Source organism: Prosthecobacter sp., from assembly GCF_044226605.1.
Taxonomy (GTDB): Bacteria; Verrucomicrobiota; Verrucomicrobiia; order Verrucomicrobiales; family Verrucomicrobiaceae; genus Prosthecobacter.
This window is the reverse complement of record NZ_JBGAGS010000007.1, coordinates 170,299-285,641: the sequence shown is the minus strand read 5'-3', so window position 1 is coordinate 285,641 and position 115,343 is coordinate 170,299. Positions and strand designations below refer to the sequence as shown.

The window sequence follows — 115,343 nt, the reverse complement described above, 5'->3', positions numbered from 1 at the left end:
AATCTTGCGGGACAGTCGGTGGCGGTGTTTGGGGCTGCGCGTGGCATTGGCCGGGCGATTGCGGATGGGTTTGTGGCGGAGGGGTGTGTGGTGCGCGGGTTTGACCGGGAGAAGACGGCGGATTTTGTGACTGCGGGGGATGTGACGGATTATGAGGCGGTGAAGGGATTTGCCGGGGAGTTTGAGGGTGTGGACCACGTGGTTTTCTGCGTGGGGATCGGCTCGGGGAAGTTTGGGTTTCCGTTTTGGAATCTGGAACCGGGGGACTGGGCGCGGGTGCTGGAGGTGAACCTGATCGGGGCGGTGAATGTGGCGCATGCGTTTGCGCCGAGACTGATCGAGCGTGGGGGGGGATCGATGCTGTTTCTCGTTTCCGTGGCGGGGCAGATGGGATCTCAGACTGATCCGCCGTACAGTGCGTCGAAGGCGGGGCTGATCAATTTCACGCAGTGCGCGGCGAAGGATCTGGGGCCGCACAACGTGCGGGTGAATGCGATGGCGCCGGGGATGGTGAAGACGGAGCTGAACCAGAGCATCTGGGCGGCGGGGCAGAAGAAACTGCCGGAGAGTCAGCGGCAGAGCTTTGATGACTGGGCGGCGGAGAAGATCAAGAAGGTGTCCCATCTGGGCCGCTGGCAGATGCCGGAGGAGTATGCGGCGATGGCGACGTTTCTGGCGTCAGATCATGCGAAGAATATTACCGGGCAGACGATCAATATTGATGGGGGGCAGGTGATGCATGCGTGAAGCAGACGTCGTTCGCGTGGGCAGTGCGGGCAGAGATTGTAAACTGCGAACTGAAAACTGAGAATTGTAAACTGGCCGGAGGGGGAAGAGGAGTGACGGGTGATGGCGGTGCGCCGCACAGAGGATTGCCTTCGGCGCGCTTCGCGATGTACGGACCACTTTGCTGGCGCATGTGCGGAGCACGATTGTGTTTGGAAGGCGAGCTCGGGAGGTCGCTCTACGTGGATGCAGTCCTGCGTTTTGAGATCCAAAGACGATGTGAGTCGGTGATCTCTGATCTGGGGATAATGGTGGCCTGAATGGTTCGGAGGACCCGGGATGGGTTGCAGCCATAGAGGCCGGCACCCCAGCAGGGATTTGCCTCGATGACGGCCCAAGTGCCTTGATGGGTCCTGCCGACATCCAGAGTGCAGGCGGGTGGCAGAGCGACGGTGGTGTCTGACAGGATGCTCTCTGCGAAGGTGCGGGCTTCTGCTTCTTCGTGATCGAGGAATGGCCATCGGTCATCGGCGGAGCGGGCCAGCTCCCCTTCCCTCCAGTAAGGGCTCATAGTCGTGATGCGACGGTCCAGAATAAAGCATCGGACTTCGAGGCGAAAATCCATGATGCCGGAGCGGAGCACGGGGATGTCTTGATCCACATGATCTGAAGATGGGAGATCTCTACCGGAGGCATAGACTTTAGGATCAAAAATCTTGCCATCGGCAGGCTTCACAAAGGCGGGTGAATCCAGAAGCCTGGCCTCACCGAGCGTCATGAAATCAATCTGACGTGACAGATATTTTCGAGGGACGGACGTGAGCCAGTCGATAGCGGGTTCCAGTAGAACAAGTTCAAGCTGATCGGCTACCGCCTCTGCAAACAGAGGCTCGCCGTAGATGGCGACGTTTGTTTGAGCGGAGCGCAGTTCCTCGGGAACACGCCAGCCTTGGATGCGATGGACGGGCCACTGATTCGCAACACAAACGCGCCAGATGGCGACGGAGTCGTCAGTCGCTCGCGGTCCCAGCAGTACCGTGAGTGATTCACTCATACAGTCTGAACAACCCGCTGTGATCCAAGTCCCCCAATCCCTTCTCATGCACAAACTTCTCCCACTGGGCGAGGGAGTTTTTCAGGGTGGGAGAGTCGAGGCCGACGGAGTCGGCGAGCTGGGACATGAGGCGGACGTCTTTGAGCTGGAGGGTGGCGCGGCCGCCGGGGGCGAAGTCGCGGCGGACCATGCGGTCGCCGTGGAGGTCGAGGATGCGGCTTTCGGCGAAGCCGCCGAGGAGGGCCTTTCTGACGAGGGCGGGATCGACGCCGGAGAGCTCGGCGAGGCGGAGGGCCTGGGCGACGGCGTCGATGGTCTGGGCGACGATGAGTTGGTTGGCGAGTTTTGTCACCTGGCCGCTGCCGACGGGGCCGAGGTGGGTGATGTTTTTGCCGACGGCCTGGAAGATGGGGAGGGCGCGCTGGAAATTGGCGTCGCTGCCGCCAGCCATGATGGTGAGGGTGCCGGCCTCGGCACCAACTTGTCCGCCGGAGACGGGTGAATCGACCCAGTTCACGCGTTCGGCGAATTTTTTGGTTTCGGGGACGCCGGTGGTGCCGAAGTCGATGATGAGGGCGTCTGGGTGCAGGCCCTCGATGAGGCCGCCGGGGCCGAAGACGACGTTTTCGACGACGTCGGTTGAGGTGAGATTGATGCAGACGATGCCAGGGCCGATTTCGCGTGCGAGTTCGGGCAGAGTGGCGGCGCGGCGCATGCCGAGGGCGACGGCGGCCTCGGCGGGGGCAGCGCTGCGATTCCAGACGACGACGTCGGCTCCGGCTTCATGGAGGTGGCGTGCATTGGCGCGGCCCATGTTGCCGAGTCCGACGAATCCGATCTTGTGTCCTGTGAGAGGCTTGCTCATGAGATGGGGCGCTTAGCACAGAGGCCCTGTCATGCAATCGAGAAGGCAAATGGGCTTGCGCTTTGGCGGCCCTTTCCGCTAAAAACCTACGCATGGCTTTTAACGTTCAAACGGGCAACCGTATCGTCATGCAGCTGGCGGCACTCGTGCTGATCCTGTGCTCTTTTTTCGTCAGCTGGGGAGCATGCACGTTGTCCCCCGACGAAATGGGACGCGAGGTCGAACATCAATTGCGAGTCAAAGGCGGCATCTATGCCATGGAGCAAACGGCCATCATGACGACGCGCCGTGGATTTCAAGGCATGCCTCTTCCCGTCGATGCCGCGAGCAGCGCGGTTTATCTGGGCCCGATGCGGCTGCCCTATTGGGCGGGCTGTGTGTGCAGCGCATTTGCCCTGGTAGTGGTCATTCTTAACATGGCGGGCTTTTCAGCGGTGCCGAAGTTGGCGGTGCTTTCTCTGCTGTTTGTCGGGATCCTGGTGGCGGTATGGGCTTTGGTGAACATTTTGGCCAGTGGTTCGCTCGGAGCAGGAGCTGTGCTGCTGCTGGCTGGCTCCATTGTCGGAACAACAAGCGCAATGCGAGTTGATCATTGGGCGCAGCAAGCCCAACTATGCGCTTCGACAAACCCATGAAAATCATCATCACCGGCGGCGGCGGCTTCCTTGGCTCACAACTGGCACAGAAACTTTTGGAACGCGGCACGTGGTGCGGCAATGCGATCACGGAGATGGTGCTGCTGGATGCGTTTTTTCGTGGAGAGCCGACGGATGCGCGGGTGAAGCATGTGAAGGGGGACATCGGTGACCGGGCAACGGTGCTGGCGGCAACGGGGGCGAAGTTTGACGTGATCTTTCACCTTGCCTCGATGGTGAGCGGTGAGTGCGAGGAGCGATTTGATGATGCGATGCGGGTGAATCTGGAAGGCGGGCGCAATGTGTTTGAGGCGGCGCGTGCGGCGGAAGGCCGGCCGAGAGTGGTGTTTGCGAGCAGTGTGGCGGTGTATGGCGGGCTGGACATGTCTCAGATGATGTCTGACCTGACGAAGCAGCTGCCGCAGACGACGTATGGAATGACGAAGGCGATGTGCGAGATGATGGTGAACGACCACACGCGCAAAGGGCACTTTGACGGACGCAGCGTGCGGCTGCCGACGGTGATCGTGCGGCCGGGCAAGCCGAATGCGGCGGCATCGAGCTGGGCGAGCGGGATGTTCCGTGAGCCGCTGAACGGGGAGCCGTGCATGCTGCCGATCCGCCGTGACCAGCCACACCCGATGACGGGGTACCGGACGGTGATTGAGTCGTTCATCTTTTTGAGCGAGGTGCCTGAGGAGAAGCTGGGCAAGGACCGCGCGTATGTGCTGCCTGCGCACCGGGTGACGCCGAACATCGCGGAGAAGGTGATTCAGGAAGTGGCGGCAGAAAAAGGGATCAAGCTGGGACCGATTGTGGATGCGTTTGATGCGCGGATTCAGGGGATTGTGGACAACTGGCCGCAGCAGGTGGATGGCGCGCGGGCGGAGGCGATCGGGCTGCCGAAGCCGCCGACGCTGAAGGAGATTGTGGAACAATATGTGGCTGACTTTGGAATGAAGTAGGCTTTGCCGCGAACGCGGAATGCAGTAGCCTCGCTGCATGAGCGAGATACGCCCTTTCCCGAATGCGCCGCAGATACGCATCAATCCGCGCTTGATTCTCTCGGTGCTGATCGGCCTGTTTCTGGCTGTCGGCATTTTCTCCGGTGTTTACCAGGTGCCGGCGGAGTCGGTGGCCGTGGTGCAGCGCTTTGGCGGCTACTTGAAGACGGAGAACCCCGGGCTGCATTTCAAGCTGCCGTGGGGCATCGACTCGGTGACGCTGGTGGAGATACTGCGACAGCAGAAGCTGGAGTTTGGCTTTGGCACCGCCGGGGCGACCAACCGCTACCAGTTCTCCGACTATCATGAACAGGAGGGTGAGAAAACGATGGTGACGGGAGACCTGAACACGGCGCTGGTGGAGTGGGTGGTGCAGTACCACATTGGTGATCCGGTGGCGTATGTGTTCAACTTCCGCGAGCCGGTGCCCACTCTGCGGGACCTCTCCCAGGCAGTGATGCGCGAGGTGGTGGGGGACCGCACGGTGGACGAGGTGCTGACCATCGGCCGGCAGGAGATGGAAACGAAATGCGCCGACCGCCTGCGGGAGCTGGTGGCGGCGCTGAACATGGGCGTGCATATTGACCAGATCCAGCTGGGCAACATCAACCCGCCGGCGGATGTGCAGGCGAGCTTCAGCGATGTGAACCGCGCCAAGCAGGAGAAGGAGTCCGCCATCAACACAGCGAGCGGGAACTACAACCAGATCATCCCCAAGGCACGTGGTGAAGCGGAGCAGAAGATCAAAGGAGCCGAAGGCTATGCGGCCAAACGCGTGAATGAAGCAGAGGGTGACGCCGCGCGATTCAAGGCGGTGCTGGCCGAGTACGTGAAGGCACCCGAAGTGACGAAGAAGCGCCTGTATCTGGAAACGATGGGCGAGGTGCTCTCCCAGGTGCCGGGCAAGGTGATCCTGGACGACAAGGCCTCCTCATTTCTGCCGCTGATGAATTTGCGCCAGGTGGAACCTCAACCCCAACCCGCACCCGCCACACGATGAAAGCTTCTCTGATACTGATAGTTGTCCTGGCACTGACGATCGTGCTGGGCTCCGGCTTCTACACGGTGAGCGAGACGGAGCAGGTGGTGATAACGCAGTTCGGCATGCCCGTGGGAGAGCCTGTGAAAAGGGCCGGACTGCACTGGAAGACGCCCTTCATCCAGACGGTGAACCGCCTGGACAAACGTGTGCTGGAGTGGGACGGCCCCTCCGCGAACATGACGACGAAGGACAAGGTCATTGTGGTGGTGGATGTGTTTGGCCGCTGGGAGATCAGCGATCCGCTGGTGTTTTTCCGCCAGCTGACGGACGAGCGCCGCGCGCTTTCACGGCTGGATGACATTCTGGCGAGCGAGACGCGCATCGTGATTGCGAAGCATGAGTTCATCGAGGCGGTGCGCACCACGAAGGACCGCAAGGCGGTGCGAGATGTGACCAACACGAGCAGCGGTGGAAGCGTGCCCTCCACGGCAGATTCCCGCATCGGTGTGCTGCCACCCATCACCTACGGGCGGGTGGAACTGGAGTCCGAGGTGCTGAAGAACGCGATCCCCAAGATCGAGGGATACGGCATCCGCCTGCTGGATGTGCGTTTCAAACGCATCGACTACGATCCCACCGTGAGCCAGTCGATTCATCAGCGCATGATTTCCGAGCGTGAGCAGATCGCGAAGCTGCACCGTGCGGAAGGCGAAGGGGAGGCGGCGAAGATCAATGGGGAGCGCGAGCGTGATCTGGCGACGATCGAGTCTGAAGCGTACCGCAAAGTGCAGGAGCTGGAAGGCGCGGCGGATGCGAAGGCAACGGAGATCTATGCGAAGGCGTACAACCAGACGCCGGAAGCGGCGCAGCTTTTTGAGTTTCTGAAAACGATGGAGACGTACAAGACGCTGATCACCTCTGACACAACGATGGTCTTCACGACGGAAAGCGAACTCTTCCGCTTTCTGAAGTCGAGCAATCCGCAGGCGGCGAAACCAGCTGCGGGTGCAGGTCTTGAATTCAGCCCGCTGAACAAGCTGCCGACATTGCTGGAAGTGGGGAAGTGAGGAGGATTTCCGGACAGGTGCAACTTCTCACGGCCACCTACCACGGAGAGTGGCATGGGTGAAAAGGAAGCGTGTTTTTTGGCAAGGGAATGTGGGGCAAAGGAATGACCGGAAAATTGGCCGCAGTTATTTGGACCAACTCTTCACTTCGCCCTGATGACGGAGCGGTCCCATTGGCTGCGTTGGTCGCTTGCCTGTTATTTTCAAACAGCGGACAGCGCTCCCGCCATGCCACCGGGCGGCTGCGCTCGCCGGATAATCAATGACCACCTTTTCGAGAACTGGTCTGACAAGGGGCTGTCCGAGAGGTGCCTGCGCGAAGCGAGCTCCAGCATCCGGCTGAAACCGAATGCTGCATTTTTGGAAACGAACCTTGAGGCGCTGAAGCCCGAGCTTTGTGCTGAAAAGGCGGCGATCAGCTGATGGTGCTGCTACGACGGCGACGGCGGATCATGAGGCCGGCGAGGCCAAGCAGGAGGAAGAGGATGCGGGAGGGCTCAGGAACGGCGACGATGACGAGAATGCCGCTGCTGGCGAAGAGATCAGTATTAAAGCTCAGGCCTGAGGTGAGCGAGACGCTGGTAAAGTCGAAGGATGTCCCGCCAGCAATGCTGCCAGGAGCGGTCCAGTCGATGAGGTTGAAGACGTCTCCGTTCACCGGAGTGTAGCCATTGAGGAAGGAACCGTCGATTTTGACGATGCCGTTGATGTTCGGCGCGGAAGCACCCAGAACACGGAGGCTGTCGTGGGCGGTGGTTCCGACGGTGTAAGTCTCCCATGCAGCCGGAACGCTGCCAATGAGGCCGGTGAGGTTGCCATTGGCATCGATCTGCGCCTGGACAGTGGACACATCATTGAGGGTGGCTCCGCCGAGCTGCATCAGCAGGGTGCCGCCAGTGCTGACGGTGAAGTTTCCACCTACCGTAAGCTGGCCGGTGGCGATGCCGGGAGCCACGATGCCAGCGCTGCTCACATTCAGATCTCCGCCCACGGTGCCCGTGCCGCCGAGGATGCCGTGATTCACGTTGGTGGCGCCTGTGTTGGTGTTGACCGCAGTGAAGATCAGGCTGCCATTGCCTTCCTTGTTGATGGGGCCGGCACCGGTCACGACGCCGTTCACTGTCAGAGTGGTGGAGGCTGCCGTGTCAAAGGTGCCGCCACCCGCGGAGATGGAGACGCCACGATTGGCGCTCAAAGAGGTGGTGGCAGTTGTCTTGAGAGCACCGTTATTGCTGGCATTGCCCAGAGTCAGCTGGTCAGCCACAAAGCTGGCGGGAGCGGCGCCCAGATTCGCCTCGGAGGAGATTTGCAAAGCACCATTTCCAACGGAGGTCTTGCCTGTGAAGGTGGCGCTGTTGTCGCCACTGAGAGTCCAGGTGCCCGTGCCCGATGAACTCTTGAAGAGGCGCTGGGAACCGGTGATCTGACCGCTGAGTTCACCATCGCCATCGCCGCCAATGACGAAGTCCTGGGTGCCTGCGCTGAGATTGACATTGCCCGAGATCAGCAGGCTGGAGCCAGCAACGGCCAGAATGCGGGCGCGCTTGGAGGAATCCGTGCCGGTGTCCACCGTCAGGCTGCCGCTCCAGGAATTGCTGCCGCTACCATTGAGAAGAACGGCATCTCCGGTGGCGCTGGCGGCCATCGCAAGGGTTTCCCCCGTCACAGCGATGTTGCTGGAGAGCTGCAGGGTGCCTCCGGCAGCCACAGTGGTGCCGTTGGTGGTGCCGCCGAGAGCGCCGCCGTTGGAGATGACGAGGGTACCGGCAGAAACGGTGGTGGCGCCAGTGTAGCTGTTGGCGGTTTCGAGAACCAGAGCACCCGCAGTGGTTTTGTTCAGGGTGCCGCCGCCGTTGAGTTCAGCGAGATTTCTGAGTGTACCGGACTGAGCATTGAAGGTGATGACTGCGCCGGCGGTGCCAACGGTGCCATTGGTCATGTCCAGGGTGCCGCCATTGAGGGTGATGGCAACGGTTTCGTTTCCGACGCCATTGGTGTAAGCGACATTGCCACCGACCGTGAGGGAGCCGCCGAGGATGTTGATGGCGTTGTTGATGGAATTCTGGGAGAACAAGGAGGTGCTGCCCATGCTGATGTCATTGGTCACGGTGACATCGCCGGAGTTGATGGTCAGCGAGGAGGCGGCGGTGGTGGCGGTGCTGACGGTGGCCGGGGCGGCGTTCACAGCCATGTTAAGCGAACCGATGGTGGTGGTGCTGCCGGACACAGTGACGGTGGCCGTGGTGCCGCTGGAGGAGCCGGCGCCGCTGCCCGTGTTGCTGCCAAGATTCAGCGTGGTGATGGTGGTGGTGCCGATGCCACTGATGCTGAGGGTGCCGTTGGTGGCGCCGGTAGAGGCGGCTGTGCTCACGGAGTTGGTGCTCATGGTGAGCGTGCCAATGGTCACCGTGGTGCCTGCCGTAGTACCACCCAGATTGAGCGTGCCGTTCATCACGCCGGATGTGAGGGTGGAGCCGCTGCGGGTGGCAACGTTGACTGTGGTGGCGTCAAAAGTGCCGGTGTCAAAGGTGAAGGACCCCGTGCCACCGCCTGTGGTGCCGGCACTACGGCCCCCAATGGACAGAGTGCCCAGGAGCAGATCTGCGCCGTGGGCTGTGAGGTCCACGGTGCCAGAGGGGATGGCGGAAGTGGCGGTGCTGCCATTTTGGACGTTCATGTCAGCGCGGCCGGTGCCCGCCAGATTGCGGATTTTGAGCGTGCCGGTGCCGCCATTGAAATCAAGAGTGCCCACGGCGCGGTTTGCCGCCCCGCCAATGTTGATGGTATTGGCGTTAAATTCATTGGTGCCACTGCCAAGTTTGATCACCTCAGGGACAGCGCTGTCAGGTGAATCGGATGTGATGGTCGTGGCGAAGATGGTGCTGGTGGCTGCCAGGACAAGCGTGGAACCCGCAGCAGCGGATCCCCCCGAATTGACGGCTTCGCCAACACGGAAGGTGCCGGTGCCGAGGTTGGCGTAAAAGGTCGAAAGGCCGCTCAGGTCCAGAACGGCTGCACTGCTGACATTGGTGGTGGCACCGTTGCCAAGGACAACGCCGGCGTTTGTAGGGGCGCCTGCCGCGCCGATGGTGAGAGTGCCCGGGCCGCTGACGGTCAGCTTGGTCATTGAAGCCGTCACGGTGGGGTTGTAGCCGAGCGTGACCGCACCATTGAGACGGAGGGTCTGCCCGGCGCCGATGCTGATGAAGTTGGCGGAGGAGGAATTGGTCTGCACCAAGGTGGCACCCGTGAAGGTGGCGCTGCCGTTGTCGAGATTGAGGGTGCTGAGATTGACGGAACCGGCGGTGGATCCCATCGTGAGACCGCCGGTGAGGGCAGCCGTGGTGGTGATGGCGGTGGTGCCGCCATCGAGGATGGTCGCACCCGTGTAATTGTTTGCCGCCGTGGCGCTGAGGCTGGAGATGGTCAGAGTGCCGGAGCCGTCTTTATTGAGGCTGCCAGTGGTGATGCCGATGGGGCTGGTGATAGTGGTATTGCCCGAGCCGCCAATGGTGAGAGCGAAGGTCGCGCCGGTGATGGCACCTGCACTGTTCAATGTGAGCGTGCCGGCATCCGAATTGATGCGGGTCGCGGCAGCCAGCGTGATGGAGCCGCTGTAGGTGTTTGTGCCGGAGATATTGCGCAGAGCGCCGCCATTGCCGACACCGGTGCCGCTGAGTGAGAGAGCCTCAGAGGAGACGGTGATGTCTCCCTGAAGTTCCAACGCAGCGCCAGAGACGACCGAGGTGCCGGCCGCGCTGGTGCCCAGGGCGGTGGCGTTACGGATATTGAGCACGCCTGCACTGACTGTGGTGAGACCGGTGTAGGTGTTCGCTCCGGCGAGAGTGAGGGTGCCCGCGCCCGCCTTGGTGAGGGAGCGGTTGTTTCCGGCGTCTCCGACGACACCGCCCAAGGCAAGGTTTTGAGCGGAGACGGTGGCCGTGAGGCTGGTGCCGAGTGTGACCGCACCCGTGCCGAGGCTCAGGCTCTGAGTGCCAGTGAAGGTGAAGTCACCATTCAGGTTGACCGCCGTATTGGAGAGCGTGGCCAGTCCTGCGCCGGTGTTGTTGAGGGTGGTTCCAGCAGCGATGGTGAAGGCACCGGTGCCGAGAACACCGTCGCTGTTCAGGTTCAAGGTGCCGACAGCGAGAGTGAAGCTGCCTGCGCCAGAGGAGCCAACGCCGCTGAGGGTCAGAGCACCTGCACCGGTCTTGGTGACGCCGCCCACGAAGGTGACAGGGCCCGCCAAGGTAAGAGAGGAAACGCCCGTTCCATTTACCGACCAAGTCTGCGTGGTGCCGGCGATGACCGGGGCACCGATGGTGACTGCGCCAGCATTGGCAGCCACCGCAATGCCATTGGTGGCACTGACGGGACCGATGCTGAGCGTGCTGGCAGCACCGCCAATGCCGGAATTGATCGTCACCGCCGTTATGCCCGTGGGTACACTGGTAAACTGAAGGCTGTCGATGGCAAAGGCCTGGTCCAGGGTGGTGGCAATCGTGTTGCCGACAGTGAAGGGAGCATTGGCGGCACTGAAAATGACCGCATCGATGCTGCCCGGAGCAGTGCCAGGGTCTGTAAGCCCGTCCGCGGTGCTCGACCAGTTGGTCGTGCCGGTGGGAGCCCAGGAGCCGCCGGCGACCTGACCGGTCCAGTAGCGATTGCTGAGGATGAAGGTGCTGACGGAAACGAGCGTGTCCGTGGCGCTGATGATGTAGTTGAACCCGCTGGGTGCATTGCCGATGACGTAGTTCACAGTGTTGCCGCCGGGATTGAGGCCACCGTTGACGGAACGGAGCAGATTGTAGGTGGTGACTCCCACCGTGCCGGTGAAGTCGAGCGTGATGGTGCCATCCGCGGAGGCGGTGCCGAGAGCGCCGATGGTGATGCTGTCGTTGGTGCCGAGACTGTTCAGCTCGAGGCCGAGATGCGCTCCATCATGGAGTGTGAGCGCCGCGGCGGCGTTGCCGAGCGTGAGATTGTCGATCACGGAGTTGTTGAAGCTCATGATGCCAGTGGAAGCCACGGTCAGGGTGCTGATGCCGTTGGAGCCGAAGCTGGCGTTCAGAGTGCCGTTGTTCACCGCGACTCCGGCAGCGCCACTGTTGAGGATGGTGGTGCCTGCAATCTGAACGGTGCCGAGGCCCGTCTTGACGAGGCCGCCGCCACTGCTGGTGACGCTGGAAACGGTCAGGGTGCTGGCGGGATTGACCACGTCCAACGTGCCTGAACCTGTGCCGATGACGACCGGGCGATTGAGAGCTGTGGTGCCAGCAGCGGTGTAGCTGATGCCACCGCCGTCGAGATTCACAGCGGTCGTATTGCCGAGCGGACCGCTGGTGACGGGCGCGCTGGCGAAGGCGATGAGGCCGCCTTTGACGGTGAGCGGACCGGTGAAGGTATTGGCCGCGGTGAGGGTCAGAGTTCCGGTGCCGGACTTGGTGAGGCCAAGGTTGTTTTCATTGGCGCCGACGCCGCCAAGCTGGCCGTCGAAGGTGGAGGTGGCGCTGCTGTTGACGGTCAGGGTGGAGAGGGTGGCCGAGCCGCCCACGATGCTGTTCAGCGTGTTGGCGGCAACGCTGCCCTGGATGCCAGCCACTTCCTGATTGAAGCCGTTGAGCTTGTATTTGCCAAAGGTGGCGGTGCCGTTGGTGGCCTGCAGGCGGAGAATGGTGGTGATGGGGAGGGCGTTGTTGACGGAGTTCTGAACGGTGATGCCCTGAGAGGCCAAGGTGGTGAGGATGGTGTCTCCCGTGTAGGAGGACTGGCCTTGCAGATTGTAGAGCGTGGAGCCGTTGTTGGCCGCACCAGCAGCGAGGGTGAGATCGCCGGTGCCAACGACGCCTTGAACGATGTTGACGGTGGCGAGATTGGCCTGGTAGGTGTCAAGAGCTGCACCACCGGCGAGGGTGATGAGGCCTCCAAGGGTCAAGGTGCCGGAGTTCAAATTGAACAGCACTGCGCCATAGGAATTTGCGCCCGCGCCCACACCTGTGCCGGTGAGGGTCAGGTTTTCGGCCAGAGTCATGCTGGCCGTAATGCGCAGAGCACCGCCGGATTGAACGATGGTATTGCCCACGGTGGAACCCAGCGTGGCAGTGGCTGTGGAGAGGGTCAAAGGACCGGCGGCGATGGTGGTGACGCCATCAAAGGTGTTGATGCCGCTCAAGACGAGCTGTCCCGAACCTGCTTTCGTCAGGTTACGCGTGCCACTGACGATGCCACTGACGGTGAGCGTGGTGCCTGTGTCCGTGACAGTCCAAGTCTGGTCCGCACCGAGGGTGACGGGTGCGCCGATGGCGAGGGTGGCGGGAGCGCCGGTCTGAACCGTGATACCGGCCGTGGCCACGGCAGGAGTGATGGTCAATGAACCGCCGGTGCCAGCATTCAGGTTGATCGTGGCGAGCGGACCGGAGCCGAGCGTATTGTTGTAGGTGAGGTCTTTGATGCTGAAGGCGGCGTCGAGCGTGGTGGTCAGCGTGGTGCCGGTGACGCCAGCAGCGCTGTAAAAGACACTGGTGTTAATGCCAGGGGTGCCGTTGGCACTGATGGTGCCCTGAGTGCCCGTGGAGTCGGTGGCAAAGTTGGTGTTGCCGGTGGCTGCGGCGACGCCGGTCCAGCTAGTATTGACGCCGCCCTTCCAGTAGAAATCCCCGGTGGAAGCAGTCGTGGACAGCTGCACCAAGGTGGCGGTGCTGGGGAGGAGACTGAGCTTCATCCCGGACACGGCACCTGTGATGGCACCCAGGGTGTAGGTGGCATCGGTGAGTCCGCCACCTGCGGTGAGAAGGTCGTACGTGCCGGCACCCAAGGTTGGAAGCAGGTTCAGGTTGAACTGCACGGTGTTGGCCGTGGTGGCGGCGGCGGAAGTGATGTAATGGTCGTAGGCACTGCTGGAGCCGATGTCCATGCCAAGGATTGCGGTGCCTGTGCCCGCACCGAGATTGAGCGTGCCAGCACCGAGATTGAGGGTCTGGCCCACCGTGTTGAGGGTGTTCAAGGTGCCCCCGGCCGCCACGGTGATGCCTGTGGTTTGCAGAGCCGCCCCGGCGGACCCGGTGATGCTCAGCGTTCCCGCATTGACAGTCGTCGTGCCGGTATAGGTGAGCGTAGCACCGCTGAGAGTCTGGGTGCCGATGCCGGTTTTGATCAGCGAGATGGAACCTGAAGTATTCTGAAGGGTTCCAGCGAAGGTGCTGGTCTGATCATTGCCACCAACGGTGAGGCTGGCGTTTCCGGTGCTGTTGTCCACAATGGCGGTTCCGGCGCCGCTGCTGGCGAAGCCGTTGATGGACTGGTTGAAACCATTGAGGTCCAGGGTGGCGGTGACACCGGTGCCTGGATTCATGGACACGTTTCCTTTGCCCGTGCCGCCAGGAATGACGGAACTGGCTCCCATTCTCACCGTGCCTGCACTGATGGTGGTGTTGCCGCTGTAGGTGTTCGAACCAAGCATCGTGGTGGTGCCGACGTTGGTGATGGTCAGAGCATTGTTGGTGGTGGTGACCACGCCATTGGCGATGACGCCATTGATGGTGGTGTCTCCGGTGCCTGCGATGGTGAGTGTGCGTGCGGTGGTGCCCACGTCATTGCTGATGTCCACGTTGTTCAGCGTCAGGACATTTCCGGCACCAATGTTGTTGGTCAGCGTGCGGCTGCCACCGGTGGCGCCCGTCAGCTTGCCATTGAATGTGAGGTTCTGCGTACCGGAGACAGTCACGGCCGTCAGAGTGATGGCATTGGACAGGGTGCGCGCTGCATTCACCGCCTGCAGGGTGCCTGCGGTCAGCGTGAGCAAACCACTGGCGATACCACCATTGCTGGCGCTATTGAACTGGATCGTCCCCGTGGTCAGGGTGGTGGCGCCGGCGCTGCTGTTGCCACCGGAAAACACCAGCGTGCCCGCCGCGACGTTCATGGTGGTGGTGCCGGTGTAAGTGTTGTTGCCGGCGAGCGTCGTGATGCCGTTGCTGGTGACGGTGAGCACGTTTGACACCACGGAGGAAGTGAAGTCCTTGATATCGCCGAGTATGGTGGTGCCGGCTGCGGTGGCGCCTGCAATGGTCAGACCGCCGGTGACGGTGGCGGAGTTGGAAAGGAAGACGGTGGAGCCTGCCTGGCCGATGGTGAGCAAACCGCCGCCGGTGATGCTGTTGGTCAGGGTGCGGACGGCCGTGGAGTTGTTGGTCACGGTAAAGTTGCCGCTCATCGTCAGGTTCTGCGAACCGGAAACGGTCACCGCAGTAAACACCGCGGGGTTGGAGATGCTGCGTGCTGCGCCCACCGCCTGCAGAGTACCTGCCGTGATGGTGAACGTGCCGACGGCAGCCATGCCGCCATTGACCGAACCGCCAAGCTGCATGGTGCCTGCGGTGAGGGTGGTGCCGCCCGTGCCGCTGTTGCTGCCATTGAAGACGATGGTGCCTGTGGTCAGGGTGGTCAGGCCGCCGTAATTGTTGGCGCCATTAAGCGTCAGGGTGGCGGAACCGCTGTAGTTGAGGCCGCCGGCGGTGGAGGTGCCGCCATTGGTCACCGCACCATTGATGATCACATTGGATGAGCCGGCGATGACATCCACACGGCTTGTCGCATTATTGCTCAGCGCAAAGCCGCCAAGCACCAGGGTGTTTCCGGCACCGTTGATCGTGGTGGTGTTGACAGCGTTGGACGTGTTGGTCATGACCCCCATGGTGAGCGTCCGTCCCGTGCCACCAATGGTGATCGTGGGTCCGGCGATGTTGTTGTTCACCGTGCCAGGGCCGAAGTTCAGATCGCTGCTGCCGGTGAAGTTGAAGCTGCCGCCGATGGTGAGGCTGTTGACATCGGTCAGCGTGAGGGCGGAGCCCGTGATATTGTCGATGGTGCCGCCATTGATGATGAGCGTGCCGCCGGCCAGGCCGCCGTTGTTGGCGCTGGTGTTGTTCAGCAGCAGGGTACCGGCCGTCAGCGTGGTGCCGCCCGTGGCGCTGGTGTTGGTGCCGGAGGTCTTGAGCGTGCCGGAGGCATTGTTCATGACGGTCACACCATTGTAGCTGTTGGCTCCCGTCAGATTGAGAGTGCCTGAGCCGATCTGCTGCAGGCCACCGCTGCCGGTGACCGTGGCGCTGAAATTGACGGTGTCGCTGCGATTGAAGGAAAGCGTGCCATTGTCAGCGATGGAGGTGCCGTTGCTGAGACTGCCGGTGGTGCCGCCATTGCCGAGCTGCAGGGTGGCACCAGAATTGATCTGCGTAATGCCGGTGAAGGTGTTCGCATTGGTCAGGGTAGTGACGCCGGAGACGATGGTGAGGCCGGTGGTCATCGTGCCTGCTCCCAGGACATCCTGAATGATGCCATCAAACTGCGAAGTGCCGTTGATGCTGAGCACCGAGTCGGAGACAGTGCTGCTGTTGCCAACTTTCTGACTGGAAGCCGTGGCACCACCGCCAATGGCGATGGAGGACACCGTCTGGTTAAATCCGCCAAGGTCCAGAATGCCATTGCCAGCACCCAGGCCGAGGGTGACCGCGCCGGTGCCGAGGCCGTTGCTGTTACCCAGACGCGCCGTGCCCTGCGAGATTGCCGTGCCTCCGCTGTAGGTGTTGGCATCGGTGAGCACCAGGGTGCCGCCGCCCGTGATGGCGATGGCAACGCTCTTGGATGCGCCGTTGGAGATCAGACCGCCGAAGGTGCTCAGCGCCGCCCCGGTGTAGGTCAGCGTGGAATTCGTGGTGCTGCTGTTGTTGGTGATCGTCTGGTCCGCATCAATGCCAGCAGTGGCCAGTGCGCTGACGCTGAGGTTGAAGCCATTCAGATCCAGTGTGCCGCTGGTGCCGGCGGCGCCCAGGGTCACTGAGGAACCGGTGGGGACGGCGGTGGCGCTGCCAATGGCGAGCACGCCCTGCGCGACGGTGACACCACCGGCGTAGCTGTTGGTGCCAGAGAGGGTCTTCACCGCGCTCGGTGAAGACATGTTGATCAGCACCGATCCGCTGCCGGTGATGTTTCCAGTGAAGTTCGAGCTGTCGGAACGGCTGAAGGCCAGCACACCATTGTCGAGAATGTTGCCCGTGATGGAACCTGTGGTTCCACCATTGCCGATCTGCAGGGTGCCTCCCGTAATGGTTGTGGAAGAGCCTGAGCCGAAGTTATTCGTGCCAGCAAGGATGGTCACCCCCGCAATGTTTTCCAGGGTGCCGGTACCGGTGATGTCGCCCAAGACCAGCAGACCCGAACTGGTGGTGTTGAACCTAATCGCACCATTGTCCAGGATGTTTCCAGAGATACCGCCACCGGCGCCGCCATTGCCGACATTCAAGATATTGCCGGACTCAATCGTGGTACCGCCGGTGCTGCCAAGAGTGCCGGTGAGGGTGAGCGTGCCGCCGCCCATGACCTGGGTGGTGCCGGAGCCGGAGATGTTTCCGGAATAGCTGTAGGAACCGCTGCGGTTGAAGACGAGCGCGGCGTTGTTGGTGATGCCGCCAACGCCAGAGATGGAGCCGGTGGCGCCGCCCGCGCCAATGCGCAGTGTGCCGCCGCTGATCGTGGTGAGGCCGGTGTAGGTGTTGGCACCGGTCAGAGTGAGGCTGTCATTGCCAGCCAGGGTGAGCCCGAGGCTGCCAGTGGCTCCATCCTGCAGCACGCCAGCGAAGAAGCTGGTGGCCACGCCGCTCGGCGGACCGCCGACGGTCTGGAGATTGAGCGTGAGGACTGCGGCCGAGTTTCCACCGTTTTCCACGACTGCCGAACCGGGATTGGCGTTCGTGTTCAGCCCAGCGAGGGTGATGCTTTTTGAGTTGAGCTGAAGCTTTGTGCCGGCGGCGACGTTGGCGCCAAACAGCAGGCCATTGGAGGAGCCGAGCGCACCCGCGGAGCCGAGCTGGATGATACCACCGTTAAGAATGACACCGCCATTGAAGGAGTTCGTGTTATTGATGACCAGAGTGCCGGTGCCGGATTTCGTCAGGTTGGCCGTGCCGACAATGCCATTGGAGCCGGTGATGGTGTAAACGTTGCCTGCGCCAGCACTGTTGTTGAAGGTGACCGAGGAGGGGGTCACATCTCCCTCTGAAATGTTCACCGTCTTGGACCCCGCGGCGGTGTCGTCGAAAAGCACCACATCACCTTCGAGATAGGCGGTGGACGAAGCGGCCCCGATGAGCTTCCAATTCAGAAGCGTGGGGTCGCTGGGTGCCCAGCGCGAGCTGGCAAAACCGGTGGTGGTGTCCAGACCCGTCCATTTTGGATTGTCAGAACTGAGGGTCAGGGTGATGGCGCTGCCAGTGTCATTGAGGATGCCCGCCGTGCGGGAATTGGTGCCGGCGATGGTGCCGAGGGTGAAGGCGCTGAAGCCGGCGGTGCCAAGAATGGAGCCGCCGGTGTAAGTGAGCAGTGTGTAAGGCGTGCCGTTGGCATAACCTGACGGTGAGTTGGCGATGATGTTGATGGTAATCGAATTGATGGACGAACCCACCGTCAGCGCACCCACATTGAGAACGTTCGCAGCCCCTTCGGCAATCTGGCCGACATTGATCGTGCCATTGCTCAGGAAGGTCAGCCCGCCGCTCAATGTCAGCGAACCGCTGTTGGTGGCAGACCCGGCCTGGATGGTGCCACCGGCGGACACAGTGGTGAGCGCAGTGATCGTGCCGCTGCCACCCAGCGTACCCGAACCGCCCACCGAGATGCCCGAAGTGGCCAGGGTGCTGTTCACAAACAGGCTGCCGCCATTTACAGCAGTGGCTCCCGTGTAGGCTTGCGCCCTGCTGAGGGACATGCTTCCCGTGCCCACCTTGGTCAGACCGCCTGAAGCGCCGGAGATGACGCCTGAGTACACGGTGGAGGCATTGCTGCCGCCGGTGGTGAGCGTGCCCGATCCCAGGGAGACATTGCCTCCTGTCGTGCCGCCACCAGCCAGGGAGCCGATGGACTGATTGTTGCCATTCAAGTCGAGCACCACGCCGCTGGTGTTGTCCAGCGTGAAGGCTGAGGAACTGGAGAAGACATTGGCACCACCGGCGAGGAGCCTGCCGCCGCTGACCTGAGTCGCGCCTGCATAGGTGCTGGAGCCGCTGAGGGACAGCGTGCCCGCTCCGCTCTTGAGGATTCCGCCGCCCGTGCCGCTGTCGCTCAAAGTTCCGGACAGCACAGCGTCCGTGCTGGCGGAGCCGTCGTTCACCTGGATCGTGCGAATGCCGCCGTTGGTGTCGATGCCGTTTTGGAAGGTGACGGTGTTGTCAGAAGTGGTGCTGGAGAGAACCAAAAAGCTTCCGGATGGCACAAAGCCGCCGCTGTTCCAGACGACCGTGGCAGCAGCACCGCCGAGGTTCACATTGCGGGCGGCGCCAAAGGCACTGAAGCCGCCGGTGGCCGTGAACTGCACCTGATTGGCGCCTGTGCCCAGTGCGCGGGTGAGGTCGCCGCTGGCGAGTTCGATCACGCCGCCATTGATGTTTACATTGCTGTTGGCGGCCAGTGCCCCGGCGGAGGAAAGGCGGAGAATGCCCCCGGTGACGGCCACCTGCGTGCCAGCAGAGGCCAGATTGGTCCCTGCCAGAGAGAGCAAGCCCGCACCGGCCTTGGTCAGTGTGCCGTTGCTGAGAGTCACGACACCTCCGATGGTGGCCAGCTTGCCAGAATCAACTGTGATGGTGGCGCCGCCGGTGCCGATGGTGATGCCACGGTTGGCATTGAAGGTCATGTCTGCCGTGAGGTGGAAGATGGCGTTGTTGCTGATTTGCAGCTGATCCGCCACGGCGGACGATGGGAAAGAACCCAGATTCACATTGCTGCTGATCTGCAGTTCGCCACTCGTCAGGATCGTCTTGCCCGTCCAGGGGGTGTTGGTGCCGCCCAGCACCACGGTGCCCGCTCCGTTGATGGTCAGGTCTCCAGTGCCGGAAATGACGTTTGGCAGAGTCAGCGTGGTGCCCGCACCGGCAGTGAGGGTGCCGCCATTGCCCTGAATAGTCACTCCACGGTTGGCATCGTTCAGAGAAAGGGTGGCGGTGGTGGACAACTGGCCGCCGTTGAAGGTGAGCTGGTCAGCGGTGCTGGCGGCTGGGTTGGCACCGAGGGCGCCCTGGGCGGAGATGGAAAGAATGCCCTGGTTCAAGATGGTCTTGCCGGTGTAGCTGTTCGCCCCGCCCTGCATCAGGACCGTTCCGGCGCCTTCCTTGGTCAGACTGCCACTGCCGGTGACGATGTTGGCGGCGGCCACGGTGAACGTGAATCCGGAACCGACTTCGAAAATGGCGCCGCCGCTGGCGCCGAGGGTGATGCCAATGTTGTTACGGCTGCCGTCCAGGGTGACGTCGGCGGTCATGACCAGCCTGCCACCATTGAAGGTCCACTGGTCGGCGGTGAAGTTGGCGGGATTTCCACCCAGATTCGCTTCCGATGAGATGCTGATGCCGCCGAAATAAACCCCGGTGGAGAGGTACTGCTGACCGGTGATGGTCGTCTTGCCGGTGTATGTGTTGATGCCGGTCAATGTGAAGATGTTGCCCCCGATCATGGTGAGGCCCAGCGTGCCAGCACCATCCTGCAGTGTGCCATCAAACACTTTGGGAGCACCCAGGGCCATGGAGGAATTGCCCACGGTCAACACCGCGCCCGAGGCGCTGGAGTTGGTGACAAAGGTTCCCATTTCCCCGCCGATGCCGTCAATGGTTTCGTTGTGTCCTGCCAGATCCAGGGTGCCGGAGCCTTTGAGCTGCACACTGGTGGAGTTGAGGATCTGGTCACCGCTGGCAGTGTCACCGCCCAGCTGCACGAGTGCTCCATCCTCAACGGTCAGCCCGACGTTTGAGAGGACGTTGGCCGCAAAAATACCCACGGCGTTCACATTGCCGCCCGACTTGTTGAGCACCAGGGTGCCCTGGGCCACATCAAGATACAGCACGTTGTTCGTGTTGCCGCTGAGCACCAGAGTGCCGGCGCCAGTTTTGGTCAGCAACTGATATGTCGGGCTCAGCAAGGTGCTGGTAACCGTGCCGGTGAGGGTGAGCGAGGCTCCCGTTCCCACATTCAAAGTGCTGGCGCGCGTAACATTGACGCTGGCGTTTGTGAGGGTGCCGGCGTTCGAGGCATCAGCGACGCCGTCGTAATTCAGGGTGGCGCCATTGATGTTCAGCGTACCTGCGCCGGTGCCGAGGCGGTTAACCGCATTGATGCTGACCTGGCCCGCATTGATGTACACATTGCCAGAGAAGGGATTGGCGCTGGACAGGACAAGCTCTCCCGCGCCGCTCTTGGTGAGGGCCACGGCGTTGGCACCGTTGTCCGCGATGCTGGAACTGATGAGGAGAGAGGCGGCTGCGTTGTCCTGGTAAATCACGAGGTCGGCATTGGCAGCGGCACCCGAAGCGGTGCTGAGGGTGCCCCCGGAGATGGTGGAGACATTGCCACCCACGTCGGCAGTCACCAAGATGCCGCCGACATTGAGGGTGTTCCCACCGAGGTTGAGCGTACGTGCCTCGCCAAGATTGAAGCGCAGGCTGTCGGCGGCGGCGTTCGCGGTCAGCGTGGTGTCCACCCCGGCAGCCACGGTGGCGCTGCCGGAAATGGTGCTGGTGGTGGTGGGTGTGTAAGCGGAGAAAGCGGTGACCGTGGTGCCGGTGACCGCGGCCCAGTCGGTGACGGGGCCGCCCTGGGTACCGATGACTGCAAAAGGAGATTTGGTGCCTGCGGCATCCACCCAAAGCGAGTTCTGGGAAACCAGCCCGTTGGATACGCTGATTGAAGCAGGACCGTCTGATGCCAGGGTCAATGCCAGGGTGCCGCCTGTGGCGCGAGCACCCATGGTATTGATCGAAGCGGTCAGGGTGGCTCCGCTGGAATTCAGCGTGATGGCGCTGGCGCCCTGATTCACCGTCAAAGTGCCAAACGCCTGACTGTTGACGACACCGTTTTTACCGAGCAGGAGGAGGGTGCCGCCGGACAGAGTCAAAGGTGCAGCCACATTGTTTGCCAGGCCGATGATGTTGGTGGCGGCGGCGGCATTGGTGAAGTCCGCCTTCAAGGTTCCCTGGGCAATCGTGATCCCCGCGGTGCCATACGAAGAGGTGCTGGCCCCTGGATTCAGAATGGCACCGATATCGAGAGTGCCAGCACCAGTCTTGGTGTAGAGCTGTCCGAGGCGGCCTGAAGCTCCCGCGAAACCCGAGGTGATCTTCAGCGTCTGGTTCAGCGGCACGTCGATGGTGCGGTTGACGTTGTTGGTGTTTTCCGTGATGGTGATGTTGCTGGAGGTGGTGATATCTCCCGCGCCCGGCAGAATGCCAAAGATGGCGCTGCCATTGAAGTTGAGCCCGCGGTTCGTGGTCGTGTCCCCTAGATCATGCGAATGGCCGATCAGGAAGGTTGGACTGGTGGTCAGGAAAAGGGTGGCGTTCGCAAACGAGTTCGGCGCCACACTGTCGTTGAGATTGTTGAACACGACGAGGGAGGACGCCCCGGAGATATGAATGACCGGGTTCCCTGTGCCCGAGCTGATGGTGCCATTGAGCACGAGACCCGTGGTGCGGGTGTTGATCAGAATATTGGAAAGACCCTGAACGACGATATTGCCCGTGTAGGTCATCCGGCCTGCGGAGGGCACCAGATCCGTGGCGCTGTCACCGCCAAGAATGAAGGAGTCGTTGGAGATGAGACTGTTGTTGTCGAGCACGAGGTTGTTGCTGAGCGTGCGGTCACCGTAGGCGGCTCCGATGCCCACCTTGCCCAGGGAATCCGCGAACGTCGGGGAGACGTTGTTCAGGAGAATGGTGCCCGTGCCAAGCGCCTGATTATTGGCAATGTAGGCCATCGCCGTGTTGATGGTCACGGAATTAAACCCCGTATTGTTGAACGACTTGATCGTCGTGTTGCCAGTGTAGTTGTTGGAGGAGGCGAACAGCACCGCGCCGGTGCCAATGTCCAGCGTGCTGCCCGTGCCAGTGATGGCATCTGTGCGGGTGAGCACCAGAGAGCTGAGACCTGCTGCATTGGCAATGTTATTCGCCGCGATGCCCATGAGCTTGTAAGCACCCGCAGTGCCCGGGCTGAAGCGTCCGGTATACGCCACGCTGCCAAAGGCGCCGAAGCGCGCGGCGGTGAGTCCCGCCGCTTGGAAATTGATGTTCTCACTGGAGCTGGTATCCAATGCCAGTTCGCCGTCCGAGGTCAGTGTGATCCGGCTGTAGAGGGAGGTGAAGTTGGTGGCTCCCTGCAGAACGATGCCGCCAACACCCTGATTGAGCGCCACCGCGGAACTGGTGATGGTGATCCTGCCGGCAGCGTTCGTAGGCAGAGTCGTTGTGTCTGCAAACAGCACCGTTCCATTCGTGACGGTCAGGTTGCCAAGGAAGGTGGAGTTGTTGTTGCCGGTGATCCAAAGCACGCCCGCACCGGACTTGGTGAAACCGCCTGAGCTCGCGCTTGTGAGCACACCGCTGAGCCGGGCGTCGTAGCCCGTGGTGTTGGATGCGACACCGGCGGTGTTAAACGCATAGGTGCCGTTCTCCACCTGGATGGTGCGGGTGGTGAGCGCCCCAAAGTCAATGCCGTTCTGGAAGTCCACCACACCGATGGATGGATTGGAAGAGGTGCCTGCGGTGGTGCCCACCGCCTGGTCCAGCTGCAGCGTGGAACCCGAAGGCACGAAGCCGCCGCTGCCCCAGGTCACCGTGGCCCCTGCTCCGCCCAGATTGACCACCACCGAACCCGTGGCCGTGGCGGTGCCCGCACCGGCGCTGAAGCCACCATTGCCCAGCCATTGCACCTGCCCTGGCAGGGTGCCGAGGCCAGCGGTAAAGCTGGTGCCACCGGTGGCATTGAGTTCCAGCATGCCGGAGTTGGCACCTGCATTGAAGGTCAGATTGCTGGCTCCAAGCGCACTGACGTTGTTCGCGATCAGGATGCCTTGATTGATGGTCGTGGTACCAGAGTAGCTGTTGGCACCGGAGAACTGGAAGATGGACTGATTGTTACCTCCCGCAATCACCACGGAAGTAGGTCCGCCGCTCTCCCCCAGAGACGCCGAGAAAGTGGCAATGCGGCCGGCGTGGGCGCCGCCGAAGGTGAGGGTGCGGCTGCCCTGGCCGAGAAAGGCCACTGGCGTGGAGGAATTCCAGCCGCCGTTGTTGGCGGTGGTGGCAAAGTTGAGCGTGCCGCCATTCAGCCCCAGCGTGAGGCTTTGAGTGACACTGAAGTTCGAAGTCGAAGTGAGGGTGCCTCCGTTCAGCACCAGAGAAGTGCTGCCACCGAGGCGGTTCGCCGCATCGATGGAGATCGTACCACCATTGATCACAGTGGCTCCAGTGTAGTTGTTGGCCGTAGCGCCGCCATTGCTCAAGGTCAGCTGGCCCGGGCCGGATTTGGTGATGCCAAAGCCCGTTGTCGCACCGCCCACGCCAGCACTGATGGTGAGGGTGCCGCCCGAGTTGACGTAGATGGGCAGCTCAGTTCCCGTGGAATAGACGTAACCCGTGGTGGTGTTGGTCGTGGTGCCGGAGATGGTGGCGGCAGCCACACCGTTCAAAATGCCGCCCGTAGCGCCGGAGATGGCCAGATTGTTAGCGCCCAAGCCGACAGTCTTGCCGGTGGTGGTAAAATTGATGGCATTGGCGGCCGAATTCCCTGTAAACGAGCCTCCTGTCGCGACTCTGTAGTTGGTGGATGCGATGCCGCCAGTGAGCGGGAGTTCCGCGGTGTCTCCGGCATAAGCGGCGATGACATTGCTGCTGACTGTAGCCCAGGCAGTGCCATTGACAGTCGCCCAGCCACCCAGAATGCCATTGGCGTTGTTGGCCGTGGCGCCCACATTGATCGAGGTGTTGGCCACGATGGTGGAGAAATTGATGGTGCCGGTGTCGGTGCGTGTAAGCAGGCCGGTGTTCAGGGTGAGGGCGGTGGCGGTATTTTTCACCAGCGTCAAAGTCGTGCCGCCAGTGGAGATGACGGTGTTGGCAAAGGTCTGGGACTGGGCATTGGCGACCGTGCTGCCATTGAGGGTAAAGGTGCCGCCCTGAAGCTGAAGGGTGCTGCTGGGGCTGATGATGTTGCTGGTGGTGCCGGTGCTGACGAAGGTGAGCGCCAGCGTGCCCGCGCCGAGAGTAGTGGCGCCGGTGTAGGACTCACTGCCACTTGCGGGCCGGAGGCCGAGCACACCCGCTCCGACCTTGGTCAGACCAGCGGTGGAACTGCTGCCAAACGCTGCTGTGTAATTGACCGTGTTGGCACTGGTCATGACATCGATGCTGAGATTGCCGCCATTGGCGAGCACCAGAGACGAACTGTAGTCGGTGGCGACCGTGCCGGTGTAGAGCAGGCCACTGCCCGATGCCGCGGAACCGATGTTGATGTTGCCGGCAGGCAGGGTGTATGTGCCAGCCAGACCGAGCAGACCGCCATTCACCGTGATGCTGCCGGTGAAGTTGGTGGTCGAAGCACCGAGGATCAAAGCGCCGCTGGTGAGATTGATGCCGCCGGTGAAGGACTTGTCGCCAAGAAGGTAGATGGTGCCGGCTCCCACGGCGTTGAAGGTCTTCGCACCGCCGGACTCGCTCACGGCTGAGGTAATGACCAGTGCTGTATTGGCCGCTGCGCTGAAATTCACCGCGCCACTCGACTTGGAAATAGAGATCGGAGTGGTGATGTAACCCACGCCGCCAACGGGCATGCCGAGGCCACCGACGTTCGGGACAGCGTTCGTCGCAAGCGAGAAGGTGCCAATGGTGGTGGCACCTGTGCTGCCATCACGAATCGTGAAGGGGTTGGAGAGAGTCACGCCGTCCGCACCGATCATAATCGCGGAGGCGGCGCTGCCGGAGGTGTCTCCGATATTGACCGTGCCGCCTGAGTTGGCGTTGTCCGCGGAGAAGAGGACGGTTCCGTTGAGAACATTGACCGTGCCCGAGCCTGTGGCCCCTGCGCCCGCAAGCGTGAGGTAAGTGCCGGCGGTGACATTGATGGTACCGGAGTAAACGTTGGCCGAAGCACCGCCGATGGAGAGTGCGGAACCGCTGCCCGTCGACGTCAGAGTGATCGTCCGCGCGATACCGCCGTCGTTTACAACTCCCAGACTCAGCGTGCCAATTCCGATGCCGTTGACGTTGTTCAGGACGAAGGTGGGACTGCCCGAAAGAGTGGTGGAGGTGAAGGCCACGCTGGCCACGCCCGGGGCGGTGTTGCCGTTGCCATTGGAGGCAGTCACGGTGCTGCCGCCCATGGTGAGCGTGCCCAGGGTCTCCGTGATATTGCTCGCCGCAGCGGTGACACGACCTGAACTCAGGGCGAGATCCCCGTTGAGGGTGACGTTGTTGCCGAGGATGCCGCCGCTGTTGACACGCAGGTCCAACGCGGTGCCGGCCGCCATGATGATGGCTGCCTTGCTGCCGGTGCCGCCAAGCGCATTGATGTTTCCAAGGCGAAGGGTGCCCGCGTTCACAAAGACCGTGTTTCCAGCGGTGACCGCGCTGCTGTAGTCATTGCCGATCCACAGCACGCCCGCACCGGTCTTGGTGAGATTTCCGGCAAGGCCAAACTGTCCTGCGTCATCCATCTGCAGCACGCCGCTCGGAGAAGTGACATCAAAAATACCGCCGCCTGTGCCGACCACGAAGCTTTTTCCGCTGCCCGAATTGGGGTTCACCGTGTTCGCTCCGGTCAGGCTGAGGGTGGCGCCATTCTGCACGGTATAAGAGTGTGCGCCAGCAGCGCCAAGGGAGGAGTTGGCGTCCGCATTGTTCAAGGCAGCGGTATTGAATGCCAGGGTAGAGCCGACGCCATCGACGACGATGTTGCCTGTGAAGGTGCTGGTGCCGCTGAGCACCACTGTGCCGCCGCCATTGACGGTCATGGCCGTGTTGCCCGCACCTGCCACCGGCCCGCCACTGATCACGCCCGCAAGCGGAAGGACCACGCCAGACGCCACATTGAACGTCTGCCCCACCGAACTTCCAGCCAGGGTGCCGAGAGCGATGTTATGAGAGACGGTACCGCTGGTGCCGGTATACTGAAGGGTCACCAGGCTGGATGAAGTGCCCAGGGTGAGGGTGTTGAGGCCGCTGCCCAGCTGCCCGTCCGCACTGAAGCGCAGAGTGCCAGACTGGATGGTGAGCGAGGTGGTGGCGCTGCCAAAGGAGTTGCTGTTGTTGGCGAGCACCAGAGTTCCAGGACCGGCTTTGACGATGCTTCCCGTGGTGAGGCCGCTGATGAGTCCGCTGATGCTCAGGGTAGAACCGCTGTCCGCCACTGTCCAGGTTTGCGAGGCTCCCGCCAGGACGGGTGCGGAGATGTTGACGGAGGCCGGAGCTCCGGCCTGCATGTTGATGCCATCCGTGGAAGCGGCTGGAGCGATGGCGAGTGTGTTGGTGCCAGTGCCGGAAGCGATGGTCAGAGAATTGAGCGGACCGGAACCTTTGTTGTTGTTGATCACCAGGTCATTGATCGAAACATTCGCGTCCAGTGTGGTGGTCAGGCTCGTGGCGCTGAGGCCGTTTCCGCTGAAGATGACGGTGTTGGCGGAGCCGGGAGTTGTCTGGGCGTTGGCGGCACCGGCCAGATCTGTGGTCCAGTTTGTATTGCTGCCGCTGAAGGTGGTCCAGGAATTGTCAAAGCCGCCTTTCCAATACAGGCTGCCAGAAACGGCTGCCGTGGGGGTGATGCTGATGAGGATGTCGCTGACGCTCTTGGTAAAGGTGTAGCCCCCCAGCAGCACTTTGTAAGTGGCCCCGCTCAATCCGCTGGCTGCAGAGAGAAGGTTGTAGGTGCTGCCCGTCGTAAAACCCGCAATGGGTATGACATTGAGATTCACGGTGCCCGTCGTCACAGCGGCGTTGCTGGTGGTCAGGGTCCCCGTGGTGGTGCCGGCTTCGAGCCCGAGATTCACCGGAAGTCCACCACTGCCCAGATTCAATGTGGTCAGGGCTGACAGCGCGGTGCCAGTGCCGTTGAGCAGGTTCAAGGTGCCGCCATTGCTGACGGTGATGCCGGTGATGGCGCCCGGAGTTCCCAGGGTGCCATTGATGTTCATGATGCCACCGGTGGCGTTCAGAGATGCGGCACCGCTGACCGATCCGCCGTTGAGCACCGTGATCCTGCCACCCGAGCTCGCTGTCAGAGCTGAGGTGCCGGTGAGCGAACCCGACACAATCAATGTGCCCGCACTGGCCGTGGTGGCGCCGGTGTAAGTGTTTGCTCCGCTGAGCGTGAGCACCCCTTCACCCACTTTCGTCAGACCGCCGCTGACATTGGCAGCCGTGGTGACCACTCCGTCAAGGGTGGCCGCCGTCACCGCACCACCACCTGTCAGCGTGTAGGTAGGCGTGCCGGTGTATCCCACACCCGGATTGGTGATGGTGAAACCCGCCACCTTGAAGGTGCCGGAACCGGTGCCGTCATCCACCATGTTGGCGATGGCTGTGGCACCCGTGCCCCCACCCCCGGTGATAAGCACAAGCGGAGCGCCGATGTAACCAGTGCCCTGTGTGGTCGGAGTTCCGATGCTGGCGACGCCATTACCCGTCGGAGCGAGGAGTGCCTGAGCTACATTAACCGAGAAACCATTGGTGTCGATGATCGCCCCGCCGCTGGCGGAACCAAAGGCACCATTAATATACGCATTGCCCGCCACGGTCATCCCGGTCGTCAGGTCCAAGAAAGCAGCGGTGTTGGCTGTGGCCTGCAGGATGCCGCCATTGAAGTTGAAGGTGGCGGAGGAGGTGCCAGTCGCACCTTTGACGATGTTGAATGTCTGCAGTGTTCCGCCGTTGAGATTGGCGATGGTGGTTTGACCCGCGGTGTTGTTCTGACCGAAGGAAATTGAACGCACCGGGCCGTTCATGATGGTGCCACCCAGGACGTTGAGAGTGTAGGTGCCCGTCGTGGCACCCCAGCCGATGGCCAAATTCTGAGTGCCGGCAGAGTGATCGATCGTGCCGCCGGTGATGGTCACCGAGGCACCCGCACCCGTTGAACGTCCGAAGATCAGATATTCTCCCACTGTCAGAGTGCCACCTGACATCATCACGACCCCTGTTCCCGCATTTTCGGGCTGGAACCTGCCGACACTCACGGTGCCGCCAGACATGTTCAAATAGCCGTAGGAACCCGCCACGGCACCGAACTCGAAGTTGGTGTCTGAAGTGGACGTGGGGCTGATTATCGCCGTGGCTCCAGGGAGAATGTTCAGAGCGGCGTTGGCGGCAGAAAGGTTGCCAACAATGATGCCGTTGATCGTTACATTGGACCCTGGGTTCAGATTGAGAACGGAATTGCCGGCCACAGCGCCCATTGCCCATGCGGCGGAGCCTGTATTGACCGTTCCATTGATGTTCGTCGCATAGGTTCCATTGGCGACGGCGGCGGCCCCATTCAAGGTCATCGCACCCGTGGCGGTGATATTTCCGTTGAGCAGAAGCGTTCCCGCACCCGTGGCGGTGATGCCGCCGGTGCCGGAGATATTCGAAGTGACGGTCATGTCAGCGGAAGTACTGGCGCTGTTGCCAGTGATGAAGGTCGTGGCAGCCGTGGAGAGTGTGATTGTGCCACCATTGATCTGGGCGCCAAGCCCCGCGCCAGTATTCGAATAAGTAAGCCCAGCAGCCGACGAGAAAGCCAGGGTGCCACCGTTGAGATTGATGACCGGTGTGCTGGTGGCGGTGCTTCCACTCAGGGTGATCACCTTGCCGGCGGTAAGCGTGAAGCCGTTGAGGTCCAGACCCGCGATGGCGCCCGCGCCCGTGGCGGTAATGGTGATGGTGGATGCGGCGTTCAACTCGCCCAGGCCGCCGGTGCCGCCGGAACCCATCTGGATGTAGCCGTTGTTGATCAGCGTGGCTCCCGTGAAGGGCTGCGTCGCCGCATTGGACAGGGTCAGCACGCCGGAGCCTGTTTTGGTCAGAGCCGCATTTGCCACTGCGGAGGCCGTGATGATGCCAGAGAAATTGGTGGAGAGATTGTTGCCACCGACGGTCAGAATCCTCGCGGCAGACGAGGTTGTATCCGCCACCGTTCCTGAGCCGGCCAGTCCGCCCACGGTCACCGCCAGGTTGTTCATGTCGAGCGTTGCGCCGCTGGCGATGGTGATCGTGCCGGCCGTTCCGGCAAACGCGGCGGCAATGCCCGCCTTAAGCGTGCTGGTGCCGTTGATGAAGGTGGGTCCGGTGTAGGTGGACAAAGTGGTGATCTGCAACGTGCCGCCGCCAGTCAGGGTGAAGCCGCCCGCACCGGTGATGGCGCCGCCGGTGGTGAAGGTGAGCCCGCTGGTCACATCGATCGTGGCATTGCCCCCCGAGAGAGCGATGGTGTGCTGGCCGTTGCCGGTGGTCGGGATGGCGAAGGAGCTTGCGATCTGCAGGGTTGCACCATCGTTGATGGTGATGGGCGATGTGGCTGCAGCATTGCCGAGCTGGGTATTGGCGCTGACGTTTAGAATGCCTCCATCGACAAAGACAGCGCCGGTGAAGATGTTCGTGCCGGAAAGGATCAGGCGGCCGGGACCGGCTTTGGTCAGTGCCGTGGCGCCGGTGGTGCCGTCAGCAATGATGGCGCTGATCGTCAGGTCCGCGCCGCCATACTGCTGGATGATGAGGTCGCCGGCGGTGGGGGTGTTGCTGGAGAGGGCACCCGTGGTGCTGCTGATGGTGTAGGCATTGGAGCCGGTGAAGAGGAGGCCGCCGCCGGCAAGGGCGAGGTTGTTGGCACCCAAGCTCAGCGACTGGCCTGTGGTGGTGGTGGCGATCTTCAGCGTGTTGGTGGTGCGGGCGGTACCCGTGCCTACCGTCAGGGTGCCGCTGTCGGTCTGCAGGGAGTTGTTGGTGTCCGCCGTGGTGCTGGTGGTGAGGGCCAGCGTGTTATAACCGGAGTAGGCGAGAGTGGCGGTGTTGGTGCCGGTGTTCGTCGCCCAGTTGAAGCTGGTGCCGTCTGCGGTAAACACAAGGCGTCCGCTGATGTTGGTGTTGTAGGCCGTGCCCAGCTTGACCGTGGTGTTGGCGGGCGAATTGATCAACAACGCGCCGCCCGCCGCGGTCGTGGTCAGAGCCCCCACGGCCAGGGTGGTGCCGCTGGTGCTGCCATTGGCATTGGCCTGGAGCGTGCTGCCGCCGGCGAGCAGGGTCAGTGCGCCCAAGGTCTGGGTCACCGCAGTGCCGGATTTTCCCAGGACCGCAAGCGTACCACCGTTCATCTGCGGTTTGATGGCCACATTCAGAATGCTGGCTGCGGAGCTCTGGGAGAAGTCCAGATTCACGGTGCCGGCCCCGAAAGTCCAGTTGCCCGTCGCGGAACCGCTGGTGCCTGTGAGCGTCAGCGTGCCGCCACCGTTTTTGGTCACCGTCAGGTTGGCCGCCGTGGTCGAATTGAAAACACCGGAGAAGGTGGAGTTGAGGCTGCCCGCGAGATTGCCCAAAGTCAGCAGCGCGGCAGCGCCAGAGTCTGTCACCGTGCCCGCACCTGAAAGAGAACCGATGGTCACGGCCGCCGCATTCAGATCCAAAACCGCGCCGGAGGCCACGGTCACAGCCGTAGCCGCAGGCAGGAAACTGGCCACACCGCCCTGCAGGGTGCCAAAGTTCACCGATGTGGAGCCGGCGTAGGTGGCCGCGCCGCTGAGCTTTAAAATGCCGGTGCTGCCCGAAACGCCGACGGTAAGCGAGCCGGGGCCGCTGATCGCCGTGCTGTCAGTGAGGGTCTGGCTTGGGGCAACCGCAACGGTGCCGCCGGAGGAACCCAGGACGATGGCGTTTGTCATGGTCGTCGTGGCCGTGTTCAGCAGAGCGCCGCCGTTCAGGGCGACGTAACCGCCGCCGAGCGTGGTGTTTGCTCCGAAGCTGACCGTGCCTGCGTTGACGATGGTATTGACCAGAGCCGTGCTGTTGGAAGTGCTGGTAAGGCTCAGAGTACCGCTGCCAGTCTTCGTCAGGTTCACCGCGCCTCCGGCAGTGCTGGTGCCCGTGATGCCAACGACGGTGAGCGGCCCATCCACCGTCAGGGTGTTGGTGCTGGTGACATCAAAGGCTGCGCCGCCCAGCCCGATGATCGGACCGCGAGTGGTGCCGAGGCTGAAGGTGCTGGAAGCTTGCAGCGTGCCGCCGGTGAATTTGAGCGTGTTCGAGGCACCGCCGGAACCCAGGTTGTTTGCCGCCGCGATGCTGGTGATGCCACCCGCGAGCGTGACCCCGCCGCCGAAGGTATTGACGCCGCCAAGCGTCAAGGTTCCAGAACCAAACTTGGTGAAGCCGAAATTGGAGCCGCCATCACTGATGACACCGGTATTGAGGGAGAGATTTCCGGAACCTCCCAGGAATCCGCTGGAGCCAAGCACGATGTTGGAGGTGATGGTGGACGATCCCGTGGTGGCGTTGATGACAGGCGCCGCTCCTGCGCCTCCAAGCGTCAAGGTGCTGCCAGCGAGGGTGAAGCCACCGGTGTTAAACGTCAGACCGCCCGCGGTGATTGGACCGCCCAAAGTCACCGTGCCCGCTGTGCCGGAGAAAACCGCTGTATCAAGTGCATTAAGCGTGTTGCTCCAGGCTTGGTCGGTGGAAAAGACTCCATTCCACCAGTTGAGACTGGTCGTGTTCCAAGTCCCGGTGCCGCCCAAGCCTGAGCCAGAAACGAAGTTGCCGGTAGCGCTGGCATCGGTATCCCAGTAAATATTTGCACCTTTGAGCGGCGTAGCAATCTGCCAAAAGATCATCAAGAAGATCATCAATGAGCCGATGAGTCTGCGGTGGTTGCGAAGGGGCGTCATAACGTGTGGTTGAAATCGAGCCCCGTAGAACGTTCAGCAGGCCGAAAACCTACAGGGAGATAGTGCAGTATGAAAAAAATGAGTGGCTCAAGACAAGCTTATTGTTCATTCTTTTTCTCTTTACTCTCCTGCGCCTGAGGCCTTTATAAAAATGAGCCTCATTTGCCCCCTTTAGTTTAGTTATTACCTCTAATTTTGTTATAATAATTACCCAGAACCCTAGCAAAAACTCATAGGCGATCGTATGGAGGCCAATCTTTCACTTATTTAGTGCAAATCTCTGAAAGGCGTGCCGGCCTGATAAAGCTGCAGGGCCGCCTGAGCTGATTCGGCCAAGGAATCGTTTCCTTGCGCCACCGCCATGCGTCTGGCCCGGACGGCAGTGTCCGCTGCTTCGGCAAACTTTCCATCTTCCGCATAGGCGGCGGCCAGGGTCCGAAGCACGAAGGGATTGTCCTCCCCGGCCAGGCGGACGGCCTTTCGGGCCAGCGAGACTGCCTTGTAACCATCCCTCACGGTTGCATCGGCGGAGGTGGCAAGAATCCAGGCCAGGTTGTTTAGGACCACCCAGTTATCCGGGCTTATTTTGAGGGCCAGTTCAAACTCCGCCGCCGCCGCCGCCGTCTGCCCGGCCTGCAGGAGGGCGTTTCCGAAACTGTTGTGGGAGAGCATGGTTTCGGGCTCCAAAACCACCGCCTGCTCCAGATGCTTGATGGCGGCCGGAACCTCCCCGAGTTGAACGAGAAGGTTGCCGAGATTGATGCGCGCGTCCGCACGCTTGGGCTGGCACTCCACTGCGAGTTCGTAGTGCCGTACAGCCTCTTTAAGCCTGCCTGTGCGGCTCAGGGCCAGGCCCAGGCCGTACTGGGCGTCTCCGTAGTCCGGGCGAAGCTTCACGGCCGTTTCGTAATGGCTGATGGCCTCCTCGTATTTCTGGTTTTCCGCCAGACATTTGGCGAGGTTTCCATGGGCTTCGGGACTCTGGGGCCTCAGCTCGATGGCTCGCTGGAAATGTGGCATGGCATCCTGGACTCTGCCCAACTGCAGCAAGGCGGTGCCCAGATTGTTGTGCGCCCCGGAATGATCGGGCTGGAGGGCAAGCGCCTGCTCGTAGTATCGAACGGCCTCTTCTGCCTTGCCCTGGGCAAAAAGAGCGGCCCCCAGGTTGACCATGGCCTCCACGTTTTTCGGTTCGAACTTCAGCGAGCGCTGATAATGGGAGATCGCTTCGTCTATGCGCCCCTTCTGCACCAGTGCCACGCCAAGGTTATTATGGGCATCATGGTAGTTTTCTTTAATTGCGATAGCTTTTTGAAATTCAGTGATCGACTCGTCCAGCTGTCCCTGCTGGAGCAAGGCGCTTGCGAGGTTATAATGCGCGGGCGCGGCACCGGGGTCCAGTTCCACAGCTTTGTGGAACTCCACAAGGGCGCGTTCCAGTTCGTGCTCGTATTCTTTCTGGCTGCCACGACGCTGGAGGACTTCCCCCAGGTTGTTATGCGCCTCGGCATAAGCGGGCCGCAGGTTCAGGGCCTGCTGGAAATGCGCCACCGCCTCGTCCAGATGCCCCTGCAGACCCAGCAGATTTCCAAAATTGTTGTGAGCCATCCAGCAGCCGGGGTTTTTTTCCAAGGTGGTGCGCCAGAGCGCCTCCATATCGCGGTATTGATGGGACTGCCGCCAGCTTTGCATGGCCAGCAAAGCAACCAGCAGCGTCACCGCGCCGCGCTCCATGAGTGTGCCCCCCAGACGCCTGCGCAGCGAGACCAGTCCTGCCGCCGCGAGCGCCAGAAGAGGCAGGCTGGAGACATAAACCCAGTGGTCCGCCACCACAGAGAAGCGCATGCCATACACATTCATGAAGCCGAGCACCGGGAACAAGGTGCCGGCAAAGATGCACGCTGCAGCCAGCGGCCCCCTGCCCCACCGGCTCCGCCCCGCCCACAGCACCACAAACACCGCCGCCGCAGCCGCCAGCATGAGCCAGTGGAAGAAAGCGCCGGTGTCCGGGTTCCACTGTGGATAAATGAAGCTCTGGCCCACGGGGCAGAAGACCTTCACCGCGTAAAACCAAAGTGCACGCCCGGCGATGAGAAAGCGCTGCGGCCAAGTCCAGGCCCAGTCAGGCCCAGAGGCGCCCACGGTATGCGTCTCCAGCCAGCTGATCCCCAAGCCAAAGCCCACGGAGATGGCGAAGAATGGCAGCAAGGGCAGAACATCCTGCCGCCAGCGGATGGTGCCGCGCTTCCACCAGCAAAGCACCAGCAGCACGGGGGGAAACGCAAAAGCTGTAACCTTGGCCAGCAGGGCCAGGACAAACCAGACCAGGGCGGCCGCGTAAGCCCCCCAAGCCCGCGGTTTTTTACTGTTTTCCTCCGCTACCCAATCCGCGGCAAACTTGAGGTAGGCCAGCGCAGCGGCGAGGAACAGCACCAAAGAAAGCACATTTTTGCGCTCGGTGATCCAGGCCACTGATTCCACCATCACCGGATGGATGGCAAAGAGCACTCCGCCCAGCCATGCTCCAGCCACCTGCAAACGAAGAAGCACACGCCAGAACAGCAGCGCGGCGGCCAGGTGAAGAAGCAGATTCTCCACGTGGCAGGGCAGCGTCCACCAGCGCCAGCATTGATAATCGATCCAGAACGTCGTGCCTGTCAGAGGATAATACTGCTGCAGAGCCCGGGGATCGCTCCACATCTTCCACAGACCGGAGCCATCTCGCAGCAGGGGCTCGATGTTGGTGGTCCAGGATTCGTCATCCCACAGCAAGCCGCCATTCAGCGCAGGGAAATAGGCGGCAAAAGCGACGACCACCACTGCCAGCGCGATCAGCCATGCAGGAAAGCGCCCGGGGCCGTGCGAAGTCTCAGCGGGGGCGCGCCTCTTCTTCTTGTTGCTGCTGCTGCTTGCTGGCATGGAATGGAATCGAAAGGCTACCGCGCCAATCCGGCCGGGTCAAAATGTTGTGTGCTCCCGCCGTGGACTCAGGGCCCGAGGTCTCGATAAGCCCTGCGCGCCTCGAATTGCAACTGCTCCTCCCGGATGAGCCTGACGAGGGATGAATTTCCCTGCTCCAGAGCCAGATCCGCCGCCCTGCGGGACACAGCCAGTGCTTCGGCAAAGCTGCCTGCTTCGGCATGGGCGGCCGCCAGCGTGTTCAGCACCACGGGGCTGCTGCCGCCGGCGTTCTTTTCCGCTCGCAAGGCCATCTCAACTGCTGTCGCGCCATCACGCACTGAGGCGTCCGCCGAAGTGGCCAGAATCCACGCCAGGTTGTTAAGCGCCTGAATGTGATCCGGGTTCACCTTCAAGGCTTCTTTGAAATGCTCCACGGCCTTGGAGAGAATCTTCTTGTGGAGGAAGGCGTTTCCCAGGCTGTAATGCGCCTCCGCATAGGCGGGCTTGCGGTGCAGAGCCTGCTGATAAAAATCGATGGCTGTGTCGACCTCTCCCTTCATGAGGTGGGCGTTGCCAAGATTAAAGGGGGCATCCGAAGATTCCGGCTGGAGTCGCATGGCCTCCTGGTAGCAGCGCATGGCGTCGTCCGGCTTCTGCTGCTGCAGGTACACGTTGCCCAGATTGTTCTGCGCCTCGGCGTAGTTCGGGCGAAGCTCGATGGCCTTCTGGCAATGCTTCAAGGCCTCTTCGGGCTGGTTCAGCTTGAGCAGGAGGAAGCCCAGGTTGTTGTGCGCCTCGGCGTAATCCGGGTTCAGTTCCAGCGCCTTGCGGCAAAGCGCCACCGCCTCCTCCTGGCGGCCCAGCATGGTGTAAGCGGTGGCGAGGCTGTTGATGGTCTCCGCCCGCGAAGGCCGGAGCTCCATGGACCGGTTCAGGTAAGCCACCGCCTCCTCGACCTCGCCCTTTTGCAGCAGGGTGTTGCCGAGATCAAAGTTGCACAGGGCGCTGCCTGGATTCACCGCCACTGCCCGGCGGTAAAGGCGGAGGGCCTCATCCTTTTCGCCCGTTTTCATCAGGGCGGTGGCCAGGTTGTTCAGCCCTTCACCGTAGTCCGGCCTGACTTTCAAAGCCTCGCGATAATGGAGAATGCCTTCCTCCAGCCGTCCGCTTTCCGCCAGGAGGATGCCGTAGTTGTTGTGCGCCAGCCAGCATTGCGGGTTTTTTGCCAGGGTGACCTGCCACAGGGTTTCCATGCCCTTGTACTGCCAGGTCTGCCGCCAGGCCAGCACTGGCAGGAGGACGAGCACGGCTGCCGCACAGCCCAGCATGCCACGCCGGCCCACATATTTTTCAGATTTCACCAGGGCTGCGCAACCCAGCGCGATGATGCTCAGGCCCGGCAGATAGACCCAGTGATCCGCCACCACGGAGAACTTCATGCCATAGACATCCATGAAGCCCAGCAGCGGAAACAGCGTGCCGACGAAATACCAGACAACGATCACCACCCCCCGCCCGAACCGCCGGCGCTGCAGCCACACACCCGCGATCACCGCAACGGCAGATGCCACGCACAGCCACTGCCACACTGAACTGACATCCGGATACCACTGCGTGTAAATGAAAGACTGATTGACCGGAAGGATGATTTTCACCGCGTAGAACCACAGCGCATGACCGGCGATGAGTGTCCGCTCCGCGAAGGTCCACTTCCAGTCTTCGCCGACTGCACCCACGCCATATTTTTCCAGCCAGCCGATGCCGTACCCCAGACCTATGGAGATGACCAGCAGCGGCAGGACAGGACGGATATCTTCACGCCACCGCAGCGTGCCGCGCTTCCACCAGCAGAGCAGCAGCAGGACGACAGGAAAGGCAAACGCCGAGATCTTGGCGAGCAGTGCCGCAACAAACAGCAGCAAGGCCAGCGCATAAATGCCACGCCGCCGCGGCGCTGCCTCCTCCTTCCAAAAGGACACGTAGTGCCCGTAGGCCAGGAAGGCCGCGAGGTAGAGCACCATGGACAGCACGTTTTTGCGCTCGGTGATCCACGCCACGGACTCCACCATCAGCGGATGCCAGGCAAACACGGCTCCCGCCAGCCAGGCACCGGGCACTTCCAGCCGCCGCAGCAGCCGCCAGAACAGCACGGCCGCCAGACCATGCCACAGCACATTCTCCACGTGGTAGGGCAGCGTCCAGTCTCCCCAGAGATGGAAGTCGATCCAGAAGGTGGTGCCGCTGACCGGATAGTACTGCTGGAGAGCCATGGGATCGCTCCACATGCTCCAGAGGCCGTGCCAGTCCTTGCGCGCCGGAAGACCCGTGGTCCAGCATTCATCGTCCCACACGTAGCCTCCGTTCAAGGCAGGATAGTAGACCAGCAGCGTGACCAGCATGAGCACCCCTGTGCCGATCCAGTCAGGAAAAGGCCGCACAGCACCGGTGGAAGGCGGAGTCCGGCTGGTCTTGGGTGGCTGCTTGGATGGCATTTTTTCACGATGCTATCGCCATGGCCCGGCCGGGTCAAAAGTTATGCACCACCGATCCGGCGATGCTGCGCAAGATGCCTCCGTGCGCCGCGTTTCTGCCCACCGCATGAGACTCCCAACCTTTCTCGCCACCGCCGTACTTTTCGTCAGTTTGCAACTGCATGCCGCCCAGCGGCCGAATGTGCTGTTCATGATGGCGGATGATTTAAACAACAGCCTCGGCTGCTATGGACACCCGCTGGTGAAGACGCCGAATCTGGACAAGCTGGCGGCGCGCGGCGTGCGCTTCCAGAACGCCAACTGCCAGTTTCCTTTGTGCGGACCGAGCCGGAACTCGATGCTGACGGGCCTGTACCCAAACAGCACGGGCATTCTGACGAATTCGCAGCTTTTCCGCCAGACAATCCCCAATGCGGTGAGCCTGCCGCAGGCGTTTCGGCGGGACGGGTATTTCGCGGCGCGCATTGGCAAGCTGTATCATTACGGGGTGCCGAATTCGATCGGCACGAACGGGCACGACGATCCTTCGTCGTGGGAGCTGGAGCTGAATCCGGCGGGCTGCGACCGGCTGCTGGAATCTCCTGACATCTTCTCGCTGCTGCCGGGCAATTTTGGCGGCACGCTGAGCTGGTATGCCTCGCCACGGCCGGATGAGAAGCACACGGACGGCCTGCAGGCGAAGGATGCGGAGTGGGTGCTGGAGCGCTGTGCGAAGGACAAGGACCGGCCGTTTTTCCTGGCGCTGGGTTTCTTCCGCCCGCACACGCCGTATGTTTCGCCGAAGAAGTGGTTTGAAGGCTACCCCGAGGCAAAGATGCCGGTGGTGCAGGGCGTCAAAGAAGACCAGGCGGACCTGCCTGCGCCTGCGCTGGGCAGCTACAAGAAAGAGCAGGACAATCTGACGGATGATCTGCGGCGGCAGGCGGTGCAGGCTTATTTTTCCGCCATCAGTTTCATGGATGCGCAGGCAGGCAAGGTGCTGGATACGCTGGAAAAACTGGGCCTGGCAGAAAATACCATCGTCGTTTTCACGAGTGATCATGGCTACCACCTGGGCGAGCACGGGCTGTGGCAGAAGCAGAGCATCTTTGAAGAGAGCGCTCGCGTGCCACTGCTGATTGCGGCGCCGGGCATGAAGAAGGGTGTGGTCGCCAACGCACCGGTGGGGTTGATCGATTTGTACCCCACGCTGACGGAACTCTGCGGCGTGAAGGGGCCTGAGAATCTGCAGGGACAGAGCCTGGTGCCGATGCTGAAGGATCCTGAGGTCAAAGGACGCGGCTGGGTGCTGAGCCAGGTGGTGCGCGGTGGCGGCTTCAAGCGCATGGGGGCGAGTGCAGCGAAGGGTGATGATGGCAAACGCATCTTTGGCTATGCGCTGCGCACTGACCGCTGGCGCTACATCGAGTGGGATGAAGGCAATGCTGGCAAGGAGTTGTATGATCATGAAAATGATCCCAAAGAGCTGACGAATCTGGCTGACAAACCGGCGCAGGCGGAGGTCCAGGCGAAGCTTTCGGAACAGCTGCGCGGCATTGTAAAAACAACCTTCCCCGCGGACGGCAAGATCCCGGAGATTCCCAAGGGCAATGTGATGTACACTCCCGAACTGGTGGCGCCCGATGCTGGCAAAACGACCAAGGAATAAAGAAAATGACCCTCATGAAACCTCTCCTGCTTCTCCTTGCCTCCATCTGCGTCCTGCAGTCGTCCTTTGCCGCGACGCCTAACTTTGTGCTGATCAACATTGATGATCTCGGGTATGCCGACATTGGTCCGTTTGGAGCCAAGATTTCCACGCCCAATCTGGACCGCATGGCGAAGGAGGGGATGAAGCTGATGAGCCACTATGCGGCGCCGGTGTGCTCCCCTTCCCGCGCGGCGATGATGACGGGCTGCTACCCGAAGCGGGTGCTGCCGATCCCCGGCGTGCTGTTTCCTGCGGCGGCCGTGGGCCTGAACCCAAATGCCACCACGGTGGCGGAGGTGCTGAAGGCAGGCGGTTATGCGACGGCGTGCATCGGCAAATGGCATCTGGGGGATCAGCCGGAGTTTCTGCCGACGAACCAGGGGTTTGAGCATTACTTCGGCATTCCGTATTCGAACGACATGGGGCCGGCGGCGGAGGGCTCCAAGAGCAACCCGGACAAGCCGCTGCCTCCGGGGCCTGCCAAGGCCAATGCCAAGGGCAAGGCGGGTGCGGGCAAGGGTGATCCTGAGCCGGAAACGGGACTCAAAGGCAACGCGCAGCCACCGCTGCCGCTGGTGGACGATCACAACGTGGTGGAGCGTGTGAAGGTGGCGGAGCATCACACGTTTACCAAACGCTACACGGAGCGGGCGGTGAAGTTCATCCAAGAGAATCAAAAGAAGCCGTTCTTCCTCTATCTGCCGCACAATGCGGTGCATTTCCCGCATTATCCTAGCAAGGAGTTCACGGGCAAATCAGGCATCAGTTTGCAGAAGGACTGGGCGATGGAGGTGGACTGGTCGGTGGGACAGGTACTGGACACGCTTCGTGAGCTGAAGCTGGACGCGAACACGCTGGTCATCTTCACCAGTGACAACGGCGGACCGCTGAATCAGGGCGCGGACAACACGCCGCTGCGTGGCAGCAAGGGGAGCACGCTGGAAGGCGGCATCCGCGTATGCACGATGGCATGGTGGCCGGGGAAGATCGCGGCGGGGACGAAGACCGATGAGATCACTGCGCACATGGACTGGCTGCCGACTTTTGGAAAGCTGGCGAAGTGCAAGAGCGTGGGGGAACTGAAGCTGGATGGCAAGGACATCTCGGCGGTGCTTCTGGGGCAGAAAGGTGGCAGGGGGCACGATGTGTTTCATTATTACAGCGGTTTCAACCTCCAGGCGGTGCGCAGCGGGCCCTGGAAGCTGCACCTGGGGAGCAAGGAGCTGTATAACCTCGATGAGGATATCGGGGAGGCGAAGAATGTGGCGGCGGAGCATGCTGACATCGTGGCCAAGCTGGAGCAGCAGGCGGAGAAGATGAAGGCCGACCTGGGTGACAAGACGAGGAACGCCCCCGGGGTGCGGGAGCTTGGAAGGGTGAAGGAGCCGCAGCCGCTGATCGGTGCCGATGGGACGGTTCGTGAAGGCTTTAACCAGATTGCGAAAACACTGCCATGAAAGCGATTCTCTTTTTACTGCTGACCGGGGCCGTGTTTGCGGCGGAAGCGCCGCTGCTGAAGGACGACTTCAGTGCTTTGAATTCGGCCCAAAGACGCGCAGCAAGAGGCGAGTGGAAATTCGCCGAGGGCAGCGCGACGTGCACGCAGGATGATGCGCTCTTCAAGAAGAACAAGGATCATGGGCCGATTCTTTTCTACGATCTGAATTATACGGATGCGCTGATCCAGTTCGCGGTGAAGCCGGATGAGGCGAACAAGATGATCGTCTTCACGGCGAATGGTGCGGAGGGGCATGTGTTCCGGCTGGTGTTTACGCCGACCGGGATGGGGGTGCGGGCGTTTCCGCCGGAGGAGAAGGATCACAAGTCGATCGCGCTGGGGAATGAGAAGGCGGTGGTGCTGAAGCCGGGGGCGTGGACGAAGGTGAGCGTGGAGCTGCGGGGGACGAAGGCTACGGTGAAGGTGGGGGACTTTACGAAGACGTATGAGCATGCGTCGATCGCGCGGGCGAAGGTGAATCTGAGTGTGGGATTCAGCTATGGGACCGTGGGTGTGACGGAGCTGGTGGTGGATAAGTAGGCAGGGCGATTGGGAACCGAAGTGTAGCGAAGATAGACAGCCACAGGCTGCCCGACGGGTGAGCGCAGCGAATCAATGCGGTCGCGCAGCGAGGCACGAGCGCAGCTACCGCTTTCCGCAGGCTGGACGGCGTACGTGAGTCATCAGGTTAGCGAAAGCATTCAACCACATGCCGAACTGCAGGCTGCGGCCGAAGCAAACAAATACCCGGCGAAAGCGGTAGCTACGATGCAGGCTTGCGCCTTGCATCTGCGCGACCGCACTCCAAAAGCTGCTGCGTTAGAGGCCGCCGAGTTTGCAAATGATATCCCAGTGTTTGGGCTCCACGGGGGTGATGGAGAGGCGGTTGCCGCGGCGGAGGATGAGCATGTCTGCGAGCTTGGGGTCGGCGCGGAGCATGTCGAGGGTGACGAAGGTTTTGAAGTCGGCCTCCCATTTGACATCGACCATGAGCCAGCGGGGGTCTTCGCGTTTGCTGCCTTGGTCGAAGTATTCGGAGGAGGGATCGAACTGGGTGTGGTCGGGGTAGGCTTCTTTGACGATCTTGACGATGCCGGCGATGCCGGGGACGTCGCAGCTGGAGTGATAGAAGAAGCCGAGGTCCCCGAGGGCCATGTCGTCGCGCATCATGTTGCGGACCTGGTAGTTGCGGACGCCGTTCCAGGGCTCGGTCTTTTTGGGGCGCTTCTTGAGGTGGTCGAAGGAGAAGACGTCGGGTTCGGATTTGAGGAGCCAGTGGTGCATGAGATTGAACCACGGAATACACGGAATACACGGAAAGGGAATGAGTTTTACAACGCAGAGGAGCCCAGGGAGACAGTTTAAAGTTTAAGGTTTCAAGTTTGAAGTTGGGGGAAAGGGGGGGGCGAGGTCAGGACATGGGGGCGCTGGTTTTTGGCAAAGGAATGAAGGAGCAATGGAATGGCCGGAGGTCTGCACCGCAAAGATTTGGAGAACGCAGAGGGTTTGCTCACAGCATGTGGCATGCGGGATGTTGCTCGGAGCCGTAAGACAGCCGAAGGCAATTCCGATTCCGAGTGGCACACGTCGCGGTATCGGAATACCGCGCTACATCCCCGAACGTCCGCGTTCGACATTTGCGCTTCTTTTGAGATACTCTGAACTGATCATGGGAAGGACTGACCAGTTGTATTCGAGGCTTGAAGCTTTGGAGGAGGAGTTTGGAGTGCTGCTGCGACGGGAGATTGAGCGTGTCGCTGAAGGCGGTTTTTCCCGTTTTCTCTCTCGGAAAATTCCACATCTTTTCGATGGTCGGAAATGGCTGAAAAATGAGGCCGTGACTTTGGAGCGCCTGGAATCAGACATCAGGCAGTTGAGGATCCAACTGTTTGCGTCTGATCAAGACGGAGTGTTGGGGCTTCTGAACCAATACCTGACGATGACTGAAACCACCACTGCGAGAGCGCATGGAGGCAGGGCTCATGCTGCGAGGACCGTGTTGAAGGAATGGGATTCTCTTTTTAAACGGTGATGAGGCGGTTGCGGGCGGTGATGGGCCAGCGTTCGGTGGTTTTGAGGGCGTCGATGACGTAGGCTTCGCCGTGCATGGAGACGGTGGGGCAGACGTGGCGGGGGATGCCGTGGAGGGCCTGGCCGATGGTGAATTCGTGGGCGCGCTCGGTTTCGAGGACGAGGTGCTCCTCGCTCTGCATGATGGCAACGGCGTCTGGCAGCTCCTCGAAGCGGACGCGGGGGTGGGGATTTTCTGGGGCGACGGATTTGTGGCCGAGATCGAGGGTGATGCGGTTTTTACCGGGCTTGCTGATGACGCGGGCGAGGAGGACGGCGGCCTGCTGAAAGGGGAGGTCCTCCGCGTATTTGTCGCCGTAACCAAAGTCCCAAAGGACGGTGGTGCCGGGGCTGAGGGTGCGGTCTTCGTAGGCGGCGTGGATGCCGAAGGTGGGGGAGCCGCCGGCGACGAGTTCCTTCACAATGATGCCCTCTCCCTGGAGGCGGCAGCGGAACTGGAGAACGGAGGCGAAGGCGGCATCGCAGCGCTCGCGGCGGACATCGAGGCTTTCGTCGTGAATGTGGCCGTCGTAGGCGTGGATGCCGCGGAACTGGAGGCGGGGGGTGTCTTTGATGACGTGGGCGAGAAGGGCGGCCTCATCGCCAGGGACGATGCCGGTGCGACCCATGCCGCAGTCGATTTCAATGTAAACGCCAAGGGTGACATTGTGCTGCTGGGCGGCGGAGGCGAGGAAGGCGACGACTTCCTCGGAGTCGGCGATGCTGGAGAACTGGGTGTCCGGGAACTTGACGGCGAGATCGCCAAGGCGCTGGGCATTGATGCCGACGCTGGGCATGGCAAGGAGGACGTCCGTGGCGCCGACGGCGGCGCACATCTCGGCCTCGGCGATGGTGGAGGCTTTGAACTGGGTGATGCCAAGACGGATCTGCATGGCAATGACCTCGGCGGCCTTGTGGGTCTTGACGTGGGGGCGCAGGCGCTTGGGGCTGCCGGCGATCTTGAGCATGAGGTCGAGATTGTGCTCGATGCGCTTGCGGTAGAAGAGGAGCGCGGGGGACGGGATGTCAGCTTCGTTTTCAACGTGGAACCAGGCGGGGTGCATGGTGCGGAACGTGGCGAGCGCGAGGGGGCTGGTCAAATGCAGGCGTGGGAAAGACTGTCAGACAATCGTATAGAGAGAGGGGCTGCTCTTCGGGTGCCGTGCCGCATGCGGGGGCGGTGTAGGCTGAGAGGGCGCTGGCTCATCCAGCGGAGCGAGATGGCTACTGCGCTGGAGGGGCGCCAAGGGAGACGGGGGAGCGGGCGTCCCACGCCCTCCTACCGCGTGCCATGATGCGGGAAGGTTCTGAGTGCCTGAGGCGGCGCTGGGCTCATCTCGCGGAGCGAGATGGCTGCTGTACGCTAGGTGTTCTTGGGGATCCAGTCGCCTTCGCGGTAGTCCAGGGGCTTCTCTTTATCCATGTCATGCTCAAGCTTCACCGGTTGAAATCCGCTGCAGCCGGGGAGCATCAGAGTAAGAGCGACAAGAAGAAACAGGAACGGTTTCATGGGCGCGGAAGATGCCCAATCCTTTTCCGGGAGCAAGCTAACAAATCGGGGGGATGAAATCCGTTCATGGGTCCAACGCAGTGAGGGCTTGACCGGGATGCCCGCCGCCGTCAGCATCCGGGTACCATGACGCGCTCCTCCATTGCCTTTGCTTTTGCAGCCCTGACCACCACGGCCATCGCCGGGGAAAATTTCCTCGTTTACTTCGGCACGAACGGCAATGCGAAGAACGGGAGCAAGGGGATCTATGTGGCGCGGTTCAACACGGCGACGGGTGAACTGACGCAGCCGGAACTGGCCGTGGAAGCGGGTGCGCCGGGCTTTCTGGCGATCCACCCGACAAAGAAGTACCTGTATGCCAGCTCTGATGTGAGCCTGCCGGACGGGAAAAAGGGCGGGGGCCTGAGCGCCTTCAGCATCGACAAGAACAGCGGCAAGCTGTCCTTGATCAACCAGTCGGCGACCGCCGGGGTGGGTCCCTGCCATGTGAGCGTGGACAAGACGGGGAAGATGGCAACGATTTCCAACTACGGGAGCGGGAGCGTGGGGTCGTTTGCGATCAAGGAGGACGGGGCGCTTTCGCCTGAGGTGAGCTTTTTCCAGCATGAAGGTTCAGGCGCGGATCCGAAGCGGCAGGCGGGACCGCATGCGCACTCGGTGAACTTCAGCCTGGACAACCGCTTTGCCTTCGCCTGTGACCTGGGTCTGGACAAGGTGCTGATCTACAAGATCGACCCCGCGACGGGAAAGATGACGCCGAACGAGCCGGCCTTTGCGAAAACCCCGGCGGGAGGCGGCCCGCGGCACCTTGCCTTTCACCCAAGCGGGAAGTATGTGTTTGTGAACAATGAGATGGGGATGTCCGAGACGGTTTTCAGCTATGATGCTGACAAGGGCGCGCTGACGGAGATCCAGACGATCTCCACGCTGCCGGAGGCAGACCGCGGCAAGCCGGGCTACAGCACGGCGGAAACCGTGGTGCACCCGAGCGGGCGGACGGTGTATGTTTCCAACCGCACGCATGACACGATCGCGGTGTTTGCATGTGATCCTGCGACGGGCAAGCTGACGGCGCTGCAGAACGTGCCGGTGGAGGGCGAGGTGCCGCGGAACATCTGCCTGGACCCGACGGGCAAGTGGCTGATCGCCGCGCACCAGAACAGCGGAACGGCGGCGCTTTTCAAAGTGGACCAGGACAGCGGCAAGCTGACCTTCAGCGGCACGAAGGTGAATGTGCCGGGGAGCATCTGCGTGCGGTTCCTGGCGCTCGACTAACCTGCCGAATCCGGCCACCGAGGCGATCCGCCTTTTGCGGGCATTGATTTATCCCGCGTCTCCTCTACTTTCATTCCCCCCCAAAAACCAAGACTATGACCCAGCTCGACCAGCTCAAGAAGCACACCGTGGTGGTCGCCGATACCGGCGACTTCGAAGCCATGAAGGCCTACAAACCTCAGGACGCCACGACGAACCCCTCCCTCATTCTCCAGGCTTCGCAGAAGGCTGAGTACAAATCCCTTTTCGACAAGGCTGTCGCTGATGGCAAGTCCGGCGGCGTGGACGCGGTGATGGACAATCTGGTGGTGGCCTTCGGCCTTGAGATTTTGAAGATCGTCCCCGGCCGTGTTTCGACGGAAGTGGACGCCCGCCTGTCCTTTGACACGCAGGCGAACATCGACAAGGCGCGCCATTTGATCGGCATGTACGAGAAGGCTGGCATCGGCCGTGAGCGCATTTTGATCAAGATCGCCTCCACCTGGGAAGGCATCAAGGCGGCGGAAGTGCTGCAGAAGGAAGGCATCAACTGCAACTTGACGCTGCTTTTCAGCCTGGCGCAGGCGGTGGCATGCGCGGAAGGCGGCATCAAGCTGATCTCTCCTTTCGTGGGCCGTATTCTTGACTGGTACAAGAAGAGCACGGGCAAGGACTACGCGGGCGCGGAAGATCCGGGCGTGCAGTCGGTGACTCAAATTTACAACTACTACAAGCACTTTGGCTACAAGACCGAGGTGATGGGTGCGAGCTTCCGCAACAAGGGCGAGATCACGGAGCTGACGGGCTGCGATTTGCTGACGATCAGCCCCGGCCTGCTGGGCGAACTGGCTGGCAGCGAAGATGAGCTGACCGTGAAGCTGAACGCGAGCAAGGCGAAGGACCTGAAGATCGAGAAAATCGGCAGTGATGAGAAGACCTTCCGCTGGCTGTTCAACGAAGACGCGATGGCGACTGAGAAGACGGCCGAGGGCATCCGCAACTTCGCGAAGGACATCGTGAAGCTGGAGAAGATGGTGGAGGCGGCCCTGGGCTGAAGATTGAGCCGAAAGAAGGGAAAAGACGGGAAAAAAATCGGAGGCAGCGGTCTCTGATTTTTTCCTTTCCCCTTTTTGATTCTTTCGGCGTATCCCCTTTTCTTTCTTATGCTGACGAAGCGCATCATTCCCTGTCTGGACGTGAAGGAAGGCCGTGTCGTGAAGGGCACGAAGTTCCTGCAACTGCGTGATGCCGGAGATCCGGTGGAGTGTGCGCAGGTGTACAACGCGCAGGGGGCGGATGAGCTCGTGTTTCTGGACATCACGGCAAGCCATGAGGAACGCAAGACGATGGTGGACGTGGTGGCACGCACGGCGGCGAGCTGCTTCATGCCGCTGACGGTGGGCGGTGGCATCCGCACCGTGGCGGACATGCGCGAGATGCTGCTGGCGGGTGCGGACAAGGTGGGCATCAACACCGCAGCGGTGAAGACGCCTCACGTTATTGATGAGGCGGCGAATGCGTTTGGCTGCCAGTGCCTGGTGGTGGCGATTGATGCGAAGCGGAATGCGAAAGGATCGTGGACGGTTTACACGCACGGTGGACGCAATGCTACTGAGCTGGATGCCGTGGAGTGGGCGGCTGAGGTGTGCCGGCGCGGTGCGGGTGAGATTTTGCTGACGAGCATGGACTCTGACGGCACGAAGGCGGGCTATGACATTGGCCTGACGAAGGCGGTGAGCGAGGCGGTGACGATTCCTGTCATTGCGAGCGGTGGTGCGGGGAATCTGGACCACATGGTGGATGTGCTGAGAGACGGGAAAGCGGATGCGGTGCTGGCGGCGAGCATTTTCCACTTTGGTGAGTTTACGGTGGGGGATGTGAAGAAGTACCTGGGTGCGCGTGGGGTGCCGGTGCGGGTGTAGTCCGTCTGGCAAACTGCGGAAACGTGTGCGGCATGGCGTGAGCGCTGGGCTCATCTCGCGGAGCGAGATGGCTACCGTACTGGCGCGCTTGCGATCGCTTGCTGATTCGCCATGGTTGCTTGCATGAATGAGCGAACCAAGGTTCCGCAAAGACATCGGGAGATACTGGACCAACGTTGGAACGAGTATCGGAGCGGCAAAGTAAAACGCATCACGCTCAAGGAACTTGAGCGGCGACTAGACAAGCGATGACGAACGGTGGGGCTTGTGCATTGGCGGGCTCAAACGCTTCCAGATTCCGGTTAAAACCGGTACTACGGAACAGCGCTGGGTTGGTCGATGGCTCTTGAGGTTTTAGAGAGCGGTGGCTGGGACGGGCTAAAGCCCGAACTACGGTACAGCGCTGGGTGGATCCGAATGCGCGGAGAAGCCGACGCGAATTGAAGAACGAACTTTAATTCTGTGCTTGGAATTTGAGGTGCGATCTGTGTAGGCTTTGGGATATGACTTCATCCCCTTCCCTTTCGCGTCGTCAGTTTGGAACTCTTGCGGGCGTGGGTGCCATTGCGGCGATGCTGCGGGCGCAGGTGGAGGCGGCGGATAAGGCGGCTGGGGCCGTGGGAATGGGGAAGGTGAAGCATTCGGTGTGCAAGTGGTGCTACAAGCAGATCCCGCTGGAGGAGTTTTGTGTGGCGGCGAAGGAGATCGGACTGGAGTCGGTGGAGCTCTTGAACCCGGAGGATTTTGCGACGGTGAAGAAGCATGGGCTGCACTGCGCGATGGTGAGCTATCCGACGATCGAGGCGCCGGGCGGTGTGAAGCTGGGGCCGATCCCGAAGGGATGGAACCGCACTGAGCATCATGATCTGCTGGTGCAGGCGTATGAACCGCTGCTGAAGACGAGCGCGGAGGCGGGATTCAAGCAGGTGATCTGCTTCAGCGGGAATCGCGACGGGATGGATGATGCGCAGGGGCTGGAAAACTGCGCGAAGGGGCTGACAAGGCTGATGCCGCTGTGCGAGAAGCTGGGGGTGACGCTGGTGATGGAGCTGCTGAACAGCAAGGTGAACCACCCGGACTACATGTGCGACCACAGCGCGTGGGGCGTGGGCTTGTGCAAGAAGATTGGATCGCCGCACTTCAAGTTGTTGTATGACATCTATCACATGCAGATCATGGAGGGGGATGTGATCGCTACGATCAAGAGGGATCATGAATACTTTGCGCATTACCACACGGGCGGTGTGCCGGGGCGGGCGGAGATCGATGAAACGCAGGAGCTGTACTATCCGGCGATCATCAAGGCGATCCAGGAGACGGGATACACGGGATATCTGGGGCAGGAGTTTATCCCAAAGAGGGAGGACAAGATCGCCTCACTGAAGCAGGGGGTGCAGATTTGTACGGTGGCTTAGGAGTGCCAGCCTTTCAGCGCTTCCATGCTTCATCATCTCTCTTTTGCAGTCACAGACATCCAGCGTTCGGCTGCGTTCTATGATGCGGTGATGGCTCCGCTGGGGTATGGGCGGGTGTGGGAGGATGAGACGTTTGTGGGGTATGGGACAGAGGCGGGGAAGGATACCTTTGCGCTGAAGCTGCGGCCGCAGAATGCGGGGGTGCCGGGAGATGGGTTCCATGTGGCGTTTGCGGCGCCGTCACGGGAAGCGGTGGAGGCCTTCTATGCGGCGGCGCTGGCGCATGGGGGGACCGATAATGGCGGGGTGGGATTGCACCCGGAGTATGGGCCGGACTATTGCGCGGCGTTTGTAATGGATCCGGATGGGTATCGGATCGAGGCGGTGGTTTGACCGGGAATTCTACACCGCAAGAGCTTTGAATACCCCTGGAGGTGGGGTCTGAGAATCTTTGCTCTTTGGACTGCCTTCATGATGAGCGTGGCAGGGTGCGAATGACATGATGACGCCGCCAAGCACGATGAATGTCGTGCGTAGATCTGGGATGATTCGGATGCGCTGATCGACAGACAGGAGTGTCTGTCGTACTCGATCCAACTGCGCGGATGCAAGACGTAATTGAAGAATGGCAAGCCACCGATATTTGACGCACCGAGCCTATGCCACAAACGACATGGCAGGGGATGACAGATGATCAAGGAACGATCTTGACGGGGGTGCCGACGGAGGATTCGCGGAAGAAGATCTCGGCCATGCGGCGGGGGAGGCGGATGCAGCCGTGGGAGGCGGGATACCCGGGGAGATAGCCTTCGTGCATACCGGTGGCTCCGGTGATGCGCATGAAATAGGGCATGCGCGCGGCATCGAACAAGGCGCCGGGCGGACGCGGGTCTTTGCGGACGTCGATCTCGCGCTTCAGGACCTCGCCGTCTTTGCTGACATAGTCGCCGAAGAGGGAGGAGGCGTGGTCTTTGTCCTTCTCGATGACGGAGAAGCTGCCAGTGACGGTGCCCATGCCTTCGCGACCGGAGGAGATGGGCGAGGTGCCGGCAAGCTGGCCGCCTTTGTAGAAGTAGACTTTTTGCTCGCCTAGATGGATGACCATGCGCGGGGATCCGGTCATGGAGTCGCCATTCCACTCGCCGGCGTCGAAGACGGGTTCTTGCGACCTGGAGGTGTTGTTGTGACGCTTATATACGGCGATTTTTTCAACCCAGAAGGCGCCGGTTCCGGGAATGGGACGGCGGACTTCGACGTATTGCTGGCAGGAGCTGAGCACAAGGCTGAGCGATGAGAGCAGCAGCGCGAGACATGCCGCACCAGGACGCGAAGGGAAGACTTGGGGGAAAAAACTCATGCGCCGGGTAACCACAGCCGGTGTGTGAGCGCAACCCATTTTCTGCCGGAGGGGAATATGGTGCTGGGTGGCACGAGATCTTGATTGATGGAGGCTATGCTGGTCTTCTGCTGTGGGAACGATGGGCGAGGCGAGGGTGGGTGGGATCAGAATGATCCCACTCCGGCCAGAGCCGCTGCGCGGGGAGAGGGCGCTGCGAAATATAGATGGGTCGTGGACTGGCGTGAGCGCCGTGCTCATCTCGGTGGAGTGAGATGGCTACTTTACCACGGGGTGAAGCGGAGGCCGAAGAGGGCGAGGATGCTGGCGGCGAGGATGGAGAGGGTGGGGATGATGAAGGGGCCGTAGTGGTCGATGACCTGGGGCTGCTTTTGGAGGACGACGACTTTTTTCATTTCGTCGATGCTTTTGAAAACGCTCATCAAGGCCTCGGGGGTGAGGGCATTGAAGACGGTGCCGCCGGTGGCCTGGGTGATGCCGACGAGCTGGGGCTGGATGGCGTCTTTGCTGAGAAGGATGCTGAAGACGGTGATGTTTTCGGCGCGCAGATGCTGGATGATGGCGGCATCGAGGGGCGGGAGGATGTCGGGGCTTTCGCCGTCGGTGAGGAGGATGATCATGCGATCTCCGGTGGGGCGCTGGGCGAGGAGATCGGCGGCACCGTGGAGGGCTTTGCCAATGAAGGTGCGGCCCCAAAGCTCATCGGGGAGGCCGTGGCGGCCCATGCTGGGGGGATCGAGCTTGGGGTTGTTTGGCTCGATGAAGCGGCGGGAGAGCGGGATGGATTGCGTGTCCTGCGTGAGGGGGAGCCAGTGGATGAAGAAGCGGGAGAAGATGGTGAGGCCGAAGGCATCGCCCTGACGATGGCTGATGAACTGCTCGATGGCCTCCATGGCGGAGTCGAAACGGCGGTGGCGGCCATTGGCCTGGGAGCCGTGTGGCTCGGCCATGCTGCCGGAGGTATCGAGCACGAACTGGACGTTGTTGAGGCGGCGCTCGACTTCGGGAGGGGTGTGGGTGAGAGGATGCGCGAGGAAGAGGATGGCGATGGCGAGGAGGGCGGCGGGGAGGCAATTGGCCATGAGGACGAGGAGACGGAGGAACCAGCCGGAGCGCTGGCGGCCGTGGTCGAAGGGCAGGACCATGGGCTGGCCGCGGCGCACAAATTCCCAGAAGGCGAGGATGACGGGCAGGGCGAGGAGGATGAGGAGCTGCGGGTGCTGGAAGGTCATGCTGGGACCTCCTGGTATGTGCTGGTAGGAAGTAGCAGGGCGGCGATCTCGGTGGACGATACTGAGGATGCGGGGTGGTGGAGCCAGTGCTGGAGGGTTTTTAAGGCGGCGGAGGTTTTGGCATCGCGGCTGATGGCGTGGATGGCGAGATCCATGGGCATGGAACCGAGGGAGAGGTCGGCGCGCCAGCGGCGGAGGAGGAGCATTTCCATGCGGGCTTTGTCAGCGGCGGTGAGGCTGCCGGATGTGAGCTGGGTGCGGAAGCGGGCGAGGAGTTCTTCGGGGGTGGGGCCGGATGGGCCGGATGCGGTGGCAACAGCATGGCGCGGGCGTTTGTAGAAGATGAGGAGGAGCAGCCAGAGAATCCAGAGCGCGAAGAGGAGGGCCATGATCTCGTAGTAGCGGCCGCCGACATCGATCTGCACGGCTTCGGTTTCCTGGATGCGGGTGTCGAGATTTTTGGAGAGCTTGGCGTCGCCAGAGAATTTGAAGGTGGGCAGATTGGTCAAAGCGCTGCCGTCTTCGGCGACGAGGTAGTCTTTGAGATCGAAGGTGCCGGCGCGGTTGACGATGTAGCGCACGTCATAGATGCGGCGGCCTTCGACGGATTTGATGTCGGCGATGCGGACATTCACGGCGACGCCCCATTTGTAAGGAGCGACGGTGACGAGGGGACCGCTGTAGGTGACGATGGCGGCCTGCTCGACACCGAGGGGGACATTGAGGGTGTCGGTTTCTTTGGGACGGAAGAAGACCAGGGCAATGACGAGCGCTGCCACAAAGAGGAGTGACAGAATGCGGGGGATGGGCCACTGGGGTTCTGGTATCATGTGCTATCTGCCGGAGCTGCCGCCGAGTCCGCGACGGTTGAGGAAATGGCGAAGGCGACCGAGGATGGGCTGGTCGGTGCGGAGATATAAGTAGTCGATGCCGAAGCGGGTGAGTTCGCTCTGCCAGGTGGCGCTATCGATGAAGCCGCGGCGGCCGTGGCTGACGAAGGAGCGGCCGGATTCGGCCTCGGAACCGCGGAAGAGGCCTGCGCCTTTGAGGTTGAGTTCGGCGGGGTCTTGAAGATGGAGGACGATGCAGTCGTGCTCCTGGCCGAGGACCTGGAGCGCGGCGAAGGCGCCGGGATCGTGGAGATCGCTGAGGACGATGACGGTGGTGAGGCGCTTGAGGGCGGGGGCGAGTTCGCGGGCGCGCTGAGCGAGGGAAGTTTCTTCGACGAAGTTGTGATGACGGAGTTTGTGGGACCACTCCATGACGAGATTGCGCGAGAGGGAGGGGCGCACGTGAAGCTCGCGCGCGCCGCAGCCGAGCAGGCCGACGGGGGTCATGGTGGACTGCGCGGCGAGGGCGATGCCGGTGGCGATGCGGACGGCCCAGGCGTATTTGCTGAGCGTCTGCGAGCTGACGCACATGGAGGCGGAAGTATCGACGAGGAGGTAGAGGGGAATTTGTTTTGGCTCCTGGTACTCTTTGATGAAGAGCTTGCCGACACGGGCGGAGACTTTCCAGTCGATGGATTTGACGGGATCGCCGGGAGTGTAGAGGCGTGACTGCGCAAACTCGAGGCCGCTGCCGTGAAAGACGGATTCGTCCTGGCCGAAGTTGAGGCTGTTGGCGAGGTGCTTGACCGTGACCTCGAACTGGCGGGCATCGACGGGATCGTCGCTGAGTTTGACGGAGCGATTCATGACGAGATCAGCCGAGGGTGGCGAGGATGCTTTGCAGTACTTCGGATGCGGTGTGGCCTGCGGCGGAGGCTTCGTAGCTGACGCGGATGCGGTGGAGGATGACGTCTTCGGCGAGATCGAAGAGATCCTCGGGCGTGACGAAATCGCGATCGTGCATGACGGCGCGGGCGCGGGCGGAATTGATGAGGGCGAGACCGGCGCGGGGGCTGCAGCCGAAGTCGAGGAGCTTGGATTCGCGGGTGCGGCGGACGAGCTCGACGCAGTGTTTGACGAAGACTTCGCTGACGTGGACGGCCTGCACGGCCTCCATGGCGTGGACGAGATCGGCGATGGAGGCGCCGGGGTTGTCTTCGATCATGTCGAAGGCGGAGCGCGGCACGGCGCCGCCGTCTTCGTGTTTGAGCCCCATGCCGAGCTGGCGCATGAGGATCATCTGCTCGTCCTCGCGGCTGGGATAACCGAGGCGGTGGAGGAGCATGAAGCGGTCGAGCTGGGCTTCGGGAAGCTCGAAGGTGCCGGACTGCTCAACGGGGTTTTGCGTGGCGATGACGAGGAAGGGGGTGGGGAGCTTGAGGGCCTGGCCGCCGATGGTGACTTTGCGCTCCTGCATGGCTTCGAGCATGGCACCCTGCACTTTGGGGGCGGCGCGATTGATTTCGTCGGCGAGGAGGAGGTTGGTGAAAATGGGGCCGCGGTGGATGCGGAATTCGCCGCTTTTTTGATCGATGATTTCCGAGCCGATGATGTCTGAGGGCAGCATGTCCACGGTGAACTGGATGCGCTTGAAGTCGAGATTGATGGCCTTGGCGATGCTGTTGACGAGGAGGGTCTTGGCGAGGCCGGGGAGACCCTGCATGAGCAGGTGGCCGCCGGTGAGCATGGCGATCATGACGCGCTCGACGACGACGTCCTGGCCGACGACGATTTTGGCGACGCGTTCACGGACGCCGGCGACGAAGGCTTGAGCGGAGCGGGCGGTGGGGCTCTTGGGAGAAGGAGTGGACATGGGAGAAAGAGGAAGCGATGGAAGACCCGAAGCAGAAAAAGGTAGAAAGATTAGGGGTAGAAAAATTTCAGAGCCTGAATTGAAGCTGGGATGAAGGAAGGAGTGGTGGAGATGGCGGAGTGGAAACGGGGCAGAAAAATTTCAGAGGCGGACTGAGAAGGCTTGCTGGCCACGGAATGCTCGGAACCAGATTTTGCATCGCGGGGATTAGAAAGACGCAGAGAGAGGCATTCTGATTTTTGGATTTAGATCTTCATCAGGAGACGCAGCGGAGCCATTTGGTGGCGATGGTGCGGAGGTCGGATTCGGGGATGGGGGGGGAGGTGGTGAAGCATTGCTGCTCGATGCGGGTGAGGTCGCTTTGGAGTTCCTGCTTTTGGGTGTCTTTGAGTTTTACGGAGGGGCTGCTGCGGAGGCGGCGGAGGAGGGCGACGATGGCGAAGGCATCGACTTCGGCGGGCATGTGGAAGGTGGGGGCGGTGCTTTGGGATGCATCCGGGGTGCGTTTGCGGAAGAGGAGGAATGCGATGACGAGAATGGCGATGCCAGATGCGATGATGACGAGCCATTGGGTGGGATGCTCGGTGGGGCGAGTGACGATGTCCGTGGGCGAAGACTTCAGGCTGAGGGGGACAGCGGGATCGGTGAGGGTGACGAGGTTCATGTCCTTGTAGGTCTGCAAGGTCATGGTGGCGTCTTTGGGGATGGCGGTGGGGAAGTGGAAGGTGAGAGGGGCTTCGGCGGCGCGGACGGCATCACCATCGAGGGTGAGGGTCCAGAGGCGTTCGGAGGTGGGGGTGACTTCATCGCCCCATGAGTTGAGCTCTTTGATTTGAAGGCCTTCGTGGGGGTTGATGTGCTTGACGCTGATGACGGCCTTGGGGTCGATGGTGAGGAGTTGATCGAGATCAGGGGTGAGGCCGGTGGAGGTGGCTTTGATTTCGAGGGTGAGTGCGCCGCTGATGGGGAGCTGGCGAGTGTCGAGGGTTTGTGTGATCTCTATGTGGCCGGCGGGGCGCGGCGGGACGGGAGAGGAGGAGACTTTGATGATGGTCTCGGCGGACTCGGCGGGGATGCTGACGGGGCCGGTCATGTCCACGAACTTGAGTGCGAGTTCGACAGGTGGGATTTTATCAACGCTGGCGTCCTTGGCGCGGACGTGAAGGTAGGCGAGGACGGTTTCCTCCCAGCCGGGCTGCGCGGTGGCGCGGGGTTTGACTTCGGGTGTGGAGAAGGTGATGGACTTGATGTCGAAGAACGGGGAGAGGGCCTGGGTGATGTTCATTTCCAGCTCGTCGCGAGGGCCTTGGGTTTCGACCATCTTCTTCACGAGCGGGGAGTTCTTTTTCCCCTGGTTGGGGCCGGGGTTTTGATCGTTGGTGAGGTATTGGCCGAACTTGGCGGCGCGGGTCATGGCCTCGGTGTGGATGATGCTGACGATGATGCCGAAGTCCTGATCGCGGCCGACGGTGTTGGGACCATCGACGCGGGTTTGCAGGCGGACTTCGCTGAGAAGTTCGTCGAAGTAGGTGAGTTTTTTGGCGGCGCCGAGGGTGAAGGGATCATCCTTGGTGATGATCATGGCGCTGGCGATGTAGCGGTATTTGAGGTCTTCGTGGAGAGGATCTTTTTCGTCGTTGAGGCGGGTGTTGATGATCTTGGCGAAGAGGCTGATGTGATCCTTGGCGGCTTTGCCGGGGAGGGCGGTGAGGTGATCGCGGATCTTGGTCAAGGCGGTGCGGTTCATGGCCTTGGAGAGATTGAGCTGATTGTTTGAGCCGATGCCGAGGAGGCCATTGAACCAGGCCATGTAAGGCTCGACGGTGTAGTCGCTGGGGCTGAGTTTTGGAACCATGGCGGCGTAGGCGGTGCAGGCGCGGTCGAAGTATTCCTGCGCCATGACGTTCTTTTCTTTGAAGGTGAACATGCGCTTCTGCGGATCGGTGGCGATGAGCTGCTGGAAGTATTCGAAGTCGCCCCAATCGACGCAGAGAGTGCCGGCGAGCATGGGTGCGCGCCAACTGCCGGTGTGGCCTTTGAGCCAGGCATCAATGAGCTTTAATGCGGTGTCGTAACCGCTGCGGACCATGTCGAGGGTTTGTCCTTCATCGCGCTTGGTGAGTCCGGCGCGCTGTACGTCCATCTTGCGCCAGCGCTCGCCGAGATTGGAATTCATCTTGGCGAGGATGAGGGAGAAGACCGCTTCATCCATCTTGTCCATGGGGCCGAAGACTTTTTCGATGTGGCTGGTACGGTAGGTTTCGGCGGTGCTGTAAGCGAGATCGAAAGCTGTGACGACGCTGGCGTAGTCTTTGGGGGCGAGACCGGCATTGCGGAAGAGCGTCATCATGCGCGCGAGGCTGTCGATGTTCTTCTCCATCATGATGGGTGTGACGGGGATGCGGGCGTCATCGGGGAGGCCGTATTTGCGGCGGAGCTGCTCGGGGAGCTGGGGGTTGTGCGTCTTGCCCCAGACGGTGAGGAAGTCTTCGGCGAGGGCGGCGCCGGCAGTGGGGCTGCGTTTGCCGATTTCGACGATGCGCTCGGCAGCCTGATCGAACTGCGAGCCGATGAGGATGAGGCGGGACATGGCGACATCGATGCGGTCGCGCACGTTGTCGGTGAGTGCGGCGGCCCATTTGCCTGCGGGCGCGACGGCGAGGAGTTCTTCGGGGGCGACGTAGCGACCCTGATTGTTGTTGGTGGACTTTTGCTGGTAGGTGTAGTCGGCTTCGCTGGTCCAGTGGTCGGCCATCATTTCGAAGATTTGAGTCCAAGGCTGCTCGCCGGGAGGCACGAGATCGAGGAGGAGATTGGCGATGGTGGATTGAGCGGCGAGGTTTTCGGTGCGGGCGACGATGTCGCCATTGCGCTCGTTTTGGACTTTGCGGGTGAAGGCGGTGACGAGAGCCATGGCGCCCTGTGGATTGGTCTTGGCGGCTTCGGCGAGGACGGAGGCGAGGGTGCTGGTGGGCACCTGAGTGATGACTTTGGAGATGTTGTTGCCGGCTTTGCTTTTCTCCCAGGCTTTGGCTTTCGAGGTATCGGGATTCAGGAGGGCGTTGATGTTTTCGTCCCAGATGCGCTGGACTTCGGCGTGCTGGGCGTTTTCGCGCTCCTGCTGCGTGGTGAGGAAATTGCGGAGTTCGTTTTTGAGGCCTTCGTCGGCGATTTGATCGAGCTCGGCGGGAGGTGGGAGGTAGGTGCGGGCGAGGTCTTTGAAGTTGGCGTAGATGAGGAGGCGCGCCGCGGCGAGGCGTTTGGCGGGATCGGTGCCGCCGAGGGTGCGGGTGCCTTTTTTCAGGCGATCGACGAGCCAGTAACTTTCTGCGACGGGAACGGCGAGGCTGGTGAGCTGGCCGAGGCGGCGGAGGTTGTCGCCGGTGAGTTCGCCGGGTGCGGAGTCGGCGAGGCCGAGGACGTCTTCGAGGCGGACATTGGGACGCTGCTTGTCCGTGAGGTCGGTGAGCATCTTGTCGTAGATTTTGCGCGCGAGATCGGGCGGCATGAGGGCGAGCTCTTCGCGAATGCGGGGCCAGTCGCTGGTGACGAAGCGGAACTGGAAGCGCTCATTGACGGGAAGCGTGGCGGGATCGGTGGTGCCAACGCGTTCGAGGTGGCGGAGGAGTTCGTTGGGGTCGCGCGAGAAGCGATCTTTGAGGATGGCTTCGGTTTCTTTGAGGATCTTGGGATCGGGTGGTTGGGGCGGGGTGGGAGTGGGGGCGGCAGCAGGCGCGGGTGCTGGGGGTGGCGCGAGAGCGGCCGGATTTGCGGGCGCGGGGTCTTGGGCGGGCGCGGAGGAGAGCAGCGCGAGGCCGAGCAGGAGAAGCGTGAGGCGCTGGAGAAGAGAGGTCATGAGAGCGGATTGAAAGAGGGAGGGCGAGGCGGGGAAGAGGTCCAGTTGCGGCGCAACTGGGCTACTTTTAGGAGCCGGGGGCGGTTTGTTTTTCGAACTCTTGGAGGGCGGCGCGGCCATCGCCGTTGGGAGCGGAGACGACGCCTTTGCCGGGGTGGGCGAAGAGGGCTGCGGCGGCAGCTTTGTTTTTGGGATCGGGTTTGGTGCCGGCTTTGATCTGCAGGGCGGCTTCGAGATTGCGCTGCTTGGGAACGGCGATGCCTTCGACGCCTTGGACAGAGCGGATGGTGTTCACCGCGTTGGCGGCCGGTGGCGGGGGAACGGACTGGACCGCGTTTGGTGGTGGCGGTGGTTTCACGCCTTGCACGGTGTTGGGCGCGACGGGGTTCGCGGGTGGCGGTGGTGGCGTGGGCTGAACGGCGTTGGGCGCGACGGGATTTGCGGGCGGTGGTGGAGGTGGTGGCTGCGCCGTGTTGGGTGCGGGATTTTTGATGCCTTGTACCGGTGGTGGCGGGACGGGAGTGGGTGGCTCGATTTTCTTGATGCTTTCGACGGCTTCCTGTTTCACGCCTTTGATGCCTTCAATGGCGGCGGAGGGAGCGCGGGCAGGTTCTTGCGCGTGGGTGAAAGCAGCGAACAGCAGAAGCGTGAGCAGTGTTTTCATGAAGCTCATGGGTGGACGGTTTTTTCGAACTCGGCGGCGACGCGTTCTTCGTATTTGGCGAGGGCGCCGGGTTCCTGGTGCTCGGCGAGGAAGCGGAAGATCTGGCGGGTGCGCTCGGCGTAGGGACGCCATTCGGATTCGGCGGCGCCGTTGGTTTTGAGAAGATAGGTGGCGTAGTAGTAGGATTTGCCGAGGGCTTCGCGGACGGCGCGGGTGAGCTTGGCGTCTTCACCATGGACCTGCGCGGCTTCTTGCAGAAGGAGGGTGAGCTCATCGGTGGCGACGACGACATCGAGCATCTCGAGGCGGGCTTTGGCTTTGGCGAGGCGGATTTGATGCTTCACCAAGGGGCGCTCGCTTTTGGGGAGTTCGGCGGTGAGCTTGTCGTATTCTTCGATGATGAGGGCGTAGTCGGGTTCTTTGGCGCGTTCCATTTCACGGATGGCTTCGACGCGCTGGCGTGCTTTGACGCGGGCGAGCTGATCCTGGCCTTCATTGAAGTGGTAGTAGAGAGCGGCGACCGGACAGAGGAGCCAGAGGAGGGTGAAGAACTTCCTCATGCGGGCTGCTTCCTTTCGGTGAGGGTGGGAGCGCGTGCGGGTGTGAGCTGCCGCCATGTGCTGCCGAGGTATTCCAGGGCGAGGGGAATGAGGGCATTGATGGCGGCACCGAGGACCATGGCGAAGATGGCGAGCTGAGAGAGGCTGAGACCTTTCTGCAAGGGGGCTAGAGGAACGACGAGATCGCCAAGCGCGGTGGTGGCGAGGTGCTTGGTGTTTACGTCCTCGTAGATGCCGCCGAGGGCGGTGGCGAGGCGTTGCAAGGTATCGCCTTCCTGGCGTGACTGGTGGCTGTCGATGTAGGTGCCTTTGGTGGGATTGCCGAGGCCGAGGACGAGGACTTCCTTCACGGACTCAGGGCGGGGCTGGATGGGGACGAGGCTGACGGAATCGCCATCGGTGAAGATGACGAGGCGGGTGCTGCCTTTGGGAAATGCGGCGACGTGCTCGAGGGCTTCGTTGACGGCTTTGCCGAGATCGGTCTTGCCGACGGGCATGGCGTAGGAGAGCGGGAGGCCATTGAAGACATTGCGCACGAGTTCGGGATCGCGCGCTTCCATGACGACGGGGATGGATTCGGTGTAGAAGCCGATGACGCCGAAGCGGAGATTGCCGCTGATGCGTTGCAGGATGCCGTCTGCGACATCGCGCATGCGATCGTGGCGGGTGAGAGCGCCGTCCGGGCCGGCGTCCTGGAGGTACATGCTCGGGGAGAGATCGGCGATGAAGACGAGGCGAGTGGCGGTGTCGTTTTTGGATGACTTCGCGGGGTCGTTGTCGGCGGTGTGGAGCTGGATGAGGGTGGCGAGGCCCCAGGTGAAAGCGGCGAGGCTTAAGGAGCGAAGGAGCGGTACGAAGCGTGTCCAGGGGCGTGCGCCGGAGGGGCCGAAGGCCAGGCGGGAGGCGACGCGAATGCGGCGGGTGTGCAGCCATTCGGCTGCGGCGACCAGGACGAGAACCGCTATTGCAAAAATCAGCGGGATCATACCGGGGCGGTCGCGCTGGAACGATCATCCGAGAGACAGCGGGGCGCGGTCTGGGGGATGGGGGCAGCGGGGGTCAAGGGGGGCATTGTTTACGCACAACGGCGAAGGAGAGGATCTTTATTCAGTTTTCGTGGACTGCGTTTGCGGTGAGGCAGATTTCGGCGCAGGAGATTTCTTGCAGCAAAGCTTACCGCAGCGGCTCAGTGCCTTCACTGAGGATCGAGAGGTAGGCTTCATAGGAATAGAGGCGGCCGTATTTGCCACCGGTGATCTCGCGAACGATGCCGAGGGTCTGGAGCCTTTGAAGCGCCTTCGTGGCCGTGGGAAGTGTGACGTTCATCTTGATCGCGGCCTTGCCGGCTGAGAGCAGGGGAACGCGCTGAAGCTGCTCGTGAGCCTGGAGGAGCGATCCGGTGGCGCCGGAAAGTGTCTGAAGCTTTGCGCGATCTTCGCGGAAGACGGTCCAGAGGCGACGTGCGGTGAGGGCGGCGTCATCCGCCGTTTCCTTCACGCCACGCAGGAAGTAGGACAGCCACGCTTCCCAGTCGCCTGTCTCACGCACCTGCTGGAGATGGGCGTAGTACTCCGCGCGATTTTTTTTGAAGTACAAGCTCAGATAAAGCATCGGCTGGCGGAGCATGCCCTCGGAACTGAGGATGAGCGCGATGAGGAGGCGGCCCAAACGGCCATTGCCATCGAGAAAAGGGTGGATGGTCTCGAACTGTAGATGAGCCAGTGCTGCTTTAATCAGCGTGCCGGTCTTTACCGGATCGTTATGAATGAATTTCTCCAGTGATCCCATGCAATCCTGCACCATGTCTGGTGGCGGCGGCACATGCAGCGCGTTTCCCGGCCGGCTGCCTCCGATCCAGTTCTGTGAACGCCGAAATTCGCCGGGTTGCTTGGTGCTGCCGCGTCCGGAACTCAGCAACTGACCGTGCAGCTCTGAGATGAGACGGAGGGAAATAGGCATCCCCTCAGCCAGCCTCTGCATGCCCAGTTCCAGCGCAGAGACATAGCAGGAGACCTCGGTGACATCATCCAGTGGCACTCCTGGAGCGAGATCCATCTCATGCGTGAGCAGGTCATTGAGCGAGGACTGAGTTCCTTCAATCTGAGAAGACAGCACCGCCTCTTTCCGAACATAGGAATATAGAAATACCTGCCTGTCGGGTAGGACATCGACCTGGCCATCGAGCCGTCCGATGGCGAGTGACGCGTTCTGAAGCTGCTCGTGCAGCGTTTCATCGAGCGCTAAAGCGGGTGATGGGGGGAGTGCGGCGGGGACGAACGCACGGCATTGTTCTCCCAAGGTGGAGACAGGAACAAAATGGCCGGTGAGTCCTCGCTGCATAAATTAAAGAAATTGGCGTTTTTCTTTAATTTGAGCATGGAGATCGAAAGGTTCTATCGTTTTTTGGGCTTAAATTAAAGAAACGGCGGGGTTTCTTTCGATCTTCGGCTAGCGCTTTCGGCATATTGCGCGGAGTGCTGCGCGTTCGGAGACCCGCGATCCGACGGGCGATGGGCGTGCGTGGAGGATGGGTAGTTGCGGAAGAATGTTTCTTCGCCAAGGCTCAGGCGGGAGCGGCATCGAAGTGCCCCATCGTTGCTCCTGGCACTAGATCGGAGGAGCGTTATTGATGGCCTCCAAGGCTTCGGTGTCTTTTTCCCACTCGCCGGTGAGCTTGGTGATTTTGGTTTCGACGGTTTCGAGTTCGGCGCTGAGGGCGCGGAACTGGGCGGCGTCGGCGTAGGTGGCTTCTTCCTGAAGCATCTGGACGATCTGATGCTTGCGCTTGTCGAGGGTGGCGAGTTCCTGCTCGATGTGGAAGACGCGGAGATCGAGCTCCTTCTTGGCCTTGCTGCGGGCGTTGCGGGCATCGGCTTCGAGGCGGCGCTGCTGCTTGCTTTTGGGGGCCTCTTTGACGGCGGGAGCGGCGCTGTAAGAGGTGGGCTGGGCGTTGTGGAGGGTGGCGGTGAGGGCTTCGCGAGCGGAGCCGGCCTTGGTTTTGTCGAGGTAGTACTGGTAGTCGCCGGCGTAGGGGGTGATGACGCCGGCGCTGACGTGGAGGACGTGCTTGGCCATCTGACGGATGAAGTGCACGTCATGGCTGATGAAGACGAGGGTGCCTTCATATTGCTCGAGCGCGTTGATCAGCGCATCGATGCTGCCCATGTCGAGATGAGTGGTGGGCTCGTCCATGAGAAGGAAGTTGGGCGGATCGAGCAGGAGGCGGACGAGGACGAGGCGGGATTTTTCACCGCCGCTGAGGACGCCGACGGGCTTGAAGACGTCGTCGCCGTGAAAGAGGAAGGAACCGAGCAAAGTGCGGGACATGTTTTCACCGGGGCGGCTGGGGAGGTCCATGGCGGACTGTAGCACGGTGTGTTTCATGTTGAGCACGTCGCCGCGATACTGGGCGAAGTAGCCGAGCTTCACATTGTGGCCGAGCTCGTAGGTGCCGGACTGGGGAGTGAGTGCGCCAGCGAGGAGTTTGAGCAGTGTGGATTTGCCGGCGCCGTTGGGGCCGACGAGGACGGTGCGCTGGCCGCGCTCGATTTCGAGATCGAGCCCGGTGTACACGGGAGTTTGGCCGTAGGCGAAATCGACGTCTTTGACGCGGATGACGCGCTGGCCGCTGCGGGGTGGCTGGGGGAAGCGGAACTTGACGGTTTTGGCATCGGCGACCGGGGCATCGATCTTTTCGATGCGGTCGATCATCTTGGCTTTGTCCTGGGCGCGGGAGGCGAAGTTGGCCTTGGCTTTGAACTTGTCCACCCAGGCCTGCATCTTGGCGAGTTCGCGCTGCTGATTGTCATAAGCGCCCTGCATCTGCTCCATGCGGGCGGCTTTTTCGCGGACGTAGTCGTCGTAGTTTCCGGTGTAGCGGGTGATTCTGCTGTGGGCGACTTCGAGGATGCTGTCGCAGAGGGCGTTGAGGAATTCGCGGTCATGCGAAATCATGAGGATGGCGCCGGGATAGCTCTGCAGATAAGTTTGAAACCAGATGAGAGATTCGAGGTCGAGATGGTTGGTGGGTTCGTCGAGGAGGAGAAGGTCGGGCTCCTGGACGAGGAGTCGGGCGAGGTGGGCGCGCATGACCCAGCCGCCGCTGAGGGTGCGGGCATTGCGCTCGAAGTCGGACTCGCGGAAGGCGAGGCCGCTGAGGATGCGCTTGGCCTTGGGTTCGATCTCCCAACGCGAGTGTTCATCGACATGGCCGGTGGCGAGTTCCAAAACGGTGACGTCGTCGATGGGGGCGCTTTCCTGCGGGAGAAAGCCAAAGTCGAGGCCGCGCTCCATGACGACTTTGCCTTCATCGGGGACGGTTTCCTGAAGGAGGAGGGAGAAGAGGGTGGATTTGCCTGCGCCATTGGGGCCGATGAGGCCGATTTTTTCGCCACGATTGATGTGGAACGACACCTGGCTGAAGAGGGTGCGGCCGGCGTAGGTTTTGCTGACGTTGGAGACGGAGAGCATTTGGGGAAAAGGGGGCGCGTATAGTGGCGGAGATTTGGGCGGTGTCGAGAGGGGATGGGGACGGTTTGCGGTGGTTTGCCGTTGTTGGCGATGGTTGACGGTTGTTTCCGGGAGGGCCAGAATTCGCGATGCGATTGCTCTTTCCCCTGTGTTTCTGCGCGTGCCTGATTTCGAGCGCGGTGTTTGCGAATGGTGGTGGGTACGGGAAGGGAGTCGTTTCGACGTCCGCCTTTCAGCCGATCGGTGTGGAGCAGGTGGAGATGCTTTCGGAGCTGCTGGAGATCGACCTGCACATTGAGTACGCGGACATCCGCATCGAGTATGTGCTGCATAATCCGGGGAAGAAGGTGACGGTGGAGTGCGGTTTTCCGGCGGTGATCGAGGAGGGTGGCATGTTTGCGCCATTGCCGCCGCTTGCGCCAGGAGAGCGCCCAAAGCCGCGTGAGCCGAAGAAGCTTGAGGGATTTTCACTGCTGGCCGATGGAAAAGAAATTCCGGCAAAGGTTCGTGAAGATCAGGCTGGCTTTTCCGGCAATGGGGGACGTCAGATTGAGACGTGGCACGTGGTGAAGATCCCTTTCGCCGCAGGTCAGACGAGACACATCAAGGTGCATTATCGCAATCCTTACCACATCTCGTTTCGTTCGGTCTCGGACGATTGGAACCAGTCCGCGCCGAGCCTGACGTACGCGTTCTCTGCGGCTGCGCTGTGGTCAGGGCCGATCAAGCAGGGCACGGTGATCGTGAATGCCACTTCGGTGGATCCAGCCGGGGTGAGGTTCAGTCACCCAAAACGTTTTACGGGAGAGAATGGCACGTGGAAATGGTCGTTCACTGATTTGGAACCGACGCTGGAGGATGATCTTGTGATCACGACGCAGCCGCCGCTGCAAGGGTACCACGGAGGCTATGTGGCCGAAGGCGGAGAGTGGAAAGGCGACATCCCGAAAAATGCGCGATGGATGCGATACGTGGGCTTCACTGCCACGGCGTCCTCGGTTTTAAAGGAAGCGGATGGAAGCGAGCACAAGGCGGAAAACGTGGCGGACTGGGATCGAGGTACGGCCTGGGTGGAAGGCCAGGAGAGCGATGGTGTCGGCGAATCCATCACGCTGACTCTGAAGAAGCCGGCCAAGATCAGCCGGGTGGGGATTGAGAACGGTTACACGAAGTCGCGCGAACTCTATGCGGCGAACAACCGGGTGATGGTGCTCAAGGTCAGCGTCAACGATGGCAAACCTTTCGATGTGGATGTTCCTGATGAGTTTCTGGAAAAAGAAGAATTCTGGTTTTCCCTGCCGAAATCATCCGAGCTGGTCAAAACGATCAAGCTTGAGATCGCCGCCATCTATCCTGGCAGCACCTACCATGACACGGCCATCTCGAGTGTGCGTCTGATTTCGCCTCTGGATAAGGCTCCAAAAATCCAGCCTGCGCGATGAAAGCGGTGGGTGCAGCGACGCAGTGTGTTAATGGTCCCCAAATTATGAACAAACTTCCTTTTGCCCTGTTGATCGGCATCTGCGTGATTTCAAACGAGGCGTTTGCGAACGGGGGTGGCTATGCCAGCAGCATCACGACCGCAGGGCCGTTCCAACCCATCGGCATCGAGCAGGTGGAGATGCTCTCGGAGCGGCTGAACATCGATTTGCAGATCGAACACGCGGCCATCCGGGTGGAGTACCTGCTGCACAATCCGGGGAAGAAGGTGAAGATCGAGGCAGGCTTTCCGGTTTCCGAGACGCCACCCTACTATGTGAAGCCGGGAACCCCTGCTCCAGACGCGAATCCGAAGGTCCGGCTGGGCACCGCTGTCGCAGAAAAACTTGAAGACTTTGAGGCCACGCTGGACGGGAAGCCGCTGGAGTTTGAAGTGGTGCCTGACAAGCTGGACCTCAAGAACATCGGTCCCGCAGGAGAGAACCGCAAAGTCACCGGATGGTACAAGGTGAAGTTCCCTTTTGATGCAGGCCAGGCACGCAAGCTGATCGTGACTTACAAGCAGAACTCCATGTGGCGGATGACCTACCTCTTTTCCGCGGCAGGAATGTGGAAGGGGCCGATCCGCGACGGCATTGTGACCGTGCGCCCGATGGGACGCCCCAAAGCGGAGATCGCATTCAATCATCCGAAACGGTTTGAATGGAAAGAGGACCACTGGGAATGGGCCTTCCATGATTTTGAGCCGACACTGGAGGATGATTTGGAAATCCAGGAGCCCAAAGGCAAAGGATTGGTTCTCTTCGACATCAACGACTCCAGTGAGACCGAATCGATGACCGGACTGAAAGGCGTCTATGGAGCCAGGAATGGCACATGGGTGAATGACCGCTTCCGCGCCGAGAGCTGGGCGCTGCACCACAGCGGCTATCAGGTGAGCGCGAGCTCTGAACTGCCTGATGAGAACGGCATCAGCTACAAGGCGGAAAACCTGCGGCAAGAAGATGCCGAACACGCGTGGACCGAAGGCGTGGCTGGAGACGGACTGGGGGAGTCGCTCGTCATCACACCTGACAAGCCTGCGCACATCCGGCAACTGGGCATTGCGAACGGGTATGTCAAATCCAGCGGGATCTACGAGGCCAATGGGCGTGTGTCCGCGCTGGATGTGAGCGTGAACGGAGGCAAGCCGTCTCGTGTGCTGATCCCTGATGAGCGCCTAAGGTTTCGCATGTTTTACTTTGATCTGCCTGCGTCCAAAGAGCTGGTGAAAACGATCAAGCTAACCATCGCGGGGGTGTATCCGGGAACGAAGTTTCATGACACGGCGATCAGCCGCATCGTGCTGGTGCAGCCGCTCGAGAAGGCGCCGAAGATTTCGCCGATTCGCTGATTCACGTCATGAAAGCTGTGTGGATCGCATGCCTCTTCGCCAGCCAGGCGCTGGGGCAGATGCTGCCGGTGCACGTGGAGGAATCGCATGCGGGGGCGTTTTATCATCTGGTGGAGACGCTGCCGCTGAGGGAGGCGCATACGCTGGTGCTGATTGATGCGCATTGCGATGCGAACGGCATTGCGAATTCGGATGAGATTCGCAAGGCGATCCGGCGTGGGCCTACGGTGAAGCAGCGAAGTGAGATGCTGGCGGAGTGGCGGAAGATGGGAAAAATTCAGTGCTACAACTGGATCGAGCCGCTGATGCCGGCACCGATTGCGGAGGTGATCTGGATTCCGGCGGCGCGGCTGAGCGAGGAGGAGCGTGTGGCGCTGGAGACGGATGCGCGGGAGTACCTGGATGCGCATGAGGAGGCGCTGCCGCGTGAGGCGGGTGCGCTGGGGGCGCGGTATCGGGTGATGAGCATGGAAGCATTTGCGAGCAAGGCGAAGAACTGGCCGGAAGCGAAGCCGGTGGTGGCGAGTGTGGATCTGGACTATTTCGCGAAGAGCGCGGATGCGGAGCTGGAGGCGCAGGTGGATGAGATGATGGAGATGCTGCTGCGAATGCGTGCGCTGAGGGGACTGAGTTTTGCGATTTCCTCGCCCTACCTGAAAAGCGAGGCGCAGGCGGAGAGGCTCATCACGCTGGCGCTGGATGCGGCCTGGCGGATTCCGAATGCAGAAGTGCATTTTGATCCGTTTGCAAAGACGGGGCCGGATCGCTCGCTGATGGCGCGAATGCTGGAGAGGCAGGGCAAGCAACTGCCGGCGTTTGATGTGGCGAAGGCGGGGCCGGAGCTGCGCAGCGTGCTGCTGCAAAACTGGCGGGATGCGCGTGCAGAAGTGCTGCTGGCGGAGTGGGCGGGAGCGGCGTTTCAGCATCGGCTTGAAGTGCCGGGAAGTCTGAAGGCGACGAATGGGGCGTGGGAGATGGAGTTCAGCGCGAAGGAGAGGCTGGAGGTGGTGCCGAAGCCCGTGGGTGCGCGAGTGCGGTGGTGGGCCGTGCGGGCGGCTGACAAGAGCTATCGGATCGGCGATGCGAATCTGGGCTTTGCGGTGAATGCGCCGCGCTGGATGTGGCGAAGGCGGGAGCTGCTGGCGGAGGGGCCGGTGCTAAGCCGACTGAACCTGGAGCAGCTCACGCGCGGTGGAGACTGCGGGACGTATGAGGTTTATGCGGAGATCATCCGGGATGGGGAGAGCACGCGCACGCCGGTGGAGATCGTGCGGCTGAGCAAGCCGGGGACGATGGGGGTGCGTGCGGAATGGAGCCGGGAGTTTGGGCTGCCGTATGTGTTTGACTCGCGACTGCTGATGCGTGGGACGCAGGCGGGAGCGGAGGCGTGCCATGGCGCGGACTGTGCGAACTTCATCACGGCGGGGCTGCGTGCGGAGGGCTGGCTGCTGCCGTGGGGAAGTCCGAATGATGTGAAGCCGTTTTTGACGCGCTGTGATTTTCAAGCGAGGCCGCTGCTGCTGCATTTTGGCTCGCATCTGGCGGCGCTGTGGGAGGATCGACCGCCGGTGGGGCAACTGGATGATGCGGACCTGTGTGTGCATCAACTGGAGGGGCTGCCTGAGATTTTGCCGTATGGCAAGCTGCGACAAAAAAGGGCTGAGCCGATGCTGATGACGGTGCGGGAGCCGGAGGAGGTGATACGGATCGCGATTTGCGGGGATGTGATGCTGGGGCGTGGTGTGGCGGAGCATGCGGATCCGCTCAAGGAGTTGGCACCTGTTTTGAAAAGGGCGGATCTGGCGCTGGGAAATCTGGAGTGTGTGATCGGCACTGCGCAGCCGAGGGACTGGCTGCAACTGATCGCGCCGCTGAAGGCAGCGAAGCTGTTGCGGGAGGCGGGTGTGGACGGGGTGAGTGTGGAGAACAATCATGCGATGGATCTCGGGCCGGAGGGAAAGGTGGCGACGGAGAAGGCTTTGCAGGAGGAGCACATCACTCCGATCGGGACGACAGTGAGATTTTTTGAGGTGAAGGGCAGACGCATCGCGGTGATTGCGCTGGATGATTCGCGGGAGGATGCAGTCGTGCCGGAGATGAAGTTCGAGGCTGACTATGTGATCGCGCTGCCACACTGGGGGCGGGAACACCGGACGGTGCCTACTGAGAGGCAGAGGGAGGTGGCGGCGAAGCTGATGGAAAGCGGGGTGCATCTCATCGCGGGCAGCGGGCCGCATGCGCTGCAGCCGCTGGAGCATGGGCATGCGGGAAGCGTGGCTTTCTCGCTGGGGAATGCGGTTTTCGACGGCCCCGGACCGGATGCTGAATGGGAGCGGGGCGCGGTACTGGCGGTAACGCTGGATGCGAAAACGTGCCGCGCAGTGAGGATGCGGATGATTGAGGTGAAGGCGGTAACGAGGGAGTGAGAGAGGGCGTGAAATTGAGGCTTGGCGTGGTGCGTTCTTTGGGGAAAGCTGGACGCTTTCCCCTGCCCTATGAAATTGAACCTTGTCTGTCTGTTTGCCCTTGCCGCTTTGTCTTTGCAGGCGGCGGATCTGTCGAAGCCTCTTGAGACGCTGCGTGCGGTGCAGAAGGAGGGACAGGGGAACGAGGCGGCGGCGAAGGCATGGGGGGAGATCGTGAAGGCGGACGCGAGCACGCTGCCGGAGGTGCTGAAGGGCATGAACGGGGCGAATCCGCTGGCGGAAAACTGGCTGCGGGCGGCGGTGGGGGTGATCGCGGATGAGGCGCTGAAGGCGAAAAAGCTGCCGGTGGAGGCACTGGTGACGTTTTTGAAGGATACGAAGAACAGTCCCGGGGCGCGCGTGGTGGCGTTTGATCTGATCCATCGTGCGGATGAAAAGCTGGCGGAGAAACTGACGCCGACGCTGCTGGAGGATCCGAGTTCGGATTTGAGAAGGCACCCGGTGGCGAAGCTGATCGAGGCGGGCAATGCAGCGTTGGAAAAGAAGGACAATGCAGCGGCGATCGTGGCCTATGGCAAAGGATTGGGCGGCGCGCGGGATGAGGACCAGATCAAGGTGCTGGCGAAGAAGCTGCGGGATCTGGGGCAGAAAGTGGACCTGCCCAAGCATTTTGGGTTTTTGATGAGCTGGAAGATGATCGCGCCGTTCAGCAATGCGGAACGCGGTGGTTTTGACACGGTGTATCCGCCAGAGAACGAGCTGAAGTTTGATGCGGTCTATGAAGGCAAGGGCAAGGAGGCGAAATGGGTGGATTTCACGAGCACGGATGAGTACGGGAAGATCGACTTCAACAAGCCCTTTGGCATGGAGAAGAGCGTGGTGGGCTATGCAGCGACGGATTTCTACAGCACCGAGGACCGGACGGCGGAGATCCGTATCGGCTGCAAGAACGGCTGGAAAATCTGGCTCAATGGCGAACTGCTGTTTGCGCGTGATGAGTACCACCGCGGCGCGAAGCTGGATCAGTATAAAATGCCCTGCCAGCTGAAGAAGGGGAAGAACACCATCCTGGTGAAATGCTGCCAGAATGAGCAGACGGAGCAGTGGACGGTGGAGTGGGAGTTCCAGCTGCGCGTGTGCGATGCGACAGGAACAGCGATCCTGGCGGCGAAGTGATTTCAATTATTTAAACTGACGAAGACTATGAAGACGATTTTGACGGGATTGATGCTGTGCGTGGCCACAGGTGCGGTGCATGCGGACTGGCTGCAGTTTCGCGGGCCGAATGCCACGGCTGTTTCCACGGAGGCCAAGGTGCCTGCGGATGATTTGAAAATTGCGTGGTCAGCAGATCTGCCGGGGCGCGGGCTGTCGGCTCCGATCGTGGTGGGAGACCGGGTGTTTGTGACCTGCTCGAGCGGGCCGGGGCAGGAGACGCTGCATGTGTTTTGCTTCAATGCGGCGGATGGCAGCAAGCGCTGGGAACGCGCGATGCGCACCACCGGGCGCACGATGACGCACAACAAGACCTGCGTGGCTGCGAACACGCCGTGCAGCGACGGGGAGCGGGTGTTTGCGCTGTTTTCCTCGAACGATCTGTTTGCCTTTGATCTGGATGGCAACCTCCTCTGGCTGCGGGGGCTGACGTTTGACTACCCGAACGCGAGCAACAGCCTGGGCATGTCCCAATCTCCGGTGGTGATGGATGGCACACTGGTGGTGCAGAGCGAGAACGACAGCGAGTCCTTTGTGGCCGGGCTGGATGTGGCGACGGGCCGCAACAAGTGGAAGCTGGAGCGGCCGAAGGCGGCGAACTGGACGAGCGCGACGGTGTGGAAGAACGCAGTGGCGCTGCAGTCGAGCAAGGGCATCCTGGCCGTGGAACCGGCGACGGGCAAAACGGTGTGGGATTACAGCGACGGGGCGAGCACGATCCCCTCGAGCGTGGGCGCGGGCGAGACGCTGTATGCGGTGTCCCACGGCATCACAGCGCTGGCACCGGAGAAAGGATCGGTGACGCAGCTGTGGCGCAATGAGAAGCTGAACTCGGGCACGGCGAGTCCGCTGGTGCTGGGAGACTCCATCTATGTGGTGAATGGCGCGGGCGTGCTGATCAAGGCGAGCGCGAAGAATGGCGATGAAGCGTGGAAGCTGCGCATGAAGGGACCGTTCAGCGGTTCGCCTGTGGCGGCGGGGAAGCGCATCTACATTGTCAATGAGCGCGGGATTTTTCAGGTGATCGATCCGGAAGCGCCGGAGGGGAAGATTTTGAAGGAGATTGAACTGAAGGAGACGGTGCTGACGACGCCCGCCATTTCCGGCGGAGCACTCTATGTGCGCAGCGATGGAAAACTGTGGAAGCTGCAATGATGACGCCGGCTGACGAACCCAGGACAGAAACTGAAGAACTGGATGCCTCGACTGCGATCGAGGTGGAGCAGGAGACCTCACGTGCGCTGGGCAAGGAGACGCGCCAGGTGCTATTTGCGGTGCTGATGGTGGCGGCCTTCATGGCGCTGGCACATTTCACACCGCTGAAGGCGTGGATCACGAATGTGCAGATCTGGAAGGAGATGGTGCGTGAGTTTGGATGGGGCGCGCATGCGGTCTTCATGGCGGCCTGCGCGGGGACGGTGATGCTGGGCGTACCACGGCTGCCCTTGTGCGCGGCGGCTGGGCTGATCTTCGGTTTTGGCCAGGGATTGGTGCTCTCGCTCGTTGCATCGACGCTGGGTTCGTACGGAGCTTTTGTTTTATCACGGCATGGGTTTAGGCGCGCGGCGGAGTCGCGCGCGGAGAAATGGCCGTGGTTGAAAAAGCTGCTGAAAAAGCCCTCGGTGATCCGGGTGTTTTGGGTGCGGCAGCTCATGGTGCCGGGGCTGGTGCTGAACGTGCTGCTGGGGATGACGCCAGTGAAGCACACGCGCTTTCTGCTGGGCACGCTGCTGGGCTACCTGCCTCTGAATGTGGCCTTCAGTCTGGTAGGCAGCGGTTTGGGCAAAGGGAGCCTGGCCACCACGCTGACCCAGCTGCTGGGAGCCATGGCGGTGATCAACATCGCGGCCTGGCTGGTGTACCGGATGATGAAAAAGCAGAAGCAGGGGTGAAGGGACGCGCAGAGAGGGGAAACGCGGACAGGGTGATGTTTGAACGGAGCCCGGGAAGTTCTGCTGCGTTGTGACGCGGCGGGGATGAGAGTGGCAGACAGAACCTGGGGGCCATTGTGGGACCAGGATGGTCCCACTCCTGCCAAGGTCTTTGGGCACGCGTAGGCATGCGAGCATCCTGTTGAGCCTTTGAGGCTAATACCATGATCTGGGCAGAACGGGTCTGTCCCCGAATCGAGGTTGAAGCACCTTTTTTCGGTCAGGACGTGCCGTGCGGTTTTCTGGTTGCAAGCCGGGAGCGTCTGGCGTCATGGACGTTCATGTTCCCGGTCGCCATGCCAAACGGCACGGCTTCAAGGCTCTTCGCATGCCGTGAAGTGTTGCAACGCACTGATAAACGGGCGGGCTGAAGCCACACCCGTCCTACAACCGAAGGGCCGGGATTTTCATGCGTGAGAGCGCGGTCTAATGCATCGCGTGCCAGGTCAGGGTGTGATGCTCCACATCATCCGCATCTGCCTGCAGAGCTGAGGCACTGAAAGCCCCCAGGCCGATGAGAACGGCCACCGGGAAGATGACGATGAGAAGCGGGAGCAGCATGATGAAGGCCAGCGGTGCCAGCACGAGGCTGAGCGCCAGGGTCTCCCAGCCGAACTGCTTCAGCCGAAGTCCCACGGGCGGAACGCCATGCTCGCCGTGCTGGACATAGACATGGTCCTGGCGAAGCCATACGAGAAGAGGGCGTAGAGCCCTCCGAAAAGGACGCAGAAAGGTGGCTTTCATGCGCCGGGTCTGCCAGAGGCGGTGCAGATTGCGGGTGACGAAACGCGCTTCGGCGTTGTGGGCACAGACGGCTTGCTGAAACGAGGCCGCCTGCCCTCGAGGAGGTACAGGGATCGTGTTCATAGGTGGGGTGGTTGGTTGTAGTATAAACGAACCACCCCGCCCTGTCCTGACAAAAAAGACACGTCACCACCTCCTACTCACCGCGGCCATGCATGGAGCAGGCTCTGCAGCCGGCGCAGAGATCGCAGCTGACGGAATGCGGATTTTCCAGGCACTTGGGGCAGTGAACGCAGAGCATGCAGAAGGGGCGCTGCGTGCTCTTTCCGAGCGGCGTGCAGGGCACTCTGCTGGCAGCACTGGCAGACACAGAACACGCCCGGGAGGAGCGTGTCTGAACAGATTCCAAAACATTGGTTTTCATGAGCGTGTGGCTGTGCCATGCCACCTCTCCCACTGGTCTGAAAAACGCGCTATTGGCAGACCTGCCAATACCTGCGAATTTTTTTCGCACGCGTTGCACTTTGTGTGAATCTGCGCAGATTCTTAAGCATGCCTGTGAATGCCGGTATGCATGGCCAACCAGCCTGTCTGAAATGGAGCGGTGGAGAGCACACACTCTCGGGTCCCTGCTTCATCGGACGCCGTTCTGACAACGACATCCCGATCAACAATGTGCAGGCCTCAAGGCGGCACGCAGTGCTGATGAACTTGAACGACGACTGGTGGATCAATGATCTGGGAAGCCGCAATGGCATCGTCGTCAATGGTCTGCGACTGAACTGCGCACGGCGCCTGCGGAACGGAGATGAGATCCGCATCGCGAATCAGCGCATGAGTTTTTACAATGCCTCGCAGCCTCCGCCGCACCACAGCTCCATCCTGGGAAAGACCACGGAGTTTGCACCGCAGACGCCCAGCGATGTACCGGCCTCCTCCGCGGCATGCGAGCTGCTGATTGTGACGGACAAGGGAGAAATCATCGAAGGAGACAAAGCGGCCCACTGGTTCTTTGGCAAAGCGCTGGAGCGCGCGCCCGGTGCGGCGCATTACTTTCTGCCGCCGCAGATCCGCCAGTGGCTGCAGAAGCTGGCGGACGTGAATGAGAAGGTCTCCCCGCCGCTGGAAATGGAGCAGCAGGATCACCGCCTGGTGCTCTCTCTGGCACGCTGCAAGGACGACCGCTTCTACCTGCTGGTGCGCGTGGAGGTGGCCAAGCTTTCCATCAAACGACTGGAAACGCTGGGCCTCACGGTGCGCGAGGCGGAGGTGATGCACTGGGTCTATGAGGGCAAGAGCAACCCGGAGATCGCGCAGATTCTGGACATCGCCACGCACACGGCGAACCGGCACATTGAGCACATTTTCAAAAAGCTCGCGGTGGACAACCGGCACAAGGCCATCAAGGCGGTGAAGGAACGGCTGGGGCTGTGAGGCTGGATGCTGGATGGCCGGAGCTGGAGGCTGTTTGAAAATCAGTGGGATGTTCGCTGTGCATGCTTTCGACATTGACTGGCGGCGATGTAGCGCGGTATTCCGATACCGTGACGGGGACGACTCGGTATCGGAATACCGAGCTACATCCAAGCGTGCAACACGCTGTTCGCAGATCTCCGGTGGGGTGAGAAATGCGGGCTAGCAGGGAGCCAGGCGGCGCTGGGCGGCTGCAAGGCATGGGCGTTAACACGCGCTGAAGGACGGGCGGGCTGTCGCCACGCCCATCCTACGAGCGGGCATCGGGTTACTTCACCACCGGGCGCAGGACCATGTTGCGGTAGTCCACGTTGGTGTGGTCGCCTTGGAGGTAGATGGGGCCGGGCTTGAACTCATCGCTGCTCATGGCGCCGCCGGTGCAGCCGAGGACGGGGGCGTTGTCGATGATGGTCTTGCCATTGAGGATGACGGTGAGGTGGCGGTCCACGAGGGTGATGTCGAGGGTCTGCCATTCGCCGATGGGTTTCTCGGCAGCGACGCTGGGGGTGATGCGGCTGTAGAGCGCGCCCATGTGGTGGGAGTCGAGGGGCTGGCCAAAGCTTTCCATAACCTGCACTTCATAGATGCCGCGGAGGTAGATGCCGCTGTTGCTGCCTTCCGAGGTGCGCACTTCGGTTTTCAGATTGAAGTCTTCAAACTCGGCGTCGGTGCGGAGATTGCCGAAGTGCTTGTCCTTGGCCTTCACCACGCGGTTCTGCAGCGCGCCATCGACGACGCTCCAGCCGTTGTCTGCCTTGTCGTTCATCAAGCGCCAGCCGGTGAGGTCCTTGCCATTGAGGAGCTGGATGGACTCGCCGAATTTCACTTTGGAGAGATCGGGTGCGGCGGGCACAGCGGGGATGCGCTTGCCGGTGAACTCCTGGGGCTGGCCGACGTCTTTGCCTGCGGCGTTTTTCTTGGCGGTGGTGAGTTTGAGGACATCGCCGTCGGCTTTGGCGGTGATGGTTTCGGTGGCGTTGAGCTTGCCTTCCTTGTTCTTCTGCTCGCGGGTGACGATGAGGGTATCGCCATCGAGCTTGGTGCTGGCGGTGGGGACCACGCTGCCGCCGCCCCAGAGGACGCTGGAGGTGAGAGCGCCGTCTTTGGATTCGACGCCGAGCCAGCCTGCGCCGCCACCAGGGATGGTGAGCGCCCAGCGGCCGACGAAGGGATTGTCTGCGGCGTTGAGGATGGAACTGAGGGTGACGACGGCGGCGATGGTGAGGGGGCGGATGCGCATGGTTGGGAGGGGAGAGTGGTGGGGTGGGAAGAGGCCGGACGGGCTGAAGCCCGAACTACGTACGGACGGTGGGTGGTTTGGAGGTGTTGTGCGGGTTTGTGGGGCTTCCCGGACCAGACCGGCTGAAGCCGGTACTACAATACGAAGAAGGGCTGGGGTTTGCGGAGTTGGAAGGATCGAGGACGAGTTCGAGTAGGAGGACGAGGACGATGGTGAGGAGCCGGGACTCCAATACGAAGAGGGTGGGGATTAACGAGCTTTCTTCTGCTGATCCTTCACGCAGTCGGGATCGGCGGGGGTGGGGGAGCCGGTTTGATCGACGGGGTGATTGAAGAGGTAGTGCCAGACGGCTTCGTGGATGTATTTGCCGTCTTTGTCCTTCACGGCGGAGCCGCCGGGGGTGACGGAGCCGTGGGCGCGTTTGTCATCGCCTTTCACATCGGCATCGGTGATGAGGCGGCGGGTGTTTTGAAAGGGTGGGGCGCTGATATCGACGTTCACGATGGGGCCAAACTGATTGAGGCCCATCATTTCCCAGGAGCGGCAGTAGTGGTCGCCGGTCCAGCCGCTGTCGAGGACGTGGCTGAAGCCGAAGATGCGGTTGCCCGGTGTGGCGGAGGGGAGGGACTGCCAGGAGTCGTAGTTGTCCCGAGGGCCGCAGAAACAGACGACACGATCAACTTTCTGGTGCTTGGCAAAACGGGCGGAGGTGGTGGCGCCATGGGAGGCGCCGGAGACGATGACTTTGTCCCAGCGGAGGCCTTTGCCGTCTTCGGAAATGAACTGGTCCCACTTGCCTTCGGGATGCTCTTTGGCGAGCCATTTCACGAACTGGAAGGAGCGCTCCATCATGCTGTCCGGCTGCGGAATGCTGACGAGATCGCTGACATCCTGGCCAGTGCAGGCTTCGAGGCGGATGTCGCCGAGGACTTTGCCGCTGTCGCGTTTGTCGGAGGGGATGAGGCCGAACCATTTGTTGGCGTAATGCGGCTGGATGGCGTGGAGGCCGTAGCTATTCAGGCGCTCGAAGAGCTGAGCGTTGTGGCCCATGAGCCAGATGACGAGCTTGCCCTGGGGCTTGACGCTGGTGTCCACGCTGGCGTTCTGCGTGTCCTGCGGCTTGCCTTTTTTATCGGTGAAAACGAAGTCGATTTCAGGGTGCTCTTTGGCGCGGGGATCGATCTCGCTGGCGCGTTTGGAGATGGTGGGCGCGGCGGCGCAAGCGAGGCTGGCGGAGAGGGCCAGAAGGGTGGTGAGGAGGAGGGGTTTCTTCATGGGTTGGAGCGGGTCGGAAGAGTGTTGGTGATGCAGTTGCCAGACGGGCCAGGAATGGCCCGACTACGACTCAAAGCGCTGGTCAGCGGAAAAGGAGCCGACGCTGCGGAGGGTGGCACCATCGGCGCGGGTTTGATCGAGGGCTTTTTGCACGCGGGGGTCGGCGGTGGAGCCTTCGATCTCGATGTAAAAGCGGTACTTGTTTGGCTGGCCGCGGATGGGGCGGGATTCCAGGCGCTTCATGTTGATGCTGTTCTCGCTGAGCGGCGTAAGGAAGCGGCAGAGGCTGCCGGGGCGGTCAGGAAGCTCGACGATGAGGGCGGTGCGGTTGTGCCCCTGCGATGGGGTGTTGGCGGTGTGGCCGATGAGGTAGAACTGAGTGATGTTTGGCACCTCACCGGCGATGGGAAAATGGAGAATCTGCAGGCCGTGGCGCTCGGCATTTTGACGTGGGCCGATGGCGGCTGCACCGGGCGTGGCGACGGCTTTTTCGGCGGCTTTGGCGGTGCTGGGTTCGACGACGCGTTTGACGTCCGGGTAGTTGGCCTTGAGCCAGTCGTCGCCATGGTAGAAGGGCATGGCGTGGGAGTGGATGGAGGTGATGGACTCCCCGGCCCTGCCGAGGAGGGCCAGCTTCACATCGAGCGTGAGTTCTTCGAGAATGGAAAGGGTGCTGCGGGTGTCCACGAGGCGGTCCACGGTGTCGATGATGAAGCCGCCGGAGGAGTTTTCGATGGGGACGATGCCCTGGGCCTCGGGGTTGGTGGCGAGGAAGGCGAAGACGTCGCCGATGTTGTCGCGGAGGCTGACGGTGAGGCCGGGGAAGCGCATCTGGGTGATGAGATGCGAGAAGCTGCCCTCGGGACCGAGGCAGGCGATGGTGGGCGGAAGAGACGTCATGCGGGCGGGGCATGCTGCGACGGAGGATGGGGATGGTCAAGAGGGCACGCTCTCAAAGAACACGCTAGGAGGCAGGTGCGAAGCTAGGCGAGCGCGACAGCGTCTTTGTATGTTGTTTTCAGGTGCCAGCCGCCCGTTCGCAAGTATCGCGCTCTGGATTTCAGCTCCAGTTCGCGTTCATTGCCGCATGCGGCAGCGCTGGAAAGTCTTTGTCATCACACCGATCATCCTGTGGGTGGTGGGGTGGTGGGTGCTGCCGAGGCTGGTGGATCTGCCGGAGGCGCTGCTGAGGCCGCCGCCGTCGTCAAAGCTGTATCTGGCGCGGGATGGCACGCCGCTGCGGCATTTGCTGAATGAAGATGGCACGCGCTCGGCACCGCCAGTCACGTATGACGAAATGCCGCAAGCGCTGGTGCATGCGCTCGTAGCGGCGGAGGACAAGCGGTTCTTCAGCCACGATGGTGTGGATCTGGTGGCGATCATGCGTGCCACGAGGGACAACGTGAAAAGTCGGCGCGTGGTGTCGGGAGCTTCCACGATTCATCAGCAGTTGATCAAGATCTCGACGCCGCAGTCCGGCAAACGCACGCTGTGGGTGAAATTCATGGAGGCGCTGCGGGCGCGAAAGCTGGCGCTCACGTGGAGCCGTGCGGAGGTGATGGCGGCGTATGCCAACCGGGTTTCGTTTGGCAATCTGATGACGGGTGCCGCGACTGCGTCCTCGGGATATTTTCACAAGCCGCTGGGAGATCTGACGCCGGCGGAGTGTGCGCTGCTGGCGGCGCTGCCGCAGTCTCCGACGCGGTTGAATCCTTTTCAAAACATGGCGGGCGCGGTGCTGCGGCAGCAGCACATCCTGGAGCAGATGCATGAGCTGCACTGGCTGAGCGATGAGGAGCATCGCGTGGCGCTGAGCCAGAAGATCGTGCTGCAGCGCTTCAGCGGCGGCTTTGAGGCACCGCATGCGATCGAAATGCTGCGCGGAGACGAGGCCAAGGAGACGACGACGATCCGCACGACGCTGGATGCGACGCTGCAGCAGCAGGTGGAGACGATCATCGCGCAGAGGCTGGAAATGCTGAGAGGACGGCATGTGACGCATGCGGCGGTGGTGGTGATCGAGAATGCGACGGGCGCGGTGCTGGCGCTGGCGGGATCGCGCGATTTTTTTTCGAAGGATGGCGGGCAGCTCAACGGAGCGTGGGCACCGCATTCGCCGGGGTCGGCGATGAAGCCGTTTACCTACCTGCTGGCGTTTGAGCGCGGGGCGACTCCGGCGAGCATCGTGGCGGATCTGCCAATTGAATTTGGCACGGCCACGGGGACGTACAGGCCGGAGAATTTCTCGCTGCGGAGCTACGGGCCGATGACGTACCGGTATGCGCTGGGGAATTCGCTGAACATCTCAGCGGTGCGGGTGCTGGACTCGATCGGCGGTGCGGAGACGCTGCTGCCGAAGCTGCGGGAGCTGGGGCTGACCACACTGAATGAAGACGCGGCGCACTACGGGCTGGGGCTGACGATTGGGAATGCGTCTGTGCGGCTGATGGAACTCGCGAATGCGTATGCGTGCCTGGCGCGGCTGGGACGCTACAAGCCATGGACGCTGCGGCAGGATGAGCGTGCGGCGACGGAGCAACGGCTGCTGGGTGAAAATGAGAGCTGGATGATCGCGGACATCCTCAGCGACAATCAGGCCCGGGAGATGGCGTTTGGCGGGTGGTCGGTGCTGCGGCTGCCGTTTAAGTGCGCGGTGAAAACGGGGACGAGCTCGACCTTTCGGGATAACTGGACTCTGGGCTACACGCCGGAGTTCACCGTGGGGGTGTGGGCCGGGAATTTTGACAACACACCGATGCAGGATGTGAGCGGCGTCACGGGCGCGGGACCGATCTTTAAAGACGTGATGCTGCACCTACATGAAAAGCATGCCATGAGCTGGTATGCCATGCCCAAGGACATCGTGCGGTCGCGCATTGATCCGCGCACGGGCAGACGCCTGACGCCACAAACGCCGCCTGCGCGAGTGAGCCGGGATGAGTTTTTCATCGGCGGAAAGCTGCCGCCGGTGGCGCAGGCGGGTGATTATGACGCGAAGGGCCGGGCGATTCTGCCGCGCGAGTATGCGGGGTGGATCAAAAGCAGCGGAAACTGGCTGGGCGATCTGGTGACGACGGCAGAGACGGAGACGCGAGCGGTGCTGCGGATCACGAATCCGATTCCAGGAACGGTCATTATTCTGGATCCGGATATTCGAAACAACGGGAGCCGGCTGCTGCTGCAGGCAGTGGGGACGGAGCGTGTGCGATGGGAATGCAAAACCCTGGAACTGCGCAGCGAGGGGGCGCACACGTTTGCGATTCTGAAGCCGGGGAGGCATGAGATCGAAGCGAAGGACAACGCGGGCGGATTGAGCGCGAGGACGTTTGTGATTGTGCGGGATGAGTGAGGGAGCAACGGGGAAATGCGCGAGAGAGGCATGTGAGATTCAGGGGCCGATGGGTGAATGAACGCTTCTCGCATACCTCCGGCATGCGACCTTGGTCGTGAATACGACGTGCGCGTGGTCCAGTGGTTCTCGCTCGCCAAGCCTCGCTTCACCACCGGCTAATTTCTTTGCTCCCTTCGGGAGTGTTATTCTGCCAAGCGCTCCCGATACACCTGCCGTGCATGCTCATACGCTGCGACGGCATCGGCGTGTTCTTTGGGGTCGATGAGGGCTTCTTTTTGCGACCAGCATTGATCGACGCATTTGAGGCACCATTCGAGGCTGGTCTTCTCGCGGATGGGCTTGTCATTCACGATGACGAAGATGGGATTGGTGTGGGAGCTGGCGCGGATGCGGAGGGCGACCCAGGAGCTTTTTGAAATGGGGACGTCAAAGGTGATGTCGCGGGTGGAGCCGTCGGCGAGAATGTTTTTCTGGGCGACGGAGACACCATTGACGATGACTTCGACGGGCACTTCATGCGAGGTGCCTTCGCGGGCGCGCTCGAGATCCCAGAAGGGTTTTTGATCGACGGGGGCGGACTGAATTTCAGGATGGCGTTTGTCATCGAGGCGGGCGGCGACTTTGGCGGTGAGCTTGAGGGTGGCGGGCTTGGCGAGTTTGAGTTCGCTGTTTTTGACGCCGAGCTCTTGATCATTCGCTTTGAAATCCATGAGGTGGCTCTTGCCATCGCTGACGTAGGCGCGGCCGGAGCGGATGCCTTCGCACCAGGCGTCGTAGGTGAGGCGGCCGTCGAGTTTCACATACGCGCGGCCGAGGCCCACGCGCTCGCCGTAGATGCAGGGGAAGTCCGTCTCGCCGCTGATGCGGGTGCGGAAGCCGGCATTGAGGGTGTGGTACCAGATGTTGAGCTCCCAGGTGTGCGGGGTGTCCACAGTGGAAAGGAAATCGACTGCGGGCACCGGTTTGCCGTCGGGGCCTTCGACCAGGTGCGTGACATCGACGATGTATTCATTGGCGCCGATGCCGTTGAAGGGCGGGATGATGAAGTTGGGGAGTTCATCCGTGGCGCTGGGGATGCCGAGCTTGTAGTTTTGTTTTCGTGCGGGGTCGTTTTCGGCGAGCGGTTGCAGGCCCCAGCCGCTGTGCGCGGGGCCGCAGAGGGCACCTTGTTTTTTGGCCCACTTCAAAGTGTTGAGGCAAAGGGTGGGCCAGTGTGCGGTGCTGTCGCCGCCGGGGTACATCTGCTCTTTAAGCTTGAGCAGGCAGAGGTGGCCGCTTTTGTGGGAGCCGAAACCGCTGACCTCCACATCGTAGCGGAGCAGGAAGGGGAAGCGGGATTCTTTGTCTTCTTTGCCGGTGAAGAATTGTTTCTGGTAATCGAAGCAGGGACCCCAGGTGAGATTGGCACCGATCTTCAAATCTTCGCCCATGCAATGGCGGGCCATGTCTGGTGCGTGCACGCCCATGCTGGGCACGGAGTAGTGCGCGCAGCCGGCGGCGTGGATGTGGTGGTCGCCGCTCCACCAGCCGCGTTTGCTGGGATCGATCCAACGCTGGACCTGGAATTTGAACGTGGTGTTTTGGCCGGTGATTTTGACGGCGCGCTGTTCGGGGATGGATTCGGGGCCGCGGCGGAAGGTGATGTCGTATGCGCCATCGGGGAGCTTTATTACTTCGCCATCGCCACGGTAGATCTGCGGGTGGAAGAAGAAGTCTGGCGCGATGCGTTTGATCTGGCTGGGGTAGATGCGTCCGGCGTGGTCTTTGATGAGGAGTTCGGCCATGCAGGGCTTGCCGTTTTCATCCGTGATGCTGAGCGTAACCTCGCGAGCAGGCAGGGAGTCGAAGAGGATGCTGGTTTCAGCGCGGAAGCCGAGGTCCTGCGTGCCCTGGCCGGTGTCGAAGCTGAAGGTGGCTTCGCGTTTGCCTGCTTCGCTGCTGTAAAGCTGGATGATGCGGTATTCGAGGCCGAGGCCGCTGAGCGTGGGCTGCTGCGGCGGGGAGTCAAACAGGTGCACGTCCAGCCAGCGGGCGGCAAGCGGTGGCTGGCCGGGATCGCGCGGCTTGACGTTTGGCACGACGGGCGGGGAGCCTTTGACGTACACTTCTTTGGCCTGCGGACTGGAGGCGGCGAGCTTGGCGGTGACGCCGGCTTCGTTTTCCACACGCACGAGGTACTGACGCCAGCCGGATTCATCGAGGACGGGCTTGGCGGAGCCGCGTTCGACTTTGACGCGTTGCTCGGGGGTGATGGTGACGTGGAAGAGAGCGTGGGCGTCGAGGACGGTCTGCGCTTTGGCGATGGAAGCGGCGTCGTGGGCCTGGATGCAAGTGCGCAGGGTGGTGAGCTCTTCGGGCGTGAAGGGAGAGCCGAGGAAGGCGGTGGCGTCGATGAGACGCTGCGTGGCGGCGAAGAAGGGCTGGGGCGGGACTTCGGCGCCGTGGGAGAAGCACGCGGTGATGAGAAAGCCAGCCAACCGGAGAGAGATCTTCATGGGGCTACAAACGCGATGCGCGGAGGGTGACTTGCGGGTCAGATGGTTTGCGGAGGTCTTGTGTCACCGCTACGCGGTTCCACGTGCCCGCCTGTTCATCGATCCGCGGTTACCGTGGGTTTCACCCACGGCTACGGTTGTGACAGCCCTACGGGCTTAGGTGCTGTTGAGAGCGCGGACGATGGGCAACAACATCAGCGCCGAGTGTCCAGACGGTGGTCATGCACGGGATGCCGCAATGTGTTTCTTGAGTTCCTGAATGCCTGCTGTCACCTGCTCGGTAGTTCGGACGGCATCGGGATTGGCCGCACATTCCTGAAGGCACTTGTCGAGCAGCGCAGTGGTCTGGGCGGTAATAGTGGTTTCACGCGAAACATCCTGCCAAAGCTCACTCACGAGCTGGAGCTTTTGATCTGCCGTGAGCGCACTCAAGGCGGGAATGGTTTCCAAGATCATGCTGGAACATGATCGCAGTGCGATGGCTGACAACGAGTTCTTTGCGCTTCGGGTTAGCGGCAGGGTTACGCATGAGAGGAAGGCGAAAAACGGCGGGAAGCGACGGGGGAGACGCAGATGTCTTGGACTGCACCAAGGACTGGAAGCAGAGTTCGTCATGGGACGCTCGAAAGCGGCGCTGAAGCGCCGCACTCCGGGGACGCTGTCGCGCTATTTCACACCACCACCAGCACGATGGCGCTCATCATCAGCAAGGCTCCGGCGAGGCGCCAGCGCATGACGGTGGGGCCGAGGTGCTGCTCGGCGTTTTTGAACCAGTGGCCGATCATCCAGACGAGGACGATGCTGAGGAGGCCGCGGGAGGCATAAACGATGTTGGCCGAGGTGGCTTTGCCGTAGATGGCGAGGGTGCTGACGAAGATGATGCTCTGGGTGCCGAGCAAAGCAGAGCCGCCGGCGAGCCAGGGCCAGGCCTGCGGGCGAATGGCGCTGAGAGGGGCGGAAAAGCGGAAAACAAGGCCGAAGGAGAGCAGCGCATTGATCCAGAAGATGCAGGGCAGGAGGCGGCCCGCTCCTCCCCAATGGGGGCCCCACTTTTGCACGAGGACATCAAACACAGCGAAGGCGACGGCTCCAATGCCGCCGGCGACAAAGGTGATGAGCAGATGACGCGGGGGCTTGCCGGCGTCTTTGCGATTCAGAAAGGTGATGCCAAGGACGCTGAGGAAGGCGGCGATCCAGAGCTTGAGGCTGACAGGGTCTCCAATGAGGATGGGGGTGAAGAAGGCGACGAGGATGACCTTCAACCCGAAGACGGGGACGGCGACGGAGACATCCCCCTTTTCCAAAGCGAGGAACTGGGAGAGCTGGCCGATGAAAAGGCACATGGCGATGATGCCGGGCTGCCAGAGCATTTCTTTTTCCACCGGGGGGCCGCCGAGCAGCCAGAGCAGGGAAAAGAGGCCCGCGACGATCACATTTGCGACAAATGTGGTGCGCCAGAGGCCGACTCCGAGATCGCTGGAGCGCTTGAGCACGAGGGCGCCGAAGGCGTACAGAAGGGCGGCAATGAACGGAAAAAGAGAGGTGGCGAAGGCGGGGGACACTGGGGCACTAACCACGCGCAGGAGGGCTGGGCAAGAGCGGGAATGCTGAATACAGACTGCCGGAGGCCGGGGGGGTGAAATGCGGGACTTATTGACATTCGGGATCCGGCATTTCGCGAGACATCAGCCGTCACTTGCAGGGAGGGCGGTGCTCGCTAAGCAGATAATCCCCTCCAACCTAATTTCCATGAGCGCTACCTTTCCCGAACAATCCGTCGCCGTACTCTTCAGTGGTGGTGATGCGCCCGGCATGAATGCTTTTCTGCGTGCCATCGTGCGTCTGGGCCTGAACCGTGAGAAGATCGCCGTGCTGGGAATTCGGGACGGCTACCGCGGCCTGGTACGCACGGCACGGGCCGTGAACAACGATCCGGAAGCGATGGTGCGGCTGAAGCAGGACATCGCCTCCCACACCGGACGGGCGGGCCTGATCTCGGAGCAGCTTCACATCATTCAGATGGACCATGCCAGCGTGAGCGGCATCATGGGCAAGGGGGGCACCATCCTCGGCTCTGCCCGCTGCCTGGAATTTCACGAGAAAAAGGTGCGCGACAGCGTGATCAAACTGCTGAAGGGCCTGAATGTGCGGGCGCTGGTGGTAGTGGGCGGCGACGGCTCCCTCACAGGAGCGCGGCTGCTGGCGGAGGAGAGCGACCTGCGTGTGATCGGCATTCCGGCCACCATCGACAACGACCTGCAGTTTACCGACATGGCGCTGGGCGTGGACACCGCGGTGAACACGCTGGTGTGGGCGGTGGATCACTTCATCGACACCGCGCGAAGCCATCGCCGGGTGATGGTGCTGGAAACGATGGGCCGTGCGAGCGGAGACCTGGCACGCATGGCGGGCCTGGCGTCCGGCGCGGAAATGATCATCACCCCTGAATCAGGAGCGCTGAACGAAGATGCGATGAAGAAACTGGCGGCGGAGATCGAAGGCGCGATGACGCGTGGCCGCGGACATGCCATCGTGCTGGTGGCTGAAGGCGTGGAGTTTGACCCGCCCCAGAAACGCAACCGCGCCTATGTGCTGATGGATGCCTTCCAGCAATACTTCCAGCGCTCCGGAGCCCCCTTCCCCGACCTGGAGGTGCGGCCTTCCGTGCTGGGGCACTTGCAGCGCGGCGGCCACACGACACCGCAGGACTGCATTCTCGCGGCACGCTTTGCGGACTGCGCCTGGAAGACCATTCAGCAGGCGGACGGCGGCAGCGGGATCACCGCGCTGAGGAAGAACGTGATCGAGATCGTGCCCTACGGTGAACCTGACATGCCGGAGCGTGCGGCCTTCTCGCATGAGATGGAGCAGCTGCATGATGATTTGAGCTCGTGGTAAACGAGTGGGCGTGAAGGTGTAGCTGTTGGCGCGCTTTGACGATCTTGTCCAATCCCACTCCTCACATCAACTCGTGAGATTCATCACTGTCAGCGGACCGTGATAACCAAAGGCTGCATCTGCGGCCTGCATCGCGCCATAGGACCACACACAGACCACCAGAACAGTCAGGCCGGCAGTTATTTTGGCATCCGTGGATTGTGTCATCGGAATGCCTTGATGCGATTCCGAACGAAGGCTGACCCATGCTGCCCAAAGAAGAGGGAGCAGCAAGGCCCACAGACCTGCTCTGAGGACGAACAACATATGATCCGGCAGGGCGTTCAATAGCAGAAGCGGTGACTCCGTTTCTGCCATCAACCGCGCCATTTTCCGAGTGAACGCATACCCCATCCAGATAAACAGGCACTGCACCAGGAGAAGGATGCTGATGGCCTTGGGCGGGAAGTTCATGGCAAAGGCATTGAATCAATTCTTCACCCAGCGGTCGAGCCATTTGAGGGTGTGCTCCCACATTTCAGGGAGATAGACGTGACCGACGTTGGGGTAGATTTGGTTTTCGAAATGGGATGCCGTGTCGCTGCCGTGAAGGGCATAGATTTGGCTGACGATTTCGCCGATGTGGCGCACGCCATCGGTGGGAGAGCCGCTGTCTTGATCGCCCGTCATGAAGAGCATGGGGCGGGGTGCGGCGAGGGCGATGACGCTTTCGGTATCGAAGTGCTTGAGCATGCCGGGGACGAAGTAGTAGATGCCGTGGGCTTTGAGCATGCCTGCACGGATGAGTTCTTCGTAGCGGGTCATGCAGCCGACGCAGACGGCGGCACGGGGGCGGTCATCGAGCGCCATGATCCACCAGCTGCGGGTGGAACCCATGCTGATGCCGGTGACGCCGATGCGCTGCGCATCGACTTCGGGACGTGAGCAGAGGTAGTCGAGGGCGGTGAGGTCATCGCGCAGCATCATGCCCCAGAGGGTGCGTCCGGCCCAGAGGTGAAATTTGGCGGCGGTCATCTCGCCATTGCCGCCCTTCTGCTGCGGGCCGTCGGGGCCGTGGCCGTTGCGCTCGCCGAAGCACGGGGCGTCGATGCCGAGGACGATGTAACCCGCCTGCGCCAGCGCGGGGCCTGCGGCCACGGGGGTGGCGTTGGTTTGCAGCAGCTCCTGTTTGCCGATGTCATACTGGCCGCCGTGCCAGTGGCAGTAGAGGATGGCGGGAGCTTTATGCTGCGGCGTGGCAGTCTTGGGCAGGAAGAGGTAGCCTTTGACGATTTCGCCCGCGCCGTTGTCGAACTGGAGGGTTTCCAGGGTGTAGGCGCCTTTGTCTTCGCGGCTGATGATTTGAAAGGCGGAGACAGGCGGGCGCGGAGGGAGATCACCGAGGAGTTCGTTCAGCTTGGCCCGGATGCCGGCGCGCTGCTGCTGCCATGCTTCGAGGGAGGCTGGCACCTTGAGGGGCGGGGCGATTTTGGTTTTTGCGAGCCAGGCCTCGGCGGCGGTGTTGGGTTCGGCGGCGTGCATGCTGGTGAGGAGGAGGATGAGGCAGACCGTGATCGTGCGCATGCGCTGGTTGTATCAGGACGGGAAATTTCACGCAACAAGGATGGCGGCCTTTCGTTCTCACCTTTCCATGAAACCTACCTCCCTGCTCACCCTGACTCTCGCTCTGGCCGCCTTTGGCGCACGTGCTGAAGACAAGCCGCTCCTCGCCATTCCGGGCAAAGTTATTTATGAAAACAAACTCAGCGATGGTGCAGGCGCGCCATGGAAGGCTGCCAAAGGCGAGTGGAAGCCGGTGGACGGCGTGCTGCGCGGCTCTGAGCTGGAAGCGGACAAGCACGGCGCGGTGACGCGACTGCCGAACAAGCTGACGGATTTCGTGATCGAGTACGAGTTCAAGTTTGCAGGCGCGAAAGGCACGAGCCTTTCGATCAACGCGATCAAGGACCACATGGCGCGGATCATGATCACGCCGAAGTCGGTGGCGATTCAGCGTGATGACAATGACCACGAAGGTCCGGACAAAGCGGTGGTGTTTGCGCGCTTCCCTACGGAGCTGGGCGAGGGCTGGCACAAGGTGCGGCTGGAGATGGTGGGAGACAAAATGCTGGGCAAGGTGGACGACCTGGTGGCCTGGGGCTCGAATGAGCTGTTCCTCAAGGAGAAGGCTGCTCCTGGCTTCACCGTCAGCGGCCAGTCGGTGGACTTCCGCAATTTCAGCCTGAAAGAGGCGACGCTGAATCCGGCCTGGGAAGAGGTGAAGGGCACGCTGCCGAAGCCGGGTGAGAAGGTGGCTGCGGCCGCAAGGCCTGCAGCGGCGAAAGGCGCGGCGAAGAAGAAGGCTGAGTAAGCCGGTGCATTGACTTTGCCATGCGTCCTCGGTAAAAGGGCGCATGGCTTTTCCCATTCGTTCTCCTCGTGATCTCGTCGGCGGCATCGCCGTGTTTGGCCGCATCCTGGATAAAATCCGGCTCAACGCGAAGGAGGGCAAACTGCCCGAGGGCTATCACCTGGGGTATCTGGCAGGGAGCCGCACGTTTGACGAACGGGTGTGCAAATTCCTCGGCGTGGACTTCAGCGAACTCTCCGCACGCACGCTGGAAGGAGGCACGGATGAGGAGATCCTGGAATGGTGCTGCCTGAACGGCAACCGGCCCACGGTCGAGCAGATCGAAATCTGGAACGGCTTCATGCACAAGCGTGGCTGGCGGGATGCAGCCACGGAGGGACTCATCAAACAACGTGCGGAGGCGGGGCTGGCCCATCGTGAGGACCTGATCACCTTCTTTGACATGATGGATGTCGAAGAAGGGCGTGCGCCGTGATCACAATCAGAAGCCACGAGGAGCCATGGAGTAGAGGCCCATGGTGACTTCGTAGGCATCTGGCATGGACATGCGCTTGAGTTCATGGCCGGCGCCCCAGGAGTCGGTGAAGAGGATCTGGTTCTTGGCGAGGTTATAACCAATAACCATGCGCATGTGACCGCCGCTGACCTGCCCGCCATTCGGCAGCGGTGGGTCTTCGGGTTTCTCGCCAAGCGACAAACCCCAGAGCAGCGGCACGCCTTTGTCTGTGTACTCTTTGACGATGGAACTGAACTCCTTTTCGGACACACGACGCTTGCGATTGGCGGCGTAGTAGAGCTCGGGGTTTACCAGAGGCTTGAAGGTGACCTTGAAGGCGCCGTCGATTTTGGCGAGGCTCTTCTGCATGGCCATGATGCTGGCCCCGCTCTCGGCATCCACACTGACGAGCTTGGCCATCTCGTGCTGATCGCAGGGAATGCGCATGTACTCAAACAAGCGCTGGCAGCTGGCGGCGACGCAGTAGCCTTTCTGCCCCTGGTCCACCATCGGAACGCCGGAAATGTAGACATCGCCGCCAGGGGTCTTTTTGACACGCTGAAGGAGCTCCATGCGCTGCACGCCGGTGGCCATCTTGCCCATGCTCCAGTCGGCCTGAGTCGGAGAGGCAAGTTTCAAGCGGAGAAACTCGGGTTTGGTGACTTTGCCGGGGGTGTTGTACTCATTGTATTCGAGGAGGGCGATGCCCGCCGGGGAGGTCCAGTTCCAGCCCGTGGTGGGCAGAGCTGCATTGGAGGAGAGCGTCTGGCGCTTGGGCGCCACCTTCATCACCTGGCTGAGATTCTGGCCGATGACTTTGAAGATGCGGTCGAACTCCTTGACGTCGATGTCGCCGGAGTCGCCGCGATTGTAGAAGGAGATCGTGGCGCGAGCAGCCTTGCCATTGACGAATTCCAAAATGGCTTCCTCCACCTTGATGGAGCCGCCGAACATGGTGAGATTGGTCTCCGCATTGCTGAACATGTGGCGGGAAAAACGCGCGCGGTCTTTGGCGCTGCTGACCCATTCGAACTGCGGGGGCTGCTGCTGCTTCTCCTGGTCTTCAAGCTTGAGGACGTAGTTGTTTTCGAAGTCGGCGGAAGACCACTGCCAGAGGGAGGCGAAGTTTAGGAGGGCGTCGAGGTTGGCGGAGAGTTCAGGCAGCTTGCGCTCCTGGGCATGCACCTGCAGGGAGAAGAGGGCGATGATAGCAAAGCAAACGCTACGTTTCATGCGGAGGTTGTAACTGCTCCGGTGCAGGCAAGTCAATCATTTCGCCATATCGTCATCGAGGATGTGTTGGTCACCGGCGACTGCGCAGATAGTCCAGTGGACACAAGGGTTTCAAAAGTCACCCTTTGTGTTTGCTGTCCATGGAGGGCTTGTTCTTACAAGCGGCTGAAATCTACTATATAAACACCGGTTCGATCTTTTTTATAATCAATGCGCTCTTCCATCTGAACAACGTAATTGGGTCCCTTCCACTCGATACTCTCTTTTGAACCGGCCGGTCCTGGTTTGGGGGTGCCTTCCCCAGCAGCTTTCGTTATTTCAGCTTTTAATCTTGTCGCCATGCTTGGCGTGGCAGGCTGCGACAGTTGTCCCATGTCAACGGTCAAACTGGTGGCTTTGTTATTCGTAAAGGTGGCCCTCAGACTGATAATATTCAACTTACCTTCAAAGAGAGTGAGCTTTCCACCCATGCTGGCACTCAGGATCATGAGGCCATCGTTCTTCGTCAAAACCTGAAGCTTACCTTCGGTGTTCGACAAAGCTGCGCCAATCTCCCTGAACTTTGCCGGAGTAAGACTCCAAGGATCTTTCCAGTTGATCAGCTCGTCCACGCAGTTTCTGGCAAGTTTTGGCTGCGCGTGAATGGTGGGCTGGGCCAAGAAAAGACAGGCAAGTGTGATGAGGAAGACTGACAGATGGAATGATTTCATGAGACTTATGTTTCGCAGTATGAATGGCGTTACAGCCCCAGTTCCTCCCGCACCTGGGAGGTGTTCATGAGGGTGTTGAAGGCGGCGGTGGCGGAGCCTGCGGCTTTTTTGGCCTTCGAGACCAGATCGAGGTAGCGGGCGCCAGAGCGGACCGGATTGACGATGGCGCTGCGGATCACATCGCCATAATCTGTGATAGCATCCACGTAAGGCCAGACACGCTGGTCGAGGATGGGGCGCAGATTGCGGAGCTTGTTGAGGCTGGTGCCGACTTCATCCGGCTTCAGGCTGGACATGGCGGTGGTGACGTCGTTGTCGATGGAGTTCACGATGGCCTGGGCGCTGCTTTGTGCGGCCTCGATGGAACCGCCGAGGGAAAGGGTGCGCGCGGATTTACCCTGCGCATGCAGGAGGAGGTATTTGGCCGAATAACAATCTGGGGCCACGAAGAGCAGGGCCTGCAGTCTGGCACTGGCATGCGGGGTACGCAGCAGCGGCATGATCTGCTTGGGATCGCGCATCATGACGGTGCGCATGGCATCGAAGTCGGCGAGCGCGAGCTTCATGCCCTCGGAACGGTCAGGGCTGGCGAGGGTCATGGCATCGTCAAAGGTCTTGATGCCGAAGACGGTGATGCCCACGAGCGGAGCGGGTCCGTCCAGCAAGAGCAGATCGGCAACGGCACGCTCGTTTTTGGAGGGCACGGCGACGATCTTGCAACTGCCATTGGTGGCACCGCGGATCTTGGCGCGCACGCCGCCGATGGGCTGCACGCTGCCATCGGCATTGAGGTCTCCCGTCACCGCAAAAGCCGGGTCCCACTTCTTGCCGGTGAGCGCGGACTCGACGAGCAATGCACAGGCGACGGCGGCCGAGGGGCCGTCTTTTTCGATGTATTTGTCCTCAAAGCCGATCTGCAGGCTGTAACCAACAGGCCAGACATCGTTGCGCAGTTGAGAAAGCTTGCTGACTTCATTGAGACAGCGCCTCATGCTGCCGCCGACTTCCTGATTGAACTCCAGCCAGCTCTCCTGAGTGCCGCGGCTGGGCAGGGCGGTGAGAGTCATTTTGGTGACGTGGCCGGATTCTTCGCCATTGGCGAGAGGGGAGATTAGCAGGCCATTGACCTGGGTAAGGCGGAGCTTGAAAGCGGCGGCGGTGGATGATGGCGCGGGAGCGGGCGGCTTGGGTTCCGGTTTAAACTCAGGCTCAGGTTTTACCATGGGCCCAGGCGGCACTGGCATGTTCTTCGGAGGAAGAGGGTCCGTGGGCTGCACTGGAGCTTTGGCGATGGCAGCCTGGGGAGGATTAAACTCCAGTCTGAAGGGTGCATCGCCTGGGTAGCAGCTGTAGCTGGCAATGTAACGTTCGTGAGTCCAGACAAAGTAAGCATCTGAGCGCCGCTCGGCTGTGTGCGCGAGGAGGCCGTCAAACGCTTCCACAATTTCCGCCGGATCAGCCTTTTGTTCAGGTGGATGATGAAATAAGGCGACCACGGATTTGGCCCGTCCCTCCACCCAGTCCACTCTGAAAAGAGTTGGCTTGAATCGTCCCTTGAGCATGGACATCTCGATGAAGTATTCCGGGGTTAGTGTCGGGTTGATGAGACTTGAGTAGGTAACGTCTCCGTTCTGATGCACGTTCTTGATGCGAGAGTAGGCCCTGCAGCCGGGTTTCGTCTCAAGCTGCTTCATGAGGGACTCGAACGCGACCTGGGTTAGGTCGAGAGGATTTTTCCAATCAACAAACCCATCGAGGTCGATGAGTGTTTTGCCCTGTTGAACAGGTGTTGGGGAGACTCTTCCGGAAGAAGTCCCGGCTGGCTTCTCCGCTACGAGAGCAATCGGATTGCGAGGGCGCACGCTCACAAAGAAGATCGTGTCATCGAGCGAACGCGTGAATGAACCCGTGGCATTATAATGCTCCCCTTCCCACGCATAACCCGAGCCCGTGCGGGACAATGAGGGAGCGCCGAGAGCATCCCCGATGCTGGCAAGCAGCTCAGGCGAAGCCTCCTTTTCTCCCGCCTGCGCCGGATACCTGATCCCGATGTAAGAGATCTGGCCACTGCCCCACATCACGCGGACTGACTCCGGTTCGAAGCTCTTGTTGCCAAAGACAAAATATTTGAGCTTGTAGGCCTTGTTATAAAGCGGGTTGAACAATTGAGACGGCTGCGAAAACGTTTTGGAATTATCCAAAGAGTACAACTTTTTGCCGGGCACAGTCTCCAGTGCCGCCAGCTTCGCCTCGAGCTTTTCCGCATTCCATGCACAGGGCTTTTTCCATTCAAACAAGGTGTCGAAGTTGAGCTCCACCTCAGCGGCAGGGGCTGCGGTCTGTGCGTGGCAGACGTCCCGCGCGGCCAGGATGCCAAAGTAAGACGCAAGTAGGCAGATCGCCGATATTCTCATGCCGTCTTGTAGCAGTTTTGCCCACAGAGTGTCAAAACCAAAAGCTGCATGCTATTGCGCTTTTTCTTAGACCGATCTCAAACTCTGGCGAGATGATCCTGGGAGCTTCTTTCGCAGAAAACCATCACTTCGCCACCACGTTCGGAGTCTCGGGCGTCAGCACACGCTGCAGGGGCTTGGGATAGACCCCGAGGATGAGGATGGCGAGGGCGAGGGCACCGGCGACGGCTTTGGCGGCGGTGGAGAAGGTCAGGACGGGGACGTCGGTACCTTCGGTGGTGTACATCGCGAGGATGGTCTTGAAGTAGTAGTAGAAGCCGGCGGCGGCGGCGATGATGGCGCAGCTGAGGGCACCCCAGTAACCGTGGTCGGCGAGGCCGATGAAGACGAAAAGCTTGCCAAGGAATCCGGCGGTGAGGGGCAGACCGGCAAGCGAAGCGAAGGAGAGGGTCATCAGCAAAGCGAGGAGCGGGTTGCGCTTGGCGAGGCCGGTGAAGTCTTTGATCTCCTCGCCAAGGCCGTTGGCGCGCATGAGACCGAGGCCGAGGAAGCCGAGGACGGTCATGGGCAGGTAGGTGGCCAGGTAGAAACCGACGATGCCGCCGGACGAAAGATCAAAGCGGGCGCTCTCGCGGCTGGCGAGGGCGAGGAGCAGATAGCCAGCGTGGCTGATGCTGGAGTAGGCCAGCAGACGCTTCACGCTGGTCTGGAACATGGCGGGCAGGCTACCGAGCAGAACGGTGAGCGAACCCACGACGAGCAGCAGCGACTGCACCTCCGCGGCGATGACGGAGCCCTGAGCCAGGAAGGCATCCAGCGCACGAGTCAGGACGACGAAGCCAGCAGCTTTGGAGCCCACGGAAAGGAAGGCGGTGACGGGAGTGGGCGCGCCCTGATACACGTCCGGCACCCACATATGGAAGGGGGCTGCGGCGACCTTGAAGCCGAGGCCGCAGAGCAGCATGGCGGCACCAAAAAGGGCGGCGGTTTTGCTGGTGGCAGGATTGGCGAGCGCCTTTGCGATGCCTTCGAAGCTCATGGTACCGGTGGCACCGTAGGTCCAGGCGATGCCATAGACGAGGATGCCGGTCGAAAGGGCGCCGAGGATGAGGTATTTCACTCCGGCTTCGAGACTGAAGGCGCTCTTGCGGGCAAAGGCGACGAGGACGTAGAAGGAAACGGTGACAAGCTCAAGCGAGACGAAGACGGTGACGAGGTCACGGGCCGAGGCCATCCACATCATGCCAGCGCAGACGATGAGAGGGAGGCTGAACATTTCAGCGAGCTTGCCATCGAGCGTGAAGCGCGAGAGGTAGGGAGCGCATTCGAGCGTGAGCCAGAGCACGAGGATGGTGATGACGAGCGAAAAGCCTTTGTAGAAGATCGCGAGATTGTCGAGCTGATGCCACTCTTTGAGAAAGCCGGGCAGGCTGGCGGTGTCATGAGACACAAAGATGAAGAGCACCAGGGCAAGCGCCGTGCCGGCGATGGCGGTGAGGCCGAGGGTGCGGCGGGAGATTTCCGGCTTGAAGGCTTCGGCCAGCAGCAGTGCGAGTCCGAGAATGGCAAGGCCGATTTCGATGGTGAAAACGCTCATGGCAGGACTACAGCGCGGATTTCATGAGGTTGAGCAGCAGCCAGGGGCAGCAGCCGGTGACAAGCAGCGTGGTGGCGAGCAGGATGAAGGGCACGCGCTGAGAGAACGCGGGATCGATCATGAAAAGACCGGTGGTTGGGGAACCGTGGAAGATGCTGCGGTAGGCACGCAGCATGTAAACGGCGGAAATGACCACGCCCCAAAGCGCGAGAATGACGGTCCAGTGGAGATTGGTCAAACCAGCGGGGGTGAGATTGGTGAAGCTCCCGAGGAAGACCATCACTTCCCCGGCGAAGTTGGTGAGGCCCGGAAGGCCGATGGAGGCGAAGGCACCAAAGGCGAAGAGGACCGTGAAGGAGGGGGCGTGGGTGGCGAGGCCGCCGAGCTTGTTGTACTCCAGGGTGCCAAGCTGATTGCGCATGCGACCACACAGGCCGAAGAGCAGGGCGATGGAGATGCCGTGGGCGAACATGAGGATGACCGCGCCTTTCAAGGCGATCTCACTGCCCGCAGCGATGGCGAGGAAGATGTAGCCCATGTGCATGACGCTTGAATTTGCCAGCGTGTCGTCAAGCCGGCTGGCATGGATGGTGACCAGGCCCATGACGAGAATGTTGCCCAGCAGCATCAACAGGAGAGCATTTTGCACCCATTCCACATGAACCCCTTGCGGGAGGAGCGGGAGGGCGATGCGGATGAGGCCGTAGAGGCCGAATTTTTTCAGCACGCCGGAGTGCAGCATGGCCACGGGTGTGGGGGCGGTGGCATACGCAGGAGCTGCCCAGCTATGAAACGGGAAGAGACTGACGAGAGAACCGAAGCCGAGCAGAAGCACGAAGAAGATCTGCGCCTGCTTTGCATCTGGCAGGGGGGCCTGGGCGGCCTGGTTGCGCAGGGCGATGAGGTCGAAGGTGAGCTTGGAGCCGCCGCTAAACTCGAGCACCAGCCATGCCAGGCCGGCGAGCAGCACAAGGCTGCCGGCACCGAGGTAGATGGTGGCCTTCCACGCGACGGCCTTGCGCTGGGCAGGCTCGGCGCGACCATGAAGCGCGATCATGAGGAAGGTGGGAATCAGAGCGAGCTCGTGGAAGGCGTAAATGAAGAAGACGTCCGTGGTGAGGAAGGCGCCCAGCGCGCCGCCGCCGATGAGCAGCGAAGAGACATAGAAGATTGGCGGGCGGTCCTCGATCTGCCAGAGGGCGGCGAGCATGACCAGCGTGGTGAGAAGGGCCAGGATGAGGGCCATGCCGTCCGCACCCACAGCGAAGCTGAGGGAAGGATTCTCAAGGATGGGGCGCGATGAAGTGAAGGCGAGGCCGGATTTGTCCAGGCCTGTCTTTCCCAGATACTGCACCGCAGTGGAGAGCACGAGGATGAGGTTGATGACAGTAGCGCCGAGGGAGGCGGCGCGGGCAGGCGCACCGAGCCAGACCGCCAGAGCGGCCAGCAGCGGGAGTGCGATGATTATTTCAAGAACGCTCATTCAATTTCTCCATCAATGGCCCAGATGCGGCAGCACAAACACGACAAGATAAATCACAGCGATGACGCCGCCGCCGAGAAGGAAGGTGTAACCCTGCAGATGGCCGCCCTGAAGCATGCGGGTGGCGGCTCCGAGACGGGCGGTGATGGCCGCAGGAAGGCGGGCGATGATGCCATCGACAAACACGCGCTCCAAGGCGGTGACGATCCAAGCCACACGATCCTGGAAGATGCGGACGATGACAGTGTAGATCTCGTCGAAATAGAACTTGTTGGCGAAAAGCTTGATATTGACGGGGTCCTTGTCCTTGCCGCGATAGAGGTAGATAGCGCCGCCGGCGCCGATGAGGAAGGCCAGGATGGAGGCTGCGAGCACCGTGTTGTGGGGTTTTTCATGCTCGGGCACATAGGCCTGCAGTGCCGAGGTGATGGGACCCCAGGCAGAAAAGATGGACAAGATTGCCAGCAGAACCAGCGGCAGGAGCATGATGACCGGCACTTCGGTGGCGTGATGCGCCGAGTCGGTGCGAGGCTTGCCGAAGAAGGCCACGATGAGCAGCCGCATCATGTAGAAGGATGTCAGGACGGCGGTGAGCGTGGTCGCGTGGAAGAGAATGCTGCAACCGCTGTCATAGGCCGCGCCCAAAATGGCCTCCTTGCTCCAGAAGCCACTGGTGATCCAGGGAAGGCCCATCAAGGACAGGGTGCCGATGGCAAAAGTCCAGAAGGTGATGGGCATGTGCTTGCGCAGGCCGCCCATCTTCCAGATGTCCTGCTCATGATGGCAGGCATAGATGACGGCACCGGAGCCGAGGAAGAGCATCGCCTTGAAGAAGGCGTGCGTGTAAAGATGGAACATGGCCGGATGGCCGGGATGCGCGCCGACAACGGTGTGATTGTGCTGAACATGCATGGCCACAGCGCCCACGGCCATGACCATGTAGCCAAGCTGTGAGAGCGTGGAGTAGGCGAGCACGCGCTTGATGTCATTCTGCTGCGTGGCCATGAGGGCTGCGAGAAGGGCGGTGAAGCAGCCGATACCAGCGATGATTTCCGAGGCAAGCGGAGAGGCCTCAATGAGGAAACTGACGCGCACCAGCATGTACACACCGGCGGCGACCATGGTTGCGGCGTGGATGAGGGCGGAAACGGGCGTGGGGCCTTCCATGGCGTCCGGCAGCCAGACGTGGAGCGGGAACTGGGCGGACTTGCCCACGGCTCCCATGAAGATGCAGAGAGCGGCAGCGGTGATGATTCCTGGATTTGACTTTTGCACGTCAAACAGCGGCCCGCCCTGCACAAAGGCGTCGCGAAGGTTCTCGAGCGACAATCTGTCGAGCGAGAGATCGCCCTTGTTGAGGCCGAAGAGCAGCAGGATGCCGATCATGAAGCCGAAGTCGCCGATGCGGTTGGTGAGAAAGGCTTTTTTGCAGGCTTCGGCTGCGCTGGGCTTTTGATACCAGTGTCCGATGAGCAGGTAGGAACTCAGGCCGACCAGCTCCCAGAAGATGAACATCATGATCAGATTCCCGGCGAGCACGATGCCCGTCATGGAGAACATGAAGAGGGAGAGCGAGCCAAAGAAGCGGGGCTTTGCCTCATCATCCTTCATGTAACCGAGCGAGAAGATGTGCACCAGCATGCCGATAAAGCTGACGATGAACATCATGCCGCGGCTCTGCTTGTCGATCATGACGTCGATGCTCGCGTGGAACTGGCCGACTTCGATGAAAGGCAAAAGAGGCTTGATGCCGTTGCCGTCATCCGAAGCTGCCAGGAAGGCGAGGCTGCCGAGGAAGGCGATGATGGAGGAGCCCACCGAGATGAGCACGGCAGCGCCTTTAAGCTGGCGGTGCCCCAGCAGGATGAGAAGCGCCGAAAAAAATGGCAGCAGTAGGAGAATGCTGGCGTTCATGCGGGCGCGTTATCCTTGAAGTTTGGTGACGGACTCGACATCCACGCTCTGCTTGGAGCGGAAGAGAGCCACGATGATGGCAAGACCGACGGCCACTTCAGCGGCGGCCACGGTGATGGTGAAGAAGACGAGCGACTGCGCCGGGTAGTCGGGCAGGCCGTTGACGAGATGGAAGCGGGAGAAGCCGACCAGCGCGAGATTGGCGGCACTGAGCATCATCTCCAGGCACATATAGACGATGATGATGTTTCTGCGGGCAATGACGCCTGCCAGGCCGAGGGAGAACAGCATGCCGCTGACGACGAGGTAGTGGCCGAGGGTGATCATGGAGCGCTCCTTTCGCGTTTGCTGAGAACGACAACGCCGACGGTGCCGACGAGAAGCAGCAGGCCGACGACCTGAAGGTGGAAGCCGTACTGATCAAACAGAGTGAAGCCGATCAGCTTGGCGTCCGGCAGTTCGCCGGCTTTGAGATCATTTGTGATGGTGGGCAGACGGGCCGCCCTGTCGAGCTTTCCTGCCGCCTCTGGCAGGGCCAGCGAGGCCTCCGTAGTGGTTTTCTTCGCGAGATCCGTGCCGCTGGAAACCGTCACAATCTGCAGGGTGAGCAGGACCGCCAGCATGACACCGGAGACGATGGCGGGCACATTGAGCTTTTTGCCCTCCTCCGTCTTGATGTCCAGAAGCATGATGATGAAGAGGAAGAGCACCATCACCGCGCCGGCATAGACGAGGATCTGGATGACGCCGATGAAATAGGCATCAAGGCTCAGGAAGAGCGCCGCCAGACCCACAAAGGAGGCCGCAAGAGCGAGGGCACAGGTGACGGGATTGCGCCCGGTGACGACCATGAAGCCGAAGCCCAGGGTGATCAGTGCAAAGAGATAGAACAGAAGCGGGGGCATTATTACTTGAGCTCGTTCCACTTGTTCACCAGCCCCACGCGCTGGCCGCCGATTTCATAGAGGCGCTTTTTGTTGTGCACCATCTCCTGGCGTGAGAGACCGGTGATGGCGTAGTCTTTGCGCAGGAAAATGGCCTGCTCCGGGCAGACCTCCTCGCACATGCCGCAGTAGATGCAGCGAATCATGTCGATGTCGAACTCCTTCGGACGCTTCTCGACCTTGGCCCAGGGATCATCGCTGGGAATCTCCCCGGGGATGATCTTGATGGCCTTGGGGGGGCAGATGAATTCGCAGAGCTGGCAGCTCACGCAGCGCTCGCGGTTTTGCTCGTCCGTCACGAGGGCGGGAGCGCCGCGGTAATGCTCGGGCAGATGATCGTCCCACTTCTGCTCCGGGTACTCCATGGTCACCTTGGGCTTGCCGCCAGCGATCTGGCGGAAGGTCTTGATGCCATGACCGACCGTGATTTTCAGTCCCTTGAGCAACGTGGAAATGAACCAGCGCTCATGCCAGGCAAGCTTGGGACGTTGTACAATGATAGTGGCCATGAAATAGCAGGGAAGCGCAGGGGAGTCGGATTTGATTATCCGAACGTCACGCAGCGCAGCAACCGCTATTTGTGAAAAATTTCACAAGGTGGAACCAAAATCGGCAAAATCCCTCCAGTGCAACCTGGTTCCAAGCTGGAAACGGCGGTGGAGGGCAGACCGGCCTCCGGAGGCTGCACACCTAGGGAGCGGGCTTCGCAGCCGCCTTTTTCTCCGGTTTCTTGAACCCTGCCCTGGCGTATTCGACCATGCCTGCGAAGGTGCCCTCGCCAATGCCCGAGACGCCCAGCACGTCGGTGACACCCGAATAGGGGCGGGCTTTTTTGATGGCCGCCGCACGGACTTCGCCAATGCCAGGGATGGCCATGAGAGCCGCGTCATCGCCCTGGTTGAGAAGGTTGAGCAGCTGGGCTTTCTGGTCGGCGGTCATGGTTTTGGCCACGGCCTCCACTTTGGCGGATGGCTTGGGAGGCGCCTTGGATTTGGTGGTGCCTTGTGCTGCACCAATGCCGCAGCTCAAAACCAGAACGGAGAGAAGGCAGACGAAGAATTTCATAATCTGGTGAGTAAATAACTTGTGGAAGGGTATTGGAATATCGCGGGGGCTGGCCAGTAAAAATTGAGGGATGTCTCATTTTTTCCGCATGATCTGGCAGTGAGAGAAACCTAAAGGCTCGACATTCTCGAATGTTCCTCGCAAAATGGCGGGATGAAGACCCTCCCCAACCTGGGCGCCACTTTCGTGCTGATGTCCGCCCTCCTGCAGGCTCAAACCGCCGCACCTGCCATGCATACGTGGACGAGCACGGACGGGCGCAAGATCGAGGCGGCCTTCGTGGCCATGGAGGGTGAAGGGGTGAAAATCCGCATGGCGAACGGCAGCACTTTCACGGTGCCGCTGAATCGTTTGTCGGCTGAGGACCAGACTTTTGCCAAAAATCAAGGGGCGGCAGGCGCTGGCACCACGGCTGGAGCGGCCGAGCGCGGGGCTCCCGCTGCCAGCAAGACCTGGCCGCGCAGCGTGGCGCTGGAGGAGAAGCCTGTGGTCACGGTGGTCAAGGAAGACGCGGAGGCGAAGGAGTTTGTCTACCGGTCTCCGCACTATGAATTTCAGTGCGACTCCAAGCTGGGCACCAACGTGGTGCGGGAGTTTGGCCGGATGTTTGAAGCCACCTGGCTGATCAACAACGTGCTGCCGATGGACTTCCAGCCAAAACCCGAGCCGCTGAGAAACTACTTTCTGGCGCGTCTGTTCACCGAAAAGTCCGACTACATGAGTGAAGGGGGCATGGAAGGCTCGGCGGGGGTTTACTCCCGCGGCAAGAAGGCCCTCATGGTGCCCCTTTCCAGCCTGGGGGTGAAGATGGTGGGCAACCGTGTGTCTCTGGAGCAGGGCAGCGACCAGTCCAATGCGACTCTGATCCATGAGATCACCCACCAGATGATGAACTACTGGCTGAACAAACTGCCAACCTGGTACGTCGAGGGATCCGCCGACTACGTCAGCCTGCTGGAGTACAACAGCAACGGGCGGTTCAGCCTGATCGGTCTGAACCGCAGGCTGCAGGGGTATACCAAGAGGAAATACTCACCGGCCGCCGGTGGGGAAGGCTATGGCATGATCGACTTGGAAGAGTTGATGACCATTGAGGGCGACCGCTGGGCCGCCGCTTTGGCCGACGGGGGACCCGCCACAGCCAACTACGGCTCAGCCTGCCTGCTGACGTATTTCTTCTACCATATCGACGGCAAGGGCGATGCGGCCAACCTGATCGCCTACCTGCGCCAGGTGCAAGATGCGAAAACCAAGGAAGAAAAGGAGGCCGCCGTCAAAGCGCACCTCCTGCGGGAGCGCAGCTATGCCCAGCTGAGCGAAGAGGTGAAGAAGGGACTGCGCAAGGAGGGGGTGGACGTGACCTTCTTTCCCCCCGGGAAAAACGGCCCGGTCTCGGGAGCAAAATGAGTTCTCTTGAACAGTTAGGTGCAAGAGGGGGGATCTTCTGGAGTTCCATAAAAGGAGTTAGATTTCTTATGGCGTTTCTAATTCATCTCGATTAGAATAGTTCCACCCCTGAAATGACCAGCTCAGATCGCATTCGCATCTTGATCGTCGAAAACGAGGGCCTTGTCGGCTGCGACATGGCTACGACTCTCGGCAAGCTGGGGTATGTGGTCGCGGCGATCTGTGCCTCCGGAGAGGAAGCCTTGGAGCGGTTTGATGAACTTCGACCGGACCTGGTTTTGATGGACGTACACCTGGCTGGACAGCTGGACGGCATTGAAACGGCGCGCGCCCTGCAACGTCGGAGCCGCGTGGCCATCGTTTATGTCACAGCCTGTGCCGATCTGGACACCGTGGCCCGCGCACGGCAGACGCATCCACACGGCTATCTGCTGAAGCCCTTCAACCATGACGAGCTGCGTCTGGCCGTAGAAGTAGCTGCGCAGCGGCATTTTGAAGAGAGCGAGCGTCAGCGCCGGGAGCATAGCTACTTTGAAGCGTTCCAAAGCCTCGCCGACGGCGTGATCGCTGCAGATCTGTCCGGAGGGGTGGTATTCATGAACCCCTCTGCCGCGCGAGCCACGGGCTGGAATGCCCAGGAAGCGGTGGGCCGCTCGCTGAACGAGGTGTTTCGCATTTACCAGAGCACCGGAGAGCCGGCGGAGATCCTGTCTGTGGAGACGGACACGCAGACGACCGAGCGCACGGTCTACCTTACCACGCAGGCAGGCGCACGCGTGCCGATCCAGGACCGCACCGCCCCGCTGCGTGATGCACAGGGGAATCTGACGGGTCTCATCATTCTCTTCCGTGCGTCTGTGGTGCAGGCACCGGTGGAGCCGACAGCCCCGAACCGCAGCACCGCACCGCTGGTGGATGTGGTGGAGAGCATTTCAGATCCGCTCTTTGCGCTGGATGCCCGCTGGCGGGTGACGTACGCGAATGCGAGCGCCCTGCGGCTGTTTGACCGCAGCCTGCAGAACATGCTGGGCCTTTCACTGTGGGACATCATGCCGACCGCGACGCGCGAACTGCACCACGAGGCCTTTGCGCATGCGATGCTGCACCGGGAGACGGTGAACCGGGAGATCTATCTGGACGAAAAACAGATCTGGCTGGAGATGCGCGGCTATCCCTTTGCCGAAGGCCTGCTGCTGCTGGTGCAGGATGTGACGGCGCGGCGCGAGGAGGCGGAGAGGCGCAACCGCATCGACCGCCTCGAATCTCTCGGGCTGCTGGCGCGTGGATTTGCGCACGACTTCAACAACCTGCTGACCGTTCTGCTGGGCAACATCTCGCTCGCGGAGATGCGCCTGCGGAACGCCATCACGCTGCCGGAACTGCACACCGCGAAGCAGGCCACGCTGCAGGCGCAGAATCTCGTGCAGCAGCTGCTGACTTTCGCCCGTGGGGGTGCGCCGATCAAAACGCAGATCCGTCTGGGCGACCTCATCGAGACTTTCTTCACGCATCATACCCGCGCTAACCGAGTGGAGTACCGCATCGAGGTGCAGCCTGGGCTGCCGCAGATCGCCATTGATGGAGCGCAGATCCGCCGGCTGCTGAGCAATCTGATCCGCAATGCCGAACAGGCGCAGCCGAACGGGGGCGAGATCATCGTGAGGTGCTTCGCGCCGGATCACGCCGAGATGTTCCCAGGCGAGATGGTCACGGACACGAACTTCCAGCCGTCCGGCCTGGCCATCGAAGTGGAGGACAAAGGCGAAGGCATTCCGACGGAGCACCTGCCGCATATCTTTGAGCCCTACTTCAGCACCCGCAAGGCGGACAATGCCACGGGTCTGGGCCTGACAGTGTGCGAATCAATCGCCAAGGCCCATGGAGGCTCGCTGACGGTCAGTTCGGAGCAGGGCAAGGGCACCACGGTGCGCTTCTACCTGCCGCTGGATTCCGACGGCGAGGAAGCGGACGCGTTTGGACTGAGCAAGGTGTTTGATGCGCCGCCGGAACTGACCGCCGCCAATCCACGCATCCTGGTGCTGGAAGATGATCCGCTGGTGCGCTCCCTGATCGTGCGCAATCTCACCAGCAACGGTTTCGATGTGGCGGAAAGCGCCGAGGGCACCGAGACGGTGCGCATGTATCAGGAAGGCATGACGCAAGGGCGTCCCTATGACCTCGTCATTCTCGACCTCAGCATACCCAACGGCATGGGCGGCGTGCGAACGATGGAAAAGCTGCGAGCGATGGATCCTGAAGTCTTTGCCATCGTGTCCAGCGGCTATTCGGATGATCCCGTGATGGCCAATCCCGCATCGTATGGATTTGCCGCCGTGCTGCCCAAGCCGTATGAGCCCGCCGACATGCTGCGCCTGGTGCGCAACATTCTGGCGACGCGCGGCATCCGCCGTACATCATAAGGCGGGTGCTCGTTGACAAGAGCACGCAGCTTGAGCAAGAAGCCGCATGCGCGAACAGGACCTCCTGGACAAACTGAGCAAGATCGAGCGGCTGTATGCCGGTGCGGCGACGCTTGGAGAGAAGGAAGCGGCTGCGGATGCGATCGCGCGCATCAAACGCCGCCTCGGTGAGGCCGCAAAGGTGGAGCGGCCGATCGAATACAAGTTCACTCTTGCAGATGGCTGGTCGAAGAAGCTCTTTACGGCGCTGCTGCGGCGTTATGAATTGAGACCCTACCGTTATGCGCGCCAGCGCAGAACCACAGTGATGGTGCGGGTGCCGCGGAGCTTTGTGGACGAGACGCTGTGGCCGGAGTTTCTGGAGCTTAGCAAGGTGCTGCAAAGCTATCTGGATGAAGTGACCGAACGTGTCATCTCAGGAGCCATCCATGCCACGCAGGACGAGGAGGAAGTGATCGCGGGCGAGTATTTGGAGTGAGGCGCTCTACTGGTCGTCCTTCCACAGGATGCGGGCGGCATAGACGCTGTTGTCTGCGCCATATTGGTTGTCGGGCTTGATGATGATGTCCGGCCCGTTTTTCTGCATCCATTCGGTGACGGTGACCCAGGTTTCGTTTTCGCTGACTTCACAGACGCCGAAGTTGCCAAGGCGTGCGCCGCGTTGGGGGACGAGGATGCGTTCGGTGTCGCGCTTCACCGTGAGATTAGCTTTGTCCACCTCGGCCATGAAGAGCGGAGCGCGATGGCGGAAGACGTGGTCGTTGTTAGCACCTCTGCGGGTGTAAACGAGGTAGAGCTTATCTTTGTGCGTGACCCAGTGCTGCTGGGTGTTGTAGTTCCCCAGTTCGCCGCCACCGCTCCAGTCCCAGCGTTTCGGCTCGCTGAAATGCAGGCCATCATCGCTGACGCAAACATACCCGGCGGTGTCATTGCGAAGCGTCAGATAAAATTTCCCGCCGCAACGAATCAGGGACGGCTCGTACACTCCGCGCCCGGACTCCAGCGCCAGGTCATTGCCCTGCTCAATGAAGCGCAGCGAACTGCCATCAAAGCTGCAGCGAAGCACGGTCACGCCGTAGTATTTGTCTCCCGGTCGCTTGAAGTAGATGGGCAGAAGGATGTCGCCATTTTCCAGATCCACGCGCTGCACGCATCCTGCCCCTGCGTTGTAGAACTTGGAGTCGGCGGGCATGGGCAGCGTAGCCCATGGGGTCCAGACGGACTTCTGCGGATCATACACGGAGAAGCACGTCTCGCGCACACGCTCGGCGATGACTTTGTTGTCGCGATAGCGCACGGTGTGGCCGATGCCGAGGAGCTTTCCGGATTTCGCATGCCACTTGGGCGTGAAGTCGCAGGCGGCTACGATGACGCCGTCCGGCTCTTCTCGGCGGCCGAGGGTGTCTGTGTTTTCAAAGGGCGGCGTCCATGTCTTTCCGAGGTCGGAGGTTCTGAGGTGGTTCAGAGCATAAAACACATCGCTGCCGGTGAGCAGGAGCTTCTGCATGGTGAGCACGACCTGCGGCGGGCTGCCGGGAATGGCGCCTGCGCGTGCATGCACCCAGCACATTTTGCCGTCGTAGCCCTTGGTGATGGTTTCGAGCTTGAGCTCGTAGGGCTCGGCGGCTTGAAGAGCCGGGGCGACGAGGAGGATGGACAGCAGGAGACGCAGCATGCTGACTCAACGCGCCGCGACGGTGGAGTCGTTCGTCTTTTGCGTGTCCCAGAGGAGCTTCATGGCGAGGACGCCGAGCCAGGGGGCGAGGCCGGTGAGGGCGAGACCCCAGTCATAGGAGTGAGTGGAATCCGCGATGATACCGAAGAGTGAATGCAGCGGAGAGGTGATGACCCAGACCCACATGCTGAACAGACCGGTAAGACGGGAGACATGCGAAGCGGAAAGCTCCTGCACAAAGCTGTAGTAACAAGGAAACAGAGCCAGTGAACACGCAGCGACAACGAGCAAGACGGCCATGAGCAGCCAGCCTTTGGCCAGCAGCGGAATGAGAACCATGAAGGACACACCGCAGGTCGCAAAGGTGAAGATGCGGCGCTTGGCATGATGCACATCGACCCCGCCGCCTTTGACCAAGCGCATGGAGAGAATGCCAGCGGCGATGCAGCCGAGATCTGTGGCGATGTAATAGAACGAAATGAACTGGGCGGCCTGCCCCTGATCGTAGCCGCGGGAGAGCAGGAAGAGCTTGAGCCACTGAAGAATCATGTGCCATGGAATCTGAATGCCGATGAGCAGCAGGGCGATGGCCCAGAAGCGGCGGCTCCGAAGCAGCGGCAGGAGAGAGCTTTGAGATCCCGCGGATTCTGCTGCAGCAGATGGCGATGACGGCTGGCGATAAGAGAGCAGCCAGAGGGCGATCCACACGACGCCGGACCAAGCGACAACTTGAAAGGCATAACGCCAGCCCTCGGCATGATGCTGGGAAAGATAGAGAACCACATGCGGCGTGATGATGGCGCCGATGGAGGCACCGCTTTGAAGCACGCTGTTTCCCATCATGCGCTCTTCAGGACGCAGCAGATTGAACGTGGTCTTCAAAGCACAAGGCCAGTGGCCCGCCTCGAAAAAGCCCAGCATGATCCGCGCTGCCATGAACTCAGAGTAGCCGGTGGCCCAGGAAGACAAGAGGCCCGCCAGGGACCAGCCGCCAAGCACGAGGGGATACAGCCAGCGCAGGCTCCAGCGCTCGCACAGGAAACCAAACAGCAGGGAACCCGCGGCAAAGGCGAGACCAAAGGTGGTGCCGAGGTGGCCATACTGCGCGTCATTCATGCCAAACTCCGCCTTCACGGCATCGGCCGCATTGGCCAGGGTCTGCCGGTCCATGTAGTTGATGGTGGTGGCCAGGAGGAGGAGGCCGCAGAGGTACCATTTCCAGAGGGAGGAGCGGGGAGTTGAACTCATGGGTCAAGGCTGTGGCGGTGGCGGCTGCTTAGCCACGGAGGGTCCGAGTTTGAAATGGAACCAGTATTTCTGGCGCAGGTTTTCGATGGGCAGCGGTCCCCAGTAGCGTGAATCGGAGCTGTTGGCTGAATTGTCACCCATCATAAAAAGATGATCTGCGGGCACCGTGTACTCTTTGTTTTCTGACAGGAGACCGGCGGGCACATAATGAATATGAGTGACATCGAAACACTCCTCCACCGGTCTACCATTGATGTGCAGCATACTGTCTTTGAATTGCAGCTTGTCACCCGCCAGCCCCACAACTCGCTTGATGTATGTCTGAGGAGCGGGAGCGTGCGTCTCAATCAATTTGATGCCTGCGGTGGTGAACGTCATCACATCGCCACGCTGCGGCAGTCCGCGCAGTAGGGAAAAGCGTTCGGCGACGAGCTGATCACCTTTGGTCACAAAAGTTGCCATCGCGTTGGTGGGCACGGAGTAGATCTTCACCATGCCGGTTATCGACAGCACACACCAAGCCACAAAAAGAACAGCCACCAAAATGCTTGCACCGAGGGAGATCGTTTTAAGCCAGTTCTTCATCATCACCCTTCCCAGCTTTTTCCATCCCAGGCAATGACGCGTTCGAGGAGTTTCACGACGGATTCGCTGAAGCATTGGAAGAGGACCTCGCCTTTCTCCGCGGTGGCGGAACGGGGATCTCCGACGTGGCCGGGCTCGCTGCGGTCGGGCATCGTCCAGCCGCGGGAGGCTGGCTCGAAGGGATTGCCAAAGGGGACATCGTTTGTTTGAGCAAGATCGATGACGAGTTCGGGACGCAGGCGCAGGACCATGCTGGTCTCCCATTCGCAGGCGTGCCCCATGACGCGCTGCTGAATGGAGGGATCGCGGGTCCAGGGCTCAGCGCCGAGATTCCAGTAGGTCGCGAAGAGCAGCAGGAGATCGCTGCGGTGGCGATGTTTCTGACGTGTCTCAAACACGGCCTGCTTGCCGGGGACGTCGTTGCCGCCGTGGCCGTTGAGGAGGACGAGGCGCTTGAAGCCATGGGCAATGAAGTTTTCCAGGAGGCCGTTGAGCAGATCGAGATACACGCGCGGCTCCGCAGACAAAGTGCCGGGGAAGTCCATGTGATGATGCGAGTTCCCCAGCCAGGTGAGCGGGGCGATGAGAACTCGCTCGCCCAGGGCCGCCTCGGTGCGGCGGATGAGTTCATTCGTCAGCATGCTGTCGGTAAAGACGGGCATGTGCCGGCCGTGCTGCTCAAGCGCGGCGATGGGGAAAATGACGGGGGTGTTTTTGTCGAGTGCGGCCACTGCGGGCCAGGTAAGATCAGCCAGGAGCATCCGACTACAACGCCACTGGCGATTGGTTTTTTGACGGACTTGCATCTTTGTTTGGCACTGGAATCATATCTTATGAAATCATGGCATCGCCTCCTGGCATGTGGAGCGCTTCTCCTGCAACTGACATCCTGCGGAAGCACCAGGCCGAACGCCAGTGCGCTGCCCACCGTGGGCCTCGTCAGCCAGGAGACCATCGCGCATGCATGCCGGCAGCACACGGTGCGGCGGAAGGGAACGGCGGGTTTTGAAATGATGGCGGATGCGAAGGAAGCCTTTCTGGCGCGACTGGCGATGGTGGAGGCCGCGCAGCGCACCCTGGACCTGCAGTACTACATCTGGCGGGACGACGTGGCGGGCACCACATTTGCAGACCGCCTGCTGGCGGCGGCCGACCGGGGTGTGAAGGTGCGCCTGCTTCTGGACAACACACTGGACGCCCAGGTGGAGGTGAGCTCGTCCGCCCTGGCGGCGCACCCAAACATCGAGGTGGCCTTCTTCAACCCCATGACGGACCTGAAGGGCATTTTTGCCGGGAATCCCATTCCCGTGCTCGGGGACATCGACCGCATGCAAAGCCGGATGCACAACAAACTCATGATCGCCGACGGCACGCTTGCGATCGGAGGAGGGCGCAACCTGGGAGACCCTTACTTCGCCATCGACCGCAAGCACAACATGCGGGACCTCGATTTCATCGCCTCCGGGCCGGTGGTGGACGCGGCTGCGGGGTCGTTTGAACTCTACTGGAAGTCTCCGCTGACCCGGCTGGGCGCGAAGGAGAAAATCACCGACCGCGAGCGTGAAAAGCTGCAGGATCTTCGCCGGCACGTGGCCCGGAAGAAGCGGGCGCTGGCAAAGAAGAGCGGACGGCCCTATCCCCTGGCTCTGACCCGGGCGGAGGCTCTGGACACTCTGCACGGCCTGGTGGGCCGCATGATTTGGGCTGAGTATGATTTTGTGGCAGACCCGCCCGAGCGAATGATGCGCCAGGGCAATGTGGCGTCTCCCGTGTGGCATGACATCGAAGCCGCCATGCGCGGGGCGCGGTCTGGCGTGTTGATGCATGCGGCTTATTTCATCCCGCAGAAGGAAACGCTGGACCTGCTGCGCGCGGTGACCACACGTGGCGTGCGGGTGGACGTGCTGACAAATTCGCTGGCTTCCACAGACGGGGTGGCGGCAATGGCGGGGATAGCCAACCGGCGCATCGCGGCGCTGGACTCAGGAGTGAATTTTTACGAGCTCAATTCGCATGCGGCAGACCGCAGGGACTACCTGCACACCCGCCGGCTGACGCCGCTAGGGATGCATACGAAGGGTTTCGTGGTCGACAATGATGTGTCCTTCATCGGCTCCTATAACATGGATCCCCGTTCAAAATACATCAACACCGAGACGGGAGTGATCATCCGCAGCACCGCATTTGCAGCACGATTGAGGTCCTACCTCCTCAAAGGGCTGGAACCGCGGAACAGCTGGCACGTCACGCGCGCGCCAGATGGTGAAATGCTTTGGACGGGGCAGCTGCCCGGCGGAGAAACCGCAGTGCGCCATCATGAACCCGGCGCATCATTGATGCGCCGGGTGCAATTTTGGTTCTATCGCTGCCTGCCCTGGGAGGATCTGCTGTAGCAGGAGCCTGTCTCAAGGGATTTCCTTGACCGCGATCGTGTGGGTGACGGGCTTGATGCACTTGCGGGCGCTGGCGTCCAGACGGGCGTGCTTTTCCATGAGCTTCTTTTTCAGAAGATCCAGCGCGGCGCCAATTTCGGGGTCTTCCTTGGCTTCCGTGGCAAAGTTGCGCAGATTGGTGACGAGCTGCTTGATCATCAGAGTTTCAAAGGCCTGCTTGGCGGACAGCGCGCTGCTGAGCTCCGCAAACGCGGTGTCGAACGGAGTCTGGGCGAATTCAGCGGCGAGGTTGATGCCGTTTTCGAGCTGCTCCCGGGTGAACTCGTTGCTCTGGCTGCCCCAGGTGACTTTGGCCTTGGCGGTGCCGAGGTTTTTGACCTGCAGCGTAAAACGGTTGAGGTCCTGATTGAAGCTGGTGAAGGGAAGGATGCTGCGATTGCTGCCGGCGTTCTTCGGATCGGCGTCAAAGCAGAAGGGCCACTTGGTGCTCTCAAATCCCACGGTTCCAGCGCCCTTTTTGCTTCCGACGATCTTGTGGCCGCTGCTCGCAGAGGCTTCTCCTTTCATGTCGATGGTAATCGTGCCGATGTCGCCATCAAAGCCCAGCGCCTTCAAAAACGCCTGTGCCATGAGAAGCTGGCCCGCAGGTGCTGGATGGAAGCCATCGCCGCCGAAGGGGCCGTAGCCTTTGCCCAGGGCGGCTTTCGACTTGGCGAGGGCGCTCATCATCGTGTCGTGCACGTTGGCAAAGGATTGTTTGTTTTCGTCCGCGAGTTTCTTCGCGATGTCACGAAGCTGGGCGAGGTTTTCATTGTAGACTTCGCCCTTGATGGTGGGACGCGTGAAGAAATCGGGATCCACTCCCCCTGGGGAGCCAATGGCCATGGCCTTGACGCCCACTTTTTTGAGTCCGGCGATGACCGCGCGCATGTTCTTCTCATACTCGCCGCCGATCTGAGGCGTGTAGGCGGTGTAGCTGCCATCGTTCATGCCGTAGCAGGTGGTGGCGACGTTCGGCTTGAAGACAGAGAGGTCGTTTTCAAGGCGGGCCGCAAAGCCGCCCGCGCGCTCGCCGCTCCAGCCGAACTGGAAGACATGGATGTCGCTGCGCCCCGTGCAGGCCAGCAGGTAGGCCTCAATGTATTTGGAATAGATTTTCTGCTCCGTGATGCTGTCGCCAATGACAGCGACGCGGGCGTCCGTTGGCAGAATGGATTCAGCACGCAGGCTGACGGAGGCCAGAAGGATGGTAAGTAACGAGAGGATGCGCATGGTGGTGGGAATGAGAGATGCACATACCGCCAAAGGAAGGGCTTTCTGGCAAGGAATTATTATCCCAGCATCGTCTGCGTCTGCGCCAGCACATCGCCAAAGGGAATGCTTTCCAGCAGGCCGAAGCTTTGATGTCTGCCAAGGCGCGCGCGCGTGGTGGCGGGACTGGTGAGGCCGCAGAGAAATCGCGCGAGCTGACGGGAATTGTGCAAGGCGGCGTGACGCTCGTCGATCACTTCGCGAATGGCGGCCACATCCTTCATGGTGATGGGCGGCGGCGCAGATTGCGGGATCGCTCGAGGTGTATCGTCGGCGATGCCCCTGGCGTGCTCCTTGCAGCTGGTGCAGGTGCCACAATCGGCCTCCATGGCCTCGCCGAAATAGTTGAGCAGCCACCGCGTAAGACAGCCGCGATGCTGGGCAAAACTCAGGACTTCACCCAGGCGTTCGACGTCGCGACGCTCTCGTTCGGCAAAAAGCTGCTGCATCTTTTTCGTGATCTCCTTGGGATCACGACGATGCGCGTCTTCGGTCAGGCGATACTTCTGGCGGCTGCCGCTGGGTCTGAGCTCGATGTCCCCGGACTCCTGCAGCCATGTGAGGGCTTTGAGCACTCGGTCACGCGGCTCGTTGAGTTCGGCCGCGGCCTCGTCGGGATTGAGCGTGGTCCACTTGGTGCCGCGTTTGCCGCACTGAAACAACCGCCGGAGGAAGGCCTGGCGCTCTGGCTTGTGGCCGGAGAGCATGCGCTGCTCCGGCTGGATGAAGCGGAACTGATAACTCGCGTAGAAAGATCCGAGCGGACGCAGGATGCCATCGAGCTCAAGGTGGGTGATGACGGTCTCGATGACCAGCGGGCGGATGTCCGTGGCATGGGACAGATCGTACATCGAGACATCAAATTCCGGTCCTTGGAGGAGCAGATGATCGAGAAGCTGACGGATGGCCTGCGGCGTGGGTGTATCGCCATACGTGAAGTTTTCCAGGACGATGCAGTCGTCCGCGCACGCGAGCAGTTCGCAGACCGAGGTCTTGCCATCCCGCCCGGCCCGGCCGGTTTCCTGCGAGTAGTTTTCGAGCGTCTTCGGAAGGTTGTAGTGATACACGGCGCGGATGTCCGCCTTGTCGATTCCCATGCCGAAGGCAATGGTGGCGACGATGACATCCGTCTGGCCGTTCATGAAGGCATCCTGTGCGGCGTGGCGGTGCTCGTCTGGAAGGCCTGCGTGGTAGGCCAGCGCATTCACGCCATTTTTCTGCAGATGGGTGGCCACGTGCTCCGCGGTGTTTTGCAGGGTGACGTAAACGATGGAGGGCACCTTGCGCTTGAGCAGCAGTTTGTTCAACGTGAGCAGGCGCTGCTGCGCGGTGCAGGGCGTGATGCGGAAATGCAAATTCGGCCGCAGAAATGTGGTCTGCACATGATCCTCCTGCGCGATGGCAAAAGCAGCGCGAATGTCCGCAGCCACCGAAGGCGTGGCCGTGGCGGTAAGCGCAAGCACAGGCCTGATGCCTAGCTCCCTGGCCACCAGCGCGAGCCGCAGGTATTCCGGGCGGAAATTGTGCCCCCATTCCGAGATGCAGTGCGCTTCATCCACGGCCATCATTGAGATGCGCAGGCGCTTGAGCCTCTCGATGAAGTTTTCATTCATGAGGCGCTCGGGTGCGATGTAGAGCAGCTTCAGGGTGCCGTTGCGCATGCCTTCAAAAACTTCCGAGGCCTCGTCCGCAGAGAGGGATGAGTCGAGCCGAGCCGCTGCAATGCCGCGTGCGCGCAAGGCCTGCACCTGGTCTTTCATGAGGGCAATGAGCGGCGAGATCACGAGCGTCACGCCGTCCATGAGCAGCGCGGGAAGCTGATAACAGAGGGATTTTCCAGCGCTCGTCGGAAACAAGGCCAGCGCACTTCTGCCTGCGAGCAGAGCCTGCATCACCTGCTCCTGCCCGGCACGGAAAGCCGCATGGCCAAAGTGCTGTTTCAGGGCGGCATGGAGATCGTGAGGCATTGAAATCACTAAGGAGCGGCGCTGGCGATGGCGGTCAAGGATGCGATCATTAGGAAAGCCTCCGCGCCTCCGGCCCAAGGCGGCAAGTTGGATAAGCCACAGGCATGGCGGGCATCGAAAAATACGATTCGTGCCGGGCTGTGGCGTGCACAAGAATGGAGGATGCTCAAGCGCCTGCTCGCCTTCCAACTCGCACTCGCAACGTTTGTCTTTGCCGAGGAAAAACCTTTCACGATGCTCACCGAGGAACTGCTGGCCCAAATGCCCGAAAAGCAGCGCGCCGAATGGACTGCGTGCATTGCGAAATCGCGCGCCGCGGCGGCCAACGAGCGCCGCATCCTCGCGGAGGAGTGCCAGAAGGCGGGAGCGTCCGATCCCTCGCCAGCGCCGGGGAATCGCAAGGAGTTTGAATTCAGCAGCGACACTCCAGCCGAGTGGTTTGGCAGTGCCGAAAATCAGAAACTGGCAGAAACGGTCATCAGCTATCAAACCCCCACCGGCGGCTGGTCGAAGGCGGTGGACTACACCCTTGGCCCCCGCAAGCCGGCGGTGCACTGGACGGCCCAAAAAGGAGACGCGTGGCACTACTGCGGCACCTTTGACAACCGCACCACCACGGAGCAGATCAAGTTTCTCGCGGGTGTGTTTACTGCCACGAAACGGGAAGATGTCCGGGCAGCGCTGAACAAGGGGCTGGAGTACGTTTTCGCCGCGCAGTATCCGAACGGCGGCTGGCCGCAAAACTACCCCATTGAACGTGGCTATCATGAGGCCATCACGCTGAATGATGACGCCATGATGCACGTGCTCGAAGTGCTGCTGGCTGTTTCGAAGGGAGAAAAGCTTTTTGCCTTTGCCGACGAAGCGCTGAAACAGCGGGCCCGGGCTGCGTTTGACAAAGGCATTGCCAACATCGCCGCGATGCAGGTCAAGATCGAGGGAGTTCCCACCGTCTGGTGCGCCCAACACCACCCGCTGACGCTGGAGCCAGTGAAGGCACGGGCCAAGGAGCCGCCCTCCCTGAGCGGTGGCGAATCCGCCAATCTGGTGAAGTTTCTCATGCGCAGCGCTCCCACCACGCCTGAGGTGGTGGCCATGGTCGACTCAGCGATGACCTGGTTCGAGGCGCACAAGCTGACTGGCATGCGCAAAATCAAGACACCCGAAGGCAAGACCGACTACATTGACGATCCCTCGTCCACCGAAGTGCTATGGGCGCGCTTCTATGATCTGAAAACTGGCAGGCCGATCTTTGCCGGCGCGGACGACGGCATCGTTTATCCCACCTTCCATGAAATGGCCGCGAAAAACAAAGTGGCCTACGATTTCTTCAGCACGCGGCCCAAAGAATTGCAGGAGAAAGAGGTGCTCCGATGGAAAAAGAGATTGGAGAAGGGCAAATAAGGCGTGGACCAATCTCAGGCTAAGCCAGATCTGCCTGAGAAGCCGTACAGGTGAATTGAAATTATGCCCGCCATAAAACGAACAAGGCCAAGAGGCCGGTGACGACCTGCTTGACCTTGTTTAAACCGCTGGCGGCTTCCCGTCAGATCACTTGCTGTGCACGTCGCAGTGTTCCGGCTCGGGGTCGGTTTCTTCCACGACGGCCTTGTCCTTGAGGAACTCCATGGCTTCCTGCAGGAGCAAGTCTCCGCGGATGTTGTCGATGAGACCATTCTTCTGCGCCTCGGCCATGAACTTCTTCGCCGGCATCTTCTGACGCTCGGCGATCTGGGCGAGCGCCATGGCGATCTTCTGGCCGGGCACTTCCAGATTTTCCTTCTTGGCGATCTGCTCCAGGATGAAGCTGACCTTGACGTTCTGGCGGGCCTGGTTGGTGGCGCTGTTGAGGATCTCGTCCTGCTGCTTGATCAGCTCCTCCTCACCGATGCCCTGCTGCATGGCGCGCTGGGCGATCTCGTTCGTGCGGCGCTGGGCTTCGCGGTTCACGACTTCCTGCGGAAGTTCAAACTCCACCTTTTCAAACAGATGGGCGATGACCTGGTTGGACTTGGCGGCATCACGGTTCTTCTCACGGCGGCGGCGGATGGCGTCACGCACTTCCACGCGCAGGGTTTCGAGGGTCATGTCATCACCACCGACCTTCTTGATGATCTCTTCGGTGAGTTCCGGCACGAGCTTGTTCTTCACGCCATGGCACTTCACCGCGAGGGCGATGGTCTTGCCGCGCAGCGCTTCAAAGCCGAAGTCGTCTGCAAGAGTGATGTTCAGAGTGCGCTCTTCATCTTTGGCAATGCCGACGAGACCAGCGTAGAAGCCGGGGAGGAAATCGTCTTCTTCGCCGAGAAGGAACCAGTTTTCCTTCATTTCCTTGAGGTGAGCGGGAGCGTCTGGGATGGCCTCGCCAAGAGGCTGGCCATCGAGACTGCCGGTGACACTGAGAACGACGACGTCGCCGATGGCGGCGGCGCGGTCCACATCTTCATAGGTGGCGTGGTGCTCGCGCAGGTGCAGGATGTCGTGGTCCACATCGGCATCGGTGACTTCGATGCGGGGGAGCTTGACCGGGATGCCGGTGTACTCGGGGAGTTCGAACTTCGGCGCGAGGCTCATCTCGATGGTGAAGCTGAAGCTGTTGTCC

Annotated in this window: 77 protein-coding genes (2 of these 77 only partly in view); 32 read left to right on the top strand and 45 right to left on the bottom strand. The window is 61.1% G+C overall.

Features of this window, described 5'->3' with window-relative positions; translation table 11 throughout:
- Nucleotides 1-747, top strand: the 3' portion of a protein-coding gene (locus tag ACILSO_RS11675) for an SDR family NAD(P)-dependent oxidoreductase (RefSeq protein ID WP_395737582.1). The gene continues 9 nt to the left of window position 1, outside the view; the window shows 747 of its 756 coding nt (coding positions 10-756); its start codon lies beyond the left edge, outside the window; the stop codon is at nt 745-747.
- Nucleotides 748-964: 217 nt separating this feature from the next.
- Here ACILSO_RS11675 and ACILSO_RS11670 read toward each other — a convergent pair whose 3' ends face one another.
- Both ACILSO_RS11670 and ACILSO_RS11665 read right to left on the bottom strand, forming a co-directional pair.
- On the bottom strand, nt 965-1,780 hold the full coding sequence (locus ACILSO_RS11670) for an ATP-grasp domain-containing protein (RefSeq protein WP_395737581.1): 816 nt from the start codon (nt 1,778-1,780) through the stop codon (nt 965-967).
- Nucleotides 1,773-2,645 (bottom strand): NAD(P)-dependent oxidoreductase, encoded by an 873-nt coding sequence (locus tag ACILSO_RS11665; protein WP_395737580.1) that lies wholly within the window; start codon nt 2,643-2,645, stop codon nt 1,773-1,775. Before ACILSO_RS11665 ends, ACILSO_RS11670 begins: the two co-directional genes overlap by 8 nt.
- Nucleotides 2,646-2,737: 92 nt before the next feature.
- On the opposite strand from ACILSO_RS11665, the gene ACILSO_RS11660 reads away from it, so the two are divergent.
- From ACILSO_RS11660 to ACILSO_RS11640, 5 genes are all read left to right on the top strand, one after another.
- Entirely contained in the window at nt 2,738-3,280 is a 543-nt protein-coding gene (locus ACILSO_RS11660) for a hypothetical protein (RefSeq protein ID WP_395737579.1), read from the top strand.
- The gene (locus ACILSO_RS11655) at nt 3,277-4,245 is read left to right on the top strand and encodes an NAD-dependent epimerase/dehydratase family protein (RefSeq protein WP_395737578.1); all 969 of its coding nucleotides are present in this window, start codon (nt 3,277-3,279) and stop codon (nt 4,243-4,245) included. Before ACILSO_RS11660 ends, ACILSO_RS11655 begins: the two co-directional genes overlap by 4 nt.
- Nucleotides 4,246-4,282: 37 nt before the next feature.
- The gene (gene hflK / locus ACILSO_RS11650) at nt 4,283-5,284 is read left to right on the top strand and encodes an FtsH protease activity modulator HflK (protein WP_395737577.1); all 1,002 of its coding nucleotides are present in this window, start codon (nt 4,283-4,285) and stop codon (nt 5,282-5,284) included.
- Nucleotides 5,281-6,333: a protease modulator HflC gene (gene hflC, locus ACILSO_RS11645; protein ID WP_395737576.1), complete on the top strand. Its 1,053-nt coding sequence runs from the start codon at nt 5,281-5,283 to the stop codon at nt 6,331-6,333. Before hflK ends, hflC begins: the two co-directional genes overlap by 4 nt.
- 228 nt (nt 6,334-6,561) lie before the next feature.
- On the top strand, nt 6,562-6,756 hold the full coding sequence (locus ACILSO_RS11640) for a hypothetical protein (protein ID WP_395737575.1): 195 nt from the start codon (nt 6,562-6,564) through the stop codon (nt 6,754-6,756).
- Here the strand turns inward: ACILSO_RS11640 and ACILSO_RS11635 are convergent.
- From ACILSO_RS11635 to ACILSO_RS11625, 3 genes are all read right to left on the bottom strand, one after another.
- Complete coding sequence (locus tag ACILSO_RS11635) at nt 6,749-32,053, bottom strand: autotransporter-associated beta strand repeat-containing protein (protein WP_395737574.1); 25,305 nt, start codon at nt 32,051-32,053, stop codon at nt 6,749-6,751. The two genes, ACILSO_RS11640 and ACILSO_RS11635, sit on opposite strands and share 8 nt — an antisense overlap.
- A 267-nt stretch (nt 32,054-32,320) precedes the next feature.
- Nucleotides 32,321-34,972, bottom strand: coding sequence for a tetratricopeptide repeat protein (locus tag ACILSO_RS11630; RefSeq protein ID WP_395737573.1), 2,652 nt, complete (start codon nt 34,970-34,972; stop codon nt 32,321-32,323).
- A 68-nt stretch (nt 34,973-35,040) separates the two neighbouring features.
- Nucleotides 35,041-37,446 carry a tetratricopeptide repeat protein gene (locus ACILSO_RS11625; RefSeq protein WP_395737572.1) on the bottom strand — a complete coding sequence of 802 codons (2,406 nt, stop codon included), beginning with the start codon at nt 37,444-37,446 and terminating at the stop codon, nt 35,041-35,043.
- A gap of 106 nt (nt 37,447-37,552) precedes the next feature.
- Between ACILSO_RS11625 and ACILSO_RS11620 the strand changes: the two genes are divergently transcribed.
- Genes ACILSO_RS11620 through ACILSO_RS11610 form a run of 3 tightly spaced genes read left to right on the top strand, consistent with a single transcriptional unit; the run spans nt 37,553 to nt 41,174 of the window.
- Nucleotides 37,553-39,094, top strand: a complete 1,542-nt coding sequence (locus ACILSO_RS11620) for a sulfatase (protein WP_395737571.1) — start codon at nt 37,553-37,555, stop codon at nt 39,092-39,094.
- A gap of 14 nt (nt 39,095-39,108) precedes the next feature.
- Entirely contained in the window at nt 39,109-40,593 is a 1,485-nt protein-coding gene (locus ACILSO_RS11615; protein WP_395737570.1) for a sulfatase, read from the top strand.
- A complete protein-coding gene (locus tag ACILSO_RS11610) occupies nt 40,590-41,174 on the top strand; it encodes a hypothetical protein (RefSeq protein WP_395737569.1) in 585 nt (194 codons plus the stop codon). Before ACILSO_RS11615 ends, ACILSO_RS11610 begins: the two co-directional genes overlap by 4 nt.
- 279 nt (nt 41,175-41,453) lie before the next feature.
- On the opposite strand, the gene ACILSO_RS11605 is transcribed toward ACILSO_RS11610, so the two are convergent.
- Nucleotides 41,454-41,918 carry an EVE domain-containing protein gene (locus tag ACILSO_RS11605; protein ID WP_395737568.1) on the bottom strand — a complete coding sequence of 155 codons (465 nt, stop codon included), beginning with the start codon at nt 41,916-41,918 and terminating at the stop codon, nt 41,454-41,456.
- A 385-nt stretch (nt 41,919-42,303) separates the two neighbouring features.
- Between ACILSO_RS11605 and ACILSO_RS11600 the strand changes: the two genes are divergently transcribed.
- On the top strand, nt 42,304-42,666 hold the full coding sequence (locus tag ACILSO_RS11600; RefSeq protein WP_395737567.1) for a hypothetical protein: 363 nt from the start codon (nt 42,304-42,306) through the stop codon (nt 42,664-42,666).
- Here ACILSO_RS11600 and ACILSO_RS11595 read toward each other — a convergent pair.
- Together ACILSO_RS11595 and ACILSO_RS11590 are read right to left on the bottom strand one after the other, a co-directional pair.
- Nucleotides 42,656-43,768, bottom strand: a complete 1,113-nt coding sequence (locus ACILSO_RS11595) for a D-TA family PLP-dependent enzyme (protein WP_395737566.1) — start codon at nt 43,766-43,768, stop codon at nt 42,656-42,658. The two genes, ACILSO_RS11600 and ACILSO_RS11595, sit on opposite strands and share 11 nt — an antisense overlap.
- Before the next feature lie 299 nt (nt 43,769-44,067).
- A complete protein-coding gene (locus ACILSO_RS11590; RefSeq protein WP_395737565.1) occupies nt 44,068-44,214 on the bottom strand; it encodes a hypothetical protein in 147 nt (48 codons plus the stop codon).
- Between the two features lie 126 nt (nt 44,215-44,340).
- On the opposite strand from ACILSO_RS11590, the gene ACILSO_RS11585 reads away from it, so the two are divergent.
- From ACILSO_RS11585 to ACILSO_RS11560, 6 genes are all read left to right on the top strand, one after another.
- A complete protein-coding gene (locus ACILSO_RS11585) occupies nt 44,341-45,489 on the top strand; it encodes a lactonase family protein (RefSeq protein WP_395737564.1) in 1,149 nt (382 codons plus the stop codon).
- A 95-nt stretch (nt 45,490-45,584) separates the two neighbouring features.
- Entirely contained in the window at nt 45,585-46,523 is a 939-nt protein-coding gene (tal, locus tag ACILSO_RS11580; protein ID WP_395737563.1) for a transaldolase, read from the top strand.
- 108 nt (nt 46,524-46,631) lie between these two features.
- Nucleotides 46,632-47,390 (top strand): imidazole glycerol phosphate synthase subunit HisF, encoded by a 759-nt coding sequence (gene hisF, locus ACILSO_RS11575; RefSeq protein WP_395737562.1) that lies wholly within the window; start codon nt 46,632-46,634, stop codon nt 47,388-47,390.
- Nucleotides 47,391-47,501: 111 nt separating this feature from the next.
- On the top strand, nt 47,502-47,642 hold the full coding sequence (locus ACILSO_RS11570) for an addiction module protein (protein ID WP_395737561.1): 141 nt from the start codon (nt 47,502-47,504) through the stop codon (nt 47,640-47,642).
- 251 nt (nt 47,643-47,893) lie between these two features.
- Nucleotides 47,894-48,805: a hydroxypyruvate isomerase family protein gene (locus ACILSO_RS11565; protein ID WP_395737560.1), complete on the top strand. Its 912-nt coding sequence runs from the start codon at nt 47,894-47,896 to the stop codon at nt 48,803-48,805.
- Between the two features lie 24 nt (nt 48,806-48,829).
- Nucleotides 48,830-49,198 carry a VOC family protein gene (locus tag ACILSO_RS11560; RefSeq protein ID WP_395737559.1) on the top strand — a complete coding sequence of 123 codons (369 nt, stop codon included), beginning with the start codon at nt 48,830-48,832 and terminating at the stop codon, nt 49,196-49,198.
- Between the two features lie 301 nt (nt 49,199-49,499).
- Here the strand turns inward: ACILSO_RS11560 and ACILSO_RS11555 are convergent, their stop codons facing one another.
- The 11 genes from ACILSO_RS11555 to ACILSO_RS11505 form a co-directional block, all read right to left on the bottom strand.
- Nucleotides 49,500-50,162 (bottom strand): L,D-transpeptidase family protein, encoded by a 663-nt coding sequence (locus ACILSO_RS11555; RefSeq protein ID WP_395737558.1) that lies wholly within the window; start codon nt 50,160-50,162, stop codon nt 49,500-49,502.
- Between the two features lie 263 nt (nt 50,163-50,425).
- Entirely contained in the window at nt 50,426-51,394 is a 969-nt protein-coding gene (locus tag ACILSO_RS11550) for a VWA domain-containing protein (RefSeq protein ID WP_395737557.1), read from the bottom strand.
- Complete coding sequence (locus tag ACILSO_RS11545; protein WP_395737556.1) at nt 51,391-52,224, bottom strand: hypothetical protein; 834 nt, start codon at nt 52,222-52,224, stop codon at nt 51,391-51,393. The genes ACILSO_RS11550 and ACILSO_RS11545 overlap by 4 nt, the downstream gene beginning before the upstream one ends.
- Nucleotides 52,225-52,227: 3 nt before the next feature.
- Nucleotides 52,228-53,091 carry a DUF58 domain-containing protein gene (locus tag ACILSO_RS11540; protein WP_395737555.1) on the bottom strand — a complete coding sequence of 288 codons (864 nt, stop codon included), beginning with the start codon at nt 53,089-53,091 and terminating at the stop codon, nt 52,228-52,230.
- Nucleotides 53,092-53,098: 7 nt separating this feature from the next.
- The gene (locus ACILSO_RS11535; protein ID WP_395737554.1) at nt 53,099-54,097 is read right to left on the bottom strand and encodes an AAA family ATPase; all 999 of its coding nucleotides are present in this window, start codon (nt 54,095-54,097) and stop codon (nt 53,099-53,101) included.
- A 256-nt stretch (nt 54,098-54,353) separates the two neighbouring features.
- Nucleotides 54,354-57,953: a hypothetical protein gene (locus ACILSO_RS11530; RefSeq protein WP_395737553.1), complete on the bottom strand. Its 3,600-nt coding sequence runs from the start codon at nt 57,951-57,953 to the stop codon at nt 54,354-54,356.
- A gap of 67 nt (nt 57,954-58,020) precedes the next feature.
- Nucleotides 58,021-58,617 (bottom strand): hypothetical protein, encoded by a 597-nt coding sequence (locus ACILSO_RS11525; protein ID WP_395737552.1) that lies wholly within the window; start codon nt 58,615-58,617, stop codon nt 58,021-58,023.
- A 5-nt stretch (nt 58,618-58,622) separates the two neighbouring features.
- Entirely contained in the window at nt 58,623-59,177 is a 555-nt protein-coding gene (locus tag ACILSO_RS11520; RefSeq protein ID WP_395737551.1) for a hypothetical protein, read from the bottom strand.
- Nucleotides 59,174-60,163 carry a VWA domain-containing protein gene (locus ACILSO_RS11515; RefSeq protein ID WP_395737550.1) on the bottom strand — a complete coding sequence of 330 codons (990 nt, stop codon included), beginning with the start codon at nt 60,161-60,163 and terminating at the stop codon, nt 59,174-59,176. Before ACILSO_RS11515 ends, ACILSO_RS11520 begins: the two co-directional genes overlap by 4 nt.
- Nucleotides 60,164-60,350: 187 nt before the next feature.
- On the bottom strand, nt 60,351-61,517 hold the full coding sequence (locus tag ACILSO_RS11510; protein ID WP_395737549.1) for a Fic family protein: 1,167 nt from the start codon (nt 61,515-61,517) through the stop codon (nt 60,351-60,353).
- A 267-nt stretch (nt 61,518-61,784) separates the two neighbouring features.
- The gene (locus ACILSO_RS11505) at nt 61,785-63,647 is read right to left on the bottom strand and encodes an ABC-F family ATP-binding cassette domain-containing protein (RefSeq protein ID WP_395737548.1); all 1,863 of its coding nucleotides are present in this window, start codon (nt 63,645-63,647) and stop codon (nt 61,785-61,787) included.
- 128 nt (nt 63,648-63,775) lie between these two features.
- On the opposite strand from ACILSO_RS11505, the gene ACILSO_RS11500 reads away from it, so the two are divergent.
- From ACILSO_RS11500 to ACILSO_RS11475, 6 genes are all read left to right on the top strand, one after another.
- Nucleotides 63,776-65,089 (top strand): NADase-type glycan-binding domain-containing protein, encoded by a 1,314-nt coding sequence (locus tag ACILSO_RS11500; RefSeq protein ID WP_395737547.1) that lies wholly within the window; start codon nt 63,776-63,778, stop codon nt 65,087-65,089.
- 44 nt (nt 65,090-65,133) lie between these two features.
- Entirely contained in the window at nt 65,134-66,480 is a 1,347-nt protein-coding gene (locus ACILSO_RS11495) for an NADase-type glycan-binding domain-containing protein (protein ID WP_395737546.1), read from the top strand.
- Between the two features lie 8 nt (nt 66,481-66,488).
- The gene (locus tag ACILSO_RS11490) at nt 66,489-68,906 is read left to right on the top strand and encodes a CapA family protein (protein WP_395737545.1); all 2,418 of its coding nucleotides are present in this window, start codon (nt 66,489-66,491) and stop codon (nt 68,904-68,906) included.
- A 69-nt stretch (nt 68,907-68,975) separates the two neighbouring features.
- Nucleotides 68,976-70,082, top strand: a complete 1,107-nt coding sequence (locus ACILSO_RS11485; RefSeq protein ID WP_395737544.1) for a hypothetical protein — start codon at nt 68,976-68,978, stop codon at nt 70,080-70,082.
- Nucleotides 70,083-70,109: 27 nt separating this feature from the next.
- A complete protein-coding gene (locus ACILSO_RS11480; RefSeq protein WP_395737543.1) occupies nt 70,110-71,276 on the top strand; it encodes a PQQ-binding-like beta-propeller repeat protein in 1,167 nt (388 codons plus the stop codon).
- Entirely contained in the window at nt 71,273-72,013 is a 741-nt protein-coding gene (locus ACILSO_RS11475; protein ID WP_395737542.1) for a TVP38/TMEM64 family protein, read from the top strand. Before ACILSO_RS11480 ends, ACILSO_RS11475 begins: the two co-directional genes overlap by 4 nt.
- Before the next feature lie 465 nt (nt 72,014-72,478).
- On the opposite strand, the gene ACILSO_RS11470 is transcribed toward ACILSO_RS11475, so the two are convergent.
- A complete protein-coding gene (locus ACILSO_RS11470) occupies nt 72,479-72,919 on the bottom strand; it encodes a hypothetical protein (protein ID WP_395737541.1) in 441 nt (146 codons plus the stop codon).
- 447 nt (nt 72,920-73,366) lie between these two features.
- Here ACILSO_RS11470 and ACILSO_RS11465 point away from each other — a divergent pair, with 447 nt between their 5' ends.
- Nucleotides 73,367-74,230 carry an FHA domain-containing protein gene (locus ACILSO_RS11465; protein ID WP_395737540.1) on the top strand — a complete coding sequence of 288 codons (864 nt, stop codon included), beginning with the start codon at nt 73,367-73,369 and terminating at the stop codon, nt 74,228-74,230.
- Nucleotides 74,231-74,537: 307 nt separating this feature from the next.
- Here ACILSO_RS11465 and ACILSO_RS11460 read toward each other — a convergent pair whose 3' ends face one another.
- The 3 genes from ACILSO_RS11460 to ACILSO_RS11450 all read right to left on the bottom strand — a co-directional run bounded on the left by ACILSO_RS11460 (nt 74,538) and on the right by ACILSO_RS11450 (nt 77,684).
- On the bottom strand, nt 74,538-75,509 hold the full coding sequence (locus ACILSO_RS11460; protein WP_395737539.1) for a DUF1080 domain-containing protein: 972 nt from the start codon (nt 75,507-75,509) through the stop codon (nt 74,538-74,540).
- 249 nt (nt 75,510-75,758) lie between these two features.
- Nucleotides 75,759-76,784 carry a BPSS1187 family protein gene (locus tag ACILSO_RS11455; protein WP_395737538.1) on the bottom strand — a complete coding sequence of 342 codons (1,026 nt, stop codon included), beginning with the start codon at nt 76,782-76,784 and terminating at the stop codon, nt 75,759-75,761.
- A gap of 63 nt (nt 76,785-76,847) precedes the next feature.
- On the bottom strand, nt 76,848-77,684 hold the full coding sequence (locus ACILSO_RS11450; protein WP_395737537.1) for a prephenate dehydratase: 837 nt from the start codon (nt 77,682-77,684) through the stop codon (nt 76,848-76,850).
- Between the two features lie 187 nt (nt 77,685-77,871).
- Here ACILSO_RS11450 and pbpC point away from each other — a divergent pair, with 187 nt between their 5' ends.
- Nucleotides 77,872-80,133 (top strand): penicillin-binding protein 1C, encoded by a 2,262-nt coding sequence (gene pbpC / locus ACILSO_RS11445; RefSeq protein ID WP_395737536.1) that lies wholly within the window; start codon nt 77,872-77,874, stop codon nt 80,131-80,133.
- Between the two features lie 185 nt (nt 80,134-80,318).
- On the opposite strand, the gene ACILSO_RS11440 is transcribed toward pbpC, so the two are convergent.
- The 3 genes from ACILSO_RS11440 to ACILSO_RS11430 all read right to left on the bottom strand — a co-directional run bounded on the left by ACILSO_RS11440 (nt 80,319) and on the right by ACILSO_RS11430 (nt 84,193).
- Nucleotides 80,319-82,631, bottom strand: coding sequence for a CehA/McbA family metallohydrolase (locus ACILSO_RS11440; RefSeq protein ID WP_395737535.1), 2,313 nt, complete (start codon nt 82,629-82,631; stop codon nt 80,319-80,321).
- A 219-nt stretch (nt 82,632-82,850) separates the two neighbouring features.
- A complete protein-coding gene (locus ACILSO_RS11435) occupies nt 82,851-83,087 on the bottom strand; it encodes an addiction module protein (RefSeq protein WP_395737534.1) in 237 nt (78 codons plus the stop codon).
- Between the two features lie 215 nt (nt 83,088-83,302).
- A complete protein-coding gene (locus tag ACILSO_RS11430) occupies nt 83,303-84,193 on the bottom strand; it encodes an EamA family transporter (RefSeq protein WP_395737533.1) in 891 nt (296 codons plus the stop codon).
- 187 nt (nt 84,194-84,380) lie between these two features.
- On the opposite strand from ACILSO_RS11430, the gene ACILSO_RS11425 reads away from it, so the two are divergent.
- Entirely contained in the window at nt 84,381-85,529 is a 1,149-nt protein-coding gene (locus ACILSO_RS11425) for a 6-phosphofructokinase (protein ID WP_395737532.1), read from the top strand.
- 66 nt (nt 85,530-85,595) lie between these two features.
- Here the strand turns inward: ACILSO_RS11425 and ACILSO_RS11420 are convergent, their stop codons facing one another.
- Nucleotides 85,596-85,982, bottom strand: a complete 387-nt coding sequence (locus ACILSO_RS11420) for a hypothetical protein (RefSeq protein ID WP_395737531.1) — start codon at nt 85,980-85,982, stop codon at nt 85,596-85,598.
- A 15-nt stretch (nt 85,983-85,997) separates the two neighbouring features.
- The gene (locus tag ACILSO_RS11415; RefSeq protein WP_395737530.1) at nt 85,998-87,092 is read right to left on the bottom strand and encodes an alpha/beta hydrolase family protein; all 1,095 of its coding nucleotides are present in this window, start codon (nt 87,090-87,092) and stop codon (nt 85,998-86,000) included.
- A 67-nt stretch (nt 87,093-87,159) separates the two neighbouring features.
- Here ACILSO_RS11415 and ACILSO_RS11410 point away from each other — a divergent pair, with 67 nt between their 5' ends.
- Nucleotides 87,160-87,879 (top strand): hypothetical protein, encoded by a 720-nt coding sequence (locus ACILSO_RS11410; RefSeq protein ID WP_395737529.1) that lies wholly within the window; start codon nt 87,160-87,162, stop codon nt 87,877-87,879.
- A gap of 43 nt (nt 87,880-87,922) precedes the next feature.
- Entirely contained in the window at nt 87,923-88,354 is a 432-nt protein-coding gene (locus tag ACILSO_RS11405; RefSeq protein ID WP_395737528.1) for a DUF5069 domain-containing protein, read from the top strand.
- Nucleotides 88,355-88,360: 6 nt separating this feature from the next.
- Here ACILSO_RS11405 and ACILSO_RS11400 read toward each other — a convergent pair whose 3' ends face one another.
- The 10 genes from ACILSO_RS11400 to ACILSO_RS11355 all read right to left on the bottom strand — a co-directional run bounded on the left by ACILSO_RS11400 (nt 88,361) and on the right by ACILSO_RS11355 (nt 99,735).
- The gene (locus ACILSO_RS11400) at nt 88,361-89,608 is read right to left on the bottom strand and encodes a hypothetical protein (RefSeq protein WP_395737527.1); all 1,248 of its coding nucleotides are present in this window, start codon (nt 89,606-89,608) and stop codon (nt 88,361-88,363) included.
- A 155-nt stretch (nt 89,609-89,763) separates the two neighbouring features.
- On the bottom strand, nt 89,764-90,318 hold the full coding sequence (locus ACILSO_RS11395) for a hypothetical protein (protein ID WP_395737526.1): 555 nt from the start codon (nt 90,316-90,318) through the stop codon (nt 89,764-89,766).
- A 29-nt stretch (nt 90,319-90,347) separates the two neighbouring features.
- Complete coding sequence (locus ACILSO_RS11390) at nt 90,348-92,732, bottom strand: S16 family serine protease (RefSeq protein ID WP_395737525.1); 2,385 nt, start codon at nt 92,730-92,732, stop codon at nt 90,348-90,350.
- A 124-nt stretch (nt 92,733-92,856) separates the two neighbouring features.
- On the bottom strand, nt 92,857-94,329 hold the full coding sequence (locus ACILSO_RS11385; RefSeq protein ID WP_395737524.1) for an NADH-quinone oxidoreductase subunit N: 1,473 nt from the start codon (nt 94,327-94,329) through the stop codon (nt 92,857-92,859).
- 7 nt (nt 94,330-94,336) lie between these two features.
- Nucleotides 94,337-95,812: a NuoM family protein gene (locus ACILSO_RS11380; protein WP_395737523.1), complete on the bottom strand. Its 1,476-nt coding sequence runs from the start codon at nt 95,810-95,812 to the stop codon at nt 94,337-94,339.
- Nucleotides 95,813-95,824: 12 nt separating this feature from the next.
- Nucleotides 95,825-97,726 carry an NADH-quinone oxidoreductase subunit L gene (nuoL, locus tag ACILSO_RS11375; RefSeq protein WP_395737522.1) on the bottom strand — a complete coding sequence of 634 codons (1,902 nt, stop codon included), beginning with the start codon at nt 97,724-97,726 and terminating at the stop codon, nt 95,825-95,827.
- 9 nt (nt 97,727-97,735) lie between these two features.
- On the bottom strand, nt 97,736-98,053 hold the full coding sequence (nuoK, locus tag ACILSO_RS11370) for an NADH-quinone oxidoreductase subunit NuoK (RefSeq protein WP_395737521.1): 318 nt from the start codon (nt 98,051-98,053) through the stop codon (nt 97,736-97,738).
- The gene (locus ACILSO_RS11365) at nt 98,050-98,631 is read right to left on the bottom strand and encodes an NADH-quinone oxidoreductase subunit J (protein ID WP_395737520.1); all 582 of its coding nucleotides are present in this window, start codon (nt 98,629-98,631) and stop codon (nt 98,050-98,052) included. Before ACILSO_RS11365 ends, nuoK begins: the two co-directional genes overlap by 4 nt.
- A gap of 2 nt (nt 98,632-98,633) precedes the next feature.
- Nucleotides 98,634-99,179, bottom strand: coding sequence for a NuoI/complex I 23 kDa subunit family protein (locus ACILSO_RS11360; protein ID WP_395737519.1), 546 nt, complete (start codon nt 99,177-99,179; stop codon nt 98,634-98,636).
- A 181-nt stretch (nt 99,180-99,360) separates the two neighbouring features.
- Complete coding sequence (locus ACILSO_RS11355; RefSeq protein ID WP_395737518.1) at nt 99,361-99,735, bottom strand: ComEA family DNA-binding protein; 375 nt, start codon at nt 99,733-99,735, stop codon at nt 99,361-99,363.
- Nucleotides 99,736-99,888: 153 nt separating this feature from the next.
- Here ACILSO_RS11355 and ACILSO_RS11350 point away from each other — a divergent pair, with 153 nt between their 5' ends.
- From ACILSO_RS11350 to ACILSO_RS11340, 3 genes are all read left to right on the top strand, one after another.
- Nucleotides 99,889-101,142 (top strand): SHD1 domain-containing protein, encoded by a 1,254-nt coding sequence (locus ACILSO_RS11350; protein ID WP_395737517.1) that lies wholly within the window; start codon nt 99,889-99,891, stop codon nt 101,140-101,142.
- Nucleotides 101,143-101,255: 113 nt separating this feature from the next.
- Entirely contained in the window at nt 101,256-103,562 is a 2,307-nt protein-coding gene (locus ACILSO_RS11345) for a response regulator (protein ID WP_395737516.1), read from the top strand.
- 46 nt (nt 103,563-103,608) lie between these two features.
- Nucleotides 103,609-104,040: a hypothetical protein gene (locus ACILSO_RS11340; protein WP_395737515.1), complete on the top strand. Its 432-nt coding sequence runs from the start codon at nt 103,609-103,611 to the stop codon at nt 104,038-104,040.
- Between the two features lie 6 nt (nt 104,041-104,046).
- Here ACILSO_RS11340 and ACILSO_RS11335 read toward each other — a convergent pair whose 3' ends face one another.
- The 4 genes from ACILSO_RS11335 to ACILSO_RS11320 are packed head-to-tail and all read right to left on the bottom strand — an operon-like array spanning nt 104,047 to nt 107,831.
- The gene (locus tag ACILSO_RS11335) at nt 104,047-105,237 is read right to left on the bottom strand and encodes a sialidase family protein (protein ID WP_395737514.1); all 1,191 of its coding nucleotides are present in this window, start codon (nt 105,235-105,237) and stop codon (nt 104,047-104,049) included.
- A gap of 6 nt (nt 105,238-105,243) precedes the next feature.
- Nucleotides 105,244-106,485: an MFS transporter gene (locus ACILSO_RS11330; protein ID WP_395737513.1), complete on the bottom strand. Its 1,242-nt coding sequence runs from the start codon at nt 106,483-106,485 to the stop codon at nt 105,244-105,246.
- A 3-nt stretch (nt 106,486-106,488) separates the two neighbouring features.
- Complete coding sequence (lepB, locus tag ACILSO_RS11325) at nt 106,489-107,073, bottom strand: signal peptidase I (RefSeq protein ID WP_395737512.1); 585 nt, start codon at nt 107,071-107,073, stop codon at nt 106,489-106,491.
- Nucleotides 107,073-107,831, bottom strand: coding sequence for a creatininase family protein (locus tag ACILSO_RS11320; RefSeq protein WP_395737511.1), 759 nt, complete (start codon nt 107,829-107,831; stop codon nt 107,073-107,075). The genes lepB and ACILSO_RS11320 overlap by 1 nt, the downstream gene beginning before the upstream one ends.
- A 72-nt stretch (nt 107,832-107,903) precedes the next feature.
- Between ACILSO_RS11320 and ACILSO_RS11315 the strand changes: the two genes are divergently transcribed.
- A complete protein-coding gene (locus tag ACILSO_RS11315; RefSeq protein WP_395737510.1) occupies nt 107,904-109,463 on the top strand; it encodes a phospholipase D family protein in 1,560 nt (519 codons plus the stop codon).
- Nucleotides 109,464-109,475: 12 nt separating this feature from the next.
- Here the strand turns inward: ACILSO_RS11315 and ACILSO_RS11310 are convergent, their stop codons facing one another.
- Nucleotides 109,476-110,735 carry an SGNH/GDSL hydrolase family protein gene (locus ACILSO_RS11310; RefSeq protein WP_395737509.1) on the bottom strand — a complete coding sequence of 420 codons (1,260 nt, stop codon included), beginning with the start codon at nt 110,733-110,735 and terminating at the stop codon, nt 109,476-109,478.
- A gap of 59 nt (nt 110,736-110,794) precedes the next feature.
- Nucleotides 110,795-112,741, bottom strand: a complete 1,947-nt coding sequence (locus tag ACILSO_RS11305; RefSeq protein ID WP_395737508.1) for an ATP-dependent DNA helicase RecQ — start codon at nt 112,739-112,741, stop codon at nt 110,795-110,797.
- A gap of 162 nt (nt 112,742-112,903) precedes the next feature.
- Here ACILSO_RS11305 and pelA point away from each other — a divergent pair, with 162 nt between their 5' ends.
- Entirely contained in the window at nt 112,904-114,145 is a 1,242-nt protein-coding gene (pelA, locus tag ACILSO_RS11300) for a pectate lyase (RefSeq protein ID WP_395737507.1), read from the top strand.
- 147 nt (nt 114,146-114,292) lie between these two features.
- Here the strand turns inward: pelA and tig are convergent, their stop codons facing one another.
- Nucleotides 114,293-115,343, bottom strand: the 3' portion of a protein-coding gene (gene tig / locus ACILSO_RS11295; protein ID WP_395737506.1) for a trigger factor. The gene runs 299 nt beyond the window's last position; 1,051 of the gene's 1,350 nt are visible here — the last part of the coding sequence; its start codon lies beyond the right edge, outside the window; its stop codon occupies nt 114,293-114,295.

Excerpts from the sequence above, each read along its gene's own strand:
- ACILSO_RS11670 (WP_395737581.1), bottom strand. The coding sequence starts at position 1,780 with ATGAGTGAATCACTCACGGTACTGCTGGGACCGCGAGCGACTGACGAC.
- ACILSO_RS11665 (WP_395737580.1), bottom strand. The coding sequence starts at position 2,645 with ATGAGCAAGCCTCTCACAGGACACAAGATCGGATTCGTCGGACTCGGC.
- ACILSO_RS11660 (WP_395737579.1), top strand. The coding sequence starts at position 2,738 with ATGGCTTTTAACGTTCAAACGGGCAACCGTATCGTCATGCAGCTGGCG.
- ACILSO_RS11655 (WP_395737578.1), top strand. The coding sequence starts at position 3,277 with ATGAAAATCATCATCACCGGCGGCGGCGGCTTCCTTGGCTCACAACTG.
- hflK (WP_395737577.1), top strand. The coding sequence starts at position 4,283 with ATGAGCGAGATACGCCCTTTCCCGAATGCGCCGCAGATACGCATCAAT.
- hflC (WP_395737576.1), top strand. The coding sequence starts at position 5,281 with ATGAAAGCTTCTCTGATACTGATAGTTGTCCTGGCACTGACGATCGTG.
- ACILSO_RS11640 (WP_395737575.1), top strand. The coding sequence starts at position 6,562 with ATGCCACCGGGCGGCTGCGCTCGCCGGATAATCAATGACCACCTTTTC.
- ACILSO_RS11635 (WP_395737574.1), bottom strand. The coding sequence starts at position 32,053 with ATGACGCCCCTTCGCAACCACCGCAGACTCATCGGCTCATTGATGATC.
- ACILSO_RS11630 (WP_395737573.1), bottom strand. The coding sequence starts at position 34,972 with ATGCCAGCAAGCAGCAGCAGCAACAAGAAGAAGAGGCGCGCCCCCGCT.
- ACILSO_RS11625 (WP_395737572.1), bottom strand. The coding sequence starts at position 37,446 with ATGCCATCCAAGCAGCCACCCAAGACCAGCCGGACTCCGCCTTCCACC.
- ACILSO_RS11620 (WP_395737571.1), top strand. The coding sequence starts at position 37,553 with ATGAGACTCCCAACCTTTCTCGCCACCGCCGTACTTTTCGTCAGTTTG.
- ACILSO_RS11615 (WP_395737570.1), top strand. The coding sequence starts at position 39,109 with ATGAAACCTCTCCTGCTTCTCCTTGCCTCCATCTGCGTCCTGCAGTCG.
- ACILSO_RS11610 (WP_395737569.1), top strand. The coding sequence starts at position 40,590 with ATGAAAGCGATTCTCTTTTTACTGCTGACCGGGGCCGTGTTTGCGGCG.
- ACILSO_RS11605 (WP_395737568.1), bottom strand. The coding sequence starts at position 41,918 with ATGCACCACTGGCTCCTCAAATCCGAACCCGACGTCTTCTCCTTCGAC.
- ACILSO_RS11600 (WP_395737567.1), top strand. The coding sequence starts at position 42,304 with ATGGGAAGGACTGACCAGTTGTATTCGAGGCTTGAAGCTTTGGAGGAG.
- ACILSO_RS11595 (WP_395737566.1), bottom strand. The coding sequence starts at position 43,768 with ATGCACCCCGCCTGGTTCCACGTTGAAAACGAAGCTGACATCCCGTCC.
- ACILSO_RS11590 (WP_395737565.1), bottom strand. The coding sequence starts at position 44,214 with ATGAAACCGTTCCTGTTTCTTCTTGTCGCTCTTACTCTGATGCTCCCC.
- ACILSO_RS11585 (WP_395737564.1), top strand. The coding sequence starts at position 44,341 with ATGACGCGCTCCTCCATTGCCTTTGCTTTTGCAGCCCTGACCACCACG.
- tal (WP_395737563.1), top strand. The coding sequence starts at position 45,585 with ATGACCCAGCTCGACCAGCTCAAGAAGCACACCGTGGTGGTCGCCGAT.
- hisF (WP_395737562.1), top strand. The coding sequence starts at position 46,632 with ATGCTGACGAAGCGCATCATTCCCTGTCTGGACGTGAAGGAAGGCCGT.
- ACILSO_RS11570 (WP_395737561.1), top strand. The coding sequence starts at position 47,502 with ATGGTTGCTTGCATGAATGAGCGAACCAAGGTTCCGCAAAGACATCGG.
- ACILSO_RS11565 (WP_395737560.1), top strand. The coding sequence starts at position 47,894 with ATGACTTCATCCCCTTCCCTTTCGCGTCGTCAGTTTGGAACTCTTGCG.
- ACILSO_RS11560 (WP_395737559.1), top strand. The coding sequence starts at position 48,830 with ATGCTTCATCATCTCTCTTTTGCAGTCACAGACATCCAGCGTTCGGCT.
- ACILSO_RS11555 (WP_395737558.1), bottom strand. The coding sequence starts at position 50,162 with ATGAGTTTTTTCCCCCAAGTCTTCCCTTCGCGTCCTGGTGCGGCATGT.
- ACILSO_RS11550 (WP_395737557.1), bottom strand. The coding sequence starts at position 51,394 with ATGACCTTCCAGCACCCGCAGCTCCTCATCCTCCTCGCCCTGCCCGTC.
- ACILSO_RS11545 (WP_395737556.1), bottom strand. The coding sequence starts at position 52,224 with ATGATACCAGAACCCCAGTGGCCCATCCCCCGCATTCTGTCACTCCTC.
- ACILSO_RS11540 (WP_395737555.1), bottom strand. The coding sequence starts at position 53,091 with ATGAATCGCTCCGTCAAACTCAGCGACGATCCCGTCGATGCCCGCCAG.
- ACILSO_RS11535 (WP_395737554.1), bottom strand. The coding sequence starts at position 54,097 with ATGTCCACTCCTTCTCCCAAGAGCCCCACCGCCCGCTCCGCTCAAGCC.
- ACILSO_RS11530 (WP_395737553.1), bottom strand. The coding sequence starts at position 57,953 with ATGACCTCTCTTCTCCAGCGCCTCACGCTTCTCCTGCTCGGCCTCGCG.
- ACILSO_RS11525 (WP_395737552.1), bottom strand. The coding sequence starts at position 58,617 with ATGAAAACACTGCTCACGCTTCTGCTGTTCGCTGCTTTCACCCACGCG.
- ACILSO_RS11520 (WP_395737551.1), bottom strand. The coding sequence starts at position 59,177 with ATGAGGAAGTTCTTCACCCTCCTCTGGCTCCTCTGTCCGGTCGCCGCT.
- ACILSO_RS11515 (WP_395737550.1), bottom strand. The coding sequence starts at position 60,163 with ATGATCCCGCTGATTTTTGCAATAGCGGTTCTCGTCCTGGTCGCCGCA.
- ACILSO_RS11510 (WP_395737549.1), bottom strand. The coding sequence starts at position 61,517 with ATGCAGCGAGGACTCACCGGCCATTTTGTTCCTGTCTCCACCTTGGGA.
- ACILSO_RS11505 (WP_395737548.1), bottom strand. The coding sequence starts at position 63,647 with ATGCTCTCCGTCTCCAACGTCAGCAAAACCTACGCCGGCCGCACCCTC.
- ACILSO_RS11500 (WP_395737547.1), top strand. The coding sequence starts at position 63,776 with ATGCGATTGCTCTTTCCCCTGTGTTTCTGCGCGTGCCTGATTTCGAGC.
- ACILSO_RS11495 (WP_395737546.1), top strand. The coding sequence starts at position 65,134 with ATGAACAAACTTCCTTTTGCCCTGTTGATCGGCATCTGCGTGATTTCA.
- ACILSO_RS11490 (WP_395737545.1), top strand. The coding sequence starts at position 66,489 with ATGAAAGCTGTGTGGATCGCATGCCTCTTCGCCAGCCAGGCGCTGGGG.
- ACILSO_RS11485 (WP_395737544.1), top strand. The coding sequence starts at position 68,976 with ATGAAATTGAACCTTGTCTGTCTGTTTGCCCTTGCCGCTTTGTCTTTG.
- ACILSO_RS11480 (WP_395737543.1), top strand. The coding sequence starts at position 70,110 with ATGAAGACGATTTTGACGGGATTGATGCTGTGCGTGGCCACAGGTGCG.
- ACILSO_RS11475 (WP_395737542.1), top strand. The coding sequence starts at position 71,273 with ATGATGACGCCGGCTGACGAACCCAGGACAGAAACTGAAGAACTGGAT.
- ACILSO_RS11470 (WP_395737541.1), bottom strand. The coding sequence starts at position 72,919 with ATGAACACGATCCCTGTACCTCCTCGAGGGCAGGCGGCCTCGTTTCAG.
- ACILSO_RS11465 (WP_395737540.1), top strand. The coding sequence starts at position 73,367 with ATGCATGGCCAACCAGCCTGTCTGAAATGGAGCGGTGGAGAGCACACA.
- ACILSO_RS11460 (WP_395737539.1), bottom strand. The coding sequence starts at position 75,509 with ATGCGCATCCGCCCCCTCACCATCGCCGCCGTCGTCACCCTCAGTTCC.
- ACILSO_RS11455 (WP_395737538.1), bottom strand. The coding sequence starts at position 76,784 with ATGAAGAAACCCCTCCTCCTCACCACCCTTCTGGCCCTCTCCGCCAGC.
- ACILSO_RS11450 (WP_395737537.1), bottom strand. The coding sequence starts at position 77,684 with ATGACGTCTCTTCCGCCCACCATCGCCTGCCTCGGTCCCGAGGGCAGC.
- pbpC (WP_395737536.1), top strand. The coding sequence starts at position 77,872 with ATGCGGCAGCGCTGGAAAGTCTTTGTCATCACACCGATCATCCTGTGG.
- ACILSO_RS11440 (WP_395737535.1), bottom strand. The coding sequence starts at position 82,631 with ATGAAGATCTCTCTCCGGTTGGCTGGCTTTCTCATCACCGCGTGCTTC.
- ACILSO_RS11435 (WP_395737534.1), bottom strand. The coding sequence starts at position 83,087 with ATGATCTTGGAAACCATTCCCGCCTTGAGTGCGCTCACGGCAGATCAA.
- ACILSO_RS11425 (WP_395737532.1), top strand. The coding sequence starts at position 84,381 with ATGAGCGCTACCTTTCCCGAACAATCCGTCGCCGTACTCTTCAGTGGT.
- ACILSO_RS11420 (WP_395737531.1), bottom strand. The coding sequence starts at position 85,982 with ATGAACTTCCCGCCCAAGGCCATCAGCATCCTTCTCCTGGTGCAGTGC.
- ACILSO_RS11415 (WP_395737530.1), bottom strand. The coding sequence starts at position 87,092 with ATGCGCACGATCACGGTCTGCCTCATCCTCCTCCTCACCAGCATGCAC.
- ACILSO_RS11410 (WP_395737529.1), top strand. The coding sequence starts at position 87,160 with ATGAAACCTACCTCCCTGCTCACCCTGACTCTCGCTCTGGCCGCCTTT.
- ACILSO_RS11405 (WP_395737528.1), top strand. The coding sequence starts at position 87,923 with ATGGCTTTTCCCATTCGTTCTCCTCGTGATCTCGTCGGCGGCATCGCC.
- ACILSO_RS11400 (WP_395737527.1), bottom strand. The coding sequence starts at position 89,608 with ATGAAACGTAGCGTTTGCTTTGCTATCATCGCCCTCTTCTCCCTGCAG.
- ACILSO_RS11395 (WP_395737526.1), bottom strand. The coding sequence starts at position 90,318 with ATGAAATCATTCCATCTGTCAGTCTTCCTCATCACACTTGCCTGTCTT.
- ACILSO_RS11390 (WP_395737525.1), bottom strand. The coding sequence starts at position 92,732 with ATGAGAATATCGGCGATCTGCCTACTTGCGTCTTACTTTGGCATCCTG.
- ACILSO_RS11385 (WP_395737524.1), bottom strand. The coding sequence starts at position 94,329 with ATGAGCGTTTTCACCATCGAAATCGGCCTTGCCATTCTCGGACTCGCA.
- ACILSO_RS11380 (WP_395737523.1), bottom strand. The coding sequence starts at position 95,812 with ATGAGCGTTCTTGAAATAATCATCGCACTCCCGCTGCTGGCCGCTCTG.
- nuoL (WP_395737522.1), bottom strand. The coding sequence starts at position 97,726 with ATGAACGCCAGCATTCTCCTACTGCTGCCATTTTTTTCGGCGCTTCTC.
- nuoK (WP_395737521.1), bottom strand. The coding sequence starts at position 98,053 with ATGATCACCCTCGGCCACTACCTCGTCGTCAGCGGCATGCTGTTCTCC.
- ACILSO_RS11365 (WP_395737520.1), bottom strand. The coding sequence starts at position 98,631 with ATGCCCCCGCTTCTGTTCTATCTCTTTGCACTGATCACCCTGGGCTTC.
- ACILSO_RS11360 (WP_395737519.1), bottom strand. The coding sequence starts at position 99,179 with ATGGCCACTATCATTGTACAACGTCCCAAGCTTGCCTGGCATGAGCGC.
- ACILSO_RS11355 (WP_395737518.1), bottom strand. The coding sequence starts at position 99,735 with ATGAAATTCTTCGTCTGCCTTCTCTCCGTTCTGGTTTTGAGCTGCGGC.
- ACILSO_RS11350 (WP_395737517.1), top strand. The coding sequence starts at position 99,889 with ATGAAGACCCTCCCCAACCTGGGCGCCACTTTCGTGCTGATGTCCGCC.
- ACILSO_RS11345 (WP_395737516.1), top strand. The coding sequence starts at position 101,256 with ATGACCAGCTCAGATCGCATTCGCATCTTGATCGTCGAAAACGAGGGC.
- ACILSO_RS11340 (WP_395737515.1), top strand. The coding sequence starts at position 103,609 with ATGCGCGAACAGGACCTCCTGGACAAACTGAGCAAGATCGAGCGGCTG.
- ACILSO_RS11335 (WP_395737514.1), bottom strand. The coding sequence starts at position 105,237 with ATGCTGCGTCTCCTGCTGTCCATCCTCCTCGTCGCCCCGGCTCTTCAA.
- ACILSO_RS11330 (WP_395737513.1), bottom strand. The coding sequence starts at position 106,485 with ATGAGTTCAACTCCCCGCTCCTCCCTCTGGAAATGGTACCTCTGCGGC.
- lepB (WP_395737512.1), bottom strand. The coding sequence starts at position 107,073 with ATGATGAAGAACTGGCTTAAAACGATCTCCCTCGGTGCAAGCATTTTG.
- ACILSO_RS11320 (WP_395737511.1), bottom strand. The coding sequence starts at position 107,831 with ATGCTCCTGGCTGATCTTACCTGGCCCGCAGTGGCCGCACTCGACAAA.
- ACILSO_RS11315 (WP_395737510.1), top strand. The coding sequence starts at position 107,904 with ATGAAATCATGGCATCGCCTCCTGGCATGTGGAGCGCTTCTCCTGCAA.
- ACILSO_RS11310 (WP_395737509.1), bottom strand. The coding sequence starts at position 110,735 with ATGCGCATCCTCTCGTTACTTACCATCCTTCTGGCCTCCGTCAGCCTG.
- ACILSO_RS11305 (WP_395737508.1), bottom strand. The coding sequence starts at position 112,741 with ATGCCTCACGATCTCCATGCCGCCCTGAAACAGCACTTTGGCCATGCG.
- pelA (WP_395737507.1), top strand. The coding sequence starts at position 112,904 with ATGCTCAAGCGCCTGCTCGCCTTCCAACTCGCACTCGCAACGTTTGTC.